Genomic DNA, 115,343 nt, shown 5'->3' on the forward strand with positions numbered 1-115,343 from the left:
CCTCGCCTCCGGTGTCGGTTGGAGAGGCTCACTGCTCGTCTGGGCCGCTTTCGCGGCTCTGGGGGCGGTCGTGTGGATCGTCATCCGCATCGTCAGGCCCGCACCCGCCACCGAGGTGGCCGTCGCCGTCGTCGGCGGCAGTGAGCTCTCCCGCCTTCTGCGCAGCCCTCGGGCCTGGGCGCTGATGACGATGACGGGACTGACATCGTTCAACAACTTCATCCTCTTCACCTGGCTGCCGAGCCTGCTCACCCGCTCCGGATTCGATGCGGCATTCGGCGGAGCGATGCTGGCGCTGGTCACCGCCATCCCGCTCGTCCTCGGCTTCGTCCTGCCGACCATCGCGCAGAAGATGAGATCGGCCCATCTCATCGTCGTCGGCTTCTGCCTCAGCCTGGCCGTGGGCTACCTGGGGCTGTGGCTGCTGCCCACGTCGGCCCCCGTTCTGTGGACCGTACTGCTGGGCATCGGCATCTCCACGTTCCCGCTCGCGCTGACACTGATCACCCTGCGTGCACGCGACGCCGAAGCGGCGGCCTCCCTGTCCGGTTTCGTCCAGGGCGGCGGTTACCTCCTGGCGGCCACCGGCCCACTGATCTTCGCGTTCCTCATCCAGAGCTTCGACAGCATGTGGCCGGCATTCGCTGTGGTGCTCGCCTCAGTGGCGGTCAAGTTCTTCGTCAGCCACACCGCCTGCCGCCCCGGCGCCATCTGAAGCCGTCCGGGCATCCGTCTCGTCATGAGAGCGAAGATGACGCCGGATTCGTCCTCGCAGTCCGGCCCCGAGTACTCTGTTCGAGTGATCCCGGAAGACCTGCAGACTGCACTCGCGCGCGCCTTGGCGACGGCCGACGCAGGTCTTGTGGCGCCGGGATCCGCCGCGGTCATCGACGTTCGGGCCTCGGCCCGTCCCGACCTCGGTGACTGGACGACACCCGTGGCGCTGCGCGCCGCCGCTTCAGCCGAGCTGCGAACCCGACTCGCCGCACATCTGTGCACCGAACTGCGCGCCCTGCCCGAAGTGGCGGACGCAGTCGTGTCCGGGCCCGGATTCGTCAACGTGACCCCCACCCCGGCCGCGCGTGCGCGGGTGATCTGCGACATCATCAGCGCGGGAGCACGAGCCGACACCCACAGCGGAGCGGAACAGGATGGAACGACGTTCCGCGCGCTGGTCTCCGCATCCGCCCGGGAGCCGGCACCGGGTCTGCGCGCCGACGGCCGCGGCAACGATGTCGATTCGGGCGCTGTGAACGCCCTCCAGCGCGGCCACGCCGCGGCCTGCCGCGAACTGCGGCGGGCACACCGAGCGGGAATCCCGACCACGGCCAGCGACCTGGCGACGCTCGCGCAGCCGAGTGAGACCCGGATGCTCACCATCGTGGCGGGGCTGCCGTCCGCGCTGGAACGGTCGCGCCGCCTCGGCGAGTCCGAACCTCTGCTCACAGCGCTGCTCGAGCTCGGCGCAGTTGTCGAGACCTGGCTGCGTCGCTGCCCGGTCACGCCGACGGTCGATGAGGACATCACCGTCACCCATACCTCGAGGCTTCTCGCTCTGAGAGCCGTGATCATCGTCCTCGCCGCAGGACTACGACAATTGGGTGCTTCGGCCCCGGAGAGGATCTGATGCCCGCACATATCGCAGGGACACTGCACGCGACCCCGGCCCCGGTGTGGCTGCCCTATCCCGACGACGTCAATGCGCTGCTGCCGAGTCTGTGGTCGGACAACGTCGCGAAGACCGACGACGGTGTGCTCACGATCGCCGGTCATTCCGTGACGGACCTGGCCGAACGCTACGGAACCCCCACCCTCGTCATGGACGTCGCTGACTTCCGCAGCCGTGCCGAGGCCTACCTGAGCACGTTCTCCAACGCCTTCTCCGTGGAGAAGGGACTGGCCGGCGCCGATGTGTTCTACGCCGGGAAGGCATTCCTGTGCACAGCTGTGGCCCGCTGGGTGCATGAGGCCGGGCTCGGCCTCGACACCTGCTCCCTGGGCGAGATGATGATCGCCCGCGCCGCCGGTGTCCCCGGCGACCGCGTCGGCCTGCACGGAAACAGCAAATCGGCGGCGGAGCTCGAATACGCCCTCGACTACGGCGTGGCCAGGATCTTCGTCGACAGCCTCGATGAGGTCGCACGTCTGGAATCCATCGCTGTGGCCAGGGGAACGGTCGCCCCTGTCATGCTGCGAGTCACGGTCGGCGTCGAAGCGCACACCCACGACTTCATCGCCACGGCTCACGAAGACCAGAAGTTCGGGCTCTCTCTCGCCGACGGCACCGCCGCCCGGGCCGCTCGTCTGGTCGCCGAATCCGACCATCTGCGTCTCGACGGTCTCCACTCCCACATCGGTTCGCAGATCTTCGACATCTCCGGATTCCAGGTCGCCGCCGCCCGCGTACTCGCCTTCCGAGCCGAGATCATGGGCGAACACGGCATCGACCTGCCCGATGTCGACCTCGGCGGCGGCTTCGGCATCCGCTACACCTCCCAGGACACCCCGATCCCGGTCGCGGAGATGGCTGCAGAGCTCGCTGCCGTCGTGGCCAAGGAATGCCGGGGCCTGGGCACGAGCGTCCCCAGGATCTCCATCGAACCCGGTCGCGCCATCGTCTCCCCGGCGGTGTTCACTCTCTACGAGGTCGGCACCGTCAAACAGGTGAGCACGGACAGCGGAACTCGCACATATGTCGCTGTCAACGGGGGAATGAGCGACAACATCCGCACGGCACTCTACGATGCGGACTATTCGTGCACCCTGGCCAACCGGAACTCGAACGCCGAGCCTGCGATCGTGCGGGTCGTCGGCAAGCACTGCGAATCCGGTGACATCATCGTCCGCGACGAATACATGGGGGCAGACGTCACCGCAGGCGATCTCGTCGCGGTCCCCACCACCGGGGCGTACTGCCGCTCGCTGGCCAACAACTACAACCATCTGCCCCGGCCGGGCGTGCTGGCCGTCGAGGCCGATAGAGTTGAGTGGATCGTGACCCCCGAAGACCACACGCAGATGTTCGCCACGGACCCGGGAATGGCCGGGGGAGAGACGTCGGCCTGATGAGCGTGAGAGACAAGAGTGGAAAAGGTGAGGAAATGCAGGCACTGAAGGTTGCCATGCTCGGATGCGGAGTCGTCGGCACGGAGGTCGCCGCCCGAATCCAGGATCGCGCGGAGGGCCTGGCCGAGCGCATCGGCGCTCCGCTGGAGCTGAGCGCCATCGTCGTCCGCGATGCCTCGAAGGCCCGTCCGGGAATCGACGAGAAGCTGCTGACGACCGACGCCGAGGCGGCCATCACCGGAGCCGATATCGTCGTTGAGCTGATGGGCGGGATCGAACCAGCCCGCTCGCTCATCACCGCAGCGCTGCGCCATGGTTCATCGGTCGTGACCGCGAACAAGGCTCTGCTGGCCGCCGGCTACGGCGAGCTCATGTCCGCTGCCGACGCCGCTGGTGTGCGTCTCGAACACGAAGCGGCGGTGGCAGGGGCCATCCCGATCATCCGCCCCGTCGGCGATTCGCTGGCCGGCGACCGGATCGAACGCATCATGGGCATCGTCAACGGCACGACGAACTACATCCTCGATCAGATGGACTCCGAGGGCTGGGATTTCGACCAGGCGCTCACCGCCGCCCAAGGGCTCGGATACGCAGAGGCCGATCCGACCGCTGACATCGGCGGACACGATGCGGCGGCGAAGGCTGCGATCCTGTCCTCTCTGGCATTCCACGCCCCCGTGTCGATCGATGACGTCCACGTCGAAGGCATCGAAGGCGTCACCGCCGAGATGGTCGAGACCGCCCGGGACCAGGGCTTCGTCATCAAACTCCTCGCCGTGTGCGAACGTGTGGCCTCATCACCGGCGGGCGCCGGACTCTCGGCGCGCGTCTATCCGGCGCTTCTCGACCGAGCACACGCACTGGCAGCCGTCCGCGGTGCCTTCAACGCCGTGTTCATCGAGGCCGAAGCCGCCGGCGAGCTGATGTTCTACGGACAGGGCGCCGGGGGAGCACCGACCGCATCCGCCGTGCTCGGCGACCTCGTGTCCGTGGCCAGGCGCAAGGTGCTCGGCGGACGCGGACAGTACGAACGCCCCTTCCACGAGGACTACCCGATCCTGCCGATCTCGGCGATCACGACCAGGTACCACATCACCCTCGACGTGGTCGACCGTCTCGGTGTGCTCGCCGCGGTCTCCGAGGTCTTCGCCGATGAAGGGGCATCCATCGAACTGATGCGACAGACGATCGGGGACATCGACGACAACGGCGTCCAGCACGCGAAGCTCGTGCTGGCCACCCACTCGAACACCGACTCGACTCTGCAGAAGACGGTCGATCGACTCGTCGATCTGCCTGTCGTCCACACCGTCAAATCCGTGATCCGCGTAGAAGGACAGTGACTATGAACTACCCCAGACACCAGTGGCAGGGCGTCGTCGAGGAATACCGCAGCCTGCTCGACATCTCCGCTGACGCTCCTGCCGTCACACTCGGTGAGGGCGGGACCCCGCTGATCAGGGCGGAGAAGCTCAGCGCACGCACCGGTGCCCAGGTGTGGGTGAAGTACGAGGGCCTCAATCCGACTGCGTCGTTCAAAGACCGCGGTATGACGATGGCGATCACCAAGGCTGTGGCCCATGGTGCCAAAGCCGTCATCTGCGCCTCGACGGGCAATACCTCGGCCTCTGCCGCCGCCTATGCCACGAAGGCCGGACTGACCTGCGCTGTGCTCGTGCCAACCGGCAAGATCGCGCCGGGGAAGATGAGCCAGGCCATCGCGCACGGGGCGACTCTGCTCGAAGTCGACGGAAACTTCGACGACTGTCTGACGCTGTGCCGCAAGCTCTCCGAGTCCTATCCTGTCCACCTCGTCAACTCGGTCAACCCGGATCGCATCGAAGGTCAGAAGACCGCGGCCTTCGAAGTCGTCGATGTCCTCGGCGACGCCCCCGACATCCATGTTCTGCCCGTCGGCAACGCCGGCAACATCACGGCGTACTGGAAGGGCTACAACGAATACCGCGAACAGGGGGTCTCCACGCAGCTGCCGCAGATGTGGGGCTTCCAGGCCGCCGGCGCCGCACCGCTGGTCCTCGGGCATCCGGTCGACGAACCCGACACGGTGGCGACCGCCATCCGGATCGGGAACCCCGCGAGTTGGACGCAAGCCGAAACGGCGCGTGACGACTCGGGCGGTCGCATCGATTCGGTCACCGATGACCAGATCCTCGCCGCCCACAAGTTCCTCTCGCGTGAAGAGGGCATCTTCGTCGAACCCGGTTCGGCCGCCTCGGTGGCGGGTCTGCTGAAGATGGCCGACGCGGGCGATGTCCCTGCCGGTGCGACGATCGCGGTGACCGTGACCGGTCACGGTCTCAAGGATCCCAGCTGGGCCCTGCACACCGCAGACGGATCCGATATCGAGACCCAGCGGGTCTCCGTCGACGCCGTCAGCGCCGCTCGCGCGCTGGGACTCGAGGACATGGGACTCGAGGACAGCTGAGCGTGCGCGTGAGACTCGAGGTCCCGGCCACCTCGGCGAATCTGGGACCCGGCTACGACTCGTACGGGCTGGCGCTCGACATCGTCGACACTCTCACTGTCACCGTCGCAGACGCAGCGGTCGACGCTGACCGCTGCGTCGAGGTGACGGGGGAGGGCGCCGAGGTGCTGCCACGCGACCGTTCGCACCTGATCATGCAGATCATCGGGGAGGTGCTCGAGGCGGAGTTCCCCGACGTCGCGGCCGATCTGAGTCCGCGGCTGTCGCTCGAGTGCGTCAACCGGATCCCGCATTCGCGCGGGATGGGCTCTTCGGCGGCCGCGGTCGTGGCGGGGATCGGCCTCGCCGCGGAGCTCGGAGCCTGGTCGACCGGAGAGGAGATGAGTCGAGATCGGATCCTCGAGATCGCCACCGCGATCGAGGGCCATCCGGACAATGCCGCGCCCGCGATCTACGGCGGTCTCACCGTCTCCCTGTCTGCGCCGGTCCAGTCATGGCAGGTGCCCGTGCGCACGCTCGAGCACGTCACCGTGCTCGTTCCCTCCGTCCGCCTCGACACCGAGGTCGCCCGCGGCCTCATTCCCGCAGGCATCGACCATGCGATCGCGGCGGACAACTCGGCTCGGGCGGGCCTGCTCGTGCACGGACTGAGCAACGACGCGCGGGTGCTCTTCGAAGCCACTCGTGATCGGCTCCATCAGGAGTTCCGCCGCAGCGCCTATCCGGAGTCGATGGAACTCGTCGACGCGCTGCGCGCCGAGGGGTTCCCTGCTGTCATCTCCGGAGCCGGACCGACGGTGCTCGTCCTCGCCGAAGCGGTGCCCGACACCCTCGTGCCGGCCGGCATCGTCGCTCATCGCACTGCGATTGACCTCGGCGGTTATCGGGTGAGCCGAGAAAATTGAGGAAACGATTCGCCAGATCGTCGCCGAACAAGTAGACTGTGGGTGTTCCGACAGGGCACGGCTTCCCGCTGTTCTACACAGATCCGTCGCCGATGTCATACATTCTGGAACATCTCCTGCTCATTCTTTAGCAGGTTTTCTTTCACATCGCACCGTCAATGGTGTTTCCGTCGCCGTGAGCAAACGGCACATGCCGCACGGCCGAAAGAGGGAGAAGGACCTTCGTGTCTGAAACCACCACTCAGGATTCCACCCCGCGCACAGGCAGCCTCACAGCGCTGCGGCTGCCTCAGCTCCAGGAAATGGCTGCCGGGCTGGGAATCAAGGGTTACCGTCGCCTTCGCAAGAGCGAACTGATCGACGCCATCAACAGCCACTCGGGCGGATCCGCTGAGACGAAGTCCGCCCCCGCCGAGAAGAAGTCCTCCGCCGAGCCCGCTGCGAAGGCCGAGAAGCCGGCGGAGAAGCGGGACGAGAAGAAGCAGGACTCGACGAACCGCCGTTCCTCGCGTCGTTCCGCCGCTGCCGCCTCCGAGGATGCTCCGGCGCTCATCGTCGAACCGCACGCCGACGATTCCTCGGCGAATGAGTCCGGCGCACAGCAGTCCGGGGAAGCATCCGCCGATGAGCCGAACGGCGACCAGGATGGCCAGCGCTCCCGCCGCAGCCGCTCGCGTTCTCGGGGCTCGGAGTCCCAGACCGCGGAGTCCCGGAACGAGGACCGTGATGGCAGCGGCGAAGAATCCTCCGACCGCAACGGCGGCCAGGACCGCTCCGGGAACCAGGAGCGTTCCGGGAACCACGACCGCAACGGCGGCCAGGATCGTTCCGACCGTGACCAACGCGGAGGACGCGACAACGACCGTCGCAGCAAGAACAACGACCGTTCCGACGACAACCGAGGCGGCAACGACCGCAACGGCCGGGGCAACAACGACCGGAACGGCGGAAACGATCGCGGGAACCGCAACGACCGCGGCGGAAACAACGACCGCAACGATCGTCGCAACCGCAGCAACGACGATGACGACCGAGGCGGCAACCGTCGCGGACGGGGTCGGGACCGGAAGCGTCGCGGCCGCGGCAACGACGAGCCGGAGATCCGCAGCGACGATGTGCTCATTCCCGTCGGCGGCATCCTCGACGTCCACGACAACTACGCCTTCCTCCGCACCTCCGGCTACCTGCCGGGGCCGAACGACGTCTATCTCTCGGCATCCATGGTGCGTAAGAACGGCCTGCGCAAGGGCGACGCCGTCGCCGGCGCGATCCGTCAGCCGCGTGAGAACGAACAGCGGGGCAACAAGCGTGAGAAGTTCGACGCCCTTGTCCGCCTCGACTCCGTCAACGGACTCACCGTTGACGATGCGCGCAGCCGTGTCGAGTTCTCGAAGCTGACTCCGCTCTACCCGCAGGAACGACTGCGTCTCGAGACCACCTCGAAGCTGCACTCGACCCGCCTCATCGATCTCATCACCCCCATCGGCAAGGGACAGCGCGGACTCATCGTCGCGCCCCCGAAGGCGGGCAAGACGACGATCATGCAGCAGATCGCGAATGCGATCACCGAGAACAATCCCGAAGCGCATCTCATGGTCGTCCTCGTCGACGAACGTCCCGAGGAAGTCACGGACATGCAGCGCGCGGTCAAGGGCGAAGTCATCGCCTCGACCTTCGATCGTCCGGCCGACGACCACACCACGATCGCCGAGCTCGCCATCGAACGCGCCAAGCGTCTCGTCGAGATGGGCTCCGACGTAGTCGTGCTGCTCGACAACATCACTCGCCTGGGTCGTGCCTACAACATCGCGCAGCCGGCATCCGGCCGGATCCTCTCCGGCGGTGTCGACGCCAATGCGCTCTACCCGCCGAAGAAGTTCTTCGGTGCCGCACGCAACATCGAAGGCGGCGGCTCGCTGACCATCCTGGCCACGGCCCTCGTCGAGACCGGTTCGAAGATGGACGAAGTCATCTTCGAGGAGTTCAAGGGCACCGGCAATATGGAGCTGCGTCTGAGCCGACAGCTCGCCGACAAGCGCATCTTCCCGGCCATCGACGTCAACTCCTCGAGCACGCGTCGCGAAGAGATGCTCATGACCACGGAGGAGACGAAGGTCATGTGGCAGCTGCGCCGACTGCTCTCGGGACTCGAGCAGCAGCAGGCGGTCGAGCTGCTCATGTCGAAGCTCAAGGAGACCGGCTCGAACGTCGAGTTCCTCATGCAGGTGCAGAAGACGACCCCGCTGCCGAAGTCGTCGACCGACAACAGCTGAGATGGTCGACGACACCCTCACGGCCAGCGTCAGTGCACTGCTCGATGAGCATGCGCGGGTGCAGGAGGAACTCTCCGACCCCGCGGTCCACGCTGACGCCGGCCGGGCCAAGAAGCTGACCCGGCGGTACGCGGAACTCGACAAGGTCGCCGCGGCCGCCCGGCACTTCGCCCAACTCGAAGCCGATCACGCCGCCGCGGTGGAACTGGCTGCGGACGACGCCGACTTCGCCTCCGAGGCGCAGCGGCTGTCGGCAGAGATGGACACGGCCGAGGGTGAGCTCAAGGATCTCCTGGTTCCCAGCGACCCGGACGACTCCCGGGACGCGATCATCGAGATCAAAGCCGGCGAAGGCGGGGACGAATCCGCACTGTTCGCCGGCGATCTGCTGCGGATGTATCAGCGGTGGATCGACTCGCGGGGCTGGTCGAGCCAGATTCTCGACGCCACGCACTCGGATCTGGGCGGATACAAAGACGTCAGCATGGCCGTCAAGGCGAAGAATGACGGTGCCTACGGCTGGGTGAAGTTCGAAGGCGGAGTGCACCGGGTCCAACGGGTCCCGGTCACAGAGTCGCAGGGGCGCATCCACACCTCAGCCGCCGGCGTGCTCGTCTTCCCCGAAGTCGACGAGCCCGAAGAGGTGCAGCTGGACGAACACGATCTGCGCATCGACGTCTACCGGTCGTCCGGCCCCGGCGGCCAGTCCGTGAACACCACCGATTCCGCTGTGCGCATCACACACCTGCCGACCGGAATCACCGCAAGCTGCCAGAACGAGAAGTCGCAGCTGCAGAACAAAGAGGCAGCGATGCGCATGCTTCGCGCCCGGATCCTGGCCAAGCAGGCCGAAGAGGCCGCGGCGGAGGCCGCGGACATCCGTCGGTCTCAGGTGCGCACCGTCGATCGCTCCGAACGCATCCGCACCTATAACTTCCCGGAGAACCGGATCACCGATCACCGCACCGGATACAAGGCCTACAACCTCGATCAGGTGCTGGCAGGCGACCTCGATCCCGTCATCGGGTCCTGCCGCGACGCCGACAAGGCCGCTCGCCTCGACGCGCTGGGGGACTGACCTGGACACCGACAGCCCGAGGCTCGTCTCCGCTCTCCTGCGCGGGGCCGCCACACTCTTCACGGAGGCGGGAATCGCGAGTCCCGAAGCCGATGCGCTCGAGCTGCTCGCCCACGCCTGGGAGATCGACCGGGCAGCGCTGAACCGCCATCGCCTCTTCGACGACCCGGTGCCGGAATCCGTGAGTGCACGATTCGCCGAACTCTGTGACCGGCGCCGGCAGCGGACACCGCTGCAACACCTCACCGGCATCGCCTACTTCCGTCACCTGCAGCTGCAGGTGGGTCCCGGAGTCTTCGTCCCCCGTCCGGAGACCGAACTCCTCGTCGGCGGTGTCCTCGCCGAACTGGCCGAACTCTCCACCACTGACTCGCCGACGGGGACCAGCGAGGTTCGACGCCCAATCGTCATCGACCTCTGCTCCGGGTCGGGTGCGATCTCACTGTCCGTGGCCACCGAATTCGATGGTGTCGACGTCCTCGGCGTCGAACGCGAACCCGCCGCGCTCAAGTGGTCACTGACGAACCTCGCGCACAGCCGCCTCGGCGATTCGAGCGTCGAGTTCATCGGCGCAGATGCGACGACGATCACCGATGTGCGACCCGATCTGCGCGGGCGTGCTGACATCGTGGTGACGAACCCACCCTATGTTCCCGATTCCGCTGTGCCGCGGGACCCGGAGGTGGCCGACCATGACCCGGCGGCCGCGCTCTTCGGCGGAGACACAGGTTTGGAGATACCGGGGCTCATCATCAGCGAGGCCGAGCAGCTGCTGCGACCCGGTGGGCTCTTCCTCATGGAACACAGCGAGGAGCAGGGCGCCGGGGCACGGGAACTGCTGGAGGCCACGGCCAGTCTGAGACACGCCGCCACCTTCCAGGACTACACTGGACGCGACCGCTATACCGTGGCACGCCGCCAGGCGTAGGAGGCGCGGGGACGAATCCGTGTCATGCACGGCCCTGCACCGCGACCACACCGAACATTCGAAACGGAGAACTCGTGTCGAGACGATTCGACGTCAGCCAAGCCGAAATCCGTGAGCTCGTCTTCGACGAGTGCGCGCGAGTCGTCGACACGGGCAACCTGCTCGTCATTCCCACCGATACCGTCTACGGGATCGCCGCCGATGCCTTCAGTGCTTCGGCGGTCGCGGCACTGCTCTCTGCCAAGGGCCGCGGCCGGGACATGCCGCCTCCGGTTCTCGTCCCACGCGCGGAGACCATCTTCGGTCTCGTCGATGGGGTCGATGAGATCGTGCTGGCGCTGACGGCGAAGTTCTGGCCCGGACCGCTGACGATCATCGCCGATGCCCAGCCCTCCCTCGATTGGGACCTCGGCGACACCCACGGAACCGTGGCCGTGCGCATGCCCGACGACGAATCGGCCCTGGCTCTCCTCGCCCGCACCGGACCGCTGGCCGTGTCGAGCGCGAATATCTCCGGACAGCCCGCAGCTCGGACCGCCGATGAAGCGCAGGAGATGCTCGGCGACGACGTCGACATCTATGTCGACGGGGGAGTGCGGGAATCGGGGATGTCCTCGACCATCATCGACCTCAGCGGAGACGTGCCCCGCATCCTGCGCCGCGGGCCGATCACCGCCGAGGAGCTGCGCGAGATCGTCCCCGAGCTCATCGACCTGGACGGCTGAGTGCGCGCCTACCTCTTCATCCTCATCGTCTCCGCCCTCGTGGCGTACCTGCTGACTCCCATGGTCAAGCGGGTGGCCGAACGAGGCAAGATCTTCTCACCGCTGCGTGCGCGCGACGTGCATTCCGTTCCGACGCCGAGACTGGGCGGAGTGGCGATGTTCGGCGGGCTGCTGGTCGGTCTCATCTTCGCCTCCCAGATGCCCTTCCTCAATCGGATCTTCGTCGAACTGGAACCGATCGTCGGCATCGCCGGAGCCGCCGGACTGCTGTGTCTGCTCGGAGTCATCGACGACATCTGGGACCTGCATTGGATGGCGAAGCTCGCCGGCCAGGCACTCGCCGCAGGCTTCATGGCGATCAAAGGCGTGGCGCTGCTGTCCATTCCCTTCGGCGGAGTCATCATCGGCTCGCCGCGGATGTCGATCATCGTCACGGTCCTCGTCGTCCTCGTGACCATCAACGCGGTGAACTTCGTCGATGGTCTCGACGGCCTCGCCGCAGGAGTCGTCGCCATCGGCGGCAGCGCCTTCTTCATCTACTCCTACTGGTTGGCGCGTGACGCCTCACCGGAGTCGTATGCGAACCTCGCCTCGCTCATCATCGCGATCCTCGTCGGCGCCTGTCTCGGCTTCCTGCCGCACAACTTCAATCCGGCCCGGATCTTCATGGGCGACTCCGGGTCGATGCTCATCGGCCTGCTGCTGGCCGCTTCGACGATCCGAGTCACCGGTCAGGTCGACCCGGCACTGATCGGGCAGGAGCGAGCATTCGCCACCTTCATGCCGATCATCCTGCCGGTCGCGGTGATGTTCCTGCCGCTGCTCGACCTCGGACTCGCTGTGGTGCGTCGACTGCGAGCCGGACAGTCTCCGTTCTCCGCCGATGCCAAACACCTCCACCACCGGATGCTGCGTCTGGGACATTCCCATGCGCGTGCGGTGCTCATCCTCTACACCTGGACGGCGCTCATCGCCTTCGGATCGGTGCTGCTCCTCTTCAAGGGCTGGCTGTTCTCCGCCTGTGTCATCGGCGCACTGGTGGCTGTCACCCTCATCGTCACCTTCTATCCCCTTCGCATGCGTCAGAAAGCCAGAGAGGAAATCTCGTGACCGACCCGACACCCCGCCGAGAGACCGAAGTCGAAGCAGCCTGGACCCGCGTGTGGAGGACGCTGCTCATCCGCGGCATCATCCTCGTCCTCGTCGTCGCGGCCCTCGGAATGGGCATCGGCTGGCTGGTCTCGGGGATGACGGGACTCGTCGGCGGAGCCGTCGGCGGGGGACTGGCCGCGGTCTTCATCATCATCACCCTCGTCGTCATGTACGTGGGACGGAATATGGGACTGACCGCGATCGCCGGGTTCCTCGGCATCGGTTTCCTGTTCAAGGCCTTCATCTTCATGATCGTCATCTGGCGCATCAAGGATGCGACCTGGCTCGACGGCACGGTCGCCTTCTTCACGATCGTCGTCGCGGTGATCGGCTCCTCGCTCGTCGAAGCGATCACCGTGGTCAGAGGACGCGTGCCCTATGTCGATCCGGAGGCGAAATAGGCGCTGGAAGCCTCGTCGCCGCGCAGTTCGGAGACACGTCGAGAGGTGGGGCCAGAGACGAATGACGTGTCGTATAAAATCGTTGACAGAAATTGCACAGAGAAGCCTGATGAATTTGTCGGTCACTCTCTACAGTTGGTAGAGTAGACCCGGTGCTTGGGCGGATCTTCGCCCTTTGTCGCTCCTGAACCTCAAGCCTCGCCTTCAGTGCGGGGCCAAGGCCAGGCCATCAGGGCCCTTGACCATGGGAGAGTAGTAAAAACGTGGGAACACTCAACGCCGCGAACACAACAGTCAGTGCTGCAGAAGGCGGCTTCCACGCACCGTCGATGGCTGAGTTCTTTCCAGCCTCATTCCTCTTTGAGGGCACACCGTTCGAAATGAACCGCGTGATGCTCATCCGCATCATCGCCACCGTCGCTGTCGTTGTGCTGCTGGCCGTCTGGGCCAAGCGCATGAAGCTCATTCCTTCCCGCTTCCAGTCGAGCATGGAACTCGCCATGGAATTCGTCACGGTCGGCATCGCCGAGGACACGATGGGCAAGGAGAAGGCCAAGAAATTCATGCCGCTCATCGTGGCGATCTTCTTCGGCATCCTCTTCTGGAACGTCACGAAGCTCATTCCGTTCCTCAACATGCCGGGCACCGGCGTCATCGGCATGCCGATCGTGCTGACCCTCGTGGTCTACGTGACCTACCACTGGGCCGGCATCGCAGAGAAGGGCCTCGGCCGCTACCTCAAGGATTCGCTCATCCTGCCCGGCGTTCCGCCGGCGATGCACATCCTGCTCATCCCGATCGAGTTCATCACGAAGTTCGTGACTCAGCCGTTCACTCTGGCGATCCGACTCTTCGCGAACATGATGGTCGGCCATCTCCTGCTCGTCCTCTGCTTCTCAGCCACGAGCTTCTTCCTCTTCGACGCTGCGAACGGATTCCAGTTCTTCGGCATCGTCACCTTCGCCGGCGGCATGTTCGTCTTCGTCCTGGAGATGCTCATCGTCGTGCTGCAGGCCTACATCTTCGCTCTTCTGTCCTGTGTGTACATCAATGCCGCGATCTCGGACGACCACTGAGTTCGCACCCCCAGATCCGTAACTCACGAGTTGCACGGTCGGGCCAACCACCCGGCTACATTATGAAAGGAAAAGCATCCTATGGATATGCTCGCCGAAGTGTCAGGTAGCGTTTCGACGATCGGTTACGGCCTCGCCGCAATCGGCCCCGGTGTCGGTGTCGGAATCGTCATCGGCAAGACCATCGAAGGTACCGCTCGTCAGCCCGAAATGGCCGGCGCCCTGCGCGGAAACATGTTCCTCGGTATCGCTCTGATCGAGGCCCTGGCCCTCATCGGTATCGCCACCCCGTTCTTCCTGCCCTGATCTCGAAGAGGACTGAAAGATGACTCCGGTAAACATCGTCGCCTCCGCGGAGAACCCGCTTCTCCCGGCGGCCTACGACATCCTCTGGAGTGCCGTCTGTCTGCTGATCGTCTTCCTGGTTGTCTGGAAGTACGTCCTTCCCGCCTTCAACAAGACCCTCGACGAGCGTGCTGAGCGCATCCAGGGTGGAATTGAGAAGGCCGAGAAGGTGCAGGCCGAAGCCGATCAGGCTCTGGCCGAGTATCAGAAGCAGCTCGCCGACGGTCGTGCCGAAGCTGCACGACTGCGCGCCGAGGCTCAGGAAGAGGGCGCCCAGATCATCGCCGAGATGAAAGCCCAGGCTCACACCGAGGCTGATCGCATCATCGCTCAGGCACAGACTCAGATCGACGCCGAACGTCAGTCCGCCATGGTGCAGCTGCGTTCCGAGGTCGGCACTCTCGCCACAGACCTGGCTTCGCGCATCGTCGGTGAGTCCCTCACCGATGACCAGCGTTCGGCCAATGTGGTCGATCGCTTCATCTCCGATCTCGAGTCCGATTCGTCCGCGCAGCCGGTCAAGGGGGCGTGATGCTCCAGTCGAGCAGATTGTCCCTGCAGGCCGTCCTCGAGACCGCGAACTCCGAGATCTCCGGGGGAGACCCCCGACAGATCGGTGAGGAGACTCTGGCAGTCGTCGGCTTCCTCGCCGAGAATGTCGGACTGCGCAAGGCTCTGGCAGACTCCTCCGAGTCGGCCGAGAGGAAGCAGCAGCTGCTGCGGACTCTGTTCTCGACTCGGATCACGGATGCGGTTCTGCGCATCAGCGATCAGGCAGTCGGCCGCCGTTGGGCGCGGACCCAGGACCTCGTCACCAGCCTCGAAGTCGCCGGTGTGACAGCGATCGCCGCTGCCGCACAGGCCGACGCGAAGCTGGGAGCGGTCGAAGAGGAGATCTTCCGCTTCGCGCGTCTGCTGGAATCCAACCACGAGCTGTCCCGCGCGCTCGATTCGCAGGCCACCGACGAGAGCAAGCGCGCTCTCGTGACGGACCTGCTCGCCGGCAAGGCACAGCCCGACACCATCAAGCTGGTCGAACAGGCTGCTCTGCACCCGCGCGGTCTCCGTGTGGCGAAGGCGCTCGACCAGTACAGCGATATCCTCGCCGCCCGGCAGCAGCGGTCGGTTGCGGACGTCACCGTCGCCAAGCCTCTGAGCGAGGCGCAGACCGAACGGCTGCAGGCGGCTTTGTCGGCCAGCTATGGTCGCGAACTCGTCCTCAATGTCCAGGTCGATCCCGACGTGCTCGGGGGAGTCCGGGTGCAGGTCGGCGACGAGATGATGAACTCGACCGTGGCCGATCGACTGGCCGATGTGCAGCGCAAGCTCGCAGGTTGACACTAGTGGCCGGCTTCTCCGGCATCGGCGGCCTACCGGTCGCCGGACGCAAGATTTGAGTAAAGGAAGCAGGGAAACCAGATGGCGGAACTGACAATTCGCCCGGAAGAGATCCGGGACGCTCTCGGGAAGTTCGTTGACTCGTACAACCCGGAGAGCTCGGAAAAGACCGAGGTCGGCAAGGTCGTCACCGCTGGTGACGGTATCGCCCACGTCTCGGGCCTGCCCGGCACCATGGCCAACGAACTCCTGCGGTTCGAAGACGGCACCCTGGGCCTGGCACAGAACCTCGACGAACGCGAGATCGGCGTCGTCATCCTCGGCGAGTTCTCCGGCATCGCCGAAGAGCAGAACGTCTACCGCACCGGCGAGGTCCTCTCGATCCCGGTCGGCGACGGCTACCTCGGCCGTGTGGTCGATCCGCTGGGTCGTCCCGTCGACGGACTCGGCGATATCGAGACCGTCGGCCGCCGCGAGCTCGAGCTCCAGGCCGCCGGCGTCATGGACCGCCAGGAAGTGCGTGAGCCTCTCCAGACCGGCTACAAGAGCATCGACGCGATGATCCCCGTCGGCCGTGGCCAGCGTCAGCTGGTCATCGGCGACCGCAAGACCGGCAAGACCGCTCTGGCGATCGACACGATCATCAACCAGAAGGCCAACTGGGAGACCGGAGACCCCAAGAAGCAGGTCCGCTGCATCTACGTGGCCGTCGGCCAGAAGGGCTCGACCATCGCCGGCGTCCGCCGTTCGCTGGATGAAGCCGGAGCGCTCGAGTACACGACCATCGTGTCCTCGCCCGCCTCGGACCCTGCCGGCTTCAAGTACCTGGCTCCCTATTCCGGCTCGGCAATCGGTCAGCACTGGATGTACGACGGCAAGCACGTCCTCATCGTGTTCGACGACCTGTCGAAGCAGGCCGAGGCCTACCGCGCCGTGTCCCTGCTGCTGCGTCGTCCGCCGGGCCGTGAAGCCTACCCCGGTGACGTCTTCTACCTGCACTCGCGTCTGCTGGAACGCTGCGCGAAGCTCTCCGATGAGCTCGGCGGCGGTTCGATGACCGGTCTGCCGATCATCGAGACGAAGGCCAACGACGTCGGTGCGTTCATTCCGACCAACGTCATCTCGATCACCGACGGACAGATCTTCCTGCAGTCCGATCTGTTCAACGCCGGTCAGCGTCCCGCTGTCGACGTCGGTGTGTCCGTGTCTCGAGTCGGTGGTGCCGCTCAGACGAAGGCCCTCAAGGGCGTCTCGGGCACACTGAAGATCTCGCTGGCCCAGTACCGTTCGCTCGAGGCGTTCGCGATGTTCGCATCCGACCTCGACGATGCGACCAAGCGTGACCTGGCTCGCGGTGCGCGACTGACCGAACTGCTCAAGCAGGGTCAGTACGCTCCGATGCCGTTCGAGAAGCAGACCGTGTCGATCTTCGCCGGAACCAATGGCTACCTCGACGAGATCCCGGTCGGCGACGTGCTCCGGTTCGAGACCGAACTGCACGATCACATCGAGCGCAAGACCGGCATCTTCACGACCATCCGTGAGACGCTGAAGCTCGACGACGACACGACCGAAGAGCTGAAGAACGTCCTGGCCGATTTCACCCGGAACTTCGCCAGCTCTGACCAGAGCGGATCGAAGGCCGGAAGCGAAGACACCGCAGCCGCTTCCTCTGACGAGGTCGAGCAGGAGCAGATCGTTCGGCAGAAGCGTTGAACCTGTTCCGTAACGGCGAAAGGAAGAACTGATGGGAGCCCAGCAGAGGGTCTTCAAACAGAAGATCCGCTCGACTCAGTCCTTGAGGAAGATCTTCAAGGCGATGGAGCTCATCGCTGCTTCGCGGATCCAGAAGGCCATTGCCCGCTCGCAGGCGGCAAGCCCCTACGCGAACGCCCTGACCCGGGCCGTGTCGGCAGTGGCCAGCGAGTCGAACGTCGACCACGTTCTCACCACGGAATCGGACGACGTCAAGCGTGCTGCCGTCCTGGTGATCGGTCCCGACCGCGGATTCGCCGGGGCCTATTCGGCGAACCTGCTGCGCGAGGCCGAGGAACTCATTCGGCTGCTGCGCAACGAGGGCAAGAGTGTGGATCTGTTCACGGTCGGCAGCAAGGCCAAGAACTACTACACCTTCCGCGATCGCAAGATCGAGAAGTCCTGGACAGGCATCTCCGAGAACCCGTTGGCCGAGCACGCCCGCGAGATCGGTGAGGCGCTGTTGGAGAACTTCGATCCGGAGTCGGACGACTCCGGGATCGACGAGATCTACATCGTCTTTACCCGTTTCGTCTCCAGCGTCACGCACGACCCGGAATACCGGCGTCTGCTTCCGCTGGAGGTCGTCGACGCCGAAGAGGCATCGGCCGGCGGACAGGCCGGCGGATCGTCCGACGCCCCCGCGTTCCCACTCTACGAGTTCGAACCGAGTGCGGAGGCTGTGCTCGACGCTCTGTTGCCGCGATACATCGATTCGCGCATTCTGTCGGCGCTGCTCAGTGCAGCTGCATCCGAGCAGGCATCGCGACAGGCGGCGATGAAGACAGCCACGGACAACGCGGATGATCTCATCAAGACCTACACCCGGTTGGCCAATACGGCTCGCCAGGCGGAAATCACCCAGGAACTCACCGAGATCGTCGGTGGGGCGGATGCCCTCGCGGCATCGGCAGCCGGCGACTGACCGGCGAGAGCAGAGAGAAAGAGACCATGACTGCCACAGCAACGGAAACCTCTCCGGCACAGGGCACTGCCCTCGGCCGGATTTCCCGAGTCATCGGCCCGGTTGTCGACATCGAGTTCCCGCTCGACTCCGTGCCCGAGATCTACAATGCACTGACCGCGTCGGTGGAACTGTCCGAAGGCACCCGGAAGCTGACTTTCGAGGTCGCGCTTCACCTGGGCAACGGACTCGTCCGAGCCGTGTCGCTGCAGCCGACCGACGGCCTCGTCCGCGGACAGGAAGTCGTCGACACCGGCGCACCGATCTCCGTTCCCGTCGGAGACGTGACCAAGCACCACGTGTGGAACACGACCGGTGACTGCCTCAACCTCGCCGACGGCGAGGAGCTGGAGATCTCCGAACGGTGGCCCATCCACCGTCCGGCACCGTCCTTCGACGAACTCGAGTCGAAGACCGAGATCCTCGAAGTCGGCATCAAGAGCATCGACCTCCTGACCCCCTATGTCCAGGGTGGAAAGATCGGTCTGTTCGGCGGCGCCGGCGTCGGCAAGACCGTGCTCATCCAGGAGATGATCTTCCGCATCGCGCACAACCACTCGGGCACCTCGGTGTTCGCCGGTGTGGGCGAGCGTACCCGTGAGGGCAACGACCTCATCATGGAAATGGATGAGGCAGGAGTCTTCAAGGACACCGCGCTGGTGTTCGGCCAGATGGATGAGCCTCCAGGCACCCGTCTGCGCGTGGCGCTGTCGGCGCTGACCATGGCGGAGTACTTCCGCGATGTGCAGAACCAGGACGTGCTGCTGTTCATCGACAACATCTTCCGCTTCACCCAGGCCGGCTCCGAGGTCTCGACCCTGCTGGGTCGCATGCCCTCTGCCGTGGGCTACCAGCCCAACCTGGCTGACGAGATGGGTCTGCTGCAGGAGCGCATCACCTCGACGCGTGGTCACTCGATCACGTCGATGCAGGCGATCTACGTTCCCGCCGATGACTACACCGACCCGGCTCCGGCGACGACATTCGCCCACCTCGACGCGACCACGGAACTCAGCCGTGACATCGCCTCGCGCGGTCTGTACCCGGCGATCGACCCGCTCGCATCGTCCTCGCGCATCCTCGATCCGCTGATCGTCGGTGACGAGCACTACCGCGTGGCCAATGAGGTCAAGGCGATTCTGCAGAAGAACAAGGAGCTGCAGGACATCATCGCCATCCTCGGTGTCGATGAACTCGGCGAAGAGGACAAGCTCGTCGTCCACCGTGCACGTCGCATCGAGCAGTTCCTGTCGCAGAACACCTACACCGCTGAAAAGTTCACTCAGGTTCCCGGTTCGACTGTGCCGCTGGCCGACACGATCGAAGGCTTCTCGAAGATCTGCTCCGGCGAAGTCGACCACATCCCTGAGCAGGCATTCTTCAACGTCGGCGGCCTTGACGATGTCATGCGCAACTACGAAGAGATGCAGAAGTAAGCCATGGCGACACTCGAAGTGAATGTCGTGGCTGCTGATCGCGAGGTATGGACCGGTGAGGCCAAGCGCGTCATCGCCCGTACCCTCGACGGCGAGATCGGCATCCTGCCGGGCCACGAGCCCGTGCTTGGTGTCGTCGCCGACGGCGAGGCACGGATTCTCACCCCGGGAGAGGACACCATCAGGGTCAAAGCCGATGGTGGATTCCTCTCGGTGGAGAACAACCGTGTGATCATTGCCGCTGATCAGGCCGAACTTTTCTGATCTGCGCGTTACACTGGCAACCGTGAACCCTTCTGTCCTGCTGATCGTTCTGCTCTCGTTGGTAGGACTCGCGCTTGCGCTGATCGTGGTCGTCACGATCCGACGCAGGTCGATCTCGAAGCTCTCGGGTGCCTTCGACTGTTCCATCAACGTGGGCGAGGAGTATTCTTCTCGCCCACGTTGGCGTTTGGGCGTGGCGGTGTTCTCCGTCACATCCCTGGACTGGTATCCGGTCTTCGCGCTCACGCGCCGTGCCGCATTCCGCTTGCCGCGCGCGGATCTGGACATCCTCGTCCGGCGCAAGCCGACCTCCGGTGAGCAGTACTCGGTTCTGCCCGAAGCGGTCGTCGTCGACTGCTCGTACGGCAAAGCGGACGGTCGTCCGCGCTCGGTGTCGCTGGCGATGGACACCGAATCCCTGTCCACGATGGCTTCGTGGCTCGAATCATCACCCCCTGGCTTCAATCCGACGATGGGACGGTTCACCTAATGGATGTCTTCCGCCTGACCGGGCCCGCACAGCTGACGGGAACCATCGATGTCAGAGGCGCCAAGAACAGCGTCCTCAAGCTCATGGCTGCGAGTCTCCTCGCGGTGGGACGCACCACCATCACGAACGTCCCGGCCATCCTCGACGTGCGAATCATGGTCGAACTGCTCGTCCGCCTCGGCTGCACGGTCGACTATGACGCCGACGGCGGTGTCGTCGTCATCGACGTCCCCGCCGAAGTCGGCATCCAGGCCGACTACGAACTCGTCCGTGCGATGCGGGCGTCGATCTCCGTCCTCGGTCCGCTGACCGCACGGATGCGCGCCGCGCATGTGGCACTTCCCGGCGGAGATGCCATCGGCTCCCGCGGACTCGACATGCACCAGGCCGGGCTCGAGGCACTGGGAGCAGTCGTCCATCTTGACCACGGCTATTTCGTCGCCGAGGCTCCGAACGGTCTGCGCGGCACCGAGATCGTCCTCGAATTCCCTTCCGTCGGTGCCACCGAGAATCTCGTCATGGCGGCAACCCTCGCCCATGGCACCACCACCATCGCCAACGCGGCCCGCGAACCCGAGATCGTCGACATCTGCACGATGCTCGTCGAGATGGGTGCGCAGATCGAAGGAGTGGGCACGTCCGACCTCACCATCACCGGTGTCGAATCGCTGCAGCCGGTGACCCATCGCACAGTCGGCGATCGCATCGTCGCCGGGACTTTCGCCTTCGGCGCCGCCTTGAGCGCAGGGGACGTGACCGTGCGCGGAGTCGGGCTCGACATCATGCCCAACATCGGAATGAAGCTGCGTGATTCGGGCGCCACGGTCGACGACCTCGGCGAGATCATCCTCGGGGATGGGACCGAAGGCAAGGGGTTCCGTGTCATCGGTGCTCAGCGTCCTCACGCCATCCGGGTCGCCACCATGCCGTTTCCCGGATTCCCGACCGACCTGCAGCCGTTCGTCATCGCACTGAACTCGGTCTCCGACGGAATCGGTCTGCTCTCGGAGAACCTGTTCGAAGCACGCTGGCGCTTCGTTCAGGAGATCGCACGTCTCGGTGCGAAGGTGCGCATCGACGGCAACCACGCGTTGGTCACCGGCAGCGAAAGCCTCTCCGGCGCCGAAGTCGAGGCCTCTGACATTCGAGCGGGAGCGGGCTTGGTCATGGCCGCACTGCGCGCCGGGGGAGTGACCGAAGTGTCCGGAATCGACCACATCGAACGCGGTTACGAGAACTTCGTCGATAACCTGCGCAGCCTCGGCGTCGACGTTCAACGGGTCGTAAAGCGCGACGTCCTCAGTTTCGGCTGAACCTCCCACACATCGCTGCCCGTCGAGGGATCACCGGCTTCCGAGTCCGGCAGAGCTCTTCCGTGTCCGGTGAGCGATCTGTTCTCGTCGACCTCTTCCCGCGCATCGGGAGGGCCAGGGTCAGAACAGGCGTGTCTCGGGGTCGTCCATTCCGCGCAGTGCGTCATAGTCGAGAACGACGCAGCGGATGCCCCGATCTTCAGCGAGCGTGCGTGCCTGCGGTTTGATCTCCTGAGCTGCGAAGACACCGTGGACCGGACTGAGGAGAGGATCGCGATTCATCAGCTCGAGATAGCGAGTGAGCTGTTCGACACCGTCGATATCGCCGCGGCGCTTGATCTCCACAGCCACTGACTTCTGTCCGTCGTCCCGAGCCAAGATGTCCACCGGACCGATGGCCGTCATGTATTCGCGGCGAACCAGACTGTAGCCATCGCCGAGGGTCTCGATGTGCTCGGCGAGCAGCTCCTGCAGATGCGCTTCGACACCGTCCTTGACCAACCCCGGATCGACGCCGAACTCATAGGTGTCGTCAGCGAGGACTTCGGCGATGGAGATGACAAGGCGGTCTCCCGTCTTCGACTGCGAAACCTCCCACAACTCAGTCAGGCCGGCCTCTGCCTGCTCGTCATCGGGTTCGATGTGCCGAACCGTGCACGGGGGAGTCATCCAGTTCAGCGGCTTGTAGGACCCGCCGTCGGAATGGATGAGCACCGAGCCGTCGGACTTGAGCATGATGAGGCGAGTCGCCATCGGAAGGTGGGCGGTCAGACGACCGGCATAATCAACGGAACATTGGGCTATGACTAGACGCACGCGCTTCAGCCTACGTGAGACAATGACTCAATGCCACGATCTTCATCCTCGCGTCGCAAGAACAAATGGCAGCAGGCTCCCCGCGATCTGTCCGAGTCCACGGCAGGTGTGAGGACGAGCCGTTCACTGCCGGATGGAACCTGGTCCGTGCAGACTGTGAAGGGAAACGAATCCGGCAAGGTCTACGTCTGCCCGGGCTGCGGCCGCGACGTCAGTGCCGCCTCGACCCATATCGTTGCCTGGCGGCAGGATGCCCCGCACGGAATCGAGATCGGGGTCGAGAGCAGACGCCACTGGCATCGGCGCTGCTTCGATCGCTTCCGGTGATCTCAGGCCGCCTGCAGTCGGTCGGATGAACGGTCGTCTGCGAACGCCGCCCGTAGCCGGAAACGTCGAAGGGACCCGCATCAGCGGGTCCCTTCGTCATGAACGTCTCAGGCGGCCTCAGCGCAGCGAGTTGCGCGAGCGTGAGGTCTTCGAGTTGTTGTCCTTCGATCCGGAGACCTGCGCATCGATCGAGATGGTGTCCTCGTCGGTGGCACCGTTGGGCAGATCCGTGCCCGCGGTGTCCTTGTCTTCAACGGCAGAGTCGGCGTTCGCCCCCGAAGCGTTCTTCGCATCAGGTGTCGACTTCGCCCCGTCGGCCGACGGGCGGGAAGTCTTCGCGGAGCTGCTGCCCTTGTTTGTGGGCCCATCGTTCTTCGCAGATCCGGTCGACTTCGAGTTCGTGGATTCGGTCGACTTCGAGTTCGTGGATTCGGTCGACTTCGTGCTCGTGGATTCGGTCTTCGAGGATTCGGCAGTGGTGTCGGTCGACGACGCGTCCTCGGTCGGTTTCGCGGAATCGTCGGGCTTCGCGGAATCGTCGGACTTCGCATCATCGGTCGACGTTGCCGACTCCTCGGACTTCGCCGCATCCGAAGAGTCATCGTCGGCCAGCAGGTCTTCGAGCTCCGGTCCGTCGGCGATCTGCTCGGTGGCCTGAGACGCCGATTCGGCCTTCGCCGGATCCACTGAGTCGCCGCCCATGATCCCGGGCATTGCGAACAGCGAACGGAGCTGATCGAGCTGAGCAGTGATCGTCTTGCGCTGCTTCGTGAGCAGATCGACCTGCGACTGGGCGGAGGCGACATTGCGCTTGGCCTCGGCCGCGGACTCCTCGATGGTCGCCTCGGCAGTGGCCCGCGCTTCGGCGATGAGAGTCTGCGCACGGGACTTGCCATCGGCGATGATCTCATCGGCCTTCTTCACTGCGTAGGTGCGCGTTTGCTCGGCACGCTCGGCAGCTTCCTTCGCCTCGGTGTCGGCCTTCGCCGCACGGGCCTGAGCCTCTTCGACGAGCTTCTTGTTCTCGGCCTGTGCCTCTTCGTAGCGTTTCTTTCGTTCGGACTCGGCTTCTTTGCGCTTGTTCGCGAGTTCGACGTCGAAGTCGTTTCCGGCCTTCTTCGACGCCTCGTCACGGGCCTTTGCGGCCTTGAGCAGCTCATCGGCCTGTGCCTGTGCAGCGGCAACTGTCTCTTCTGCCTCGGTCTTGGCCTCGGCACGCAGGTCGGCAGCTTCCTTCTCGGCGGTCGCTCGCAGCTCGGAGAGCTCGAGATCCAGACTCTCGCGAGCTTCCTTCGCAGAAGCGGCATTCGCTTCCTTGGCCTGGTTGGTCTCGCGTTCGGTGGTCGCGCTGAGCTCGGCAGCGCGCTTCTCCGCGGCCTTGATCGTCTCTTCGGCGCGCAGCTCGGCCGAGGACGTGATCGCATCGGCTTCCGAGCGGGCATTGGACAAGGTGTCGTTGCTCTCGGTGTGCATGCGCGCACGTGCGGAGGCGGCCTCGGCGCGAGCCTTGTTCCGGATCGTCTCGGCGTCGGAATTGGCCTGGGCGAGGGTCTCACGGGCCTGCGATTCGGCGATCTTGAGCAGATGATCGATGCGGCTTCCGGGAGGGCCGGCGGCCTCCGCGTTGTCGTTGGCAGCCTTCTTCAGCTGTGCCTTGGCTTCGGACAGCTCTCCGGCGATTTGCAGCTTCGCCCGATCTGCATTGATGACCTGACTGCGCGCATCGGCCAGAGCCTTGCGGACCGATTCGACCTCGGTGCGCAGCTGCTGCAGACGCGAATCGACTTCACTCTTCTCGTAGCCGCGCATCGCTGTGCGGAATTCTTCGGTGGGCGTCACTGAAGCGAACTCCTGTCATCGTGGAAAGGGGGTGTACTTGGGCTGTCCTCGTCCTACTCTAACGGAGACTCCATGAGTGTTGGGTGCGAATGCGCGAGTGTGGACAGGGCCGCAGCCAGGGCTGTGGAGACCCAGTGATGCAGGCCACATGTGCCTCGACTAGGCTGGAGGACGTTGAAACGCATACGTGCTGCGGACACGAGTCCGCAGCGCGGAAATCCGAGGAGGAAATATGGCTGATGCAGTAATCGTGGCCGGAGCACGGACACCGTTCGGGCGGCTGCAGGGCGAGCTGTCGAAACTCAGCGCCGTCGAGCTCGGCGCCGAAGCCATCGCCGGTGCTCTCGATCGCGCCGGCATCCAGGGCTCCGACGTCGGCTACGTGATCATGGGTCAGGTTCTCCAGGCCGGGGACAGTCAGGGTCCCGGTCGACAGGCTGCAGTCAAGGCCGGCATCCCCATGTCTGTTCCGGCCGTGTCGGTGAACAAGCTGTGCCTGTCGGGGATCAATACGATCACTCAGGCCGCTCAGCTGATCCGCGCCGGCGAGTACGACGTCGTCGTGGCAGGCGGTCAGGAGTCGATGAGCCAGGCGCCGCACATGCTCATGAAATCGCGTTCGGGTTATAAGTACGGCGATGTCGTCGTCAAAGACCACATGGACTACGACGGTCTCTGGGACGCCTTCACCGATCAGGCCATGGGCGGTTTGACCGAGGAGGCCAACGCCGGTGACCGGGAGTTCTCCCGCGCCGAGCAGGACGCCTTCTCCGCTCGTTCGCACCAGCGCGCTGCGGCGGCACAGGAGACCGGTGCCTTCGCTGATGAGATCGTTCCCGTGACCATCAGCTCGCGCAAGGGCGATGTCACCGTCTCCGCCGATGAGGGGGTGCGCCCGGACACGACTGTCGACTCCCTGTCCACGCTGCGTCCGTCCTTCCGCAAGGATGGAACGATCACCGCCGGCAACGCCTCGCAGATCTCCGACGGAGCCTGCGCCGTCGTGGTGATGTCGCGTGAGAAGGCCGAGGAGCTCGGCGCTCCGATCCTTGCGGAGATCCGGTCGCATGCCTGGACCGCCGGACCGGACTCGACTCTCCAGCATCAGCCCTCCCAGGCCATCAAGGCCGCCGCCGAACGCGAGGGCGTTGCGGCCGACTCCTTCGATCTCTACGAGATCAACGAAGCCTTCGCCGCTGTCGGTCTGGCCAGCGCGAAGGACCTCGGCATCGACGAGGACAAGGTCAATGTCAACGGAGGCGCCGTTGCGCTGGGCCACCCGATCGGTGCCTCGGGTGCCCGAGTCGTCCTCACACTTGCCCTCGAGCTCCAGCGCCGAGGCGGCGGCACAGGCATCGCAGCGCTCTGCGGCGGCGGTGGGCAAGGCGATTCGCTCATCGTGACAGTTCCTGCTCGGTCCTGAGCAGAATCGTTCACTCGAAGCCAGAGAGATGAGACGGTGGGGAGTCGATCTGCTCCCCACCGCGCTCGAAAGGAAGGACCATCATGCTCGCAGCATTCTCAGTCGCGCCCAGCGGGGGAGAAGGGACCGATGCTTCGGTCCATGACGCCGTGGCCGCGGCCGTCGAGATCGTCCGCAGGTCCGGCCTGCCGCACCGCACGGACTCGATGTTCACGACTATCGAAGGCGAATGGGACGACGTCTTCGCGGTCATCAAAGACGCCACCGAGGCGGTCGGCGAGTTCGGCACTCGGGTGTCGCTGGTGGTCAAGGCCGATATCAGGCCCGGCTACACCGGAGAGATCGACGGCAAACTCGAGCGTCTGGAGAAGGCGATCGGCGCCCGCGAAGAGTCCTGAGTCCGATTCTTCCGAAATTCTCAGTGACGTGAGTCTCATCTGGCGTTAGTCCATCTCCATCGGATGCATCGAACGAAGGAGATGGACAATGAATGGTGCAAAGCTCTTCTCTGTTGCCACGGCACTCACGCTCGTCGCGTTGGTGGGCTTTATGCTCGCGGGATTCTTTCCGATCATCGTCGACTTCGCGTTCGGCATCGAAGCCGCAGCAGTCATCCTTGCGATGACAGGAGTGATTGCCGTGTCCTTTGTGACAGTGCGCAAGTCGATGGAGAACGCGGCCCGTCATTACTGAGATTCTCCTGCCGAGCTGCCACGGCAGCGATCCGGCCCTGATTCGCGGCGGCGACTGAGACAGTCCGCGTCGAATCGGGGCCGCTTTCTGTTCTCCTCCGGGCATCGGTTACGATGTTTGAGCCTCCGTAGCTCAGTCGGATAGAGCAACCGCCTTCTAAGCGGTAGGTCGCGGGTTCGAGCCCCGCCGGGGGCGCTTCCTATGCCCGCATCCGCCTATCGGGCGGAATCGGGCGGTCAGCTCAGCCGCTGAGCAATTCCGCGCCGATACGGCGTGGCAGTTGGTGCGGAGCTGGGTAAACATAGAGAGTGGAGGCGTGATGACTGAGAGTAAGAGTGCCGTGACGCTGCCGGTCGGCCAAGCGTTGAACGATATCGTCAAGCGAGTGTCGGAGACGCGCTTCACCCTGCGCAGCGACGACTTCGCCGACGCTCGCGCAGCACACTCGACACTGAGCTCCGAACTCAACGACTACGTGCTGCCGCGGATCAATCGATCACGGACTCCGTTCCTCATCGCAGTGGGCGGTTCGACCGGTGCAGGCAAATCGACCTTGGTCAATTCCCTCGTGGGCCGCAGAGTCAGCCCCGCCGGAGTGCGTCGACCGACGACGGGCAACCCGGTCGTCATCTTCAATCCCGCCGATGCCAAGTCCTTCGAGCCCGAACACTATCTGCCTGAACTGCCGCGCAGCTCCGACCCGCAGTCGAGCGTGCCCGGAGTCGTCCTCATCGCCGATGAGAACATCGAAGCAGGCACAGCCATCCTCGACTGCCCCGATATCGACTCCATCTCGGAGACGAATCGTGCACTCTCGCGCAGGGTGCTGCTCAGTGCAGACCTGTGGCTGTTCGTGACGACGGCGAACCGGTACGCCGATGCCGCCCCGTGGACCCTGCTGAAGACTGCGGCTGTGCGAAGCACCTCGGTCGCCATCGTGCTCGACCGGGTTCCGCCCGAAGCCAACCGCGAAGTCAGGCATCATCTGTCCAGCCTGCTCGCTGATGCGGGACTGGCGAACTCACCGATCTTCTCCGTCGCCGAGCTCGAACTCGAAGAGGGGCTGCTGCCTCATGCGGCGATCTATCCGATTCGGTCGTGGATCTCACAGGTCGGCACGGAGGGCAGCTCCCTCGAACGCATCCGCAATCGCACGCTCGCAGGTGCCATCGCCGCCCTGCCCGCACGAGTTCGCGAACTCGCCGATTTCGCTGAGAATCAGGAAGCGGCCCACAGCACTCTGGCCGGTTCGTTGGAGGCGAGTTTCCGAACTGCCCAATCGGGACTCGTCGACGTCTTCTCCGACGGACGGGTCCTGCACGGTGAGGTCAATGCCCGCTGGCAGGACTTCGTGGGCACCGGGCAGCTGTTCCGCGGCCTGGAGCCGACGATGGCTCGGATGCGCGATCGCATCTCCGCGGCGGTGACCGGCAAACATGACGCTGCCACACCTCTGCACGTGGCCATTCTGCGCAGTGCGGCGGTCTCGCTGCGGGAACAGGCCATCGACGCGGTCGATGAGGTCAATGCCGAGTGGCGCAATACAGCTGCAGGCGCGGCACTCATCGAAGACCAGCCTGAACTGCGCACGGTCGGTGTCGGGCTCGAGGATGCGGTGAAGTCGGCGGTGAGCCAGTGGTCCGACGAGGTCAATGCGCTGGTCCGCGATATCGGTCAGGGTAAGAAGTCCAAGTCCCGAATCCTCTCCTTCGGCGTTGCAGGCGTGTGCGCCGTCGTCGAATACGCGGCCTTCTGGGATCCGCAGCGCACCCACGACGCCGGGCAGACCACTTCGCAGGGAGCCGGAGTCGCACTCAATCTCGCAGAGACGATCTTCGGAGCGGACGAGGCTGCCGGACTCATCGCGTCGATCCGTCAGCGCTTCCTCGATGCCGCTGGCGGGATCGTCGCGGGCTGTCGGACTCCCTTCGACAACGCACTGAGCCTATCCGCGGTACCGGCGCGGCAAGCGGGCGCCCTGCGCGCCTCCGGTGAACGACTTGAGGTGGCATTGTGAACAGTTCTGCACAGACCGAGATCCGGCGCCTCGCCGAAGGAATCCGACATGCGCTGTCACTGAGTGAGGACAAGCTGGCCGGAGACGTTCGCGCCGATGCCCAGAATCTGCTCGACCGGGCCGACGACCGGCTGGGACTGGGGGAGGATTTCACGGTCGTGGCGTTCGCCGGCTCCACCGGGTCCGGCAAGTCCTCGCTGTTCAACGCGGTTGCCGGTCTCGAGATCGCCCGCGTCGGCGTGCGTCGACCCACGACCTCACGCCCGACCGCATGCGTCTGGGGCGAAGGCGGCAACGATGTCCTCGACTGGCTGCACGTGCCCGAACGCAGCCGCACCTGGCGCGAATCGGCCCTCGACGGCGACGATCAGCGACGCCTGCACGGACTGATCCTGCTCGACCTGCCGGACCACGACTCCACGGCTGTCGAACACCGTGTCGAGTCGGATCGGCTGGTGGGACTCGTCGACGTCGTGTTCTGGGTCGTCGACCCGCAGAAATACGCCGACTTCTCACTGCATTCGGAGTACCTGACCAAGCTCGCCGAAAACAGTGCGAACATGGTCGTCGTGCTCAATCAGATCGACAAACTCAGTCCGGAGGAGCAGAAGGCCGCAACCGATCATCTGCGCCAGCTGCTCAACGAAGATGGGCTGAGCGAGACGAACGTGCGCATCTCCTCGGCTACGACCCGAGAAGGCATCCCGGAGATCCGCAGCATCCTCGCCGATACCGTCGACTCCAACGATGCCGCTGCCGAGAGGCTGTTGGCCGATATGCAGGCGATGGCCAAACGGATCCGGAAGGATCTCGGAGAACCGGTCTCATCCCCGGACGAACTGCCAGGCGCATCCCGACTGGTCGAGACGATGTCGGAAGCCGCAGGTGTCGAAGCTGTGGCACAGACGGTGCACGACGATTACATCCGCCGTGCCTATCGGCAGACCGGCTACCCTGTCCTCGCATGGGCACAGCGCAACGCGCCCGACCCCTTGGGCGCCAAGCACGGTCAGGATCGGGACGAGCTCGTCCGCGCCTCGGTGCCGGCGACGACGCGGGCCCAGAGCTCCCATGTCCGTCTCATGGCTCACGAACTCATCGCAGGATCCGTGTCGACCATGCCGCAGGCATGGCAGAACGAGGCCGCGGCGGCAGAGAAGAAGAGCACGGACGAACTGTCTCAGAACCTCGACTCGGCCGTGACAGCTGTGGAGATCGCCCGGCAGAGTCCCGGTTGGTGGTCGCTGGCACATACCCTGCAGATCATCTTCTTCGTCGCCTCGATCATCGGTCTGCTCGGCATCATCGTCTCCGCGCTCGTCGCCGCGATCGGCTCGGGTGCGCTGCCGGCATGGTGCTGGATCGTCAGCGTCGGTCTGTTCGTGATCGGCTGCATCGGCTCCGTCGTGACCTCGCTGATGGCGAAGTCCGCGCGGGCCAGAGGTGCTGAAGAAGCGGCCGCCGAAGTCGACGGCAGGCTGCGAGACGCGGTCGGTCGCGTCGCCCAGAGTTCGTATCTCAACCCGGTGAAGACCGTCATCGGAGAGCACCGACGGGCCTACGAGATGCTCGGCTGAGTCGCAGACATGCACCTCGGACTCGAACACACAACGCGTACGACTCCGACCGTGATGCCCTGTGGACGCAGAACCACTGTCCACAGGGCATTTTCTGACCCTGGACACCGGACCGGAGGATCGGGCTGACTGGAGGTCCATGCGGACACCGAAGACCGCATGGTCCCAGCACACCGATTTGGAGTCACCGATGTCCGCAATCCCGATCACCGTCACCGGCACCATCGCCACAGAGCCGACCGCACGCACACTTCCCTCCGGACGTGCCTGTGCCTCCTTCAGGCTGGCCGTCAATCATTGGAGAGTCGATAAGAGCACAGGTGAGTTCATCGACGACGGAACCTCGTGGTTCGGCGTCGACTGCTACGGCGAGCTGGCCAGCAATTCCGCGACGTCGCTGACCACCGGGGCTGCGGTGATCGTGTCGGGCAGCCTGAGGAACCGGGAATGGGCCACCGAGGAGCGCAGCGGAATCTCGCCGACGGTGGTCGCCGAGCACATCGGTCCCGATCTCAGATACGGAACTGCTCACTACCAGCGGGCGAAGGCATCCGATCGGTCACAGCCGCCTGCCACACAGGCGAACACCGTGCCGACCGGCTCGCACGGTGCAGCCTGGGATGCCTTGGCCCCCACCCCGCCGGACACCGGCACCGGAGACAGCGAGAGCCTCGCCTCGCGGGGGCCGGACGGAGCGACGGGGACGAACGGTGAGGACGATCACACGACCGAAGCCGAGGGTGGGACCGAACGCGACGTCGCCACCGATGCCCCGGGAACTGCGGGGGCAGACAGCAAGCCGGGCGACGCAGACGATGCGATCGCACGTGAGACTGCGAAAGCCGCAGCACCGTTCTGATCACGTGGATACGACGGTTCGAGGTCGATCTGCTTCCGCCCTCGGTACGGGGGATCGGCTACAGTGAGATAGTCAATCGTCCCCTCTCGCCGAGGATTCAGATGCGTCTCGTTCCTGTGCTGGGTGCCGCAGCACTGACTCTGGCATTGTCAGGCTGCTCACTTCTCGGCTTCGGTGCCGATGACTCGCAGCCGCAGCCGAAACAGACCCAGGCGAAGCCCGTTGCCGAAGTCGACAAGGTGCTCACGGCACTCAAGCCGCTGACGGGCGACAAGGAATCGGTGCCGTCGACGAAGAAGTTCTTCACCACGATGCTGGACGCCGGATATGAACCCGAGCAGCTCGAGGCGACGATCGACGAGTCTCCACTGGGCAATGAGGTGCCGTCGAAGATGTTCGGCGTCAAGACCGACAAAGGCTGCGTCGTCGGAGAGATTCGGAAGGGCAAAGCCACCGCCGACCTCGTCCAGCCGACCGAATCGACGGGCTCCTGTCTGTTCGGCGAGGTCGAACGGCCGGAGGGCGTCACAGCGCCGAAGGGCGAGAAGCGCGACGAAGACGGTGACTCCAACGGCGCCGGCCACCTGCCCGGCGAGGATATCAACGGCGAAGACGGTGAGACCGAGAGCCCCCCGCCGAGCGGGGACGACTCTGAGTCGGCGAGCACCGGGGGAGCGGAAGGGACCGCAGGCTCCGAGGGGTCGGACAGCTCACAGGGCACCGGCGGGACATCCGGGGAAGGCGGTTCCGGGGAGACCTCGAACGAGGGCGACTCCTCCGGCGAAGCCCCATCACTCGGCGGCGGCTGAGCAGTCGCAGACGGTCGATGCACCGCTTCGGCGGCTGCTGAACAACCCCGGTGTCTGCCGGGCGTCAAGTAGCGCCGGGGTGTGCCGAACCGATAGCCTGAGTGCACTATGGCCGAATTCATCTACACCATGCACAAGGCGCGCAAAGCGCACGGTGACAAAGTCATCCTCGACGATGTATCGATGTCGTTCTATCCCGGAGCGAAGATCGGTATGGTCGGCCCCAACGGCGCCGGCAAATCAACGATTCTCAAGATCATGGCGGGAATCGAGCAGCCGTCCAACGGTGAAGCTCGACTCAGCCCCGGATACTCGGTGGGCATCCTCATGCAGGAACCGCCGCTGAACGAGGAGAAGACCGTCCTCGGCAACGTCGAAGAAGGCGTCGGCGAGATCAAGGCGAAAGTCGACCGCTTCAACGCGATCTCCGAAGAGATGTCCAACCCCGATGCGGACTTCGACGCCCTCATGAAAGAGATGGGCAAGCTGCAGGAGGCCATCGATGCCGCAGATGCTTGGGATCTCGACTCCCAACTCGAACAGGCGATGGACGCTCTGCGGTGCCCGCCGCCGGACGCTGACGTCGCTGTTCTCTCCGGTGGTGAACGCCGCCGGGTGGCGCTGTGCAAGCTGCTGCTCGAAAAGCCCGATCTGCTGCTCCTCGACGAGCCGACCAACCACCTCGATGCGGAATCGGTGCTCTGGCTCGAGCAGCACCTGAAGACCTACCCGGGCGCAGTCATCGCGATCACGCACGATAGGTACTTCCTCGACCACGTGGCCGAATGGATCGCCGAAGTCGACCGCGGACATCTCTACCCCTATGAGGGCAACTACTCGACCTACCTCGAGAAGAAGCAGGAGCGCCTCCAGGTCCAGGGCAAGAAGGACGCGAAACTCGCCAAGCGACTCAAGGACGAACTCGAATGGGTCCGTTCGAACCCGAAGGCGAAGCAGACGAAGTCGAAGGCCCGTCTGGCACGCTACGAAGAGATGGCAGCCGAAGCGGAGAAGACGCAGAAGCTCGACTTCGAAGAGATCCAGATTCCGGCCGGCCCCCGCCTCGGTGATGTCGTCATCGAAGCGGACAAGATCGAAAAGGGCTTCGACGGGCGCACACTCATCGACGGGCTGAGCTTCTCGCTGCCGCGCAATGGCATCGTCGGCGTCATCGGACCCAACGGCGTCGGCAAGTCGACGCTGTTCAAGACGATCGTCGGTATGGAAGAGCTCGACGGAGGAGACCTCAAGGTCGGAGAGACCGTGAAGATCTCCTACGTCGATCAGTCCCGCGGCGGAATCGACCCGGACAAGAACCTGTGGGAAGTCGTCTCCGACGGACTCGACTTCATCCAGGTCGGCAAGGTGGAGATGCCCTCTCGAGCCTATGTCTCCGCGTTCGGATTCAAAGGCCCGGACCAGCAGAAGAAGGCAGGAGTCCTCTCCGGCGGTGAGCGCAACCGCCTCAACCTCGCGCTCACCCTCAAACAGGGCGGAAACCTGCTCCTGCTCGATGAGCCGACGAACGATCTCGACGTCGAAACCCTCGGCTCGCTGGAGAACGCTCTCCTCGACTTCCCCGGCTGTGCCGTGGTCGTCTCGCACGATCGCTGGTTCCTCGACCGCGTCGCCACACACATCCTCGCCTGGGAAGGCACTGAGGAGAACCCGGCGAACTGGTACTGGTTCGAAGGCAACTTCGAAGCCTACGAGAAGAACAAGGTCGAACGACTCGGCGAAGACGCGGCCCGTCCGCACCGAGTCACCCATCGCCGTCTCACCCGAGACTGATCTCAGTCCGGTCTGAGCTGCCTCGGGTCCGACTCTTCCTTCGCAGGCACAGGGATGCCCCGGTCGAATCGACCGGGGCATCCCTGTGCCTGTGCTGATTCGCTAGTCTGCGAAGCCGAGGCCGTCCACAAACTCTGGGGCTGTCCGCGGAACCTGAGTCCCGAACCAGGCCGACCCGTCTGTGCGCCCGGGTTCGATGAGGCCGTGCGGGCGGGCCGGACTGTGAGTCAGTCCTGCGAGCGGCTGGTGAGTCCGCCGAGGCGCGCGATGCCTCTGAACAGGAGACGCAGGAGGATCGTGCCGATGACTCCGCACAGCACGGCGAGCAGGCCGCACACCGCCACGTGCAGATCCGTGCGTCCCATGAACGCCACGAGGCTGAGCAGCCCGATGACGAGGAACAGCGCCACGTTGACCAACCGGCTGAGGATGGTGCCGATGATATCCATCATCGTCGGGTCCTGATGCGTCATCGAACGTCCTTGACCCGGACCATGCCTTCCTGGGCCACGGTGGCGAGCAGGGTTCCGTCCTGAGCGAAGATGCGCCCGTAGCCGAGCCCGCGTCCGCCCTGCGCGGCAGGGGACTCCTGCACATAGAGCATCCATTCGTCGACGCGGACTCGGTGGTGCCACCACATGGCATGGTCGAGGCTGGCCACGCGCAGACCCGGGGTCCGCCAGGTCAGTTCGTGGTGGCGCAGGACCGGCTCGAGCAGATTGAAGTCGCTGGCATAGGCGAGAGCGGCGGCATTGAGCACAGGGTCGTCTCCGAACGTCGCGCCGGCCCGGAACCAGGAATGCTGTTCGGTGATGGAGGGATCGGACACGCCCGACGTGTGCAGGGACGGCTCGACCGGACGGACTTCGAAAGGACGCTTCTTCAGCCAATCGCTGACGAGCGGAGAATCCTCGTCGCCGAGGTAGTCGAGGAGTTCCGGGCAGTCCTCGGGAGCCGGCAGATCGGTCGGCATCTGCTCGGCATGGCTGAGGCCGGGCTGATCGTCCTGGAACGACGCGCTCAGCGACAGGATCGGCGCACCCTTCTGGTAGGCGTGGACTCGGCGGGCAGAGAACGAACGGCCGTCACGCAGCCGCTCGACTCCGAACTCGATGGGTTCGCTGACATCGCCGGCGCGCAGGAAATACCCGTGGAGCGAATGGATCAGACGGTCGCTGGGAAGCGTGGCCGCGGCTGCGACGACGCACTGTGCGAGGACCTGCCCGCCGAAGACCCGACCGTCTGGTTTGTACTGGCTGTGCCCGATGAAGAAATCCGTCTCGCTGGAAGCCGCGGTGAACTCGAGTCGGCGCAGAGCGAGGATCTCGTGCAAGGTCGCTACGTTCGCCTCCGCTTCGGTGGATGCTTCGTCGGTCATGGGCTTCTCCCTCGGATGACTGGACCAATCAAGCGTACGAACCACGATCTTATCGCGTGCGGCATCACCGTGATGAAGGTGGCATGATGGGGTGCATGCATTCAGGCTCCACCAACCCCCTTCTCGACGAATTCACCCGCGTACTGTTGGAACTGAGATGGGGTGACATGGACGCCTACGGCCACGTGAACAACGTCACTCAGCTCAAACTGTTGGAAGAGGCGCGTGTCCGGGCCCTCGGCTCTCCCACCCACAGCTCTGATGCGCCGACCACGCCGGGACAGCACGGGGTGTCCGCGACGGTCAGCGGGGTCGAGATGCCGACGATCTTCGCCGACGCCTCGGCCACGACCGAACTGCTCGTCGCCTCCCACGCGATCGAATACCGCTCCCCGATCCCGTATCGCACCGGACCCATCGCCGTCGATCTCGTCATCAGCGATGTGCGACCCGCGTCGGTGACGGTGGGTTATGTCATCTGCGAACCGGACGGTTCGCGCACCTACACGGTCGCCGAAACCGTCATCGTCTTCATCGATATCAGCAGCGGTCGGCCCCGACGACTCAGCGAAGTCGAGACCGCGGCCATGGACTCGGTGCTCGGCACGCCCGTGCCGCTGCGGAGGGCCGGCCGATGACCGAACTGCACATCACCGACCCGCTGGCGATGCGAGATCTCTCCGCATTCGCGTCGCTGGCCCACCGGGCGGATGCCGACGGAGCGATGCGGCTGCAGGTCGTCTCCGACGTCCTTGCCGCCACAGTGGCCCCGCTGTTCCCACACGGACTCGGCGACTCGACGCCGCTGGTGCTGGCCATGCGGATGCTGCGCCTGGACGACCACGAACAGGACGGCTTCGACGAGGCGGTGCCGCTGTCGAATCTCCTCGACCGCTTTGCACACGACGAGAACGGAACCACTCTGCCGGTGCCGCCGAATTCCGTGCTCGTGTCGTGGACGGGGATCGCGCCTCCGCGCGGAGGCTGGGCCGCATACGACACGATCACGGTCGGACGGCTCCACGAGACAGCGGAGACAGGGATCGCAGAGATCAGCACCGGTGCGCCCGAAGGATCCGGAGGGCACGCGGTCAAGGCCCTGCGCTCCCGTGTGTGGTCACGCGAGATGACCGGTGAGCAGTCCACCGCGATGCCCGGTGGACTGGCCTTCGCCGCCGCTGCGCTGCGTTTCATCCCGCCCGCTGGTCGCGATGACGATCGGCAGCTGCACATCATGGAATCCGGGGGTTGGCTGCGCCTCGTCGCCCCGGGCGGTCATCTGCTCACACGCGCTCGGAGCCGGTGATCAGCGGATGTGCGGATTCGTGTTGACCATCGCGGTCGCCGCCCGCTGGAAGTAGTCCCAGAACATCTCGTCGTACAGCGGCGGCAGGCTCACATCGTCGAGGGCTGCACGCATGCAGCGCAGCCAGCGGTCCCGGGCGTCGAAATCGATCGGATAGTCGAAGTGCCGCATCCGCAGTCGCGGGTGACCTCGTTGCTCCTGATAGGTCGACGGACCGCCGAAATACTGTTCGAGGAACATCTGCAGACGATGCTTGGCCCCCTCCAGCTCATGGCCGTCCGGATACATCGCGATGAGCTCGGCATCCGCGTCGACGTGCTGGTAGAACACGTCGACGAGGCGGGTGAACGTGTCATGCCCGCCGACTGCGGCGAAGATTGAGCCGTCAGCTGTCTGCGCCATCACTCGATCCTTCACTGGGGGAGTCTTCCTGGACGGTGCTGCGGATCTCCTGGTCACCCGGCAGCGGCGAGGGATTGTCGGTGTCGGTGGCGACCGCGGGAGCCATCGCCCTCTCCTCAGAGGGCAGGGTGCGCAGAACCGTCTCCTGCACCATACCGATCTGCCCGCCGTGCTTGGCCAGCTGGGTCATCAGTTCGGCGCGGAAGGCACGCTCGACCATCCACTGCAGGTTCGGTTTGGTCCTGATCATGGTGCGGATGACTCGGTGGGAGCCCGACAGCGACTGGACCCCGGCGATCTCCGGATCCTCGAGCATTGCATTGGACAGCTCGGGATCCTTCCGCAGCGAGCGTGTGACCTCATCGGTCATCGTACGGTACTCATCCATCGAGGTCCGGTAGTCGATGGGGATGTCGAGGACGGCGCGAGCCCAACCCTGGGACAGATTGCCCACACGCAGGATCTCACCGTTGCGCACGTGCCACAGGGTGCCGGTGAGGTCACGGATCTGAGTGCCACGCAGGCCGACGTCCTCGACTTCGCCGACGGCTTCGCCGAGGTCCACGGTGTCACCGATTCCGTACTGGTCTTCGATGACGATGAAGAATCCCGACAGGTAGTCGCGGACGAGCTCCTGAGCACCGAAGGCGATGGCCACACCGGCGATGCCGGCGGATGCGAGGATCGGGGCGATGTTGAAGCTCAGTGCATCGAGGATCATGAGGATCGCGATGACACTGACGAGGATCGTCGTCACCGATGAGAGCATCCGCCCCACGGTCTTCGCCCGCTGAGCTCGGCGCTGCTTGATCGTCTGCTGGTCGATCCCGGTCCGTTGCGCCTCGAGCGCCGTGGCCGAGAATTTCGTCCGGCCGGCGCTTTCGGCCTTCTCGCTGCCGACGGTGCCCTTGGCCACCGCGGTGGTGAACCGGCGGATGAAGAGTCGGATGATGAGATTGACGACGATGGCGCCGATGATGATGACGGTGATCTTCAGCGGCGCGCCGAGGAGGAAGGTTCCCCAGTCGAAGTCACTTGCTTTCTGAACAGTGGAATCTATTGCATCGGTTGTCATGATCTTTCGAGATTAGCCGTGAAGGTTCAAAGATCGCTTGGAACTGCTGGACACACGCTGAACTACCAGTGCGCGCTGCGCGTCGGCGAGGTTCTCCCGCATCAGCCGCACCAGGCCCTTCGGCGCGGAAGGATGATCGTTGAGCCACCGGGAAGTGGCGTCGACTGTGGCTGAACTCACCGGCGGGTACAGCCGCAGAGTCATCGTCTGCGCCATCTCCAGCGTGCGCGTCTCCCACCAGCCGGCCACCCGGGCGAAGTACTCCTCGGCGAACGACCCCAACGGTGCCTCGGCGGCGATGAGCTCGCCGGAGGCCGTCTGCAGACCGGTTCCGAAGCCGAGTGCGAGTGCCCCGAGTTCGGAGTTCGGCAGGTCGGCATCGTCGACGATGCGGGTGAAGGTCCGGGACTTCGACGCCGAGGTGGGGCGGCTGGCCCGTGCGGTCGCGGCGTGGCGCACACCGGTGGCGCTGGGGTCCTTCCTGCTCATCTCTTCGACTGTGGAATCGTCGACTGCGTCGTTCGAGCACAGCCCGATGATGATCTCCCACGTCAGGTCGGTGTCCAGAGTGATCCCACTGACGCGTTCCGTCTCCGGCCGCAGCCAGGACTTCAGCCGGTCCAATTGACCGGGCGTGGTTGCATGGCGGATGAACCCGCGCACGAACTGGAAGGCCTGATCGGTTCCCTCCTCGCCCGTTTCGAGCAGCTCGATGAAACGGTCGGCCACCTCGGCGTGCATCGTCTCCCGCTCCTGCGGCGGAAGATAGGAGGCGACCGCGGTGTCGAGCTGTCGCATCTGCGTGAGCAGTCCGGACGAATGGGTGATGGCTTGCAGGTGGGTGAGCACCGTGTCGATGTAATCGTGAACAGGACGTTCACCGTCACGGACCTCATCCCACAGGGTGGCCAGAACGAGCAGCTGGGTGAGCGAATCGTCGAAGTCACCCAGCCGGCGCGCCGCCGTCTCCATGCTGCGGGAGTCGAAGCGGACCTTCGCATAGCTGAGGTCGGCGTCGTTGACGACGATGACATCCGGCCGGGGCAGGCCTCGGGCCTCGTCCACCTCGGCGGATTCCCCGTCGATGTCGAGGGGGAACGAATGGGTGCGCTCGAGACGTCCCTGCCCGTTGTCCGAATAGAAGCCGACGGCCAGCCGGTGAGGTCGCAGGGACGGGGTGGGCTGCCCCGGAATCGACCAGGGGCGCTGGGTCACCTGCAGGGTCGCGATCGTCTGTTCGTCCGCCCCCGATTCCTCTGCTGCCGGCTGACCGTCCTCGGTGGTGATCACGGCCTCGAGGAGGTTGACCCCGGACTCTTCGAGCCACAGCTTCGACCAGCTCTCCAGATCCCGACCAGAGGTGGCCTCGAGCTCGGTGAGGAGATCGGAGAGCTCGGTGTTCGACCACGCATGCTTGTCGAAGTAGCTCCTCAGCCCGGCGAAGAATTCGTCCCGACCGACCCAGGCCACGAGCTGCTTGAGCACCGATGCTCCCTTGGCATAGGTGATCCCGTCGAAGTTGACCTCGACGTCGGCGAGGTCCTCGATCGGGGCGACGATGGGATGCGTGCTCGGCAGCTGATCCTGTCGGTACGCCCAGGACTTCTCGATCGTGGCGAAGGTCGTCCACGCATCGGCGAACTCGGTGGCCTCGGCCGTGGCCAGGGTCGACATGAACTCGGCGAAGGATTCGTTCAGCCACAGATCGTTCCACCAGCGCATGGTCACCAGGTCGCCGAACCACATGTGCGCGAGTTCGTGGAGGATCGTGACCGTGCGGCGTTCGACCAGCGCCTCGGTAGGGCGGGAGCGGAACACATAGTTCTCGAGGATCGTCACGGCACCGGCGTTCTCCATGGCTCCGGCATTGAACTCGGGAACGAAGAGCTGATCGTACTTCTCGAACGGGTAGGACACACCGAATTCTCGTTCGAAGAACTCGAAGCCGGCCTTCGTGATCCGGAACAGCTTCGTCGCATCGAGGTGTTCGAGCAGGGATGCACGGCAGTACAGGCCCAGGGGCACAATCGAGCCGTCGGAGGATGTCAGCTGCGAATGCACGGACTCATACGGGCCGGCGATGATCGCGGTGATGTACGACGAGATCGGTGTGGTGGGGGCGAACTGCCACACCGCCATGCCGTCCTGCGGAGCAGCTCCGAGCTCGGCGAAGGTCTCCTTCGGGTCGCCGGGTGTCGGGGTGGGCGAGTTCGAGACGACGGTCCACTTCTCCGGTGCGACGACGGTGAAGGAGAACGGAGACTTGATATCGGGCTGTTCGAAGACCGGGAAGACACGACGGGCGTCGGGGACCTCGAACTGGGAGTAGAGGTAGACCTCGTCATCGATCGGGTCGACGAATCGGTGCAGGCCCTCTCCGGTGTTCATATAGGTGAAGTGGGCGTCGACGATGAGTTCGTTCTCAGCGGCGAGGCCGGGAAGGGTGATGCGGGCCGGCGCGACCACCTCGGCGAGGTCGAGGTCGGTGCCGTTGAGGCGGACGCGCTCGACACTGGCGGTGATCGCATCGATGAACGTCGTCGAATCCGGTGCTGCAGTGAAGCGGATACGTGAGCGGACGCGGAAGCTCTCACCAACTCCTGTGAGGATCAGGGTGTGCTCGTAGCTCGAGACGTCCACGATGGCGGAGCGTTCGCGTGCCTCGTCGCGGGTGAGGTTGTGTTGCGGCACTGTGAGGTGACCTTTGCTTCGGGAACCGGGTGTACTCGGACATTCTTTCATGGACATTCACTCCTCGTGCGATCTCGGCGGCACTGATCATGATTCGACCGCTGTCCCCGCATTCGGTCGGCCTTGATAGATTGAGCACCGACACGATGGGTACCCGGCATGGGGCCCGCACACGTATGACAGAGGAGAGACAGTGAGCAGAGAAACACTCGATCTGTGGTTCGACACGGCCTGCCCGTGGGCATGGATGACCTCACGGTGGGGGCTCGAAGTGGCGAAGGTCCGCGACGTGGACGTGAAGTTCCACCCGATGAGCCTGAACTTCCTCAATCGTGACAAGGACATTCCGGACGACTACCGGGCACTGATGGATCGGGCACTGGCTCCGATGCGCATCGTCACCGCCGCGATCGCCGAACACGGAGACGAGATCGCCGAACCGCTCTACACCGCGATCGGCAATCGTATCCACCCGGGTGGGGAGAAGGACTTCGACAAGGCCGTGTCCGAGGCGCTGGCCGAGCTCGAGCTGCCGGCCGATCTCATGAAGTACGGCGAGACCGAGGACTATGATGCTCGGCTCCAGGCTTCCCACGATGAGGCGCTGAGCTTGGTCGGAGACGATGTCGGCACACCGATCTGCCGTGTCGCCGGAACCGCGTTCTTCGGCCCTGTCGTCACCCCCGCTCCGAAGGGAGAAGACGCCGGCCGGCTCTTCGACGGAGTCCTCGCGGTCGCCTCGACGCCGGGATTCTTCGAACTCAAGCGCACACGTGACCAGGGCCCGAACTTCGACTGAGTCATTTGGGCCGAACCAGCGGCCGCGACTCGACAGCCCGTTCACTCAGCGGACTCGATCGATCAAGAGATCCCACCGAAAGGCAGTTATATGAAGGTTCACCTCGGCACCGACCACGCCGGATTCGAATTCAAGGAGGTGCTCAAGGCGCACCTCGAGTCAGCCGGGCACGACGTCGTCGACCACGGCGCCCACGAGTACGACGCTCTCGATGACTACCCGGCATTCTGCATCGCCGCGGCACAGGGCGTCGTCGATGACCAGGCAGCCGGCGTCGAAGCGCTCGGCGTCGTGATCGGCGGATCGGGCAACGGCGAACAGATGGCCGCGAACCTCGTCAAGGGTGCACGCACCGCTCTGGCCTGGAACCCGGAGATCTCGAAGCTGGCCCGTCAGCACAACAATGCTCAGATCGTCGCCGTCGGTGCCCGCCAGCACCCCGAAGACGAAGCCATTGCGATCGTCGACGCGTTCCTGGCCGAGCCGTTCTCCGGCGATGAGCGTCACGAACGTCGCATCGACATCATGGCGAAGTATGAGGAGCAGGGCCCGCAGGCTCTGTGAGAGGGAGAACACTGTGAAGATCCACGGCGCCGTGCTGCGCGAGATGAAGCGACCTCGACCATTCACCCAGTCGCAGCCGATGACGATTGAGACGCTCGAACTCGATGAGCCGGGTCCCGGGGAGATTCGCATCCGGATAATGGCCGCCGGGGTCTGCCACTCGGATCTGTCCGTCGTCGACGGCAACCGTCCCCGCCCGCTGCCGATGCTGCTCGGTCACGAAGGCGCGGGAATCGTCGAGAAACTCGGCGACGGCGTCGATGACCTCGAGATCGGCCAACAGGTCGTCACAGTGTTCCTGCCGCGCTGCGGGGAATGCGCGAACTGCCGCACCGACGGCAAACTTCCCTGCACCCCCGGAAGCGCGACGAACGGTGCCGGGACCCTGCCGTTCGACGGACACAAGGTGCGTCTCCACGATGACACCGGCGCCGAGGTGCTCCACCACCTCGGCGCGTCCGTGTTCGCCACCCACGCGGTGGTCAACCGCGCTTCCGTCGTTCCCGTCGGCGATGATGTTCCCGCGTCCATCGCCGCTGTGCTCGGCTGCGCGGTGCTCACCGGCGGGGGAGCGGTCCTCAATGCCGGCAAGCCGGGGCCGGACGATGAAGTGATGATCGTCGGTCTCGGCGGCGTCGGGATGGCCGCGCTCATCACGGCGCTGTCCATCGAGACCGCTGGAGTCATCGGCGTCGACGCGAATCCGGACAAGCTTGTGCGGGCGAAGGAACTCGGAGCGATCGAGGTCTTCACCCCCGAACAGCTCGGGGAGAGGAAGGCTCCGATCGTCATCGAATGCGTCGGGCATGCTCGGGCCTTCGAGACCGCGCTCTCCGCCACTGCAGTCGGCGGGACGACCGTGACAGTGGGTCTGCCTGCCCCGGATGCGCAGGCACACATCACCCCGGTGACCCTGACGGCGGAGGCCCGGACCGTGATCGGCTCCTATCTGGGGTCGGCGGTGCCGAGCCGCGATATCCCCGTCTACGCCCAGCTGTGGAGAGAGGGCAAGCTGCCGGTCGAGGAGCTCATCTCCGACACCATCGGTCTCGACGATCTCAACTCCGCATTCGACGCGTTGGCCGCCGGATCCGTCGTGCGACAGATCATCGACTTCGGGGCCTGAGCCGCGCGACGCCCGCGGTCGCAGGAGATCCGAATCTCTCCACACCACCTGCGGCACGGGCATCTGCTCACGGCCGACCGCGTCTACTTCCGGGGCACGGCCACAACCGATCCGCCGGGGCCTGCGTAGACGGCGAGCCCATTGGACAACGTGCCCGTCGGGGCGACCTCCTTCTTCTCCCCTTCGGGGACCTCGAACTCGGAGATTCTCTGACCATCCCTGATCAGCATCCCCGGCTGCTTCGCCGGGTTGAAAGTCGCCGTGTCCTCGTGCCCTGAGTAATCAATGGCGATCACGGTGCCGTCGTCGTATACAGCCTGAGCCATGGCAGTGGTCCCGCCGTCGTCGCTGAGACAGGTGGGGTCTGATCCCTTCCACACAGCGTTGCCTGCAGCGACGAACTCTCCGTTGGGGCTGGAGAAGCTGTGGTCGAGCCGGAGAATCTCATCGGGGTAGCAGTCCTTGATGACCGCGAGGCGCTCACCCTTGCTGAGGTCGATCATCTCCGTCGCGCTCTCTCCCACTTCTCCGGAACGGATGATGGCGATGTCTTCGTCGACGACGACACGTGGCTTGATGCTGCCCGCTCGTTCGGTGCTGCCGGCGAAGTCCCGGTACGTCGTGGTCGTGCCGGATCGGCCACCGGTCGGATGCCAGATGAGCTCATTTCCGAATTCCTCCTCCAGCGTCACTGCGGACTTTCCGGTCGCGTACTGGAGGTGTTCGAACGTGTCTGTCGAACCATCGGAATTCACCACAAGATTCTTCTGGTCGTCGTCTTTGTACTGGAAACTCAGCCCCCACGTGCTTTCCCTCGTCGGCATGAAGTGAAACCTCCATCCGTCGGGGATTTCGACCTTCTCGAGGTTGTCCCCGGACTCGGCATCAAGGAGGAAGGTCTGAGAATGGCTGGCCAAGATCTCGGTGTTCAGTCCCAGCTTGCCGCCGGCCATCCGGCGTACGTCTGAAATCTCTTCATCGTCGTCGGAGAAGTGCTCCGCCAGATCCAGCTGCCACGCGATCGTGCCGTCTGGATTGCGGGATTCGAGCTTCGATCCGCCCCACCGGACGACACGGTCGTCGAAGACCTGCACCTGATCTTCGAAGTCATTCGTCAATGGACCTTCCTGCCACTCGGGCTCGCCGAATGCCGTGGAGGGATACAGCACGTCGACCTCGTCGGATCCTTCCGTCGGCGGAGCGGAATTCGCTTTGCGGTCGGCGCCTTCTGAACATCCGGTGACCACCAGTCCGACCGCAGCGAACACTGCCGCGCAGCGGGCCCCCATCGTCATCGCCATTTCTGACCCTTTCTGAAGCCGTTGCGACAAACGGAGCCACCATACGGCACATCTGATGACTGTTCACAATCGGGGGATCGAGTCATGCTCGCAGATGAGCGGGCATAAGAGGGAGCCGCGAGTGGCGGTCGAGCCGAAAGGTGGCTGAGCAGATCGGACGCACATAGAGAGAAGCCGCCCGGATCGATTGGTCCGGGCGGCTGGAGTCTGTCGGGATGACAGGATTTGAACCTGCGACCCTCTGTTCCCAAAACAGATGCGCTACCAAGCTGCGCCACATCCCGCGACGGCTCCTATCTAACCACAGGCGGGTCGCGACTCGCACCTTGCGAATCAGGCAAACCCGCCAATGCGACACACCTCACAGTTCCAGCGATCAAGTGACGCAGGTCACCGAATGTCGATTTGGCGGTCGAGGAAGTTCTCGACTATAGTCGAACTCACAACACGGGGATGTAGCTCAATGGTAGAGCCTCAGTCTTCCAAACTGATGGTGCGGGTTCGATTCCCGTCATCCCCTCCACAAGCCGGTCTGACCAGATGGTCAGGCCGGTTTTCTTATGCCCGGACGGGTAGGATCCTTCTCATGACCACTGCCGTTCGGCCGCCACGCGGCACGCTCCCGCGCGATGAGCGTGACACCGCCCGGCCCAGTCGGCGGGCGGTTCTCACCGGTGCCGCTATCGGAATCGGCGCGATCGGTCTCGGTTCAGCGATCACGACGGCCCTCGCCGAGGCAGCCCGACCGGACCCGGTCCGTTCGGTCACCGCCGCCTACACTCGTTCGGGCCTGCGCGAGGTTGTGGATGCCGAATCCGTGCAGATCCTGCCCGCACAGTCGAGAGTCATGCCGGACCTTGCCGATCCGGGTCCGGCGCTCGGGCAGCAGGAGTTCCTCGACGGCTGCGAGTCATGGCTGACAACGCTGCCCGCCCACCGTCGAGAGCTCGCGGTCGCAGCTCTGCTCGACCTGTGGGTGCTCAGCGACGGGCTGCCCGCTCCGGTCGCCGGATGGGCGGGTGCGTGGCGCTATGTCTGGCCGCGGGATACCGCCTTCTGCGCGGTGGCTCTGGCGCGGGTCGGGCTCTCGGGCCTGGCCTGGGGTCATCTGCGCTATCTGCAGTCCGTACAGGCGCCCGACGGGGCGTTCGCCGCCCGCGTCGACCCCGAAACCGGTCTGGCGCCGGACGATCGTGCGTCGCAGTTCGACTCACTCGGCCTCGTCCTCTGGGCGGTTGCCGAAGTGCACGCCGTCTCCACGGCGACAACCGGAGGCTCCGATCTCGGGGGACTCGACGATCTGCTGCGACGGACCAGTTCGCGGCTGTTCGATCTCACGTCCCGCGGCCGCCGTCTGCCTCCGGCCGGACCGGACTATTGGGAGGTCGGAGAATCACAGGTCACGCTCGGCTTGGCCGGACCGACTCTGGTCGGGATGAACTCGCTCACCGCGCTGACGAAAGCGGATCCGGGGCTGTGGAGCCGCCTCGGCGAGGAAGCCGATGAGGTTCTGCGGGGAGCCGATGACTATCGTCAGACCTTCAGCCGGACCTTCGGGGCCAATGGGATGCAGCGGTATCCCACCTCGGGCGGATCCGATTCGGCCATCGCCTACCTGCCCGCCGCCGGACTCGTGCCGAACGCGGAGGACGGAATCTACGCGCTCGACCCCGAGCTCCTCGCCGGAGTCTGGGACCGTCTCGAACAGCCGGCCGGCGGGATCAAGCCCGGGCATGGGTGGATCCTCGACCGCTCAAGTTGGACGCCGTCGACGTCGCTCATGGGGCTCGGCTTCGCACGCCTCGGACTCAGCGCCAGGGCCGAATCGGTCCTCGACTGGCTGACGGAACACCGCACGAGTGCCGGGTCTCTTCCGGAGAAGATCAGCGCGGACGGCGATCCGGTCTCTGCAGCCCCGCTGTCATGGACGGCGGCCAACGTCATCATCACCCTCGACGAGCTCTACGGGCACCGAGGCGGAGCGGCCTCGTGACAACACCCCGGTTTCGCGTAACGGCGGGGGTTTCGCGTAACATAGGTGATTGCGTCTTGCGGACGTGCGCGAACTATTCGTGGACTTTCGCTCCCTCCAAGGTCACGAGATGACCGATCAGGCTGTGAGATGGCCGTTTGCGGTCACGAACCCGGACGATCAGGTCGGAGATGACCGAAAATGCATGACTGTCGAATCTGAAAGGTCACACTGTGAAGAGCTCCGTCGAGCAACTCGACCCCACCCGGGTCAAGATCAGCGTGGAAGTCCCATACGCCGAACTCAAACCGAGCGTCGACGAGGCATACAAGACCATCGGTGCTCAGGTCACCGTCCCCGGCTTCCGCAAGGGCAAGGTCCCCGCGCGCATCATCGATCAGCGCATCGGTCGTCCTGCTGTGATTCAGGAAGCGATCAACAACGGTCTGGACGAGTTCTACCGCAACGCGGTCGACGAGCATGACCTCAAGCCGATGGGCCAGCCCGAGGTCGAGATCTCCGAGGTTCCCGGCCTCGACGGAACCGAAGACGGCGAGCTCGGCTTCACGGTCGAGGTCGACGTGCGTCCCGAGGTCGAACTGCCTGCCTACGACTCGATCACCATCGAGGTCGACCCGATCGACGTCACCGACGCCGATGTCGATGCCGAGCTCGAGCAGCTGCGCACCCGCTTCGGCACCCTCGTCGCCGTGGATCGCCCCGCGGCCAAGGACGACTTCGTCACCCTCGACCTCGTCGCCACCATCGGCGACGAAGAGATCGACACCGCCTCCGACATCTCCTACCAGGTCGGCGCCGGAACGATGCTCGAAGGCATGGACGAGGCTCTCGACGGCCTCTCCGCCGGAGAGACCACGACCTTCGAGACCACCTTCGCCGGCGGCGAGCACGCCGGCGAACAGGGCACCGTGAAGATCACCCTGGGTGCCGTGAAGGAACGGGAACTGCCCGAGGCCGACGACGACTTCGCTCAGCTGGCCAGCGAGTTCGACACGATCGCCGAACTGCGTGAGGATCTGCGCGTCCAGGCCGGCAAGTCCAAGGAGACCGAGCAGGGCGTGCAGGCACGCGACAAGGTCCTCGAACACCTCATCGAGACCCTCGAGGTCCCGGTCCCGGCCAAGATCGTCACCGACGAGGTCGAGCGTCACCTCGAATCCGAGAACCGTTCGGACGATGACGAGCACCGCAAGGAGGTCACCGAGGAGACCGAGCGCAACCTGCGCACCCAGTTCATCCTCGACGCCGTCTCCGAAGCCGAGAACGTCGAGGTCAGCCAGCCCGAACTCATCGAGTACCTGATCTCCGCGTCGCAGCAGTACGGAATGAACCCGAACGAGTTCGCCCAGATGCTCGACAGCTCCGGCCAGGTCAACGCCCTCGTCGGCGAGGTCTCGCGCCGTAAGGCTCTGGCCGCCGTCCTCGCCGGTGCCACGGTCAAGGACACGGCCGGAAATGTCGTCGACATGGAGGCATTCACCTCCGCCGGCGACGACGCCGAGGATGCAGACGCCGAGGCCGCCAGCGCTGACGCGCAGAGCGCGGACGCTGACGCCGAAGCCCCTGCAGAGGCCGCCGAAGAGAACTGAGGGTCAGCCGCCTCGGCGGTGGAATCCTGATGAGACGGTGGGTGCGGATTGCGATCCGTGCCCACCGTCTCTGCATCTTCAGGTCCCGATCACGCTGAGGGCGAACACAGGCCTCGCCGCGGACTAAAACCCGGGGGAGAGCGGTTAGAGTCCATATCAAGCCATCCACAGAACACAGGAGTGAAACGTGAGCGCATACGACACGACAGCTCCCGTCGGCCTCGACGCCGGTGGGGGAATGGGTCTGGACGACCACATCTTCAATCGTCTTCTCAAGGAGCGCATCATCTGGCTCGGTTCGGAGGTGCGTGACGACAACGCCAACGCCATCTGTGCGCAGATGATGCTGCTCGCAGCCGAAGATCCTGACGCGGACATCTCGCTCTACATCAACTCGCCCGGCGGATCCGTCACCGCCGGTATGGCCATCTACGACACGATGCAGTACATCAAGCCCGATGTCTCCACCGTGGCCATGGGCATGGCCGCCTCGATGGGACAGTTCCTGCTGTCCTCGGGTGCGCCGGGAAAGCGCTATGCCACCCCGCACGCCCGAATCCTCATGCACCAGCCGCTGGGCGGCATCGGCGGAACGGCCACTGACATCAAGATCCAGGCCGAACTGATCCTGCACATGAAGAAGCAGATGGCGGAACTGACCGCTCAGCAGACCGGCAAGTCGCTCGAGCAGATCCTCAAGGACAACGACCGCGACCACTGGTTCACCGCTGAGGAAGCGCTCGAATACGGATTCATCGACAAGATGGTCACCAGCGCGTCCGACGTCGAGAACAACTGAGCAGGAGTGAGGGAAGTATGAATGCAATGAACTTTATGCCGGGGTCGACGGCGTCGAATATGCCGCAGTCGCGCTACGTCATGCCGCAGTTCGAAGAGCGCACACCCTATGGCTTCAAACGCCAGGATCCCTACACCAAGCTCTTCGACGATCGTGTGGTGTTCTTGGGTGCCCAGGTCGACGACACGTCAGCCGACGATGTCATGGCTCAGCTGCTGGTTCTCGAATCGCAGGATCCTGACCGTGACATCACTCTCTACATCAACTCGCCCGGTGGTTCGTTCACCGCGATGACGGCCATCTACGACACCATGCAGTACGTCAAGCCGGAGATCCAGACTGTCTGCCTCGGTCAGGCCGCCTCCGCTGCCGCCGTTCTGCTGGCCGCGGGCACACCCGGCAAGCGTCTCGCTCTGCCGAATGCACGTGTGCTCATCCACCAGCCCGCGATGCAGGGCCAGGGGCAGGGACAGGCCTCCGACCTCGAGATCCAGGCCGCTGAGGTGCTGCGGATGCGCGAATGGCTCGAGGCAACTCTGGCCAAGCACTCGAACAAGGAAGCCTCGCAGATCTCGAACGACATCGAACGCGATCTCTTCCTCACGGCCGCTCAGGCCAAGGACTACGGTCTCGTCGATCAGGTGCTCTCGTCGCGCAAGGACGCGAACTGATCATCGTGCTGAGCACTGGCAAGCGCTGATAACGGGTTCGTACGATTGCGATCGTACGAACCCGTTCTCGGTTCTGCCCGCCGACACACCGAGACGTGGCTGGGGGCTCGTGTCCGCCGCGTATGGGAAGCTATTGAGGTACAGGAAATACGAGCGGTAGAGTTGGGACCAAGCGTCCCGGCGAAAGGTTGTGACAGTGGCTCGCAGTGCGGACGGAGCAGACCTGCTCAAATGCAACTTCTGTGGGAAGTCTCAGAAGCAGGTTCGGAAACTCATCGCCGGACCGGGTGTTTACATCTGCGATGAATGCATCGGATTGTGCAATGAGATCATCGAAGAGGAACTCAGCGAATCCAGTCCGGAGCAGGCCGAGCTCGAACTGCCCAAACCCCGCGAAATCTTCGACTTCCTCCAAGAATACGTCGTCGGTCAGGAACCGGCGAAGAAGGCGCTGTCCGTAGCCGTCTACAATCACTACAAGCGCATCCGGTCCTTGCAGTCGGGCGACGAGAAGACCTTGGGCACCAGCGATTCCGACGTCGAGATCGCGAAGTCGAACATTCTGCTCGTCGGACCCACCGGTTCGGGAAAGACCTACCTCGCACAGTCGCTGGCCAAACGTCTCAACGTCCCCTTCGCGGTCGCCGATGCCACCGCGCTGACCGAAGCCGGCTATGTGGGTGAGGACGTCGAGAACATCCTGCTCAAGCTCATCCAGGCCGCGGACTTCGACATCCAGCGTGCCGAGCACGGCATCATCTACATCGACGAGATCGATAAGATCGCCCGCAAGTCGGAGAACCCGTCGATCACCCGTGACGTATCCGGTGAGGGCGTGCAGCAGGCACTGCTGAAGATCCTCGAAGGCACACAGGCCTCGGTTCCGCCGCAGGGCGGACGCAAACACCCGCACCAGGACTTCCTGCAGATCGATACGACGAACGTGCTCTTCATCGTTGCGGGCGCGTTCGCCGGAATGGAAGAGATCGTGGCCGGCCGCAAGGGCAAGCACGGAATCGGCTTCGGCGCCCTTCTGCAGTCGAAGAACGACGAAGAGGACCTCTACGCGGACATCCTCCCGGAAGATCTGCTCAAGTTCGGACTCATCCCCGAATTCATCGGTCGCCTCCCGGTGCTGGCCACCGTGTCGAATCTCGACCGTGCCGCGCTGATGTCGATCCTTACTGAGCCGAAGAACGCACTGGTCAAGCAGTATCAGCGGATGTTCGAGTTCGACAGTGTCTCCCTGACCTTCGAGACCGAGGCGCTCGAGGCCATCGCCGACCTCGCTCTTCTGCGCGGTACCGGTGCGCGCGGACTGCGGTCCATCATGGAAGAGGTCCTGCAGCCGGTCATGTTCGACGTGCCCTCACGCGAGGACATCGCCGAGGTGGTCGTGACCAAGGAGGTCGTCGAATCGAACGTCGCCCCGACCCTTGTGCCGAAGTCACGGAACAGGACGAATAAGAAATCTGCCTGAGTCTCTCACGCATGAGACTCCTGGCTGACACACGTCCGCTGCGGTACGCGTCCTTCCGGCGGCTGTGGACGGCCAATATCGTCACCGTCATCGGTGCGCAGATGACCGTCGTGGCGATTCCCGCACAGATCTTCCACCTCACAGGGTCGTCCGGCTACGTCGGTCTCGCCGGTGCGTTCGGTCTGGTTCCGCTCATCGTCTTCGGGCTGTGGGGCGGATCCTTGGCCGATGTCATCGATCGTCGCAGGCTGCTCGTCATCTCGACCGTCGGGCTGATCGTCACGTCCGCGATACTCGCACTCATCGCAGTGCTCAGCGTCGACAATGTCTGGTTGCTGCTGTCGGTGTTCTCCATGCAGCAGGCATTCTTCGCACTCAACCAGCCGGCGAGGGGCGCCCTGCTGCCCTCGATCATCCCGCTCGATCTGCTGCCCGCGGCGAATTCTCTGAATATGACCGTGATGACGGTGGGCGCCGTCGTCGGCCCTGTCGTCGGCGGAGCGCTGATTCCGCTGTTCGGGTACCAGCTGCTCTACGTCATCGATGCCGTGTTCCTCTTCGCCACGCTCTATGCAGTGGTCCGACTGCCGTCGCTGCTGCCGCAGAAACAGCCCGATACCCGGTCGGGATTCAAAGGGATCGTCGATGGGTTCCGGTATCTGCGGACGAACACCGTCGTCATGGTCTCTCTGCTGGTCGACATCATTGCGATGGTCTTCGGAATGCCGCGGGCACTGTTCCCGCAAATCGCCGTCGAGACCTTCGACGGCCCACCCGAAGGCGGCATCGTGTTCTCGCTGCTCTTCGCCGCCCTGGCCGGCGGCAGCGCCTTGGCCGGGATCTTCTCCGGATGGGTCTCACGCGTGCAGCGTCAGGGGCTCGCCGTCATCGTCGCCATCGTCGTCTGGGGTGCGGCCATGACAGTGTTCGGGCTGTCGCTTGAGCTGGCGGCAGGGTTCTGGCTGACCGCGCTCGTCGTCGCATTGGCTGCGATGGCGGTCGGCGGAGGAGCCGATATCGTGTCCGGTGCTTTTCGGCAGACGATGCTCCAGGAGGCTGCCACCGATGCGATGCGCGGTCGGATGCAGGGCGTGTTCATCGTCGTGGTGGCCGGCGGACCGCGGATCGCGGACGTCCTCCACGGCTCCGTCGCAGCCGTCACCGACACCACGGTCGCCTCGGCGGGCGGCGGCATTGCCGTCATCGTCCTTGTGCTGGTCTGTGCGGCGATCTTCCCGACCTTCCGGAAATACCGGGTCGAACGCGGCGGCCGCGAACACACGGTCCCCACCGCCTGATCTTCTGTCGTGATGTCCGGGCGGCAACACATCTGCCACAGCATCACCCACAGCGTCACCCACCCTGCCAGCGGCAGAACCTCCCGGTACCGTCGTATCCCTCAGCGTTCTCCGCAAAGCACACCGATGCAGCGTGGTGGCATGGCACGACGGGCGAGGGATGCAGCAGACTACTTCGCGAACTCGGGGGAGGGATGCGCGATGAGTAAGCGTGAGTGCAGATGACGACACCCCCGACTCGCTGCCGAAGCAGCAGGTCGAGGGTGCGTGGTCAGGCAGCGGACGGCCGCCTGGCGTGTCAGCTGGTGGCAGCCGAGTAGACGGCGTTCTCCGCGGGCTGGACGACGACGAAGCCGGGACCGTGGAAGGCCAGCTGCACGGACTCACCGGAACCGCGACCGAAGAAGGTGCCGACGCTGACGTCGGTCTTGATCTGCGGGGCCAGTGCTGAGGACCAGCACACAGCGGCCTGCGGGTCGACGAAGGTCGGCTGCTGCGAGCAGTCGAGGACCATGGGCTCGCCCTTGCAGCAGATGGCGGCTGTACCCTGCCCGGCAAGTTCGAGGTTGAACAGTCCCGACCCGCTGACCATGGCACCGACTCCGCCCTTGATGCGCTTGATCTCCCAGTTGAGAGCGTCATCGAAGGCGAGCAGATTCGCGGTGTTGACGGTCAGCGCGTCCTGTGGACCTTCGAGCGCCATCATGAAGATGTTCGACGCCTCCCGGGCGAAGAACACTTCACCGTGTCCCTCGACGCGCATGACATTGCCGCCTTCGCCGGTGGCCGCCTTCTTCATGAACTGGCCGACCGACTTCGACCCCTGGTGGGTGAAGTGGACATCTCCCTGGTAGGCGACCATGGCGCCCTTGGTGGCGATCATCGGAGCGTTCGGCGTGACCACCGAACGCAGCATCTTGTTCGACTGGAGCGTCCATCGCTCCTGGTTCTGGATCTCGGCGTTGCGCTGGGAAAACAGTTCGCTTCTCACGGTTCTGGGAGCCTTTCGTTCAACGAGGACTTCGTGGTGCTTCGGTGGTCGAGAACCATATTACGGGGCAGAGGCCGCAGAACCCCTTCCGCTCGTGTATCCGTTCCGGAACATGCGACGAGCCCCACGGCACTCGCTGCTCCGTCTCTGCGGAGGAACGGGTGCCGTGGGGCTCCGGTGGAGCTGATCGGGACGCGGGCCGAATCGGAGGTCCGGCGCGTCCTCGGCTCAGCTCTGTTCGACGAACTCGATCGCGGCGATGGTGATGTCCTCACCGGCTTCCTCGGTCGTCAGCGACCTGATGCGGCCCGCTGCTCTGAGGTCACCTGCTGCCGCCGTGATCGCGGAGATGACGGAGGCCGGTGCCTGGATGGTCACCGAGGCGACCTCGGTCTTCTGCGAGACCTTGGCCTCGGTCTTCGTGCGGCGGATCTCGGTCAGTGCCGCAGCCACCGCAGCCAGAAGCTCGGGATCGACGGTCGAACCCGGGTGGCTCAGTGCCTCATCGGCAGGCCACTGTGCACGGTGGACCGAACCGGTGCGCCACCAGGACCAGACCTCTTCGGTGACGAACGGTGTGAACGGTGCGAAGAGACGCAGCAGCACGTCCAGGGCCGTAGCCAGGGTGACGTGGGCCGACAGCTGATCGTCGGACCCGACAGAACCGTAGGAGCGATCCTTGACGAGCTCGACATAGTCGTCGGTGAACTCCCAGAAGAAGCTCTCGGTCACCCGCAGAGCGTGAGAGTAGTCGTAGGCGGCCATATGCGTTCCCGCCTGTGCGACGACGTCGGCCAGCTTCGCCAGCAGGGCCCGATCGAGGTCGTGGGTGACGGCCCCGAGCTGACCGATGAGACCGGCGTGCACGCCCTGCGCGAGAGCGAACTTCGACGCATTGAGCAGCTTCATGGCCAGACGGCGTCCGATCTGCATCTGTGTGACGTCATAGGCGGTATCGGCACCGAGCTTCGCACTGGCGGCCCAGTAGCGCACGGCATCCGGACCGAATCCGGGCTTCGCCTCGCCGAGGATGTCCGAGGGCACGACCACATTGCCCTTCGACTTCGACATCTTCTTCCGATCCGGGTCGAGGATCCAGCCCGAGAGTCCGGCGTGTCTCCACGGCGCCGAATCGTTGAGCGAGTTCGCCCGGACGACGGTCGAGAACAGCCAGGTGCGGATGATGTCGTGGCCCTGCGGGCGCAGGTCGAACGGGAAGACCTTGTCGAAGAACTCCTCGTCCCGCGACCAGCCGCCGAGCAGCTGCGGGGTCAGCGACGACGTCGCCCAGGTGTCGAGCACGTCCGGATCGGCGGTGAACCCGCCGGGCACATCGCGCTGGTCTTCCGTGAAGCCGGCAGGAGCCTCGGCGATGGGGTCACAGGGCAGCGATTGAGGAACGATCGGATTCTCGTAATCGGGCTGTCCTTCGGCATCGAGGCGATACCACAGCGGGATCGGGACACCGAAGAATCGCTGCCGGGAGACCAGCCAGTCACCGTTGAGATTCTCCACCCAGTTCTCGTAGCGGGAGCGCATGTACGCCGGGTGCCATTCGATCTCGCGCCCACGAGCAATGAGCGCACCCCGCAGTTCGGCCGAACGACCGCCGTTGCGGATGTACCACTGACGACTGGTGACGACCTCGAGCGGCTTATCGCCCTTCTCGTAGAACGGGACCGGATGCGTGATCGGCTCGATCTCACCGATGAGGTCACCGGAGTCGATGAGCATCTGCGCAATGTCCTTGCGGGCGGAGAAGGTGGTCTTTCCGGCCAGAGCCTCATAGTTGGCCACAGCATCGGACTTCGGCGAGCTCGCGATCCACTCGGGCACCTCGAGGTTGAGGCGGCCGCCGCGGTTGATGACCGCGCGGGTCGGCAGATCCAGCTCTCGCCACCAGGTCACGTCGGTGAGATCGCCGAAGGTGCAGACCATGGCGATGCCCGTGCCCTTATCGGACTTCGCGAGTTCATGGGCACGGATCTCGACGCTGACGCCGAAGAGCGGTGAGACGACATTGGTGCCGAACAGCGAGGCATAGCGTTCGTCGTCGGGGTGGGCGACGAGCGCCACGACAGCGGGAATCAGCTCCGGGCGGGAGGTGAGGATGATGATCGGCTCCGCCGTGGTGTCGGCCAGGCCGTCGGCGCCTTCGGGGAAGAACTTCACCTTGTGATAGGCGCCCTCGCGTTCTCGATCTTCGAGTTCGGCCTGAGCGACAGCGGTGCCGAAGGTCACGTCCCACATCGTCGGGGCATCCTGCGAATAGGCATGGCCGTTCTGCAGGTCGGTGAGGAAGGCCCGCTGGCTCACCGCACGCGAATCGTCGTCGATCGTGCGGTACGTGAACTTCCAATCCACCGACAGACCGGTGGAGCGGAAGAGGTCCTCGAACACCTTCTCGTCCTCGGCCGAGAGCTGCTCGCACAGCTCGATGAAGTTCTGGCGCGAGACCTTGACGAAGTCGCGCGAATTCTTCGGTGCCTTCTCCGGCGGCTGGAAGTCCGGGTCGTAATGCCGACTGGGGTCGCAGGTGACTCCGTAGTAGTTCTGCACCCGCCGTTCGGTCGGCAGGCCATTGTCATCCCATCCCAGCGGATAGAACACGTTCTTGCCGGTCATCCGCTGATAGCGGGCGATGATGTCGGTCTGCGTGTATGAGAACACGTGACCGACGTGCAGCGACCCCGAGGCGGTCGGCGGGGGAGTGTCGATCGAGTAGACCTGCTCGCGATCGGTGTCGACGTCGAAGGCGTAGACGTTCTGCTCGCTCCACGCGGCGTCCCATTTGTCCCGCAGGCCCTCGAGGGCCGGCTTGTCAGGCAGGTTCACTGACTCGTGCGTCGAGTCCGAAAAGGCAGGTGTGTTCATAATTGCTGATTTTCTCACCCGGTTCGCGATCGGCCAAACCGGTTCGCGCCTGCAGCCGGGCGAAGCCTCACCGGAACACATGCGCGGCACTCGCGCCTCCCCAGGGGCTCGGTCGACGGCAGGGGAGAGCTCACACCCTGAAAGCGCAGTGAGTCGGCTGCGCCGCGGGCAATGACATCATGGATGCATGGCGCCCCTGGACCGAATTCCGACAGAGAATCCGCCGCCCACGTCGACCGCGTGGATGAATCCGGCACGTGCGATCGCGATCATCGCCGTCGTGGCCATCCATTCCCTGGGAACCGTCGTCGAAGAGAACTTCGCGGGATTGGGTCCCGATTGGTGGCTGGCCAACGCCGTCGACTCCGCCTGCCGGTGGTCGGTGCCGGTGTTCATCATGATCTCCGGCGCGTTGGCCCTCGACCCCGACCGGGGCGGCAAGCCGCGCACCTTCCTGTCCAAGCGGGTCCGGCGGATCGGCATCCCCCTCGTGTTCTGGACGATCGTCTATGTTCTGTTCCGCCGCTTCTACCTCCAACCTGATGACCAGGCGTGGAACCCGGGCATCGCGATCCTCACCGGTTCACCCTTCGTCCAGCTCTATTTCCTCTACGTCCTCGCCGGACTGACCCTGCTCACCCCGTTCTTCCGACTGCTGAGCGTCCACGGCTCCCGCCGTCTGCAGTGGGGGACCGGGCTGATCTTCCTCGGCATCGGCATGACCGACCAGTGGGTGTCGATGATCTTCGATGTCGGCGAAGCCAATATCGCCACTCGGTTCCTGCCGATGGCCGGTTTCTACATCCTCGGGTGGGTGCTGCGCGATATCGTCCTCTCCGCCAGGGGCGCCGTCGTGGCCTGGGCGAGCTTCATCATCGCGTCCGCCGCAACCGCAGTCTGGGCCGGCCTGGGGCCGGGGGAGAAGCCGTGGATGTTCCCCTACGAATATCTCGCCCCCGGAGTCGTCGTCGCCTCCATCGCTGCGTACCTCCTTCTGCATTTCCATATGCGCGAAGGATTCGGACTGCTGCACCGGTTCTACCCGTATTCCTTCGGAGTGTTCCTCCTCCATCCGCTCCTGCTCTACCCGGTGCGCAACGCCATGGGCCTGCCGAACACCGTGCCGGGAGTCCTCCTCCACGCCGTGATCATGCCGATCGCCTACGCGCTCGTCTGCGCCGCGATCACCTGGCTGGCCGTGAAGATCCCGGGTGTCCGCGCCGTCTTCGGCGAGGGCGGCCCGCGCAATTCGCACTCCCGACCGAGCACGCCGACGAACCCTGTCCCACCCGACTCACCCGATCCTGCCCGGAGCCGACCGAATGACAGCGATCCCGACTCAGAAGACACCGCTGCCGGCCGAGAGCCGACTCCGTAGACTGAGAAGCGGACAGGAGATCCCGCGACCGGAATCCCGACTCATGACCCACCGACAGACCCGACAGAGGAGAACTCAGATGGAAACTCTCAGAGCAGTCGTCACAGGAGCCAGTTCCGGAATCGGTGCCGCCGCGGTCAGACAGCTGCGAGACCAGGGCTGGGACGTCGTGGCGGTAGCCCGCCGTGAGGACAAGCTCAAGGCCCTCGCCGAGGAGACCGGAGCCGACTACATCGTCGCCGACCTCACCGATGACGCCGCCGTGGCGTCCATGGCCGAGCAGGTGCTCGCCGGGGGAGGCGTCCATTCCCTCGTCGCCAATGCCGGGGCCGCCTTCGGAACGGACACCGTCGCCGAGGCGTCGGTCGACGGGTGGCGGGACATGTTCGATATCAACGTCCTCGGTGTCCTGCGCGTCGTCAAGGCTCTGCTTCCGGCTCTCATCGACTCCGGCCGCGGAGACATCGTGGTCATGTCCTCGACCGCAGGTCATCAGGCCTATGAAGGCGGTGGAGGCTATGTCGCTGCGAAGCACGGCACCCACTCCGTTGCGGCGACCCTGCGCCTCGAACTCGCCGGCGAACCCGTGCGCGTCATCGAGATCGCCCCGGGAATGGTCGCCACCGATGAGTTCACCTACAAACGGGTCGGCGGTGACGAAGCGAAAGCCGCGAAGGTCTATGAAGGAGTCGAGAATCCGCTCACCGCGGACGACGTCGCCGATGCCATCGTGTACACGCTCACCCGGCCTCACCACTTCAACGTCGATCTCATGGTCATCCGGCCCATCGCACAAGCCGCTCAGCACAAGGTCGCCCGCAACCGCGGACTGTGAGTGCTCACGGCTGCTGCCCGCGGCCGCCTCGGGGATGGGTTTCGGCTGAACCCGCCGGGTGGTCTCGGGCGGCGTCGACGGTATACGATTGTCTTGTGTCGATCCGGCCATCACCGGGGAGCATCCGGAAGAACGGAACGAGCGTCCTGATCGCTGCGTTCTCAGTAGAACCGGACGGGTGGACCCGTCATCGTCTGAGTCAATGAGCGATCCGCGGATCGACCCGAACCGGTCGGAGCGCGGATAAGCGAGGTGGTACCGCGGCAGACTGTCGTCCTCGTGACAGTGACCGCAGTGACCCCGAAGGACGCTCATGACCCAGCCTCTCTATCCCAAGGTTTCGACCTCGACGTTCGGACTCTCCAGCTCCCCGAACTTCCCTGCCATCGAAGACGCCGTGCTGCGCTATTGGCAGGAGGACGACACCTTCAAGGCATCGATCGCCCAGCGCGACGCCGGTGTCAACGGCGAGAACGAATTCGTCTTCTACGACGGACCTCCCTTCGCCAACGGTCTGCCGCACTACGGTCACCTGCTCACCGGATACGTCAAAGACGTCGTCCCGCGCTTCCAGACGATGCGGGGCAAGAAAGTCGACCGTCGGTTCGGCTGGGACACCCACGGTCTGCCGGCCGAGCTCGAAGCCGAACGTCAGCTGGGCATCACCGATAAGTCCGAGATCGGCCGCATGGGTCTGGCCGCCTTCAACGACGCCTGCCGCTCCTCGGTGCTGCGCTACACCCAGGAATGGGAAGAGTACGTGACCCGTCAGGGTCGGTGGGTCGATTTCGACAACGACTACAAGACGCTCAATGTCGAATACATGGAAAGCGTCATCTGGGCGTTCAAACAGCTGTGGGACAAGGGCCTCGTCTACGAGGGCTATCGCGTGCTTCCCTACTGCTGGAAGGACGAGACGCCGCTGTCGAACCACGAGCTGCGCATGGACGACGACGTGTACAAGATGCGTCAGGATCCGGCCGTGACCATCGGATACAAGCTCAAGGACTCCGACGAATGGGTCCTCATCTGGACCACGACGCCATGGACCGTTCCGTCGAATCAGGCAGTGGCCGTCAATCCGGAGATCCCGCTCGTCGCGGTCGTGCCCGGAGAAGACGGAGCAGAGGACCTCCAGGGCAAGACGCTCATCCTCGCTGAGGCGCGCCTCGGCGCCTATGCCCGTGAGCTCGGTGCCGAACCCCAGGTTCTGCGCACCTTCCCCGGCAGCGAACTCGTCGGCGCCGCCTACGAACCTGCTTTCCCCTACTTCGAGGGCCGGCAGGACGAATTCGGCGAGAAGATGCATACGATCCTTGCTGCGGACTTCGTCACCGTCGACGACGGCACCGGAATCGTCCACCAGTCGCCGGCCTTCGGTGAAGAGGACAAAGAGCTCACCGACTCCTACGGAATCACCGCCGCTCGTCCGGTTGACGACGCCGGTCGCTTCGACACGACCGTCGCTGACTACGCCGGGCAGCAGGTCTTCGACGCGAACAAGGCGATCATCAAGGACCTGCGCAACCACACCGGGCCGATGGAATCGCGGAATGCGCTGTTGGTCCGCCACGAGTCCTATGAGCACTCCTACCCGCACTGCTGGCGCTGCCGGAACCCGCTGATCTACCGTGCCGTGTCGTCCTGGTTCGTCCGCGTCACCGAGTTCAAGGACCGCATGGTCGAACTCAACGAACAGATCAACTGGGTGCCCGACAACGTCAAGCACGGACAGTTCGGCAAATGGCTCGAAAACGCCCGCGACTGGTCGATCTCGCGCAACCGCTTCTGGGGTTCGCCGATCCCCGTGTGGATCTCCTCCGACCCGGCCTACCCACGCACCGACGTCTACGGATCTCTGGCCGAGATCGAAGCGGACTTCGGCCGACTGCCGCGCAACGATTCCGGCGAGGTCGACCTTCACCGCCCGTGGGTCGACGACCTCACCCGCCCGAACCCGGACGACCCCACGGGCAAGTCTGTGATGCAGCGCATCCCGGAGATCTTCGACGTGTGGTTCGACTCCGGATCGATGAGCTACGCCCAGGTGCACTACCCGTTCGAGAACTCCGAATGGTTCGACAACCATTTCCCGGCCGACTTCATCGTCGAATACGTGGGGCAGACGCGCGGCTGGTTCTACCTGCTGCACGTGCTGGCCACAGCGATCTTCGACCGTCCCGCATTCACGAACTGCATCTCCCACGGCATCGTCTTGGGCTCCGACGGGCAGAAGATGTCGAAGTCTCTGCGCAACTACCCCGATGTCAACGAAGTCTTCAATCGCGACGGCTCGGATGCCATGCGCTGGTTCCTCATGGCCTCGTCGATCCTGCGCGGCGGCAATCTCGTCGTCACCGAGCAGGGCATCCGCGACGGTGTCCGCCAGGTCGTGCTGCCGCTGTGGAACACGTGGCAGTTCTTCGCCACCTACTCCAACGCCGCCGACGGCCCAGCGGGGGAGAAGACCGGCTACCAGGCGCAGACGCGCTATGACTCCAGCCAGGTCCTCGACCGGTATCTGCTGGCCAAGACGCACGACCTCATCACCGAATTCGCCGAGGCGATGGACGGCCTGGACATCTGGGCGGCATGCGAACTCGTCCGCAGCTACCTCGACATGCTCACGAACTGGTATGTGCGCCGTTCGCGCCGCCGGTTCTGGGACGGCGGTGCCGACACGCATGAGTCCTTCGACGTGTTCTACACCTGCCTGGAGGCATTCTGCCGGGTCGCTGCACCCCTGCTGCCGTTCACGGTCGAAGAGATCTACCGCGGACTGACCGGTCAGCGGTCGGTGCACTTGGCCGACTATCCCGACGCCGATGTCTTCCCCGCCGACGCCGACCTCGTCGCGGCCATGGATCTCACCCGCGATATCTGCTCAACGGCCTCCTCGGTGCGCAAGGCCAATCAGCTGCGCGTGCGCCTGCCGCTGTCGCAGCTGACCGTCGCCACTGACTCGGACCTGAACTCCGACTTCACCGAGATCATCGCCGATGAGCTCAATGTGCGCACCGTCGAGGTCCTCGACGTCGCCGAGGCGGAAGCCGCCGGATTCTCCCTGTCGCAGAATCTCGTCGTCAACGCCCGTGCCGCCGGTCCCCGTCTGGGCAAGCAGGTCCAGCAGGTCATCAGGGCCTCGAAGACCGGCGATTGGTCCGTTGCCGACGGCACCGTGGTCAGCGGCGGAATCGAACTCGTCGACGGCGAGTACACCCTCGAATCCGTCGCCGAATCCGGCACCGAAGGCATGGAACTCGCAGCTCTCGACTCCGGCTTCCTCGCCCTCGACACCCGGGTCACCCCGGAGCTCGAGGCCGAAGGCATGGCCCGGGACGCCGTGCGTGCCATCCAGGGCATCCGCAAGCAGCTCGACCTCGACATCTCCGACCGGATCGCCGTCACCGTCGAAGCGGGCTCCGAGGCGGTCGCCGCCCTCGAACCCCACGCGGACCTCATCGCCGGTGAGACACTGACGACTTCGCTGACCTTCGGTCCGGTCGAGTCCGACGCCGAGGCCTTCACCCCGGAGGAGCTGCCCGGCGGCACCCGTCTGGCGGTGAAGCGCGCATGAGCGACGACGACACCTCAGCCGAGGATCCGCTGGCTGCAGCCGAGGAGCTGCTGGCCGCTGTCGAAGGTCCGCAGTACGGGGACGAAACGGATCCGGAACCTCTGCCCGAACCGGTCGTCGATGAGGCCACTCGCGCGGAACTCGCCCGGGTCTACGCTCTGCTGTTGGCCCGGGCGGGGGAGACCCAGGTCGAACTTCGCCTCGACGCGACCCGGCGGGCGTGTGAGATCCTCGGCGATATCCACACCGCGGCCCCGACGATCACGATCACGGGAACCAACGGGAAGACCTCGACGGCGCGGATGATCGATTCGCTCATCACCGCCCACGAACTCCGCGTCGGCCGGTTCACCAGCCCTCACCTGCATTCGGTGACGGAACGGATCTCCGTGGACGGTGCCCCCGTGTCTGTTCACACCTTCGTGCGCATCTACGACGAGATCGCCCCGTATCTCGAGATCGTCGATGCTCAGCTCGAGGCCGAAGGCCGTGCGAGGCTGACCTACTTCGAAGCGCTGACCGTGCTGGCCTTCGCCGTCTTCGCCGATGCCCCCGTGGATGTCGTCGTCACCGAGGTCGGCATGGGCGGAGCCTGGGATTCGACGAACGTCGCCGATGCTCAGGTATGCGTCTTCACGAAGATCGGACTCGACCATCAGGCGTTCCTCGGCGACACCATCGAGGAGATCGCCGCAACCAAGGCCGGCATCCTCGATCGCAGCGTCGCAGACGGCCCGGCCCCGGACCCCATCGCCGTGTCTGCCGTCCAGGACGAATCCGCCCAGGCCGTCCTCGATGAGGAGGCCGCCCGTCGCGGGGTTCCGTTGGTCACCGAGGACCGGGACTTCCGCCTCCTCGAGCGGCAGCGAGCCGTCGACGGTCAGCTCATCACCGTGCAGGGCCGCAGGGACGTCTACTCCGACCTGTTCCTGCCCCTGCACGGAGTCCACCAGGCCCATAACGCCGCCGTTGCGATCGTCGCGGCCGAAGCCTTCCTCGGCGCCGAAGACAAGCCGCTCGACCCGGTCACCGTGGCCGAGGGGCTGGCCCGGGTGACCTCACCGGGCCGTGCCGAACTCGTGCGCACCGGGCCCAGCGTCGTCGTCGACGGCGCCCACAACCCGGATGCCGCGCATGTGCTCGCCGAGACCCTCACCGAGGCGTTCGACTTCGACTACGTCGTCATGGTGCTGGCGATGCTGGCCGACAAGGACAGCGACGGTGTCATCGAAGAGCTTCACCGCAGCGCCGATGTGTTCGTCGTCAGTGAGAATCTCAACTCCCGTTCGCTGCCGGCAGGCGACCTCGCCGAGGCGGTCAGGGAATGGGTCGACGAGGATTCCGTCATCGTCGCCGCCGATCTCAATGCCGCCCTGATGAAGGCCATCGACCTGGCCAACAGCGTCGATGCGAAGAGCCCGGGGATCGTCGTCACCGGTTCCATCTACACCGTGGCCGAGGCTCGTGTGCTCCTCGGACGAGGGGAGGAGCAGTGAAATCGAAGTACCCCGTCCTGTGCGGATCGATCCTCATCTGCGAACTCGTCGTCGTCTACTTCGCCGTGCTCACGACATTCGGCCTGTCGGTGAAGTCTGCGCAGACCCTGACCCTGGCTCAGCTGCTCATCGGAGCCTCGATCGTCGCCGTGCTGGCGATCATCGCCGTCATCCTGCTCCCCCGGCGGATCGGTGAGAGACGCCCCGGCGTGATCATCGGCTGGGTCGTCCAGGGACTGCTGTTGGCCTCCGGCTTCGTGCTCACCTCGATGTTCTTCGTCGCAGCGCTGTTCATCGCACTGTGGGCGGTGGCCGTCTACTGGTCGGCGCGCATCGATCGTGAGGTCGCCGCGCGCGACTGAACCTCTTCATCGCCGGGGCGAGCACCGCCGGGGCGCCCGGGTAGACTGTGCACCGACGTCCACACGCAATCGGAAGGACCGGAATGGAACGTACGCTCATCCTCATCAAGCCCGACGGAGTCGCTCGCGGTCTCGTCGGACAGATCGTGACCCGAATCGAAGCCAAGGGCTATGCGATCGACGCCTTGGATCTCCGTTCGGCCACTGCCGCCGAACTGGCAGCACACTATGCCGAGCACGAAGGCAAGCCCTTCTACCAGCCGCTCGTCGACTTCATGTCCGAGGGCCCGATCGTCTCGATCATCGCCTCCGGACAGGGCGTCATCCCCGGCTTCCGGTCGCTGGCGGGCGCCACCGACCCGACGGCTGCGGCTCCCGGCACGATCCGCGGCGACCTCGGCCGCGACTGGGGTGAGAAGGTGCAGAAGAATCTCGTCCATGGATCAGATTCCACCGAATCGGCCGAACGCGAGATCGGGATCTGGTACCCGGCCGAAGTCTGACGGTTCGCAGCACATCGCACACGGCCGCAGTCCGGCCCGCACCGGTCGGATGCGGTGAGGGCGCCCCACCACTTGGTGGGGCGCCTTCGCTGATTCCGCAGCTCGAGAACAGGACGGCGACTGCCGGCTCGGATCACGATCACGTTCGCGGTATCAGAGCAGATTGGAGAAGAACGCCCAGAACTGCACGACGATGCACGCGAAGATGATGAGCATCCACAGCACGGACAGGGCGATGTTCTCCTTGGCCAGAACTCTCAGCACGGCATTGTCGGCGGCTCGACGGCCGAAGGCTCCGGTGAGCAGATTGCGGGCGGTGACGGCCATGAACATCGGAATCGTCACGGTCCACACGATGATGCACCACGGGCAGCCGACGCCGATCTTGTAGATCGAGATGTAGAACAGGAACATCACCAACGCGACGCCGCAGGCCAAACCGATGTTCAGGCCGACCATCACCCAACGGGGCAGGCGGGTTCCGGACAGGATGAGCACACCGAGCAGCAACGGGAAGACGAAGGCCGCGATGCCCATGAGCTGATTGGGAAAGCCCAGGAGCTCTGCTTCGGCGTGCTCCATGACCGAACCGCAGGAGAAGAACGGGTTGAGATCGCAGGAGAGCACGACGTTCGGATTCGCCAGCTTCTCGTACTTCTCCGCCGACAGAGAGAACGAGGCGAGGAAGCCGATGACGGAGGCGACGATGAGGAAGATCCCGAACGGTGCCGATCTGAGCACCCACGACGAGGCGGTATCGGCGGTTTCGAGGTCATCGGAGCGAGTCAGTGTTGTGTTCACTCCTCAAGAATGCCTGGCCGCGTCCCGCGCGGCAAACCCCGCACCACATGAAACCCCAGAGACAAGGCACTTCTGTGACATAATGGGGAGACGGATACCTGTTCTCACACCGAACAGGAGAAGTGCCTCCACCGAGTCGAGGGTACGACCTCGCAGGTCGACAACAAGATGAGGCAGCACGGAAGGCCTACGCGCTGAGCGCGAGCCTGATGTGCCATCCACAGGTTTCGGTCCATTGCGGACCATGCAAGGATCCGAAGATCCGTACGGTGTGGACGGCGTCTTCGGACTGGGAGATACGATGAACGATACCGACGGTACAGAGTCGACAGATCCGACCGAAAGCATTCTCGCGGACCTCGCGAATCTGCAGCAGACGGTCAGTGCCAAGAACGCCGAGCACGAGGATGTCGACGACACCGTGCGCGCACGCCTCGATGACATCGCCGAGGCGGCCGAATCGCTGCGCATCGGCGATGCCGACGACGCCGATGAGGACGAGCCCGCCCCCCGCCGAGGCAGCCCGAAGTCAGCACGTGACGCGGTGGCCAATCGGGGGCTCGTCTTCGAGGAATTCGTCCGAGGTGACTCGGACGACGACAGCGACGACGATTCCGATCACGATTCCGATGACAGCGCAGGCTTTGACAACGGGAACTCCGACCGCGCACCGGAGACTGCCCAGGCGGCGCCGAGCTTCGACCCGCGCAATCCCTTCGCGGCACCTGCGCCGCCGGCTGCCGCACCCGAACCCCGCACCCCCCCTGCGGCACCCTACGACGGCGGTCTGATCTTCCAGGTGCCGAAGGCCGAACACGCTGAGGTCATCACGATCGAGGACGACTCCGACGACTGGGACGATTCCCGCGACTCCGATGACGACTCCTCGTCCCCACAGGAGAACAGGCAGAACGACAACGATGAGGACGAGTCCGCAGCCGGACCGCGCAGGCGCCGAGGCGGGCGCGGACGTCGTTCGCGCAATCGCGATGACTCACACGACGATTCCGCGGACTCCGCCGACGACGCGAAGGACTCCGCGGACGAGACCTCGGATGCCGCCGACGGGCAGAGTTCGAAGTCGTCGAAGCGAGGAGCACGGTCGAACAGACGCGGTTCGAAGCAGAGCTCCGATGCGGACGACGATGACTCGCCGTCGAAGTCGGATCACAAGGACTCCGACCACAAGGACTCCGACGATTCCCATTCGGACGACGACGACGATGACTCCGACTCCGGTTCACGCCGGCGCCGCCGTCGTCGCTCCCGCACACGCAGCACCGACCGCGACGAGGTCACCTCGCTCAAGGGATCGACCCGGCTCGAGGCCAAGCGCCAGCGGCGCAAGGAAGGACGCGAAGCCGGACGTCGTCGTCCCATCATCACCGAGGCCGAGTTCCTCGCCCGGCGTGAGTCCGTCGACCGCACCATGCTGGTGCGGGAGAACGGCGACCAGACACAGCTCGTCGTCGTCGAAGACGGGATCGCGGTCGAGCACTACCTCAAGGAGAACCGGCAACAGTCATCGCTGATCGGCAACGTCTACCTGGGCAAGGTGCAGAACGTGCTGCCGAGCATGGAAGCGGCTTTCATCGACATCGGCAAGGGCCGCAACGCCGTGCTCTATGCCGGCGAAGTCAACTGGGACGCACTCGGCATGGACGGCAAGGCCCGCCGCATCGAAACCGCGCTGAGTCCCGGTGATGCCGTGCTCGTGCAGGTGACGAAGGATCCGGTCGGGCACAAGGGCGCCCGACTGACCGGTCAGATCTCACTGCCCGGGCGCTTCCTCGTCTACGTGCCCGGCAACTCGATGACGGGAATCTCACGGAAGCTGCCCGACAATGAGCGGGCACGCCTGAAGAAGCTGCTCAAACAGCTCGTCGGCGATGCGAACGGCGTCATCGTGCGCACCGCCGCCGAAGGCGCCACGGACACCGATCTCTCACGTGACGTCGATCGTCTCGCCAAGCGGTGGGAGACGATCGAGAAGAAGTCGAAGTCGACGAAGGTGCTGGCGCCGCAGCTGCTCTACAGTGAGCCCGACATGATCGTGCGCATCATCCGAGACGTCTTCAACGAGGACTTCAGCTCGCTCGTCATCGACGGCGACAGTGCATGGAACACGATCCACGAATACGTCGAATCGGTGGCCCCGGACCTGCTCGAACGCGTCCACAGCTACAACGAGGACGAGGACATCTTCGACCACTACCGGATCGAAGAGCAGATCCAGAAGGCGCTCCAGCGGACGGTCAGTCTGCCCTCGGGAGGGTCGCTCGTCATCGACCGCACAGAAGCGATGACGGTCGTCGACGTCAACACCGGCAAATTCACCGGTTCCGGAGGCAATCTCGAAGAGACGGTGACCCGCAACAACCTCGAAGCCGCCGAGGAGGTCATTCGACAGGTCCGTCTGCGTGACATCGGCGGCATCATCGTCGTCGACTTCATCGACATGGTGCTCGAATCCAACCGAGATCTCGTGGTCCGCCGGCTCGTCGAGTGTCTCGGTCGCGACCGGACGAAGCATCAGGTCGCCGAGGTGACATCGCTGGGTCTCGTGCAGATGACGCGCAAGCGCATCGGCACCGGACTCGCCGAATCCCTGGTCAGCGCCGGTGAGGACCTCACCGGTCGGGGACTGCTGCTGCCCGGATCGGAAGAAGACGGCTCGAAGGCTCACCGCGGCAACCGGTCCAACCACGACAACCGTCGTGATCGGAAGCGTCGGAGCGACTCGGGTTCGAAGACCAAACACGGCGAGTCCGAGTCGACCGAGGAGACCGTGTCATCGGATGCGTCCCGGTCGGCCGTCGCCGCGATCGCGAAGGCCACCCTGAAGAAGGACGACACCGAAGCGACCGAGTCGACGTCGTCCGATGCTTCGTCTCAGTCTGCCGACTCTTCGAGCAGCCACGAGAGCGGCAAGTCCCGCTCGCGTTCACGCAACGGTCGCCGCCGGTCCCGTTCGGACCGCAACGACGATTCACAGTCGGAGAAGACCGACGAGAAGTCGAACGCAGAGAAGTCGAGCAGCGACGAACAGGCGCCGGCTGCCGAACGGAAGCCTGCGGCCGATACGAAACCGGCCGCTGAAGAGCCGCAGGACCTGCCGCTGATGATCGGCGCGGACAGTGAGACGAAGGTCGCTGCCGCGGCACCGGTCAAGAGCGCTCCGGCGAAGAAGAGCGAACCGGTGAAGAAGTCCCCTGCCCCCAAGCAGGAACAGCTGCCGACGTCGTTCGTCATCATCGGTCAGGACTGACACCTGTCGTTCGCTGAAACGGCAAACGCCCCGTCGACGTCATCCGTCGACGGGGCGCTGTCGTGTTCGGCAGGCGCGGCTCGGACCGGTCAGCTTGCCGACTGCTGATTGCGGGTGGTGCTGATCGTCGGCTGCGCCGCCTGATCACCGCAGAGAACGATCATCAGATTGGACACGAGATCGCTGCGTTCGGACTGCCCGAGCCTGACGATCTGACGCCCTTCGATCTCTTCGATCGCTGTCTCCACCATGCCGACGGCGCCTTCGACGATGAGCTGACGAGCGGCAACGACGGCTGTGGCCTGCTGGCGCTGGAGCATGGCACGCGCGATCTCCGGAGCATAGGCCAATTGGGTGATGCGCGATTCGATGACGGTTACGCCGGCGGCCATGACTCTGGCGGCGACCTCATCGGAGAGTCGCGAGGTGATCTCGTCGGCGTTGTCGCGCAGAGACATGCGGTGTGGATCCGAGGAATCGTAGGCGTAGGAGTTTGCGATGTGCCGAACGGCGGTCTCCGCCTGGATGGCGACGAACTCCTCGAAGTCATCGACCTCGAACATCGCCTGCGCGGTGTCCCTGACCTGCCAGACGACGACGGCGCCGATCTCGATGGGATTGCCGTCGAGATCGTTGACCTTCAGAGTCGAGGTCTCATGATTGCGGATGCGCGTCGAGATCTGGTCCTTCGTATAGAAGGGATTGACGAATCGCAGTCCCGATTGTCTGACCGTGCCGACGTACTTGCCGTAGAGCTGGAGGACGACGGCATGTCCGGGCGCCACCGAGGTGCATCCCCTGAACAGGAACATCGAGGCGATGAAGCACAGCACGGCGATGACGAAGAGGACGACGCCGACGGCGACTTGGGCGAAGCTCATGACGAAGCCGATGATGCCCATGAGCACAGCGGCGAGGAGCAGGACGATGGCACCGACGATAGCGAAATAGCCCGAGACCCCGCCGGCCGGCTTCTCGCGCACGCGTTCACCGTCGGGGGAGACGATGCGCGTCGGGGCCGAGTTGGGCTGCCCCGGCCCCGCAGGAGGCCGACCGGAGTCCGGCGCCTGCACAGATGAGCGTCGGGGCCCGCGGGCCGGTGCCGGCGATACGGCGGGTCCAGCGCCGGAACCGGCCCCCGGACCTGAACCGGGAGCCTGTTCGAGGTGACGACGACTCCGCCGTGTCGACGGCAGGGGTGAGCCTTCACCGTGGTGCGGCGGGGCACCGGTGTTCGCCTGAGCTCCGGCGGGCGGACCATACTGTGCCGTCGCCTCCGAACCACCGATCGACGCGGATTGTGCTCCCTGGGATCCATAGTGCCCGTTGGGATTCGTCACTGCCTCCGCACCGGGGTATGCCGCAGGCTGACTGTGCCCGGCTTGGATGTGCGTGCTCGGATCTCCGCTGGGAATCGGCCCGCGATCGGCGGATGAGTTGGGAGACCGCGGCGGCCGCTGGCCTGGTTGCTGAGGGTTCTGAGTCATGGTCCCAGTCTAGCCAGCTGATGAGACACGAATCTCAAATGGCCGCAGAGCCGCCTGTTTCGTAACAGTTCGATAACTGAACGCGTCCCATCAGGTGGAACGCTTGAATGTGACGCAGGTCTCAGTAGATTGTCACACTATGAACAATTTCTTCATTTCAGCAGCGCCGGCCTCTCCGGTCGACGATGCCATCAACTCATGGTTCGATCCGATCGCGACGTGGTTCGGCAGCGTCATCTTCTTTCCGATCATCATCGGATCGATCTCGTTTCCCTTCGTCGTCCTGTGGCTGATCTTCGCGGCCGGGGTCTTCACCGTCTACTTCGGCTTCATCCAAGCTCGAGGGGCGAAACTGTCGCTCGAGATCATCCGTGGCAAATACTCGTCGAAGTCCGACCCCGGTGAGGTCACTCACTTCCAGGCTCTCGCCTCCGCGCTGTCGGGTACCGTCGGTCTCGGCAATATCGCCGGTGTCGGTGTGGCTATCGCCCTCGGCGGTCCAGGTGCGACCTTCTGGATGATCATCGCCGGTCTCTTGGGCATGTGCACGAAGTTCGTCGAATGCACCCTCGGAGTGAAATACCGTGAGATCGACGAGAACGGGGTGGTCCACGGCGGACCATTCAAGTATCTCCCTGTGGCCTTCCGCCGCTTCTCCAAGCCGGTGGCCACGGTGCTCACCGGACTGTTCGCCATCGCCATCCTCATCTTCGGCATCGTCGGCGGCGGCATGTTCCAGGCCAATCAGACCTTTGCCCAGGTCCGCACGGCCACGGGCGGCGACGACGGGATCCTCGCCGGGCCCTTCGCCTCGCTCATCTTCGGAATCATCTTCGCAGCGCTCGTCGCCCTGGTCATCCTCGGCGGGATCCGTTCGATCGCGAAGGTCACCGACAAGCTCGTTCCCGGTATGGCCATCTTCTACGTCATCTCATGTCTCCTCGTGCTCGGGCTCAACTTCTCGAACATCCCGGCCGCTATCGGTGAGATCTTCGCCGGGGCGTTCAACCCGCAGGGTGTGGCCGGCGGCATTGTCGGAGTCATGATCATCGGCTTCCAGCGTTCGGCGTTCTCCAACGAGGCCGGCATCGGATCGGCACCGATCGCCCACTCGGCGGTCAAGACCCGCCGTCCGATCTCCGAGGGATTCGTAGGACTCCTCGAGCCCTTCATCGATACGGTCGTCGTCTGCACCATGACGGCGCTGACGATCATCGTCGCCAATCAGGCCTCCTACCGAGAGGACCTCGGCGCCGGTGAGATCGGGGGCGTGGCCCTGACTTCGGACGCCTTCTCGACCGTCGCCTCGTGGTACCCGGTCCTGCTGGCCATCGCTGTCGCGCTGTTCGCCTTCTCGACCCTCATCACCTGGGCGTACTACGGAGAGCGGGCATGGAGCTACCTGTTCGGCAATGCGAAGGCCAGCGTCACCGTCTTCCGCACACTGGTCTGCCTCTTCGTCGTCGTCGGCTGTGTGGCGACCTTCTCGAAGGTCGTCGAGTTCGCGGACGCCGCACTCTTCATGTGTGCCTTCATCAACATCCTCGGCCTCTACATGCTCATGCCGGTGGTCAAGAAGGAGATGAAGAAGTACCTCGCCGACCGCAAGGCCGGAACATTGAACGACCCGGACACGACCGACGCGGTCCCGGTCGACCAGCCCGCCTGAATCCGAGCCTCCTCGACCGGAGAGGCAACTCAACCGGAGGGGACCTCCTCGATCAAGGATGCCTGTGCGCCGCGCCCATTCGGACGCGGCGCACAGGCATGTCCGGCCATCGATAGACTGGGCGCGTGGATGAGAACAGAGACGACAGAACACGCGCGGTCGAACGGCTGCAGGAGCTGCGGGGCAGCATCGACAATATCGATGCCTCCCTCGTTCATCTCCTCGCCGAGCGCTTCAAACTCACCGAGCGCGTCGGCGAACTCAAAGCCGACCACGGTCTGCCTCCGGCCGACGAGTCCCGGGAGGCCAGGCAGGTCGCCCGGCTGCGGGAGCTCGCCGAGGAGTCCCACCTGGATCCAGAGTTCGCGGAGAAGTTCCTGGCGTTCATCGTCGCCGAGGTCATCCGCCGGCACGAACGCATCGCAGAGGCACGCGAGAGCTGAGTCGCAGAAGCGAGGATCGCGCCCTTTCTGCGGACGAACGAGAGATGGCTCACAATACGCAGATCGTCCGCATGCCGATGGGGCGTGGGTTTGCCGATGCTGTGTGCTCTCGATTAGACTTGACCGTCGGTGCGCGTGACGCGCCACGGCTGGTGATTCCTCTCAATGGGATGTCTGCGGGTTCGTCCCGCGGCAGCCAAGGGACAACCGCCGTTCGTTTGTGTTTTAGCAGAAAGAGGGTTCGAGCATGGTCTATGCCATCGTCCGTGCCGGGGGCCACCAGGAAAAGGTGAGCGTCGGCGATATCATCACAGTCAACCGTATGAAGGCGAAGGCTGGAGACAGCGTCGAACTCGATGCCGTACTTCTTGTCGACGGTGAGACGGTCACGACCGATCCCGACGCTCTGGCGAAGGTCTCGGTCAGCGCTGAGGTCGCCGGTGAACTCCGCGGTCCCAAGATTGTGATCCAGAAGTACAAGAACAAGACCGGGTACAAGAAGCGTCAGGGCCACCGCCAGGACCTCACCCGCCTGAAGATCACGAACATCAAGTAAGAGGAGACTTCTCACATGGCAAGCAAAAAGGGAGTCAGCTCGACCCGCAACGGTCGCGACTCGAACCCACAGTACCTCGGCGTGAAGCGCTTCGGCGGCCAGGCCGTCAAGGCCGGCGAGATCATTGTCCGCCAGCGCGGAACCAAGTTCCACCCCGGAGCCAATGTCGGCCGTGGAGGAGACGATACCCTCTTCGCTCTGACTGCCGGAGCCGTGGAATTCGGCACCCGCAACGGTCGCAAGATCGTCAACATCGTCGGAGCCTGATCCTCCCCGGATCCGTTCCGTCGTCAATATGATCTCTCCCTGAGTCAAGGGAGCATGAAGGGTGAGTCGAACGACTCACCCTTCATCTGATATAAGGACATTATGGCCACCGAGTTCGTAGACCGTGTCACCGTTCATCTCGCCGCAGGCGCAGGTGGGAACGGGTGTGCCTCGATCAGGCGTGAGAAGTTCAAACCGCTCGGCGGACCCGACGGCGCCGACGGCGGCAACGGCGGGAACATCATCTTCCGCGTCGACCGCCAGACCACGACCCTGCTTCCCCTCCACCACCGTCCGCACGTCCGTGCCGATGACGGCGGGATCGGCAAGGGCGACCTGAAGCACGGCGCCGACGGAAGAGACCTCATCGTCGACGTTCCCGAAGGCACGGTCGTGAAGAACACCAACGGCGATGTCATCGCCGACCTCGTCGATGACGGAACCGAATTCACCGCTGCCGCCGGAGGTCGCGGCGGTCTCGGCAATGCTGCGCTGGCATCGGCGAAGCGCAAGGCCCCCGGCTTCGCGCTCCTCGGCGAGCCCGGACAGACGCTGAGCCTGGTGCTCGAACTGAAGACGATCGCCGATATCGCACTGGTGGGCTACCCATCGGCGGGCAAGTCGAGTCTCATCGCGGCTCTCTCGGCCGCGAAGCCGAAGATCGCCGACTACCCGTTCACCACGCTCGTGCCCAACCTCGGCGTCGTTCAGGCCGGCGACACGCGTTACACGGTCGCCGACGTTCCGGGGCTCATCCCCGGAGCATCGGAGGGCAAGGGACTCGGTCTCGAGTTCCTCCGCCACGTCGAACGCTGCGCGGGACTCGTTCACGTCATCGACATGGCCACGTGGGAGCCCGGACGCGATCCCGTCTCCGACCTCACGATCATCGAATCCGAACTCGCCGCCTATGCCGTCGACCTCGACGATGGCAGCGGACTCCTCCCGCTGTCCGAACGGCCGAAACTCGTGGCGCTGAACAAAGTCGACATCCCCGACGGACGTGACCTCGCCGATATCGTCCGACCCGACCTCGAGGCCGCCGGCTACCGTGTCTTCGAGATCTCCGCTGTCAGCCATGCGGGTCTGCGGGAACTCTCGTTCGCCATGGCCGAACTCGTGCTCGCCGAGCGGGAGCGCCGCGCCGAGCTGGAGGCGACTCCGCAGCGCGTGGTCATCCGTCCGAAGGCCGTCGACGATCGCGGATTCGAAGTCCGTTCTGAACGCAGCGCCGACGGTCCGCTGTTCCGTGTCCTCGGCGACAAGCCTCGGCGATGGGTGCAGCAGACGGATTTCGGCAACGACGAGGCCGTCGGCTACCTCGCCGACCGGCTCGACCACCTCGGAGTCGAGGAGGCCCTGTTCAAGGCCGGTGCCAAACCTGGTGACACGATCGTCGTGGGCGGAGACGATGGAGTCGTCTTCGACTGGGATCCCACGACCGTCGGCGGTGCCGAGCTGCTGGGCTCCCGAGGATCGGATGCCCGGCTCGACGAGGAATCGCGAGCCACTCGCAAGGAGCGCAAAGCCGCCTATCACGAGAAGATGGACGCGAAGGCCGCGACTCGGGCGGAGTTCGAACAGGAGCGCCTGGCCGAACGTACACACCGTGACAGCGCTGACGGTGCACCTGCGACGGAGTCTGCCGAGGGAGCCGGCGAAGAGTGAGCGCAGTGCAGGCGGACTCCACCGCAGCGTCCGTCCGTGACGACATCGCCCGCGCCCGTCGTGTCGTCGTCAAGGTCGGCTCCTCCTCGCTGACGACGATCGACGGCGGACTCGACGAAGCCAAACTCATCGCCTTGACCGATGTCATCGGTGCCCACCGGTCGGCCGGTCACGAAGTCATCCTCGTCTCCTCAGGTGCGATCGCGGCGGGGCTGGAACCGATGGGACTGAAGAAGCGTCCGAGGGATCTGGCCAGCCAACAGGCGGCTGCCGGGGTCGGCCAGGGACTGCTAATGGCCGCCTATACGCGGGCTCTGGGACGCTACGACCTCGTTCCCGGCCAGGTGCTGCTGAGCGCCGACGACCTCATCCGCCGCACCCAGTACAAGAACGCCCAACGTGCCATCGACAAACTCCTGGCCCTGGGCACGCTGCCCATCGTCAATGAGAACGACGCTGTGGCGACCGAAGAGATCCGCTTCGGCGACAACGACCGCCTGGCCGCGCTGGTCGCCCACCTCTCCCACGCCGATGCGCTGGTGCTGCTGTCGGATGTCGACGCGCTCTACTCTGGTCCTCCGGATCTGTCCGGCTCTCGGCTGATCGACCGCGTCCACGGTCCACGTGACCTCGACGAACTCGCCATCGGCGGCGTCGGGACCGCCGGCACGGGCACCGGAGGAATGGCCACGAAGGTCGAGGCCGCCATCATGGTCGCCGATTCCGGTATTCCGGCCGTGCTGACCTCGGCACCGCAGGCCGCCTCGGCGCTGGCCGGCGAGAATGTCGGCACGTATTTCGCGGTCACACACAAACGTCGGGGCACCCGTCTTCTGTGGCTGCGCCATCTCGCTCGCACCTTCGGCTCGATCACGATCGACCACGGAGCCGAGGCCGCTGTGCTCTCCCGTGGAACCTCTCTGCTCGCGGCCGGTGTCACCGCGTGCAGCGGAGAGTTCGAGGCCGGTGATCCGGTCGAGATCCGCAACCCTGCCGGTGATGTCATCGCTCGCGGTATGTCGAACTTCTCTTCGGCGGAGCTGCCGCTGATGTTCCGGTCCACGACCGAGGAACTTGGCACCCGTCTGGGAAATGATTACCGTAAAGAGGTCATCCATCGAAACGATCTCGTTCTCACACACGTGAGCGGGGGGAGATAGCCCATGACAGCAGCAGCCGAGATCCACCCGAAGACCGTGCGCGGAGTCACCCGCATCGTCCGCAATGCCAAGGCCGCGTCGAGTCTGTTGGCGACGACCTCGACCGCGGAGAAGAATGCAGCGCTCGGCGCCATCGCCGACGCTCTGCGCAGCAGCACCGACCGCATCGTCAAGGCCAACGATGCCGATATCGCAGCCGGCACCGGGAACGGGATGAGCGACGCTCTGCTCGATCGTCTGCGCCTCGATGCCGATCGCATCGCCGCGATCGCCGATTCCGTCGAGGACGTCATCGACCTGGCTGACCCCGTCGGCGATGTCGTCGTCGGCCGGACTCTGCCCAACGGCATCCGGCTGACCCAGAATCGCGTGCCCATGGGTGTCATCGGCGCGATCTACGAAGCCCGTCCGAACGTCACCGTCGACATCGCCGTCCTCGCCCTGAAGTCCGGCAATGCCTCGGTCCTGCGCGGCGGGTCGGCGGCCCAGAACTCGAACACGGAGATCATCTCCATCCTCCGCCGCGCAGTCGAATCGGCGGGACTTCCGGCCGACTCGATCAGCGGCATCGACCAGTACGGACGCGAGGGTGCGCACGTGCTCATGACTGCCCGCGACTACGTCGATCTGCTCATTCCCCGAGGCGGCGCCGATCTGATCAACATGGTCGTGCAGGAATCGATCGTGCCCGTCATCGAAACCGGGGTGGGCAATGTGCACATGTTCATCGACTCCACCGCCACCGTGAAGACCTCCGTCGACCTCGTCCTGAATTCGAAGACGCATCGTCCCAGCGTGTGCAACTCGTTGGAGACCCTCCTCGTCCACGAGAAAGCCGCGAAGCGTGTGCTGCCGAAGATCCTCGAACGGCTCGACGGCGCTGGAGTCATCGTCCACGCCGACTCGGACGTCTCAGCACTGGCACCTGCGGGGATGAAGATTCGCCGGGTGTCACGACGTGACTGGGCCAAGGAGTATCTGGGGCTGGAGATCGCCATCAAACTCGTCTCCGGAATCGAAGAGGCCATCGACCACATCCGCGCCTACAGCTCCGGCCACACCGAAGTGATCGTGACGAAGGACCTCGACAACGCCGACACCTTCGTCACAGCCATCGATGCCGCAGCGGTGGGGGTCAACGTCTCCACCCGATTCACCGACGGGGGAGAGCTGGGCTTCGGCGCAGAAGTGGGAATTTCCACGCAGAAGCTGCATGCACGCGGTCCCATGGGACTCGAGCAGCTGACGACGACGAAGTGGGTGATGATGGGCAACGGACAGGTCCGTTCCTGAGCCGCCGGCGATTCCGACACCCGCCCGATCGGTTGGGGACCCCCGATCGGGGGAGCCGTCGGAAGAGGAAGATGTCATGTCGATGCCGGATTCCTGGGTCGTTCATGAGAAACTGAGAAGGTAATGACGCCGACGCGCTTGTGCGCGTCGGACACTGAGTAAGGAGAAAAGACGTGAACGCAGCCATTATGGCCGCCGCAGCCGAAGGTGGGGAGCACGCCGCCCACGTCGAGCTGCCGATGGATCCGATCTGGTACGGACTCATCACCCTGGCGATCTTCATCACGATGGGCCTGGTGTCTCGGTCGTGGAAGGGCATCTCGCACCGCCACTGATATGGCAGAGCACAGACGCAGAGTCGGTGTCATGGGCGGCACCTTCGACCCCGTCCACAACGGCCACCTCGTCGCGGCCAGTGAGGTTCAGGCGACCTTCGACCTCGACGAGGTGGTCTTCGTCCCCACGGGACGGCCGTATCAGAAGGACGTCGAAGAGGTCAGCAGCGCCGAGCACCGGTATCTGATGACGGTCATCGCGACGGCATCGAATCCCCGGTTCACCGTCTCTCGAGCCGATGTCGACCGACCGGGCCCGACGTATACGATCGATACGCTGCGGGACCTCGCCCGCAGCTATGGTCCCGATACCGAGTTGTTCTTCATCACCGGCGCGGACGCTTTGGCTCAGATCCTGACGTGGAAGAATGTGGATGAGCTGTTTTCCCTGGCTCACTTCGTCGGCGTCAGTCGGCCCGGGCACGAACTCCATGGTGAAGGACTGCCGGTCGATCGGCTGAGTCTCGTGCAGATCCCTGCACTGGCGATATCGTCCACGGATTGCAGACAACGGGTGATGGATGGTGCACCTGTCTGGTACCTCGTGCCGGACGGCGTAGTGCAGTACATCGCGAAGTACGAGTTGTACAGGAGTGAGAATGGCTGAGGAGCAGTTCACGTCACGTCGAGCACGGCGGGAAGCCGAGAGGCTGGCGGCGGAACAGGCGTTCGAAGCACGAGAGGTTCCTGAGCAGCCGAAGGAGGCTCCGAACTCTCGCGCGGGGCTCCTCAATCCGCTGCCGCCGAAGAAGCCCGATGCGAAACCCGCTGCCGAGACCAGCGATGACACCGCCTCACGTATCGACCCCGATCCTTCGCCACGGACCAGCCACGAACGCGGTGCCCTGGCATCTGACCACCCGCAGGAGTCGCGGCCCCCGGTCCATGCCGAGGACCGTCTCGACCCGACTCGGACTCCGCTGCCGCACTTCCAGACCCGAGCAGAGAAGAAGCGGTACCTGCGCGAACACGGACTCTCGCTGAACGGCGATCTGTCCACCGGCGCGATGCCGGTTGTGGCCGACGAGCAGGAACTGGCCGAACGCCAGGCCGCTGCCGAGGGTCGCTTGACCGGTCCGATCCCGGAGGTCCCGGAATCGGAGGCCACACAGTCGGAAGCCACCGGCTCGGATGCCGTCGAGTCAGACGCATCCGACACGGACGCCGCAGCCGACCCTGCAGATGCCTCGTCCGTGTCGAGCCCGGATGCGAATGCCGCGGGCACCGAGCACGAATCCTATGACACCGCCGGTTTCGGGGGAGATACCGAAGAGGTCGCCGCCCGTGATTTCGAGGCCCCCGTCACTGCTGACTCGGCACCGCGGCCGACGACCGTGGACAGCGAGCCCTACGACGCGCTGTCGATGCCGTACTCGGCCCTCGACGCAGATGCTCCGGCGCTCGGAGACGAGTCCGAGAACGAGAAGCCGGCCGATGCCGCGGACCAGACCGAATCGGCGGATCAGAGCGGCTCGGCCGACAAAGCAGACTCGGAAGCTGCCGCTGGTGCCGTTCCCGCAGGCGAACCTGCTCCCGCGGACGAACCTGCTTCCGCGGACGAGCCGGCTGCGACGCCCGAGGCAGATGCCGCAAGCGAGCCCGAGCCCGCGTCCCGTTCGCGGCGGATGCCGATCGTGCAGCCTCCCTCGACGTCCGGAGTGCGCGTCGTCACCGCCGCGTCGGCTCAGATCCCCGAAGTCGATGATGCGCGCGGGAGCGAAACTCAGCGACAGCAGACCCCGGACTCTGTCCGCGGCGAAGAGTCGCAGACCGGCACGGGTACCGACGGTGCAGATCAGTCGCCGGGTGACGCCGGCTCCGATGACGCGGCGCGCGCATTGGCCGCCAACCCGGAGACCCGCCCGATGGACGCAGTGCCCGAAGCCTGGTCGCTGCCGAATGCCGACTACGAAGACGAAGAGACCGAGAACCCTCCCGGCTCACGCATCCGAGCCAGCTCGGTCACCGGGCAGGACGGTCAGATCCTCATGGGCGAAGAGCCCTCGAAGATGCCCTATATCGTCCTCGGCGTCGCCGCGTTCTTCGCCTTGGCCCTCATCGTCATCGCCCTCGTCATGTTCCTCTGAACATCACACGGGGACACACCACCTCCACCACCGCATCCATGCGAAAGGATCTTGTGAGCGAGATCGCCGAATCCACCCAGCTGCTTCGAACCGCCGCCAAAGCGGCGGACGAGAAGCTCGGAACCGACATCATCGGCCTCGATGTGAGCTCCACGCTCTACATCACCGACGCGTTCCTCATCGTCTCGGCCGACAACGAACGCCAGATCGGTGCGATCATCGACGCGATCGAACAAGAGCTGCAGCTCGTGCACGACCTCACCCCGCTGCGCCGCGAGGGTCGGGGAGGGGACTGGGTGCTGCTCGACTTCGGAGAGATCGTCGTCCATGTCTTCTCTGCCGAGCAGCGCGAGTACTATGCGCTCGAACGGCTGTGGAAAGACGTACCGGCTATCGACCTGCAGCTGCCCGAACCCGGCTCGGACGAATGACGAAGACGGTGCTGTTCTGGCGTCACGGACAGACGGACTTCAACGTCGCCGGTCGCTTCCAGGGACAGTCCGACGTCCCCCTCAACGACACGGGCCGAGCTCAGGCCGAAGAAACCGCTCGACTCCTCGCCGAGTTCGATCCGGAACTCATCGTCTCCTCCGACCTCTCCCGTGCAGCGGCGACCTCCGACAGCCTGGCGACGCTCGTCGGTCGCGAACCCCTGCGCGACGAGCGTCTGCGCGAGACCGCATTCGGTGAGTGGGAAGGGCGCACGCGCGCCGAGGTGGCCGAGATCTGGCCGAACGAACTCGCCGAATGGGCCTCCGGTGCCGATGTCAATCCGCCCGGGGGCGAGTCCCGTTCCCAGTCCGGTCACCGCGTCGCAGCTGCCATCTCCGAGATCGTACGGTCGACCGACGCCGAGCCGATCGCCATCGTCGCTCACGGTGCGGTCCTGCGGGCAGCCGCCGAAATCCTGTTGGAGATGAACGGGACCGGTCGGCTCGGCGTCCTCGGCAACTGCGGTCACGGAGAGTTCGGATTCACCGGCGACAGCTGGGTGCTGCGCAGCTGGGGCGCGTTCTCCCGCTGAGGCGAGGGTCAGCGGCACTGCCGGTTCGGTTCTCCGCCGTCCGGGCCGTCCGGGCCGCGCCGGACTCAGCTGTCGGCCGTCCGGGCCGGTGCGACGGATCTGATGAGCTCGACCAGCGAGTCCGCCGACCTCGCCCAATCGAAGGCCAGTGCCTGCACCTGTCCGGCCGCGGACTTCCCCGCCCATCTTTCGGCGTCCGTGAGCCGGGTGATCGCCTCGGCGATCGACTGCGGGTCCTCGGGGTCGAAGTATTCGGCCGCCTCGGCGGCGATCTCCCGAAAGATCGGAATGTCCGAGACGGCCACGGGCACGCCCTGAGCCATCGCCTCGATCACTGGCAGCCCGAATCCCTCTTCGCGCGAGGCCGTGACCAGAGCTGTCGACTCGTCGAGCAGGCGCGCGTACTCCTCTTCGCTGACTCCTCGGTGGAAGACGACCTTCGCGCGGTCGGGGATGAGGGCACGCAGCTGAGCTTCCCGACGTCCGTCGATGCGGCTGGCGATGTGCAAGGTCCACCCGGGCAGGTACTCGAGGGCGCGGATGAGGGCCTCGACGTTCTTGTACGGCAGGAACGCGCCCATGTACAGGAGTGTCTTCGCATCGTGTCGGTTCACCGTCCGCGTGGAGGTGGCGGCCACCTCGGCGGCATTGGACACCACCTGCACCGGCCTGCGAGTCAGGTGATGAGCGGCGATGAGATCCTTCGTCGTCTCGGACACTGCCGCCACCGCGTCGGCCCGATTGAGGAGCAGCCGTTGCGGGAAGAAACTCAGATGGTACGCCCGCCACAGCAGCCGGACCGGCAACGGCAGATCGCCGGGCGGCTTGGGGTGGGAGTAGTAGATGAGGTCGTGGATGGTCAGAATGAGCCCGTACCGGCGACCGAAGGAGCCCATCGTCTGCATCGTGGAGAACACGACATCGGCTCCCAGGGCATTGAGCTTCCCGGCGATGGCCACCTCAGCGGGGGAGGTGGGGTCTGACAACTCGACCCATGCGCAATCGGGCAGCAGCGCCAGCTGGGCCCGGTCGCTGATGATGACGGTGACGTCGATCTCCGTGCCCTCGACGGCCCTGAGCAGGGCCGAGAGCAGACACGAACCGTACCGGGAGATCCCGTCGTGGTGATCGGTGCGGGTGAAGCGCGCGTCGAAGAAGACCGACAGCCTCGAAGAGGGTTGACGGCTCTGTGTGCTTTTGCTCATGGAACTCCGAGTCGATAGTCTGATTCTTCGAAAGTCTGTGTCTGTCCGAATGCGTATTCTGCGACGAAGGATCAGTGAGTGAAGGAATCATCACCTGTGCCCGCGGCCGTTGAGGCCCGTTCATGATCCTAACGCTGATCGCTCTGGCGGGACTGGTCGTGCTCACCCCGGTCCTCACTCGTTTCGCCGGCCGGGAGAGCGGCTGGCCGCTCGCCGCCGCCTACCTGGGCGTGGCTGCGCTGTTCACCCCCACTGCCGCCGAGGTGATGGCCGGGAACAATCCCGAGACGTCCTATCGGTGGATTCCCAGTCTCGGCGTCGACCTGGCTCTGCGAGCCGACGGCATCGGCGTCGTCTTCACCTATATCGCCCTGATCATCGGGGCAGTCGTGTTCATCTATTCGACCCGCTACCTCAGCCCGGGCCGGAACACGAGCTTCTACTGGCTGATGGTGATCTTCACGTTCTCCATGGTCGCGCTCGTGCTCACCAACGATGTGCTCGTGCTGTTCGTGTGCTGGGAGCTGACGTCGCTGGCGTCCTTCTTCCTCATCGCCCGGTCCGGATCACCCGGACAGGCACCGGCCCTGCGGACGATGTTCTTCACCTTCATCGGAGGCCTCAGCCTGCTGGTGGCCACCGGTGTGATCATCGCGGTGACCGGGACGACGAACCTCGCCGAGGCGATCAGCTCCCCGGTGTGGACGGGCCAGCCCGAGGTCACGACGCTGGTGGCTCTGCTCGTCGGCGTCGCCGCCATGACGAAGTCCGCGCAGTTCCCCTTCCACCCGTGGCTGCCCGATGCGATGGCCGCTGCCACCCCGGTCTCGGCCTATCTGCATGCCGCTGCCGTCGTCAAAGCCGGCATCTTCCTCATGCTGCGGTTCTCACCGACCTTCCACGCCACGCCGGCCTGGAACGTTCTGCTCGTGACGGCGGGACTTCTCACTGCGTGTCTGGGCGGCTGGTTCGCACTCAACCAACATGACGTGAAGAAGCTCATGGCCTATTCGACGGTGTCCCAGCTGGGCCTCATCACCGCCGTCATCGGCGTCGGCACCGAGGCGGCCATCGCTGCCGCCACTCTCCACGTCATCGCTCACGCTCTGTTCAAGTCCGGCCTGTTCATGATGGTCGGAGTCGTCGACCACCTCGCCGGCACCCGCGACCTCGCACGGATCCCGAAACTCATGCGGTCCGCTCCGGCGGCGTTCACGGTGATGATCATCGGCTGTGCATCCATGGCTGGGATTCCGCCGCTGTTGGGCTTCGTGTCGAAGGAAGCCCTGTTCACGGCCCTGGGAGAGACGCCGGGCGGTCCCTGGGCCGGGTGGGTGGCTCTGCTCGTCGCGGTCGGTGCCTCCGTGCTCACCTTCGCCTATTGTGCGAAGACCGTCTGGGGCAGCTTCATCGACGGGCGCGAACCCGAGACGGGTGACATCCACCGCGGTTCTCCCGTCATGCTCATCGCGGCGGCCCTGCCGATCCTGGCCTCGTTTCCGCTGAGCTTCGTCCTCTTCCTCCTCGACACTCCGCTCGACCACGTGGTGCGCGCGGCGGTGCCGAACGCCACCGAACACGTCCATCTGGCGCTGTGGCACGGATTCAACATCGAACTGCTCGCCTCTGGACTCATCATCGCCATCGGCGTCGTCCTCATCCTGCGTCGCTCACGCGTCTTCGTCTTCTTCCACAAGGCCACGCTGCCGTTCGACGGATCCGATGTCATCGACTCGCTGACGACGGGCCTCGAACGTCTGGGACACGGTCTTGCCGCCTTCGTCCGCCCGATGAACTCCGGACCCTATCTGGCGATGTCGTTGGGCGGGCTGAGCGTGCTCGCCATCGGCTCGATTCCCGTCGTCTTCGCCGACTTGCCGCCGCTGCAGCAGAATCTCAGCCGTCCGGTGGACGTCATCCTGCTCGTCCTCATCACCGTGGCAGTCCTCGTCCTGTGCACCTCGCATTCGCGTCTGACGACCGTTGTGGCGCTGTCTGCCATCGGCATCCTCGCCACCGTGCAGATCCTGGCTCTCGGCGCCCCCGACGTCACCCTGACGCAGCTGCTCGTCGAAGCGATGACGATCATCGTCATCATGCTCGTGCTCCAGAAACTTCCCCGTTCGTTCTGGAAGTACCCGAAGCGCAAACAGACTCCGCGCCTTCTCTTTGCGGTCATCGTCGGTGCCAGCGCGGCCGGACTCACCCTGGTGCTCAACGGCCGGCGGGAACGTTCCGACCTCGGTCTGTACTATCTCGACAAGGCTCCGGAGATCAGCGGCGGAGACAACATCGTCAACACGATCCTCGTCGAATTCCGTGCCCTCGATACCCTTGGTGAGCTGACCGTCCTCGGCATGGCCGGAATCGCGATCGTCGCTGTGATGTCGACGGTCAAGGACAAGTTCATCGACCCGCCGGCCGAGAACATCCCGGAACCGCCGCGGCCTCCGTGGGTGTCCATCCGCCCCAAGGGCACCACTGCGTACCGCGGCGTCCACGAGGCGTGGCCGAACGTCATCCCGCTGCAGCTGACGCTGAAGGTCCTCGGTCCGCTGCTGGCGGTGAGCTCACTGCTGATCTTCTGGCGTGGTCACAATTCCCCGGGCGGCGGATTCATCGCCGCGCTCGTCGGTTCAGCCGTCATCGGCTTGGCCTACCTGTCGACGCCGAAGGATCGTGCGATCGGTCCGCCGCGGGCACCCCTGTACCTCATCGGCTCCGGCGTGGCCACGGCAGTGGTCACCGGCATCATCGGTCTCCTGTTCGCCGGTTCGTTCCTCCACCCGATGCACGCCGAGTTCGCCGGTCAGCATTGGACGACGTCGATGCTCTTCGATGTCGGCGTCTACCTGGCGGTGCTCGGACTCATGCTGCTCTCGTTCAACCTCCTCGGCGTCTCGGACTCCGCGGCGACTCCGGCCGGTGACGATGTGCTCACCAACGGCATCATCCGACGCGACGTCGAACGCACCCGCGAACGTGCCGATGAGCTGCTCTACGGGGAGTTGAGCGGTCCGATGGAGGCGATCCGCGGGGAACGCCCCGAACGCAGCCGCCGCCGCGGCGCTGAGGATTCCGAGGAAGCGAAGGTGCGGGCGAACTCGACGCATATCCTCCGCGGGGACTCACCGGCCGGCGGAGATGGGGAGGAAGCATGATCCTGGCACTGACGATCGGCGTCCTCACCGCCGGAGGCGTCTACCTCATGATGCAGCGCTCCATGGTTCGGGGAGTCTTCGGACTCACCCTCATCTCCCACGCCGCGAACTTCATCCTGCTCTCGGCCGGGGTCGGCGCCTGGAGAGGCGAACCGCTGGCCGGGCGCGGTTCCCTTGCCGACGCGGCCGACCCGCTGCCTCAGGCATTCGTCCTCACCGCCATCGTCATCACTTTGGCGGTGACGATCTTCATGCTCGCTCTGGCCGTGCTCGGCCATGACGACGACCAGAAACGCAGCCCCGAGACGGGGGAGGAGCGCGACTCATGAACTCAGCCCTGCTCCTACTGCTCATCGGCCTCCCGCTCCTGGCCTCCGCCCTGAGCGTGCTCATCACCTCACGCACCTTCGACCGACTGCTCCTGCTCGCTGTTCCCGTGTTCGTCGGCGGCAGCGGGATCGGGCTCCTCGGGCTGCACGGTTCGACCCCGGTGATCGCCCATTCTGTCGGCGACTATGTGCCCGGTCTGGCGATCGTGTTCGTCTCGGACACGTTCACTGCGCTCATGCTCGTGCTCACCTCACTCGTCGCGTTCGTCAGCAGCCTGTTCCTCATCTCCACCGGAGAGGATCAGTACCGGTTCGTTCCGGCGCTCATCATGATGATGCTCACCGGAGTCTATGGTGCGCTGCTGACCGGTGATCTGTTCAACCTCTTCGTCTTCGTCGAAGTGATGATGCTGCCCGCCTACGCGCTCATCGCCGTCACCGGCACCTGGCGCAGGCTCGGGATCGGACGACTCTATGTGATGGTCAACCTGCTGACCTCGACGATGCTGCTCATCGGCGTCGGATTCGTCTATGGTGCCACCGGCACGGTCAACCTCGCGGTTCTGGCAGGTCAGGGACAGCCGACCGGCCAGGCAGGGATCGCGCTGGGCGTGGTGCTGCTGTCGCTGTTCATCAAGGCCGGCGGCGCGCCCTTCCACGGCTGGCTCGTCCGCAGCTATCCGAACACCTCGGCGGGCATGATGTCGCTGTTCTCCGGGCTGCATTCTAAGGTCGGGCTCTACGCGATCTACCGCATCTACACCACTGTCTACGGTGAACCCGCCCCGTGGGCGACGGTCCTGGTCATCGTCGCGGTGGCGAGCATCCTCATCGGTGCGGTGTCCGGCTTCGGACAGGTGCGGGTGCGCAATGTGCTCGGATTCGAGATGACTGCCGGCGTCGGCCACATCCTCGTCGGCGTCACCCTGCTGACCTCGGCAGCCCTCGGCGCCGGTGCGTTCTACATGATGCACCATATGATCACGATGGCCGGCCTGCTGCTCATCATGGGCGCGGTCGAACAGACCTACGGCACCGGATCCTTCCGCAAGCTGTCCGGGCTCGCCTCCCGCGAGCGATGGGCGACCATCCTCATGATCCTCGGGGTCTTCTCCTTGGTCGGTCTTCCGCCGACCTCGGGGCTGTGGGGCAAGGTCGGACTCATCCGGGCCTCCACGGACACCGGCGGCGGCTTCGGATGGGTCCTTGTCTCAGCCATCGTCGCGGGCGCAGCGATCAGCCTGTTGGCGCTTCAGCGCACCTGGCGCAACACCTTCTGGGGACCGCCGATGCAGACGTACCGTCCGGACTCGGCAGAGACCGGACGTGCCCCGGCCGAACCGATCATGCGCAGCGTGCGCATCCCCGCCCGTCTGCTGGTGCCGGCGACGATCATGATCGGTCTCTCCGTTGCGCTCTTCTGCTTCCCGGAGCCTCTGCTCGACCTCACACTCCGGGGAGCCGAGGGTCTGCTCGACCATAGCGACTATATTGAGGCGGTGATGGCACCGTGATGCGTCTTATCCACGGCATCTCCTACGTCGGCTTCATCGTCCGGGCGATCATCACGGGGTCGGCGACCGTCGTCGCCCGACTCTTTTGCAGCGACTATGCCCAGCCGATGATCGTCGAGCTGCCGATGCGCTGCGCCACCGACCTCGAAGTCACGCTGTTCGCGTCGTCGATCACCATCACGCCCGGCACGCTGGTCACAGCGATCGCGGCCGGCACGGCGACGACCCCGCCGGTGATCTTCGTCCACGCCCTATTCGAGGAGTCGGAGGAATCCGCCCTCGACGGGCTCATCGACATGGAGTCGCGGCTGCTGTCGATGACCCGTGGACGTGCGCCGGGTCCACACACCGATCTGCAGGGAGGGCATCCATGATCGTCATCGCCGGCATCTGCTCGGTCATCCTCGCCGCCGTTATCATCATCGGCCTCATCCGCGTGCTCACGGCCCGGGATCAGGGTTCACGTGCAGTGGTTTCGGACCTCATCTACTTCTCGGCCATCGCGATCGTCACGATGCTCGGCATCATGGTGGCCTCGTCGATCGTCCTCGACGTGGTCTTCCTGTCCTCCATGGTGGGGATCCTCGCCACGATCGCTCTGTCGCGCATCCTCACGAGGGGGCACCGCTGATGAATGAAACACTGGCCACGACCCTCGTCGGGATCTTCGGCATCACCGGATCCCTGCTGCTGCTCAGCTCCGCGCTGGCGATGTTCCGTGTTCGCGACGCCCTGTCGCGGATCAACGTGTTCTCGCCGGCTACGGGCCTGGGCATGCCCTTCATCGTCATTGCGGCCTTCATCTTCGACCTCTATTCGTCCGGGTTCTCCTGGTTCTCGCTGATCATGGCCGTCATCGCAGTGTTGTGCCTGATCATCGTGTCCTCGGTCGCGAGCAATACCCTGGCCAGGTCGACGGTGCTGTCAGGACAGCCGGTGTTCCGCAAGACCTCACCCAATCGGCTGGCAGCGCCGCCGGAGGGCGTCGTCGACGTCGACCCCGACGTCAAGGACTCCTGAGCCGCCGCCCCGCACCGGGACCGCCGGTGACTCGAACTCAGTTCCGTCCGGTCGTGCGTATCGTGATGTTGATCCTGCCCCCGCCGAGGTGGTCCAGCCGTCCCGCATCCGGTGCAGTACCCGGTTGGATCGATCTGACCCCGTGGTAGGCGAAGCGGGCAGGGCCGCCGAAGACGAAGGCGTCACCCGAGGCCAACCGCAGGTCCTCGAAGGGACGGTTGCGATTGTCGGTATTGCCGAATCGGAAGAGGCATGTATCGCCCAGTGACAGTGAGACGACAGGAGCGGGGTCGAATTCGTCCTTGTCCTGGTGCATACCCATCTTCGCGTGTTCGTCGTAGTAGTTCACGAGCGCTACATCCGGATGGTAGCCGGCAGGGTCGAAACCCCATGCGGCGGCCGTTCCTGCAGCGAATTCCCAGGAGTCCTCGACGACCGTGACCGCCGTCTGCAGAACCTGACGGCCCAGGCGGGTCATCCAATCGGGGAAGGGCAGCACGAGTTTGTCGTTGACGTCGACGGCACGGCGGTCGTACCGCCCGGGTTGCCAATGCCAGCCCAGACCGATCGTCGTCACGCTCATCGGATAGCCCGCGATCGTTGCGGCATGAGGGGGAACCGGACCGGATTGCCATTCGGCATAGCGGGCGATGATCCACTGCTGTGCCTCGGCGGTGAGGAAGCCCGGCACCCAGACCGCACCGGGTGCGACGACTGCCGGTCGGCGGTCGAAAGCCTCATCGGCGAAGAGGGAATCCATGTCTACCAGGATGCCAGAGACGGCAAGGAAACCGCGGGGTCGGGGACTGTCTGTCACCGACCCCGCGGAGTCATCAAGCGAGAGCTGAGCGGTCCGACTCAGTGGCGGTCGGACTCAGAGGCAGACCGATTCAGAGTTCGCCGACGGGCACCTGTTCGTCGGCGAGTCGATCGGCGGTGACGTTGTTGCCGATGAGTGCGCGGAGTTCGTCGCCATAGTCCCAGACATTGACGTTCATGGCTGCGGTGACCGTTCCGTCACGGTGCCAGAAGACGATGAACTCGCCGCTGGACTTGTCGCCGCGGATGACGACGTCGTCCTCGGTGGCGCCGCGGCCGACGTATTCCATACCGAGGTCGAACTGGTCGGTGTAGAAGTACGGCTGCCAGTCGTAGGACTTGGTCCCTCCGCTGATCGTCGAGGCTGCGACCTCGGCCTGGCGCACCGCGTTGTCCCAGTGCTCGACGCGCAGACGTTCACCGCGCAGAGTGTTCTGCGCATTCGCAATATCGCCGATCGCCAGCACGTTGCCGTCCGACGTGCGCATCTGTTCGTCGACGATCACTCCGTTCTCGGTCGACAACCCTGCCGAGGATGCCAGGTCGATGGCGGGATCGGCGCCGATTCCGACCACCACGAGATCGGCCGGGACGCTTCCGGCGGACGTTTCGACGGCCTCGACCGCGGAGTCACCGGTGAACGCGGTCGTATCCGCGTTCTTGAGGAAGTTGACTCCGTTCTTCCGGTGCAGGTCCTCGAAGTATTCTCCAAGCTCCTGTCCGAGGACGGAGGAGAGCGGGGGAGCGTCGGTACGGAGGACGACCGTGACATCGCTGCCGTGGGACTTCGCCGCTGCCGCGACTTCCAGGCCGATCCAGCCGCCGCCGATGACCGCGACCTTCTTGCCGTCGCCGAACTGCGAGCGGATGGCCACTGCATCCCCGGCATCGCGGAGAGTGTGGATATTGCCCAGCTGGACGCCCGGGACGTCGAGTGTGCGGGGCACCGCTCCGGTCGCGAGGATCACCTGACCATAGGACAGTTCTCGTCCGTCCTCGAGGTCGACCGTCTGGGCATCCGTGTCGATGGAGGTCGCCGAGGTGCCGAAGAACGTCGACACGTTGTGAGCGGGATACCAGTCTTCGCCTCGGAGCGCCGAATCGGCAGGATCCGACCCTTCGATCATCACCTTCTTCGACAGGTCCGGCCGGTAGTACGGAGCCGCAGGATCGGCGCCGACGAGAGCGATCTGCGCCGTGTAGCCGGCGTCGCGCAGTGATTCGACCACGGTGCCTCCTGCGAGGCCTGCGCCGATGACGACTGTTCCGAATTCTTCTGCCATTGTCGGTCCTTTCGTAGAGGGGACTCTCTTTCGACTCTACTCGCCGGGATCAAGGGGCTCCACCGGATCCGCCCCAGGTGACAGGCCGTGCCGGTCGATCCCCGTTTGGGGCCGCGCGATTTTGGTCGAACGCCGGGAGCAGGCGTAAACTGAAACCGGAAGAGGGGCTTTAGCTCAGTTGGTAGAGCGTTTCGTTCGCAATGAAAAGGTCAGGGGTTCGATTCCCCTAAGCTCCACAAGAACGGATTCGGAATGACGATGAAGACGACGATCATGACCGGCATCCTCGGCCTGGCCGGCGTTGCCCACTTCTCCCGGCCCGCCCTTTTCGACTCCATCGTGCCGCCTCAGTTGGGCAACCCGCGCTTCTGGACCTATGCCAGCGGCATCGCTGAACTCGGCTGCGCGGGACTGATGGCGAACGCGGGGACACGTCGCCTCGGCGGCGCGGCATCCGCGGCGCTCATGGTCGGCGTCTTCCCTGCCAACATCTACACTGCGGTCAAACACTGGGACGATCCCAGGGGCCGGGCCATTGCTTTGGCGAGACTGCCGCTGCAGATCCCGCTCATCTGGGCTTCGGCCGCGATTGCCGCAGACACCGACTGAATCCTGCACCGCGATCAGATGCCTGCTACGCATGCCGATGAGGCGCGTGCCGGGTCAGGACAGACCGAGAAGCTTTCCGCTCTTCGACAGCTCCGGATCCGTGCACGATGACAGGTCGAAGCAGCAGGGACGGCGTTTGCCTGATTCGAGTTTCGAGATCGCGACATCGACTCGGCGCGCACGCGTATCGGCGTTCTTCGTCGCCTTGATCCACCGCACCCATTCCCACCGGGCCATCGGCGTGAGGCTGTCCCAGACATCGTCGAGATCGCCGGCGGCATCGAGGGCAGAGCGGAGGTCCGCGGGCACCGTCACCTCCGGCCAGGTCTTCGTCGGGGTCACGCCGACTTCGACGTCGGCACCTTCCGTCGCCCCGAGCGTCTCCCACTGGTCCTCATCGAGACTGATCCAATGGCCGCGTCGACCGTCGGGTTCGATGACAGTGCTGAAGGCGATGCCGTCGAGGGTGCCGTCGACGGCGACCTGTCCGCGGGAGGGCAGTCGATCGCTGGCGTCCTGGGGCAGGCGCAGAATCGGGCGGTCGCCCAGTACCTCGGTGGTCGCTGTGAACGTGACGTCGGCAGTCGTGGTGGTCATGGTGACTCCTCATGGAACGGATTCGGGTCCGGATAGTCGGCTTCGACTGAAGCGATGACTTTAAGAATAGCGGCCCGAGTCCGGGCTGACTTCTCGATTCCTGATGAGTCAGCCGATCGAGCGACCTACCCACTCCGGACGCTCCGCGACGACCTGAGAGATCCGCTCGGCCACGGTGTCCGGGAAGGGCACGACGCGATCCGTGGTCTGATCGACGTGGAGGGCCATGATCTCCTCGGTGGACACGAGCCGGTCCCCGACATACATCTCATAGGCCAGGTGCAGCTTCTTCTCTGCGGCACTGACGAGGCGCGGGACGACGGTGAGTCGGTCGCCGAGAGCCGCCTCGTCGAGGTAGCGGATATGGGATTCGACCGTATACAGGGACGCCTTCTGGGATTCTCGGTAGGCGGCATCGAGGCCGAGCTGATCCATCACCTGGTCGGTCGCGAATCCGAAGACGAGGACGTAGAAGGCCTCTGACATGTGACCGTTGTAATCGATCCACTTGGGCACGACCTCAGTGCTGTACGTGCTCAGCTTCGACGCCGAGGCGGTCGCCGCCGTCGGTGCGGAGGACGGGGGAGCAGAAACCGCGGCGGGGGATGCCGGGTGCCCCGAAGTGCCGTCCGCCGACTGGGCTTTGCTGGAGTCTGGCGTGGCGTCCAACTGCGCCGTGAGTCGACGCAGGGCGATGATTCCGGCATCACGATGAGCCACGAGGTCGGCAATGGAGCGTTCACCGGCTTCGATATCGCAGCCGGCCACAACATCGTCTCGCAGCTGCTGGCTGAGCTCGGGAGCGGTCAGCCGGGTCCACGGAGACTTCAGCGACGGACCGAAATGGTCGAGCATATGCGCCATACCGCCCTCACCGCCGGCGAGGTGGAACGTGAGCATCGGCCCCTGGAACGGCCAACGGAGACCCGGACCATCGGTGATCGAGCGGTCGATCTGCTCGACCGTGGCCTCGCCCTGCTCAACCATGTACAGGGCCTCCCGCCACTGTGCCTCCTGCAGTCGGTTGGCGATGAAGCCGGGGACTTCGCGGTCCATGCGGATGACGGACTTGCCGATGTGGGTGAAGAAGTCAGCGGCCCAGTCGACGGACGCCGCGGAGGTGGACTGTCCGCCGACGACCTCGACCAAAGGGAGGAGGTAGGGCGGATTGAACGGATGGCCGACGACGAGCCGTTCGGGGTGGGCCGCCTCGGTGGCCATCTCGGTCATGCTGTAGCCCGAAGTCGACGAACTGATGACGATGTTCGGTGGGCAGACCTCGTCGATCTGGGCGAGGAGACCACGCTTGAGTGCGAGATCTTCGGGAGCGGACTCCTGGACGAACCCGGTGCCCGCGACCGCCTCGGCGAGGTCGGTGTGGATCGACCACGCGGTTCGGTCGGCGCCTGCGACCATGTCGAGTTCGGCCAGGGCCGGCCAAGCCGCGTCGAGGAGTCGATTGAACTTTTCGCCGGCATCCGGAGCCGGATCCCAGATCTTCACCCGGTACCCCTGGGCGAGGAAGTACGCGGCCCATCCACCGCCGATCGTTCCGGCGCCGACGCAGGTGATGGAGCCGATCGCATCGAAGTCGGGGAAGACCGGCGAGCTGGGGGCGGGCGCGGCGTGGGTGGAATCGTTCACAGATCGTCTCCTGTGATGGTCGGTGTCTGCACGCGCAGATCGAGGATCTCGCGGGCCTCATCGGGGGTGGCCACGGACGAGCCGAGGCTTGTGATGATCTCGACGGCGCGAGCGGTGAGATCGGCGTTCGTGGCTTTCACCCCCTTGGACAGATAGAGGTTGTCCTCGAGTCCGACGCGGGCGTGACCGCCGGCGAGCACGGAGTGGGCCACCCACGGCAGTTGGTTGGCGCCGATGGCGAAGGACGTGAACTGCGCACCCTTCGGCAGCATGTTCACCATCGCCGCCAGCAGTCCCGGATCGGCAGGGGCACCATAGGGGATGCCCATGCACAGCTGGTACAGCGGCGGGGCATCGATGAGACCCTCCTCGACGAGGACGTTGGCGAACCACAGATTGCCGGTGTCGAAGATCTCCATCTCCGGACGCACGCCCAACGTCTGGATCCGCTTCGACCCTTCGCGCAGCATGTCAGGGGTCGAGACGTAGAGGTTCGACCCTTCGCCGAAGTTGAGGCTGCCGCAGTCGATCGTGCAGATCTCGGGCAGCAGCTCCTCGACATGGGGGAGTCGGTCGAGGGCGTTGATGAGGTCGGTGCCCGGCATCGTGGTCAGGGGGTCCTGGGGGTCGATGACGAGGTCGCCGCCCATTCCGGCGGTGAGGTTGATGACGGGGTCGACGTCGGAGGCGCGGATGCGGCGGACGACCTCGCGGTAGTAGGCGACCTCGCGTGAGCCCTGTCTGGTCTCGAGATCGCGGACATGGATGTGGACGACCGAGGCGCCGGCGCGGGCTGCTGCGATCGCGTCGTCGGCGATCTCTTCGGGTGTGACGGGAACGTGCTCGCTCTTGCCGGTGGTGTCTCCGGCACCGGTGACGGCACAGGTGAGGATGACCTTGCGGTTCATGATGACTCCTTGGATTGATCGGTGTTGGTGGCTGGCATCGAGGTGGTCTCGGTCGGTCGTTCTGGGGTGGTCGACGAGGCTGTTGTGGTCGGTGTGGCCGGTGCGGGCGACGGATGCCTGATCGAGCGGTCGAGGTACGTGCGCAGTCGCTGTGCGAAGGTGTCCGTGTCCATCACTCCGGTGAGCACCTTGATGCCGAGGCCGTCGAGCAGAGAGGTGAGTTCATCGGCCATGGCCCGCGGGTCGCCGGAGCGGAAGCGGCCGGTGCGCTGCCCCTCCTCGATCGTCGTCTGCACGGTCTTCGACCAGCGTTCATAGCTGAGCGGATAGTTCGACAACGTCGAATCCTCGAGCGACAGCCGAGCCCAGGTCTGCAGCCAGATCGACCATTCGCCGCGTTCCGTTCGCCCCAGCGGGGACTGCAGCTTCAGCAGGCGTTCGAGCCTCTGTGCCGGGTCCGCAATTTCATCGAGCCACGCGATCTGGCGGTCGAATGCGAGTTTGACCGAATAGTCGAGAGCGGCGTCGAAGAGGTCGGATTTGTTCGCGAAGTAGTAGTGGATGCTCGGGGCTGAGACTCCGGAGGCGGCCGCGATATCGGCGATGCGCACGGCGTCGAAGCCGTGCCGGCCGAACAGCGTCCATGCCGCTTCGGCGATGCTGCGTTTAGGATTCGCATCCTCGTCGCTGTCTGGAACGGTCGCCGTGTTCGGGGGAGGAGCGGAGACCTGTGACTCGTCGCCGAGCAGCCACCGGACGGTCACGCCGGTGGCGGTGGCGACGCCGAGGAGCTCATCGGCGGTGAATCGGCGGCGACCGGACAAGGCCTTGGACAGTTTCGTCTCATCGATGCCGATGGCCGCGGCGATCTTGCGCTGTTTGAGCCCCGATCGCCGGATGGCCTCCCGGACACGGAGTCCGGTGGCCTCGGAGCTCCGGCTGTGCTCGGAGCTCTGGTCGTCCTCGCGATGGGGATTATCCTCGGTGTCGGACGTCTGCGCACCATTCATGAGGTCGAACCTACCTCAGCATCGAGACCTGTCGCAAGGCAATATGAATAATAGTCAGAACTTGCGATTTGCGGTCCGGGCGAGGAATTCGTGTTGATCCGCACCGTCCGACCCATCACAAACCGGTTCTCTGCGGATAGTCTCGTTATCGGTGGGCGATCCCCACCCCCATCGACCGCCCCGAGGAGCACCCATGACCGACAGTCTTCATTCCCGCATGCACGTCGTCTCCGATGAGACCCGAAACCTCGTGAATCTCGTGCTCGAGTACTCGCGCCGTCGGACTCTGGCCGAGGACACCCCGCTCGACCATCCGACTTCAGAGACCGAGCTGCGTCGACTGGCCGGGCCCACCGTCACCGAGGAGGGGCTGGGGTCGGCTCGAGCGCTGGCGATCTTCGAGCACATCTTCGCCCCCGCCTGCATCTCCACCGACCATCCGAAGTATCTGTCGTTCATCCCCAGCGCCCCGACGAAGGCGGCGGTGGCCTTCGACCTCGTCGTGTCCGCCAGTGCCCTCTACGGTGGTTCGTGGCTCGAAGGTGCCGGAGTCGTTCACGCCGAGAACGAGGTCCTGCGCTGGCTGGCCGGAGAGTTCGGGCTGCCTGCAGGCGCCGGAGGGGTGTTCGTCCAGGGCGGGACGATCGGCAACCTGTCTGCCCTCGTCGCCGCCCGCAACGCACAGAAGGAGAAGCTCGGTGAGACTCGGCCGGGACGTTGGGTGATTGTGTGCAGCGCCGAGGCGCACTCCTCAGTCGCCTCTGCGGCCGAGGTCATGGATGTCGATATCGCACCCGTGGCCACCGGGGACCACGGGATCCTGCGCCCGGAGGGGGTGCGTGAGGCTCTGGTCGAACACGGGGATGCCGTGATTGCGGTGGTGGCCACCTCGGGGACGACGAACTTCGGCACCATCGACGACATCGCCGGCATCGCCGCACTCAAGCACGAGTTCGACTTATGGCTCCACATCGACGGCGCCTACGGTCTGGCCGCGATGCTCTCACCTCAGGCACGTCACAAGTTCGCCGGAGTGGAGATGGCCGATTCGCTCATCGTCGACCCCCACAAATGGCTCTTCGCCCCCTTCGACGCCTGTGCGCTCATCTATCGCGACCCGAATTCGGGACGGCGAGCGCACACGCAGAAGGCCGAGTACCTCGACACGCTCACCGATGCTCAGGACTGGAGTCCGTCGGACTTCGCCATCCAGCTGACGCGTCGGCCGCGCGGTCTGCCGCTGTGGTATTCGCTGGCCAGCTATGGTGCCGAAACCTACCGGGAGGCGATCGGCCATTCGATCGATCTGGCCCGTGAGATCGCCACGGAGATCAAGCACCGTGAGCATCTGCGACTCGTGCGCGAACCCGAACTCTCTGTCGTCGTGTTCGAACGTGACGGGTGGCAGAGGTCGGACTATGACGCGTGGTCGGATCGCCTGCTCGAGGATCAGCGGGCCTTCGTGGTGCCGAGCTCGCACCAGGGGCGACCGAATGCCAGGTTCGCCATCGTCAATCCGCTGACGACGTTCGACGACCTCACCGACATCCTCGATTCGATGGAGTGAGTGGACGCGTCGGACGTCTGGCCCCTCCTTCAGTGAGGTCCCCGGTCTTCTGAGGGCCGTGCAGAGGTGACGGTCGCTCAGTCTTCGGGGACATCCTCGGCGGCGGTCGTCGGCTTCGACCGGGGGCGGAGTTCGACGATGAAGGCCGGAAGGAGCGCTTGGGTGATCGGACCGATCCCCAGCGCATAGAGGACCGTGCCGACGCCGACGACTCCGCCGAGCAGCCAGCCGATGGCGACGACGCTGACTTCGATGAGGGTCCGCACCAGCCGGATCGACCGTCCGGTCACGCGGGAGAGGCCTGTCATCAGTCCATCGCGCGGGCCCGGCCCGAATTGGGTTCCGATGTACATCGCCGAGGCGGCCCCATTGAGGACGACGCCTGTGACCATGAGCGCGATGTTCCATCCGAGTTCCTCCGGTCGGGGCAGGAACAGGCGGGTGAGGTCGAGCGCGGGGCCGACGAGGAGCGCGTTGAGGATCGTGCCGATACCCGGCTGCTGGCGCAGGGGGATCCAGATGAGCAGCACGAGGAACGCCAGAATGGTGACGATGGTCCCGAAGGTCAGCGGCACATGATTCTGGATGCCGGAGTGGAGGACGTCCCACGGCATCATGCCCAAACCGGCATTGACCATCATCGCCATCGAGGCACCGAAGAGGTAGAGGCCGAGGAGCAGCTGGGGGAGGCGTATCCAGAGTCGTCCGCCGCGCAGCTGCGCGATGGGGCCGACATTGGCCAGCTGACGTTTCGGTGCTCTCATCGTGGTCATCCGGTGGCTTTCTGTGCTCTGAGGTAGTGATCCTCTCATTCTGACCGAAATTGGTCTTGCGTGAAATAGCCACTTGCAGGAAAGTGGTCCTATGGAGGTCGGATCATGAGCACAGTGGCCCTCGGAGCGAAACGTCTGGCCAGTGTCATCGGGGACGGCCCGTGGAAGACACCGGCCTTCGAATCCCTGGCGGCGGCCGTGGCCGCAGCGATCACGGACGGACGTCTGCCGGTCGGTGCCAGACTGCCGAGCGAACGGGAGCTTGCCGTGGCCGTGGGCGTGTCCCGGACGACGACGGGCCGGGCCTATGCCCACCTGCGAGAACAGGAATTCATCGTCACCCGACGCGGTTCCGGCAGCATCGTCCAGCTGCCCAGTGTCCCCGGCGGCCGCATCGACCACCTGCTCTCACCATCCGGTGCCGATGAGACCGAGATCGACCTCACCTGCACAGCGCCCGTCGCAGCCCCTGAGATCCTCGACGCCTATGAACGCGCACTCTCGCGTCTGGGCGCCTACCTGCCCGGGACCGGCTACTATCCGTCCGGACTGCCGGTGCTGCGTGAACTCATCGCCGAGCGCTACACCAGTCGCGGTGCACCGACGGATCCCGACCAGATCCTCATCACCTCCGGTGCCTTCGGGGCGGCCGCCATCGCTGTGCGCGCGCTCCTCGACGTCGAACCGCATGAGGTCAGGAATCGCGGTGCGGCGCGGTCGACATCGCGGGTGCTCATCGAAAGCCCGACCTACCCGAATGCGATCGCCACCTTGGAAGGCGCCGGGGCCTCTCTGGTGACGTACCCACTCGAATTCGGTGCCAACGGCCATCATTGGGATGTCGACGCATTGGAGCAGCTGATCCGCCAGACCCGGCCGCGCAGCGCCTACCTCATCCCCGACTTCCACAATCCGACAGGCTCACTGCTGCCTGAGGACCAGCGCCCGCAGCTGGCCGATGCGCTCAGTCGGCACCGCGTGGTCCCTGTCTTCGACGAATCGCTCATCGACCTCGGGCTGGAGGAGGATTCGCCTCCGACGCCGATGGCGTCGCTCGTTCCCGATTCGGTGACGGTGGGCAGCGTGAGCAAGATCTGCTGGGGCGGACTGCGCATCGGCTGGATGCGCATTCCCCGGCACCGCGTCGATCACTTCGCCTCTTCCCGCCTCGGACTCGACCTCGGCGCCCCGGTCCTCGAACAGCTGGTGACTGTCGAACTCATGGGCAGCCACGAGGCCATCGTCGCAGAGGCGCGGTCCCGCCTGCGGGCTGCGCGGGACAGTCTGGCCGCGCAGGTCAGAGAGTGGCTGCCGGACTGGAAGCTCGTGATCCCACCAGGCGGTATGGCGTTGTGGGCCGAACTTCCCGAGGCACGGTCCGGGGTGCTCTCGATCGCTGCGAGGAACCACGGACTCGGTCTGGTCGCGGGGCCGAACTTCGCCCCGGCGGGCGGACTCGATCGGTGGATCCGCCTGCCGTATACGGTTCCGGATGCTGAACTCGACCAGGTCGGTCCGCGGCTGGCTGCTGCGTGGAACGATGCGAAGTCGATGGCCGGACGGGGACCGTTGGGGCGGGCTCGCATCGTCGCGTGAGCATGTCCTGCAGGAAATCTGCTGCTGAGTACGATGGCACTATGGCAGACAACAGCGGACTCAATCACGATGAACAGTATGCGACGGCGATGACCGTCGAGGACTTCCGGACCAATATCGCCGAGGTGGAGCGCCGTATCGCTGCCTCGGCGGAACGCTCCGGTCGGGACCGCGCCGAGATCGAACTGCTGCCCGTGAGCAAGACCGTGCCCGAAGAGCGCATCCGACTCGCCGTCGCCGCTGGGTGTGCGAGATTGGGAGAGAACAAGGTCCAAGAGGCTCACCGGAAATCCGAGGAGATGGCCGATCTCGACATCGACTGGGCAGTGATCGGCCACCTGCAGTCGAACAAAGCCAAGTTCGTGGCGCAGTTCGCCAGCGAATTCCAAGCCCTCGACCGGCTCAAGGTCGCCAGAGCACTCGACCGCAGACTCGAAGCCGAAGGACGCAGCCTCGACGTGTACGTGCAGGTCAACACCTCTGCCGAGGACTCGAAATTCGGAATGCCGCCGGAAGACCTGCCCGCATTCCTCAAAGAGGTCCAGGCCTTCGAGACGCTCAAGGTGCAGGGTCTGATGACCCTGGCGATCTTCTCAGCCGACATCGACCGCGTCCGGCCCTGTTTTCAGACGCTGCGCACACTGCGTGACCAGGTCCGCGACACCGATGCTGAGCTGCTGGGCCCCGGGCGTCTGTCGATGGGCATGTCCGGTGACTTCGAAGTCGCCATCGAAGAGGGCGCGAACTGTGTGCGCGTCGGCCAAGCGATCTTCGGCAAGCGCTCCCTGCCGGATTCCTACTACTGGCCCGACACACACTGACTCTCAGGGGCCGATAAGTGCACAGTTCGACCCTGCAGGTGCTGGTGTGGTTCGGCGGAGCGGTGCTCGGAGGCATCCTCGGTGTTGGGATCGCTGGCTTCGCCGGCCTCGCCGAAGCGGCACTGACCCCGTGCCTCATCGCACTGCTCTTCCTCACGTTCTTGGAGCTTCCGTTCGACTCGGGTCTGCGTGCTCTTCGTGATCGTCGTTTCCTCGCACTTGTGGCCGGGATGAACTTCGTCGTCGTTCCCGCGGTCGTCGCTGGTCTCATCGCGGTCTTCGACATTGCTGATCCGATCGTGCCCGCAGTGCTCATCGTTCTGCTGTGCCCGTGCATCGACTACGTCATTGCGTTCACGCGAGCTGCCGGAGGTGCCGCCGACCAGCTGCTGATGCTCACCCCGATGCTGATGATCGCTCAGCTGCTGTTGCTGCCGGTCCTGCTGTGGGCGATCACCGGCGGGCGAACGAGCATCGATCTGCCGATTCGGCCCCTGGGCGAAGCGCTGCTGCTGTTCATCGTCATTCCGCTCATCGCCGCCGTCCTGGTTCGCACCCTAGCCCGCAGACAGCCCCGGGTGGATCGCGTCGTCGAATCGGCCGCAAAGCTGATGGACCCGGTGATGGCCCTGACTCTGCTAGTCATCACTGCCTCGGTCATTCCGGTGATCGCTGGTTCTGCTGGGCATTTGGGCACTGCGGCGTTGGTCTTCGCAGTCTTCGCGGTCGTGATGGCGGTCGCCGGGTGGATCCTCACACGCGCGACGCAGATGGCTGCAGACCAATCCCGAGCCGTGATCCTGTCCGGGGTGACTCGCAATTCACTCGTCATGCTTCCCCTCGTTCGGGCGATCACCGGAGAGAGGAGCGGCCCCGCCGCAGTCGTGACCCAGACCCTCATGGAACTGATCGTTCTGCTCATCCTTGTCCGCATTCTGCCTCGGCTGGTTCCCGCGACTGCCGTGTCCGAAAACCGCTAGTATTCCTGCGCTTCACGGCGGAGAATGGGACTATGTTCACGTCCGACCAGTGCTATCAGGCAGTCACCTCGCGTGACCGCCGGTTCGATGGCATGTTCTTCACCGCGGTGCGCACCACCGGGATCTTCTGCCGTCCCTCGTGCCCGGCGAAGACACCGAAGCGGGAGAACGTCGACTTCTTCGTCACAGCAGCTGCGGCCGCCGATGCCGGATTCCGAGCCTGCCGGCGGTGCCGCCCGGACGCCAGCCCGAATTCTCCACAGTGGGACACTCGAGGTGACATTGTGGCTCGGGCCGTAAGGCTCATCCGTGACGGTGCCGTCGACCGAGGGGGAGTCGAAACACTGGCCGCCGAACTCGGATACAGCACACGTCAGCTCGGACGCCTCATCCATGCCGAACTCGGCGCAGGGCCTTTGGCTTTGGCCCGCACTGAACGCGTTCGGACTGCCCGAACACTTATCGAAGTCACATCGATGCCGATGAGCGACATCGCCTTCGCCGCCGGATTCTCCAGCATCCGACAGTTCAACGACACTTTCCGCGAAATGTACTCGATCAGTCCCCGTCAGCTGCGCAGCCCCGGAACCGACCAACCCGTGGCCGATGAGCTCAACCTGAGACTGGCCTATCGTCCGCCGTCCGACTTCTCACATCTGCTCGAGTACTTCGCTGTCCGAGCCGTGCCCGGGATCGAAACGGTCGCGGACGGGGCGTACACCCGTTCGCTGCGACTGCCCCATGGCCCGGCAGTGATCACCGTGCGACAAGGAGCCGGAGATTTCGTCGATTGTCGCCTCCGCCTGGCCGATACCAGAGACCTCGGCAGCGCCGTAGCCCGGACTCGCCGAACCTTCGACCTCGATGCCGACCCCGCGGCGGTGGCAGAGACTCTGCGATCCGCAGGCTTGGCCCGCCTCGTCGACGACTGGCCCGGAATCCGTTCGCCAGGGCACAGCGACCCTGTCGAACTGGCCCTGCGCACCGTACTCGGGCAGCAGATTTCGTTGGCCGCGGCGAGTACTCACTTGGGGCGACTCGTAGCAGGAGCCGGAGAACCGCTGCCGCCGGAACTTGTAGTCAACGGCGTGGACAGACTGTTCCCCACCGCCGAGGCGATCGCTGCTGTCCCCGCATCGGACTGGGCTCTGCCAGAGAGCAGGATCCGCACAATTGCAGCTCTGTCGTCGGCTTTGGCAGATGGAAGCGTGGACTTGGGGGCTGGGGCCGACCGGGATGAAGCAAGCCGGAATCTGTTGGCACTGCCGGGGATCGGCCCCTGGAGCAACGGCTATATCCGGATGCGCGCACTTGGCGACCCCGATGTCTTCGTGGACTCCGACCTCGGCGTCAAGAAGGCGATCGCCGAACTCAATGAGACCTCAGCTTTCATCGGGGACTGGAAAGAGCTCTCGAAGAACTCCAGCCCGTGGCGTTCGTACCTCACCCATCTGCTGTGGGCCCATCACGCCCGCCGTGTCGAAAGGACACCCTGATATGACCACCTCGACGAACACCTCGTCTCACACTGATCCGACAACGGAACCGAGCGGAACCATCGGACTGCCGGTCGCCTCGGCGCCGGTGTATTCGACCATCATCGACACGGAGATCGGACCGGTCCTCCTCAACTCGGACGGAACCCACCTCACCGGTCTCTACCTCGACGTCTCCGAGGCGATCGATGCGCGCCTGCACAAGACGTTCGGCGTCGATCCGACACCGGCCGACGACCTCGAAATCTTCGAGCGCACGAAGGCCCAGCTGGGGGAGTACTTCGCCGGTGGGCGCACCCGGTTCGATCTGCCGTTGGCGGCAAAGGGCACCGAATTCCAGCGGCAGGTGTGGCAGGCACTGACTCAGATCCCCTATGGCAGCACCGCCGGCTACGGAGAACTCGCCGAAATGCTGGGCCGACCCGGCGCTGCGCGAGCAGTGGGCGCGGCGAACGGCAAGAATCCGATCAGCATCATCGTCCCCTGTCACCGTGTCATCGGCGCGGACGGCTCCATGACCGGCTACGCCTGGGGCGAGGCCAACAAGCGACACCTGCTCACCCTAGAAAACTCCCTCTAATTACTACCTGACGGCGGCCCAGCAACCTCGCGCGAGGTTGCTGGGCCGCCGTCAGGTAGCAATTGGGGAAGAGGAAGGGCCGGGAACCTTTTCGGATTCCCGGCCCTTCTGCGGTGGAGGTAAGGGGATTCGAACCCCTGACCTTCTCCATGCCATGGAGACGCGCTACCAACTGCGCCATACCCCCGCTTGCCTGAACAATACTACCCAGGTGCGGGTGGGAGACCAAATCGGCGGAGAGTGACGCTCGCCACATGGCATGACGCTGCTGAAAATCTGTTGGTGAAGTGCTCATCTAGGGTCGCTACACCCCCGCCAATGGTCGCTCCACGACCCGAGTCCCGTGAACCCGGGCCGTGACGAGTCGACTGCTCGAGGAGGATTCTCCACGGCGGCTCAGATGAACGGCCGGACCTGGCTGAGGTAGCGCACGATGTCCCGTTCGCGCAGTTCGCGCACACGCTGTTCGCGAGCGTGTTCGCGCAGGCGAGCCTGTTGGCGACGGGCTGCCTTGAGGCGACGGGTTTCCGCGGTCGGGGCCGGGCGGCGAGCCCACCGGATGAGCTTCATCCCGGTGGTCAGGGCCCAGCGGCGTGGATAGGTGAATGGGAACGTGGTCGACACAATTCTTCCTCGTGGTTTTCGGGCAGGGGATATCCGCAAAAGGGCAGGAGGTATCCCGGAATGACGGTGAGATAAACAGATTCCGAAAATGCCGTCTAATGGCAATGAATCACCCGAAAAAGGGTGCAATTAGCAAAGGCGGATAATTGCCATTGTCGCAATGGGCCAATGAGATGACTGACTCATTGAAACGGCAACGGAATCCGGAAGAGCTTTGAAGCCGGTATGGCCGGAGGTCAGGCAGAAGGCACACGATCGAACCGTGCGCGGACGCGATGACCGCCGGTCAGCGACCGAGCTCAAAGATGTCGGCGTGATGTGACCGGATCAGGACTGGCTGCTGGCGGCGCTACAGCGCCGAAGAGCATGCTGGAATGATCTGGACACGTGCCAGACGTGAAGAATGCCGGGTATCAGGCAACCGGTGGCTCAGAGGACAACGGTGGCCGGAAGCCAACCGGTGGAAAAGACGTGAGAGACGGCTGTGTCAGCCGACGAGTCCTTGTCCGCCAATCGGGCAGGCAGCATTTTCATGCCAAGCCGGTCGAAGGTCGGGGCCTGCAAGAAAGTTCATCATCGTCACTGCTCTCCTTTCATGGTCGTGGATCTCGTGGGGACGGCGTCAACGTCCGCTATTGTCAGGTTGCAATCAGGTTGATGTCTGCGAATCCGTAATTGCACTGTCGAATTTAGCACAGCTTTCAAGGCCGTGGGAGTTTTGTTCATTATTTTCCCAAACAATTTCACTTCGTCTGTACGTGCTTGAAAAGGGACTCTCGAAATCGTCAGGTCGATGCTCTGTTTGCGCCGACGTAGAATCGGGAGAGACGAGCATCAGTCGGACGCGCAGCTACAGGAGTTGAGGATGTCAGAGACCGCCACCACCAGACGTCTGGTCGTCGGATACATCGCCACGGATCGGGGCCGGGATGCGATCTCGCTGGCCATTTCGATCGCGCGGTCCATCGACGTCGAGCTCGTGGTCACGATCATCCGTCCCGAATCATCGACGATTCTCGCCGGCAGCGCAGTGCCGAAGGACGGCGCAGGGATCGTAGCCCAGCAGATCGACGACTGGCTTGACGAGGCCCTGGCCCTCATTCCCGACGACGTCCGCGCCAGGGGCTGCATCCACATCGCTTCGAACGAGTCCAAGGGCCTCATAGAGGTCGCAGAGAAGGAAGGCGCAGTGGGCATCGTCATCGGTGCGCGTGCCACCACCTTGATGCGACAGCTGCGCATCGGCACGGTCGCCTCGTCTCTTCTGCACTCGTCACCGGTGCCCGTCGTGCTCGCCCCGTCGGGGCGGTCGGATATCGGACCGATCTCGCGAGTGACCGCACTCTACGGTGCTCGCCCCGGGGCCTCGGCACTCATCGGTGCCGCCATCGAATCGGCTGTCGGCCTCGGCGTCGACCTCAGACTGCTGTCCCTGGTCGAGAACGACGGACTCTATGACGACGAGGTCGCCGAGATCACCGAATTCGCCGAACAGTACGGGGGAGCGGTGCTGGCAGATCGAGCATCAGAGATGCTGACCTCGGGCCGAGCCACGGTGAGAACCAAGGCCGGTGCCGACATCGAAGAGGCGGCCGAGACCATCGACTGGCAGCCCGGAGACCTCGCGTTCATCGGCTCGAGTCGCCTGGGCCGCGGCGGAAAGGTCGCGGTCGGTGCGCGAGCCCGCCGTCTGCTGCGTGTGCTTCCCGTCCCCGTCGTGGTCGTCCCTCGCCGGGCAGTGAGTCGCCCGCGAACCGCTGAAACCGACTGAGGTGCGGACACGACAATCACAGCGGACGGACATCCGGCTGGGCTCGCACAGCACGGCCGCGTGGCTCTACCCGGGTGACCGGCGTCGGCGTCCTCTGCTGATGGTGCATGGATTCCGCGGCGACCATCATGGAATGGAGCTGATCGCCGGCAGCATCACCGACCGTGAGGTGATCGTGCCCGATCTGCCCGGATTCGGGCTCACTGGTCCGCTGAACTCAGGCTCGTCGCTGTCGGCCTTCGTCGACTACCTCACAGCACTGCGCACCGAGGTCGGCAGACAGCGGGGCGTGAAGCCGATCCTCGTGGGGCACTCCTTCGGGTCGATCCTGGTCAGCCATCTCGCGGCATCGTACAAGGACGACGTCGACGAGCTCGTGCTCATCAACCCGATCACCAGCCTCGCACTGGAAGGCCCCGCGCGGTTCCTCACCGCGGTCACCCGCGCCTACTACGCCCTCGGTGCGCGGCTGCCCGAGCAGGCCGGCCGGTCCCTGCTGAGCAGCCCCGCGATCGTCCGGGCCATGAGCGTGGCCATGGCCACGACCCGCGATCCCGGGCTGCGTCGCTACATCCACGATCAGCACGCGCGGCACTTCTCGTCGTTCGCCGACCGGCGGTCCCTGTCGGAGGCGTTCGCGACATCCGTCGCACACACCGTCACCGAGGTGGCCGACCACCTGATCATGCCCACGCTCGTCATCGCCGGCGACAGGGATGCGATCGCGCCGATCGAGCCAACCCGCGCATTCGTCGCCGAACTCTCCGATGTCGAATTCGTGGAATTGGGCGGGGTAGGCCATCTGGTGCACTATGAGCGCTCGGTCGAAGCCGCCTCGGCGATCATGGATTTCTGTCACCGGCGAATCGACGGGTGATTCGGCGTGTGACAGGGCGACGAGACAGCCGGTGATTCGACGAGAAGGGCCGCTGCGCATCAGCGCAGCGGCCCTTCTCGTCGATTCTGAGATCAGCGTCGGGAGTCGCGAGCCCAGCGGTAGACGATCGGGACGAGGAAAGCGAAGCTCGATGCGAGCAGACCGCCCCAGAACACCCAGAACTCGGTTCCCTCGGGTGAGGAGAACGCGGCTCCGAAGAGGTAGAACCCGAACAGGAAGAGCACGAAGGCGACGATGAAGACGACGACATCGGCAAACGATGCCGAATTGCGGGTTCTCTTCGGGGCGGCGATATCGGACATGGTCTCCTCCGGCACAGTTTCTGGTGGTCAGCTGACTCTCAACAACAGTCTACATCCCGTAGAGGACTTTGCTCATCTCCGGTCGTGGTCGGCGCTTCGCTCCGGGACCAGCCATCCGAGCAGCGCGGAGACGATCGAGACGATGATCGCGGCGAGGATGGCGGAGAAGAAGAACGAATCGATGGTGAAGACGAAAGGAGTGAACCCGCTGAGCCAACTCGTCAGCGCCAACATGATCGCATTGATGACGATGGAGAACAGCCCCAGCGTCAGACAGGTGATGGGGGCGGAGACGAAGCTGAGGATCGGTTTGATGAAGGCGTTCGCCAACCCGAAGATGAGGCCGATGACAAGGTAGGAGATGATCATCGCCGGAATGGCCCCGGCCTGCTCCTCGACGACCCGGTTCCCTGTGATCGTCACACCCGGCAGAATCCAGGCGGCCACCCAGATCGCACATGCGTTGACGATGACGCGAGACAAGAAGTTCATAGTCGTCATCCTCGCAGACCGATCTGCGTTCTTTCTGAGTCGCCGATGGGAATGGGGTCTGTGCCATGGTGATGAAACTCAACGCCGCCGGGTCCGCTGCCGCTCGAATCGCGCGGACAAACGCAGTAGCCTGAAGACGAACCTTCCGGTTCGACTTTCTCAGACCAACTGCGTGCATCTACCGAGTGATTTGATCCAGGTCACCACGGCGGCACGATCTCCCGGACGAGCGGGAGCAGAAACTGGATTGATATGACAGACAGCGACATACCCGCCTCGACTCGGGACACGACCGCGCAGCAGTCCTCTCCGACTCTGTTCTCGGCCGTCGGACGCAGCTATTTCCCGATCGCCTTCGTCGCCCGCATGCCGTTCGCCATGATCGTCGTCGGTGTCCTCACCCTCGTTGTGGCCGGCCGCGGATCCCTGAGCCTGGGCGGAATCAACTCCGCCATGGTCGGACTCGGCACGGCCCTGTTCGGTTCCTTCATCGGGGCGGCCGCCGATCGTTGGGGGCAGCGCTACGTGCTGCTCATCGCCGGCATCCTCAACTGTGCGGCACTGACCTTCATGGCGTGGGTCGTCTTCAGCCCGCTGCCGGATGTCGTCGTCTTCATCGCCGCCTTCGCGATCGGCGCCACCTCGCCCCAGGTCGCCCCGATGTCGCGGTCACGCATCGTCGACATCGTCATGTCGGTGCTGCCGTCGCCGAGGCGGCCGAAAGTGCTCAATGCCACGATGGCCTACGAATCCGCCGCCGATGAGGTCATCTTCGTCTTCGGGCCCTTCCTCGTCGGACTCTTGGCGACCTTCTTCACCCCGGTTGCCCCCATCATCGGCGCGATCGTGATGACGCTGATCTTCGTCTCCGCCTTCGCACTGCACCCGACGGGGAGGGCGCGGCCGACCGGGAGGTCGAGCAGCCTCGGCGAGCGTGCCCCGGCCAAGGACATGTTCACCCCAGGTGTCTTCGTCATCATCCTCGGCGTCTTCGGCGTCGGAATGGTGTTCGGCTCTACGCTGACCGCCCTGACCGCGCTGACCAACGACATCGGACGACCGGAGGAGGCCGGTCTCATCTACGGGGTCATGGGCATCGGTTCGGCGGTGCTGGCGATCTCTGTGGCGCTCTTCCCCGCATCGTTCGCGCTGTGGGCCCGGCTGCTGTGCTTCGCGCCGATAATGGTCACCGGGTCGATCATCCTCGCGTCGACGGAGTCGATGCCGGTCATCGTCGTGGCACTGCTGCTCATGGGCACGGGAATCGGACCGAGCCTGGTAACCCTGTTCAGCCTCGCTGCCGAACGCGCCCCGCTCGGGCGGTCGGCGACTGTGATGTCGATGGCGGGGTCGGCGATCATCGTCGGCCAATCGGTGTCCTCAGCGGTCAACGGCATCCTCGCCGAGGATCTGGGGACGGCCGTGGCGATGGCTGTTCCGGTGGCCGCCTCGGCGATCGTCCTGTGTGCCGGTGTGCTCAATCTGTTCGTCGACAGACGCGGCGATCGACGAGGCGACAAGCCGTCACGCAGGCGCGTAACAGAGGCCGATGAAGAGATCTGAATCACTCTGATTTTCCGCTTTTTGGGACGGCGTGTCCCAGGCATTGCCAGGTGTGACCACGGCAAAACCGAGGAGTAGGATGTCCGCTGGTCCATCGTGAAGTGCGCCACGGATCGTGGCCTCTCACACCACTACGGAAAGCACACAATGTCTTCAAGCACCTCGACGACCGAGGCCGTCCGCAGCGATACCCGCTTCTTCGGACACCCTCTGCCGCTCATGCAGCTGTTCAGCCTGGAACTGTGGGAGCGATTCTCCTACTACGGGATGAACGGCATCCTCGCCATCTACCTCTACTTCAGCGTCACCGACGGCGGCATGGGGATGGAGCAGGGCACGGCCGTGGGGATCGTCGGTGCCTACGGCGGTGCCGTCTTCCTTGCCACCATCCTCGGCGCCTGGCTCGCCGACCGGCTGGCCGGAGCGGAGAAGGTCCTCTTCTACTCGGCCGTCATCATCATGATCGGCCACATCTGCTTGGCATTCATCCCCGGCTACGGGGGAGTGGCGATCGGCCTCATCCTCGTCGCACTCGGCTCCGGCGGTCTTAAGGCGAACGCCTCGGCACTGGTCGGTGAACTCTACGAAGAGAAGGACCCGCGCCGTGACGCCGGCTTCACCATCTTCTATATGGGCGTGAACATCGGCGCCCTCCTCGGCCCGCTGCTCACCGGTCTGCTGCAGAAGAACATCGGCTTCCACTACGGGTTCGGGGCCGCCGCAATCGGCATGGCCCTGGGCCTCATCATCTACCTCACCGGTCGCAGCAGCCTGCCGCCGGAGTCCCGTGTCGCGGTCAATCCGCTGCCGAAGAACAAGCTCTACCTCTTCTTCGTGGCCGTCGTGGTCGTCGTTCTCCTCTCCGTCATTCTGTGGATGACGACGATCGTCAACCCTGAAAATCTCGATTGGTGGATCGCCGGAGTCTCTGCCGGTGCGGCCGCCTGCTACTTCATCGTCATGTACACCTCGCCGCAGACGAATGGCGACGAGCGCTCCCGCGTCCTTGCCTATATCCCGTTCTTCATCACCGTCGTCATCTTCTGGTCGATGTACCAGCAGATCTTCGGTGTTCTGACCGTTTACTCGGATACGCAGCTCAACCGCTCGATCTTCGGGTGGGAGATGCCGATCAACTGGATCCAGCTGATCCCTGCGTTCTTCGTCATCGTCTTCGCCCCGCTGTTCGCCACGGTGTGGATGAAGCTCGGACCCAAGCAGATCTCGACACCGGTCAAGGCCGGACTGTCTCTCGTGCTCATCGGCATCGGCTTCCTCATGTTCCTGCCCTTCGCTGAGGCCGGTCCCAATGAGACGCCGCTGCTGTGGGTTGCTCTGACCCTAGCCGTGTTCGTCTTCGGTGAGCTGCTCATCTCGCCGGTGGGACTGTCGTTCTCGACGAAGGTCGCACCGAAGGTCTTCCAGTCGCAGATGATCGCCGTGTTCTTCCTCGCCTCGGGTGTGGGAACGGCACTGTCCGGTGTGCTCGGCGGGTATTTCGACACTTCCAATCAGACACCGTACTGGCTCTCTGTCGGCGGTTCGACGGTCGTGCTCGGCCTGCTCGCGCTCACCCTGACGAAGCCGATGCTGAAGCTGCTGCGCGGAATCCGCTGAGTCCGCTGCCGCGCGAACAGTCACCACCGTACGCAGGTCCCTCCGAGTCACCGACTCGGAGGGACCTGCGTCATCCCGGGCGACCATCGCTGACCGAAAGTGTCTCTTCAGCGCGTTGCCGCCGGGCGTCGAGAGGCTGCCCGCCGCGACTCGGACTCTGATGACGGTGTCAGACGCCGATGAAGATGGGCAGCGCGTCAGGGTGGTGGGCGTGGACGATCGTGAGGAACACGAGCGCGTCGAAGAGCAGATGCACCGTGACCGTATAGGGCAGTGACTTCGTGCGAGTGAAGATGAAGGCCTGCACGAGTGCGAAGGGGATCGTCAGCAGCGGCCCGATCGACCGGTAGCCGAGCTCCCAGAGGAACGAGACGAAGATGATCGTGGTGAAGACGTTCGCCGTCCAGAACGAGAAGTGTGTGCGCAGCAGGGCGAAGACCGTGCAGATGAAGAACAGCTCATCCCAGATGCCCACGGCATTGACCCCGAAGAACAGTCGGACGATCTCCGACCAGTTCGTCAGCGGCGGCCAGTTGAGGTAGACCCCGGTGCGCATGAAGTACTGCGGCAGCACCGCCCACGCGACCACGACGACGAAGACCAGCCATGCCCACTCCAGCCGCGACCAGGGTTGGCCGCGCCGCAGCGGGAATTGGATCGTCCGGTCCTGGAAGACGTACCGGGTCACCAGCCACGGGCCGATGACGACGGCGGAGAGCACCACACCCATGCGGGCGATGTTCGTCCAGGAGATATCGGCCTCGACCGAAATCGCCGAGATGAGTGCGAGACAGGCGGCGATGATGCTGAGGTCTCTGGCGAAGCGCCGATTGACACTCCACGCGGTGACCAGAGCAGCGAGCATCGGAACGTACCCGAAGGCGCGGACCTGCGGAAACGTCGTTCCCACACCGAAGAGCACAACTGCCGAGACTGCCAACAGGGCAGCCGCGGCAGCCTCCCAGCTGACCAATTTCAGCTGTGAGGACTCGACGGTTACTGCTCGGTCAGTGTCCACGCTCCACACTGTAGACGAACCCGGCCCGCCCCGCACTGGATGACCCGACGCGACTCGCGCCGTATGGTCCGGTCCCGGCCGCACCGGACCATCGGGCCCGGCCGTATCGAATCGCAAGTAGGATCGAACCGAGGGAAGGACATCATTGGACCCAGAGGACTACTCCGAGCTCATCGCCGATCTGGCGCCGAGTCTGCACACCGAAACGACGCCGCTGCGCACCGCCGCCGGACGCACCACGGTGACGGACATCACAGCCCCGCGATCGGTGCCCGGCTTCGCCGCCTCGGCAATGGATGGGTTCGCCCTCGACGGCGCTGCCCTGAACGCCGCCCGCGACGGCACGTCCATTCGAGTCGTCGGCGACATTCCCGCCGGTCACGGCCCCGTCGCCTTGCAACCGGGATGCGCGGTGCGGGTGATGACGGGAGCTCCCGTGCCCACCGACACCGAGGCGGTCGTTCCCGTCGAGCTCACCGACGCTCAGCAGGCCGGTCCGGCCCCCGAGGCCATCCGGATCGATTCTCTTCCCGAGTCAGTGCCTCCTGGCTGGAACATCCGTGCAATCGGCGAGGACATGAGCCGGGGGGACATCGTCCTGACCGCGGGGGAGCGGATCACCTCGGCCGGGGTCGGCACGCTCGCGATGCTCGGCATCACCGAGATCGGCGTCGTCCGCAGGCCCCGCATCGGCCTGATCGTCACTGGTGACGAAATCCAGGGTGCTGATCGGTCGGATGGGACCCTCACCGAGGCGGCCGCCGCCTCGGTGTTCAACTCGAACCTGCCGATGCTCGCCTCTGCCGTCCGCGGCTTCGGCGCCGAACCCATCGAAGCCACGAGCAGCGATGATGTCGACGAGCTGCGCCACAGACTTATGTCGATGCGGACTGAGGCCGACCTCGTCGTGACGACCGGCGGGATCAGCGCAGGTGCCTTCGAGGTCGTTCGCCAGACTCTGGAACCCGACCACTCGACCTTCCGCCGCTTGGACATGCGACCCGGATCCCCGCAGGGCTGCGGGCGATTCGGCACACTGCCGCTCATCCATCTGCCCGGCACACCTCAGGGCGCCTTCGTCGCGTTCCACCTCTTCGTCGGCTCGGTGCTGACAAGGAAGAGCCTGCGGCAGAGATGGCGGAAGGGCATTCTCGCCGGACCCGGCCTGAGGCCACACGCAAACGCCGTCACCGTCCGCCCCGGCAGTTTCACGGAATCGGGGGAGATCCGTGCCGCCGAACGGGCGAGACTCCCGAATTTCGCCGCCGCCGATGTGATCATCAGAATCCCGCGCCGCACCGATTCCCCGCACAGCCCTGAGGAGCTGATCGCGGGTACGGTCATCGACTACCTCGAGTGCTGATGCCCGACACCGGTGCAGACAGTCCGCGAACAGCACAGCCGATTAGGATGGAAGCATGTCCACGTCACGCCTCGCACCCGCCGACCGGGCCCGGTATGCTCGGCAGCTTCGACTGTCCGGGTTCGGTGAGAGCGCGCAGGCGGCGCTGCTCGACTCGCATGTCCTCGTCATCGGCGCCGGGGGGCTCGGCGCTCCGATCCTCAGCTACCTCGCGGCCGTCGGCATCGGCACGATCACCGTGGTCGATCCCGATATCGTCGAGCTGAGCAATCTGCACCGACAGGTCATCCACACCGAGGCGGCCGTCGGCTCTCGTAAGATCGATTCCGCCCGGCAGCGGATGAACGGGATCAACTCGTCGATCGAGGTCCGAACGATTGCCCAGCTGCTCACTGTGGACAACGCTCTCGACCTCTTCGACGGCGTCGACATCGTCGTCGACGGCAGCGACAACTTCGCCACCCGCTACCTTGCCAACGATGCCTGTGAGATTCGCAGGGTCCCACTCGTGTGGGGGACGATCCTCGGCTTCGACGGACAGGTCGCCGTCTTCGACGTCGAACACGGCGCTACCCTGCGCGACCTCTATCCCGAGGTCCCCGCCCCCGGCAGCGTGCCCGACTGCTCGGTCGCCGGAGTCCTCGGCCCCCTGTGCGGAAGCATCGGATCCGCCATGGCGATGGAAGCCATCAAGGTGCTCACCGGAATCGGCACACCGCTGTACAACAGCGTGGCGATCCACAGCAGTCTCGATGCCGGCTGGGAGACCGTCCCGGTGCAGCCGATCCCCGGTCGAACTCCGGTCACCGACCTCGAGATGCATCGCAGCGATTACACCCAGCACACGTTCGACTTGCTCGGCACCGACGACGGCACCGAGGGCGCAGCCGGCACGAACACCGGAGAGAGTCCTCTGGGGCCGGCCGCCGTCACCTGGTCGGAGCTCGACGAGACCTCCGTCCTCGTCGACATCCGCGAGGACGACGAGGTCGCCTCGGGGATGGTCCCCGGCGCCATTCACATTCCGATGGACGAGCTCCTCGCCGACCCCGGCAGGCTGCCCGTCGGGTCGGATCCCATGCAGCAGTCAGGGATCGCACTGTACTGCCGGTCGGGGGTGCGCTCGGCGAAGACCGCAGCACAGCTGCGCTCACAGGGCACCGCGGTGACCTCGGTCAACGGCGGATACCTCGCCTTTCTGTCACAGCCGACCCCGCAGCAGCGCTGACGAGGCGACCACCGGCCGGTCTGCTCAGAACCTCACCCGCCGGCGAACGGCGGGAGGACATCGACGGTGTCACCATCGGCCAAGTGCACCGACTTATCGGTCGCGGCCACGGAATTGACGAGGAAGCTCGAGCGCGACAGCACGGTCGCGGCTTGGGTACCGGCCGCCTCGGCGAGGGTCGTGACGAGCTCATCGACGGTCTCGGCATTCATCTGTGATTCGCGGGCGCCGAAGGCCTCGCGGGCTGCGGCGAAGAACCGAACGGTGATGGTGGGCACTTATCCTCCGATGGCGCTCATGGGACGCTGTGGCTGCTCGAACGAATCCGTGTCCATCCCGTGACCGGCGAGCTTCTTCCAATGCGCACCCTTCCACAGGTTCGCAATCGAATCGTCCGAGGCCCCCTCGCGCATCGCGGTGAGCAGATCGACCTCGGTGTGGGAGAACAGGCAGGTGCGCACACGACCCTCTGCGGTCAGCCGCGTGCGGGTGCAGTCCGCACAGAACGGACGCGTGACAGAAGCGATGATTCCGACGGTGCCGAGGATCGTATCGGGACGGCGTCGATCGGCGACGAGGAACTTCTCCGCCGGGGCGCCGTTGCGCGGAGCCGAATCCGGGGTGAGTACGAAGCGGGGCTCGAGGAGGGCGAAGATGTCCGCGGCGGTGATCATCGACGTTCGATCCCAGGAATGTCCGGCATCCAGGGGCATCTGCTCGATGAACCGCAGACTCAGATCCTGCTCGAGGCACCACTGCAGCAGATCCGGAGCCTGTGCATCGTTGACGCCGGGCAGCAGCACGGCATTGATCTTCACGGGCTCGAGGCCGGCGGCCTTCGCCCCGTCGATGCCCTCGAGCACCCGTTTGAGGAACGGACGTCGGGTCATGGACTCGAAGGTTTCCGGATCGATCGTGTCGAGAGAGACGTTGATGCGATCGAGTCCCGCGTCCTTCAGCCGTGCGGCGCGTTTGTCGAGCCCGATCGCGTTCGTCGTCAGTGCGATGTTCGGTCGCGGCTCCAGTGCCGCAACGCCGGCGATGATCTCGTTGATGTCCTTGCGTGTCAGGGGTTCGCCGCCGGTGAACCGGACCTGGTCGACGCCGAACTTCTCTACCGCGATGCGGACGAAGCGGACGATCTCGTCGCCGGTCATCGCGGAATCGCGGGACATGAACTCGACGCCTTCCTCCGGCATGCAGTAGGTGCAGCGCAGGTTGCAGAAGTCCGTGAGGGAGATGCGGAGGTCGCGAGCGCGGCGATCGAAGGTGTCGAGCAGTGCGTCCTCGGTGTGGCCGGTGAACTCCTCGCCCGGGTCGACCGTCGGAGTTCTGAGCACCGGCATGGGCAGGCCGATCTTCTCCATTGCGTCATCCTCCTTGAAAAGCGTGTCGATATCATCGTCCCATGACTACTGCGAAGATGCACCGTGAGCGGATATCCGAGATGATCGCGCCCCTGACCGGTCCGGTGAGCCTGCCGCTGAGTTCTCTGCTGGAGACGCCGAGGCGGCTGACCGCCGATGTGGAATCGCCGATCGATGTCCCCGGCTTCGACAACTCGAGCATGGACGGCTACGCCCTGGCCGCCGCCACCGTCGACGAGATGCGCGACCGCCCGATTCCCGTGCACGGGCGTGTCGCTGCCGGTGCACACGGTCAGCCGGTGCTGCCGGGCACTGCAGTGGAGATCATGACCGGGGCGCCGCTGCCTGCGGGCACCGATATGGTCGTCAAGATCGAGGACACCTCCCCGGGACGCTTCGGAGCCGATGCCATCACCCTCGACGCTCGTGCAGAACCACGCCCGGGAACCTTCGTCCGACGCCGCGGATCCGACGTCCGCACCGGTCAGACCGTGCTGAGTGCGGGCACCTTGCTGACACCGGCCCACCTCGGCGTG

107 protein-coding genes and 5 tRNA genes (2 of these 112 cut by a window edge) are annotated in these 115,343 nt (G+C 64.7%); 84 read left to right on the plus strand and 28 right to left on the minus strand.

Annotated features, from left to right (window positions below; all coding sequences use genetic code 11):
- The 22 genes from BLIN9172_RS03905 to murA form a co-directional block, all read left to right on the plus strand.
- A protein-coding gene (locus BLIN9172_RS03905) for an MFS transporter (protein WP_101553925.1) crosses the window boundary here: on the plus strand, positions 1-715 show its 3' portion. Its footprint begins 461 nt before the window's first position; the window shows 715 of its 1,176 coding nt (coding positions 462-1,176); the start codon falls outside the window, past its left edge; its stop codon occupies positions 713-715.
- Between the two features lie 84 nt (positions 716-799).
- A complete protein-coding gene (locus BLIN9172_RS03910) occupies positions 800-1,627 on the plus strand; it encodes a DALR anticodon-binding domain-containing protein (RefSeq protein WP_164742791.1) in 828 nt (275 codons plus the stop codon).
- Positions 1,627-3,066: a diaminopimelate decarboxylase gene (lysA, locus tag BLIN9172_RS03915; protein ID WP_101553927.1), complete on the plus strand. Its 1,440-nt coding sequence runs from the start codon at positions 1,627-1,629 to the stop codon at positions 3,064-3,066. Before BLIN9172_RS03910 ends, lysA begins: the two co-directional genes overlap by 1 nt.
- A 35-nt stretch (positions 3,067-3,101) precedes the next feature.
- On the plus strand, positions 3,102-4,409 hold the full coding sequence (locus BLIN9172_RS03920; RefSeq protein ID WP_101553928.1) for a homoserine dehydrogenase: 1,308 nt from the start codon (positions 3,102-3,104) through the stop codon (positions 4,407-4,409).
- Between the two features lie 2 nt (positions 4,410-4,411).
- Positions 4,412-5,512, plus strand: coding sequence for a threonine synthase (gene thrC / locus BLIN9172_RS03925; protein WP_101553929.1), 1,101 nt, complete (start codon positions 4,412-4,414; stop codon positions 5,510-5,512).
- Positions 5,513-5,514: 2 nt separating this feature from the next.
- Complete coding sequence (gene thrB / locus BLIN9172_RS03930) at positions 5,515-6,417, plus strand: homoserine kinase (RefSeq protein ID WP_101553930.1); 903 nt, start codon at positions 5,515-5,517, stop codon at positions 6,415-6,417.
- A gap of 224 nt (positions 6,418-6,641) precedes the next feature.
- Positions 6,642-8,690, plus strand: coding sequence for a transcription termination factor Rho (gene rho / locus BLIN9172_RS03935; protein WP_101553931.1), 2,049 nt, complete (start codon positions 6,642-6,644; stop codon positions 8,688-8,690).
- 1 nt (position 8,691) lies between these two features.
- Positions 8,692-9,768 (plus strand): peptide chain release factor 1, encoded by a 1,077-nt coding sequence (gene prfA / locus BLIN9172_RS03940; protein WP_101553932.1) that lies wholly within the window; start codon positions 8,692-8,694, stop codon positions 9,766-9,768.
- 37 nt (positions 9,769-9,805) lie between these two features.
- A complete protein-coding gene (prmC, locus tag BLIN9172_RS03945) occupies positions 9,806-10,696 on the plus strand; it encodes a peptide chain release factor N(5)-glutamine methyltransferase (protein WP_257904155.1) in 891 nt (296 codons plus the stop codon).
- Between the two features lie 74 nt (positions 10,697-10,770).
- Positions 10,771-11,421 carry an L-threonylcarbamoyladenylate synthase gene (locus BLIN9172_RS03950; protein ID WP_101553934.1) on the plus strand — a complete coding sequence of 217 codons (651 nt, stop codon included), beginning with the start codon at positions 10,771-10,773 and terminating at the stop codon, positions 11,419-11,421.
- The gene (locus tag BLIN9172_RS03955) at positions 11,422-12,531 is read left to right on the plus strand and encodes an MraY family glycosyltransferase (protein WP_101553935.1); all 1,110 of its coding nucleotides are present in this window, start codon (positions 11,422-11,424) and stop codon (positions 12,529-12,531) included. It abuts the gene before it with no gap.
- Positions 12,528-12,974 (plus strand): Cg1360 family ATP-synthase-associated protein, encoded by a 447-nt coding sequence (locus BLIN9172_RS03960; protein ID WP_101553936.1) that lies wholly within the window; start codon positions 12,528-12,530, stop codon positions 12,972-12,974. Before BLIN9172_RS03955 ends, BLIN9172_RS03960 begins: the two co-directional genes overlap by 4 nt.
- Before the next feature lie 263 nt (positions 12,975-13,237).
- Entirely contained in the window at positions 13,238-14,050 is an 813-nt protein-coding gene (atpB, locus tag BLIN9172_RS03965; RefSeq protein WP_231488360.1) for a F0F1 ATP synthase subunit A, read from the plus strand.
- Positions 14,051-14,131: 81 nt separating this feature from the next.
- The gene (gene atpE, locus BLIN9172_RS03970; protein WP_025776917.1) at positions 14,132-14,356 is read left to right on the plus strand and encodes a F0F1 ATP synthase subunit C; all 225 of its coding nucleotides are present in this window, start codon (positions 14,132-14,134) and stop codon (positions 14,354-14,356) included.
- A gap of 19 nt (positions 14,357-14,375) precedes the next feature.
- Entirely contained in the window at positions 14,376-14,927 is a 552-nt protein-coding gene (locus BLIN9172_RS03975; protein ID WP_025776916.1) for a F0F1 ATP synthase subunit B, read from the plus strand.
- Entirely contained in the window at positions 14,927-15,733 is an 807-nt protein-coding gene (locus BLIN9172_RS03980; RefSeq protein WP_101554043.1) for a F0F1 ATP synthase subunit delta, read from the plus strand. The genes BLIN9172_RS03975 and BLIN9172_RS03980 overlap by 1 nt, the downstream gene beginning before the upstream one ends.
- 81 nt (positions 15,734-15,814) lie before the next feature.
- Positions 15,815-17,449, plus strand: coding sequence for a F0F1 ATP synthase subunit alpha (gene atpA / locus BLIN9172_RS03985; protein WP_101553937.1), 1,635 nt, complete (start codon positions 15,815-15,817; stop codon positions 17,447-17,449).
- Between the two features lie 31 nt (positions 17,450-17,480).
- Positions 17,481-18,413, plus strand: a complete 933-nt coding sequence (locus BLIN9172_RS03990; protein WP_101553938.1) for a F0F1 ATP synthase subunit gamma — start codon at positions 17,481-17,483, stop codon at positions 18,411-18,413.
- 26 nt (positions 18,414-18,439) lie between these two features.
- Positions 18,440-19,888 (plus strand): F0F1 ATP synthase subunit beta, encoded by a 1,449-nt coding sequence (gene atpD, locus BLIN9172_RS03995; protein WP_025776912.1) that lies wholly within the window; start codon positions 18,440-18,442, stop codon positions 19,886-19,888.
- A 3-nt stretch (positions 19,889-19,891) separates the two neighbouring features.
- Positions 19,892-20,152 carry a F0F1 ATP synthase subunit epsilon gene (locus BLIN9172_RS04000; protein WP_101553939.1) on the plus strand — a complete coding sequence of 87 codons (261 nt, stop codon included), beginning with the start codon at positions 19,892-19,894 and terminating at the stop codon, positions 20,150-20,152.
- 22 nt (positions 20,153-20,174) lie between these two features.
- Positions 20,175-20,642 carry a DUF2550 domain-containing protein gene (locus tag BLIN9172_RS04005; protein ID WP_025776910.1) on the plus strand — a complete coding sequence of 156 codons (468 nt, stop codon included), beginning with the start codon at positions 20,175-20,177 and terminating at the stop codon, positions 20,640-20,642.
- The gene (murA, locus tag BLIN9172_RS04010) at positions 20,642-21,955 is read left to right on the plus strand and encodes a UDP-N-acetylglucosamine 1-carboxyvinyltransferase (RefSeq protein WP_101553940.1); all 1,314 of its coding nucleotides are present in this window, start codon (positions 20,642-20,644) and stop codon (positions 21,953-21,955) included. Before BLIN9172_RS04005 ends, murA begins: the two co-directional genes overlap by 1 nt.
- Positions 21,956-22,075: 120 nt before the next feature.
- Here the strand turns inward: murA and nucS are convergent, their stop codons facing one another.
- Positions 22,076-22,771, minus strand: coding sequence for an endonuclease NucS (gene nucS, locus BLIN9172_RS04015; protein ID WP_101553941.1), 696 nt, complete (start codon positions 22,769-22,771; stop codon positions 22,076-22,078).
- 30 nt (positions 22,772-22,801) lie between these two features.
- Here nucS and BLIN9172_RS04020 point away from each other — a divergent pair, with 30 nt between their 5' ends.
- Entirely contained in the window at positions 22,802-23,098 is a 297-nt protein-coding gene (locus tag BLIN9172_RS04020; RefSeq protein ID WP_240811974.1) for an Rv1322 family protein, read from the plus strand.
- A gap of 117 nt (positions 23,099-23,215) precedes the next feature.
- Here the strand turns inward: BLIN9172_RS04020 and BLIN9172_RS04025 are convergent, their stop codons facing one another.
- Positions 23,216-24,937: a coiled-coil domain-containing protein gene (locus BLIN9172_RS04025; RefSeq protein WP_240811975.1), complete on the minus strand. Its 1,722-nt coding sequence runs from the start codon at positions 24,935-24,937 to the stop codon at positions 23,216-23,218.
- Positions 24,938-25,169: 232 nt separating this feature from the next.
- Here BLIN9172_RS04025 and BLIN9172_RS04030 point away from each other — a divergent pair, with 232 nt between their 5' ends.
- The 9 genes from BLIN9172_RS04030 (at position 25,170) to ettA (ending at position 34,106) form a co-directional block, all read left to right on the plus strand.
- Complete coding sequence (locus tag BLIN9172_RS04030; protein WP_101553942.1) at positions 25,170-26,360, plus strand: acetyl-CoA C-acetyltransferase; 1,191 nt, start codon at positions 25,170-25,172, stop codon at positions 26,358-26,360.
- A gap of 83 nt (positions 26,361-26,443) precedes the next feature.
- On the plus strand, positions 26,444-26,758 hold the full coding sequence (locus BLIN9172_RS04035; RefSeq protein ID WP_101553943.1) for a thiamine-binding protein: 315 nt from the start codon (positions 26,444-26,446) through the stop codon (positions 26,756-26,758).
- 88 nt (positions 26,759-26,846) lie between these two features.
- Positions 26,847-27,053, plus strand: a complete 207-nt coding sequence (locus tag BLIN9172_RS04040) for a hypothetical protein (RefSeq protein WP_101553944.1) — start codon at positions 26,847-26,849, stop codon at positions 27,051-27,053.
- 121 nt (positions 27,054-27,174) lie between these two features.
- A tRNA-Arg gene (locus BLIN9172_RS04045) sits at positions 27,175-27,248 on the plus strand.
- Between the two features lie 124 nt (positions 27,249-27,372).
- Positions 27,373-29,070 carry a dynamin family protein gene (locus BLIN9172_RS04050; protein ID WP_101553945.1) on the plus strand — a complete coding sequence of 566 codons (1,698 nt, stop codon included), beginning with the start codon at positions 27,373-27,375 and terminating at the stop codon, positions 29,068-29,070.
- The gene (locus tag BLIN9172_RS04055) at positions 29,067-30,647 is read left to right on the plus strand and encodes a GTPase (RefSeq protein ID WP_101553946.1); all 1,581 of its coding nucleotides are present in this window, start codon (positions 29,067-29,069) and stop codon (positions 30,645-30,647) included. Before BLIN9172_RS04050 ends, BLIN9172_RS04055 begins: the two co-directional genes overlap by 4 nt.
- Positions 30,648-30,837: 190 nt before the next feature.
- Complete coding sequence (locus BLIN9172_RS04060; RefSeq protein ID WP_164742793.1) at positions 30,838-31,506, plus strand: single-stranded DNA-binding protein; 669 nt, start codon at positions 30,838-30,840, stop codon at positions 31,504-31,506.
- A 101-nt stretch (positions 31,507-31,607) separates the two neighbouring features.
- Positions 31,608-32,315: a DUF6993 domain-containing protein gene (locus tag BLIN9172_RS04065; RefSeq protein WP_101553948.1), complete on the plus strand. Its 708-nt coding sequence runs from the start codon at positions 31,608-31,610 to the stop codon at positions 32,313-32,315.
- 108 nt (positions 32,316-32,423) lie between these two features.
- A complete protein-coding gene (gene ettA, locus BLIN9172_RS04070) occupies positions 32,424-34,106 on the plus strand; it encodes an energy-dependent translational throttle protein EttA (protein WP_101553949.1) in 1,683 nt (560 codons plus the stop codon).
- 227 nt (positions 34,107-34,333) lie between these two features.
- On the opposite strand, the gene BLIN9172_RS04075 is transcribed toward ettA, so the two are convergent.
- Both BLIN9172_RS04075 and BLIN9172_RS04080 read right to left on the minus strand, forming a co-directional pair.
- Positions 34,334-34,579 (minus strand): hypothetical protein, encoded by a 246-nt coding sequence (locus tag BLIN9172_RS04075; RefSeq protein WP_025776823.1) that lies wholly within the window; start codon positions 34,577-34,579, stop codon positions 34,334-34,336.
- Complete coding sequence (locus tag BLIN9172_RS04080) at positions 34,576-35,484, minus strand: acyl-CoA thioesterase (protein ID WP_025776822.1); 909 nt, start codon at positions 35,482-35,484, stop codon at positions 34,576-34,578. Before BLIN9172_RS04080 ends, BLIN9172_RS04075 begins: the two co-directional genes overlap by 4 nt.
- A gap of 95 nt (positions 35,485-35,579) precedes the next feature.
- On the opposite strand from BLIN9172_RS04080, the gene BLIN9172_RS04085 reads away from it, so the two are divergent.
- Both BLIN9172_RS04085 and BLIN9172_RS04090 read left to right on the plus strand, forming a co-directional pair.
- Positions 35,580-36,122, plus strand: a complete 543-nt coding sequence (locus BLIN9172_RS04085) for an acyl-CoA thioesterase (protein ID WP_051504971.1) — start codon at positions 35,580-35,582, stop codon at positions 36,120-36,122.
- Positions 36,119-36,790 (plus strand): DUF8185 domain-containing protein, encoded by a 672-nt coding sequence (locus tag BLIN9172_RS04090; protein WP_101553950.1) that lies wholly within the window; start codon positions 36,119-36,121, stop codon positions 36,788-36,790. Before BLIN9172_RS04085 ends, BLIN9172_RS04090 begins: the two co-directional genes overlap by 4 nt.
- Here BLIN9172_RS04090 and BLIN9172_RS04095 read toward each other — a convergent pair whose 3' ends face one another.
- From BLIN9172_RS04095 to pepN, 3 genes are read right to left on the minus strand one after another with little or no spacing between them, the layout of a single operon-like run.
- Entirely contained in the window at positions 36,791-37,192 is a 402-nt protein-coding gene (locus BLIN9172_RS04095) for a globin (protein ID WP_101553951.1), read from the minus strand.
- Complete coding sequence (locus BLIN9172_RS04100) at positions 37,176-38,267, minus strand: mechanosensitive ion channel family protein (RefSeq protein ID WP_101553952.1); 1,092 nt, start codon at positions 38,265-38,267, stop codon at positions 37,176-37,178. The genes BLIN9172_RS04095 and BLIN9172_RS04100 overlap by 17 nt, the downstream gene beginning before the upstream one ends.
- A gap of 12 nt (positions 38,268-38,279) precedes the next feature.
- Complete coding sequence (gene pepN, locus BLIN9172_RS04105) at positions 38,280-40,958, minus strand: aminopeptidase N (protein ID WP_101554045.1); 2,679 nt, start codon at positions 40,956-40,958, stop codon at positions 38,280-38,282.
- 193 nt (positions 40,959-41,151) lie between these two features.
- Here pepN and BLIN9172_RS04110 point away from each other — a divergent pair, with 193 nt between their 5' ends.
- The 3 genes from BLIN9172_RS04110 to BLIN9172_RS04120 all read left to right on the plus strand — a co-directional run bounded on the left by BLIN9172_RS04110 (position 41,152) and on the right by BLIN9172_RS04120 (position 43,447).
- Positions 41,152-41,757, plus strand: a complete 606-nt coding sequence (locus BLIN9172_RS04110; protein ID WP_101553953.1) for a mycothiol-dependent nitroreductase Rv2466c family protein — start codon at positions 41,152-41,154, stop codon at positions 41,755-41,757.
- A 90-nt stretch (positions 41,758-41,847) separates the two neighbouring features.
- Positions 41,848-42,321 (plus strand): ribose-5-phosphate isomerase, encoded by a 474-nt coding sequence (locus BLIN9172_RS04115; protein ID WP_101553954.1) that lies wholly within the window; start codon positions 41,848-41,850, stop codon positions 42,319-42,321.
- Between the two features lie 13 nt (positions 42,322-42,334).
- Positions 42,335-43,447, plus strand: coding sequence for an alcohol dehydrogenase catalytic domain-containing protein (locus BLIN9172_RS04120; RefSeq protein ID WP_101553955.1), 1,113 nt, complete (start codon positions 42,335-42,337; stop codon positions 43,445-43,447).
- Positions 43,448-43,530: 83 nt separating this feature from the next.
- Here BLIN9172_RS04120 and BLIN9172_RS04125 read toward each other — a convergent pair whose 3' ends face one another.
- Together BLIN9172_RS04125 and BLIN9172_RS04130 are read right to left on the minus strand one after the other, a co-directional pair.
- Positions 43,531-44,748, minus strand: a complete 1,218-nt coding sequence (locus BLIN9172_RS04125) for a hypothetical protein (protein WP_145997919.1) — start codon at positions 44,746-44,748, stop codon at positions 43,531-43,533.
- A gap of 210 nt (positions 44,749-44,958) precedes the next feature.
- Positions 44,959-45,032, minus strand: a tRNA-Pro gene (locus tag BLIN9172_RS04130).
- 165 nt (positions 45,033-45,197) lie between these two features.
- Here BLIN9172_RS04130 and BLIN9172_RS04135 point away from each other — a divergent pair.
- From BLIN9172_RS04135 to BLIN9172_RS04165, 7 genes are all read left to right on the plus strand, one after another.
- Positions 45,198-45,271: transfer RNA gene (locus BLIN9172_RS04135), tRNA-Gly, on the plus strand.
- 63 nt (positions 45,272-45,334) lie between these two features.
- Entirely contained in the window at positions 45,335-46,741 is a 1,407-nt protein-coding gene (locus tag BLIN9172_RS04140; protein ID WP_101553957.1) for a glycoside hydrolase family 15 protein, read from the plus strand.
- Positions 46,742-46,953: 212 nt separating this feature from the next.
- Positions 46,954-48,330, plus strand: a complete 1,377-nt coding sequence (gene tig / locus BLIN9172_RS04145) for a trigger factor (protein ID WP_025776811.1) — start codon at positions 46,954-46,956, stop codon at positions 48,328-48,330.
- A 238-nt stretch (positions 48,331-48,568) separates the two neighbouring features.
- Positions 48,569-49,129, plus strand: a complete 561-nt coding sequence (locus tag BLIN9172_RS04150) for an ATP-dependent Clp protease proteolytic subunit (protein WP_051504969.1) — start codon at positions 48,569-48,571, stop codon at positions 49,127-49,129.
- Positions 49,130-49,155: 26 nt separating this feature from the next.
- Positions 49,156-49,800 carry an ATP-dependent Clp protease proteolytic subunit gene (locus BLIN9172_RS04155; RefSeq protein WP_025776809.1) on the plus strand — a complete coding sequence of 215 codons (645 nt, stop codon included), beginning with the start codon at positions 49,156-49,158 and terminating at the stop codon, positions 49,798-49,800.
- Between the two features lie 196 nt (positions 49,801-49,996).
- Positions 49,997-51,280 (plus strand): ATP-dependent Clp protease ATP-binding subunit ClpX, encoded by a 1,284-nt coding sequence (gene clpX, locus BLIN9172_RS04160; RefSeq protein WP_025776808.1) that lies wholly within the window; start codon positions 49,997-49,999, stop codon positions 51,278-51,280.
- Between the two features lie 11 nt (positions 51,281-51,291).
- A complete protein-coding gene (locus BLIN9172_RS04165; protein ID WP_101553958.1) occupies positions 51,292-52,578 on the plus strand; it encodes an MFS transporter in 1,287 nt (428 codons plus the stop codon).
- Between the two features lie 298 nt (positions 52,579-52,876).
- Here the strand turns inward: BLIN9172_RS04165 and BLIN9172_RS04170 are convergent, their stop codons facing one another.
- Positions 52,877-53,569, minus strand: a complete 693-nt coding sequence (locus BLIN9172_RS04170; protein WP_101553959.1) for an AIM24 family protein — start codon at positions 53,567-53,569, stop codon at positions 52,877-52,879.
- A gap of 228 nt (positions 53,570-53,797) precedes the next feature.
- Positions 53,798-56,443, minus strand: a complete 2,646-nt coding sequence (gene valS / locus BLIN9172_RS04175) for a valine--tRNA ligase (RefSeq protein ID WP_101553960.1) — start codon at positions 56,441-56,443, stop codon at positions 53,798-53,800.
- Between the two features lie 244 nt (positions 56,444-56,687).
- Here valS and BLIN9172_RS04180 point away from each other — a divergent pair, with 244 nt between their 5' ends.
- The 6 genes from BLIN9172_RS04180 to ndk all read left to right on the plus strand — a co-directional run bounded on the left by BLIN9172_RS04180 (position 56,688) and on the right by ndk (position 64,594).
- Positions 56,688-57,821, plus strand: coding sequence for an acyltransferase (locus BLIN9172_RS04180; RefSeq protein WP_257904152.1), 1,134 nt, complete (start codon positions 56,688-56,690; stop codon positions 57,819-57,821).
- A gap of 79 nt (positions 57,822-57,900) precedes the next feature.
- Positions 57,901-58,656: an SDR family oxidoreductase gene (locus BLIN9172_RS04185; RefSeq protein WP_101553962.1), complete on the plus strand. Its 756-nt coding sequence runs from the start codon at positions 57,901-57,903 to the stop codon at positions 58,654-58,656.
- 313 nt (positions 58,657-58,969) lie between these two features.
- On the plus strand, positions 58,970-62,233 hold the full coding sequence (gene ileS / locus BLIN9172_RS04190; RefSeq protein WP_101553963.1) for an isoleucine--tRNA ligase: 3,264 nt from the start codon (positions 58,970-58,972) through the stop codon (positions 62,231-62,233).
- A complete protein-coding gene (locus BLIN9172_RS04195; protein ID WP_101553964.1) occupies positions 62,230-63,729 on the plus strand; it encodes a bifunctional folylpolyglutamate synthase/dihydrofolate synthase in 1,500 nt (499 codons plus the stop codon). Before ileS ends, BLIN9172_RS04195 begins: the two co-directional genes overlap by 4 nt.
- Positions 63,726-64,091: a DUF4233 domain-containing protein gene (locus BLIN9172_RS04200; protein ID WP_101553965.1), complete on the plus strand. Its 366-nt coding sequence runs from the start codon at positions 63,726-63,728 to the stop codon at positions 64,089-64,091. Before BLIN9172_RS04195 ends, BLIN9172_RS04200 begins: the two co-directional genes overlap by 4 nt.
- A gap of 83 nt (positions 64,092-64,174) precedes the next feature.
- Positions 64,175-64,594, plus strand: coding sequence for a nucleoside-diphosphate kinase (gene ndk / locus BLIN9172_RS04205; protein ID WP_101553966.1), 420 nt, complete (start codon positions 64,175-64,177; stop codon positions 64,592-64,594).
- Positions 64,595-64,747: 153 nt separating this feature from the next.
- On the opposite strand, the gene BLIN9172_RS04210 is transcribed toward ndk, so the two are convergent.
- Positions 64,748-65,395: a vitamin K epoxide reductase family protein gene (locus BLIN9172_RS04210; protein WP_101553967.1), complete on the minus strand. Its 648-nt coding sequence runs from the start codon at positions 65,393-65,395 to the stop codon at positions 64,748-64,750.
- Between the two features lie 301 nt (positions 65,396-65,696).
- Here BLIN9172_RS04210 and BLIN9172_RS04215 point away from each other — a divergent pair, with 301 nt between their 5' ends.
- Positions 65,697-68,663, plus strand: coding sequence for an Rne/Rng family ribonuclease (locus tag BLIN9172_RS04215; protein WP_240811976.1), 2,967 nt, complete (start codon positions 65,697-65,699; stop codon positions 68,661-68,663).
- Positions 68,664-68,752: 89 nt separating this feature from the next.
- Here the strand turns inward: BLIN9172_RS04215 and BLIN9172_RS04220 are convergent, their stop codons facing one another.
- Positions 68,753-70,150 (minus strand): SPFH domain-containing protein, encoded by a 1,398-nt coding sequence (locus tag BLIN9172_RS04220; protein WP_257904153.1) that lies wholly within the window; start codon positions 70,148-70,150, stop codon positions 68,753-68,755.
- A gap of 139 nt (positions 70,151-70,289) precedes the next feature.
- Here BLIN9172_RS04220 and BLIN9172_RS04225 point away from each other — a divergent pair, with 139 nt between their 5' ends.
- The 12 genes from BLIN9172_RS04225 to BLIN9172_RS04275 all read left to right on the plus strand — a co-directional run bounded on the left by BLIN9172_RS04225 (position 70,290) and on the right by BLIN9172_RS04275 (position 80,652).
- Positions 70,290-71,819 carry an alanine/glycine:cation symporter family protein gene (locus BLIN9172_RS04225; RefSeq protein ID WP_101553969.1) on the plus strand — a complete coding sequence of 510 codons (1,530 nt, stop codon included), beginning with the start codon at positions 70,290-70,292 and terminating at the stop codon, positions 71,817-71,819.
- A 125-nt stretch (positions 71,820-71,944) separates the two neighbouring features.
- Positions 71,945-72,262: a chorismate mutase gene (locus tag BLIN9172_RS04230; protein WP_025776791.1), complete on the plus strand. Its 318-nt coding sequence runs from the start codon at positions 71,945-71,947 to the stop codon at positions 72,260-72,262.
- Between the two features lie 247 nt (positions 72,263-72,509).
- Positions 72,510-72,818, plus strand: a complete 309-nt coding sequence (gene rplU / locus BLIN9172_RS04235) for a 50S ribosomal protein L21 (protein WP_025776790.1) — start codon at positions 72,510-72,512, stop codon at positions 72,816-72,818.
- 15 nt (positions 72,819-72,833) lie between these two features.
- Positions 72,834-73,085 (plus strand): 50S ribosomal protein L27, encoded by a 252-nt coding sequence (gene rpmA / locus BLIN9172_RS04240; RefSeq protein ID WP_025776788.1) that lies wholly within the window; start codon positions 72,834-72,836, stop codon positions 73,083-73,085.
- A gap of 102 nt (positions 73,086-73,187) precedes the next feature.
- Complete coding sequence (obgE, locus tag BLIN9172_RS04245; protein WP_101553970.1) at positions 73,188-74,753, plus strand: GTPase ObgE; 1,566 nt, start codon at positions 73,188-73,190, stop codon at positions 74,751-74,753.
- The gene (gene proB, locus BLIN9172_RS04250) at positions 74,750-75,913 is read left to right on the plus strand and encodes a glutamate 5-kinase (protein ID WP_101553971.1); all 1,164 of its coding nucleotides are present in this window, start codon (positions 74,750-74,752) and stop codon (positions 75,911-75,913) included. The genes obgE and proB overlap by 4 nt, the downstream gene beginning before the upstream one ends.
- 3 nt (positions 75,914-75,916) lie before the next feature.
- Positions 75,917-77,206 carry a glutamate-5-semialdehyde dehydrogenase gene (locus tag BLIN9172_RS04255; RefSeq protein WP_101553972.1) on the plus strand — a complete coding sequence of 430 codons (1,290 nt, stop codon included), beginning with the start codon at positions 75,917-75,919 and terminating at the stop codon, positions 77,204-77,206.
- Positions 77,207-77,379: 173 nt separating this feature from the next.
- Positions 77,380-77,541 carry a hypothetical protein gene (locus BLIN9172_RS18045; protein WP_155807341.1) on the plus strand — a complete coding sequence of 54 codons (162 nt, stop codon included), beginning with the start codon at positions 77,380-77,382 and terminating at the stop codon, positions 77,539-77,541.
- A 1-nt stretch (position 77,542) separates the two neighbouring features.
- Complete coding sequence (gene nadD / locus BLIN9172_RS04260; protein WP_035319614.1) at positions 77,543-78,148, plus strand: nicotinate-nucleotide adenylyltransferase; 606 nt, start codon at positions 77,543-77,545, stop codon at positions 78,146-78,148.
- Positions 78,141-79,628, plus strand: coding sequence for a hypothetical protein (locus BLIN9172_RS04265; RefSeq protein ID WP_101553973.1), 1,488 nt, complete (start codon positions 78,141-78,143; stop codon positions 79,626-79,628). Before nadD ends, BLIN9172_RS04265 begins: the two co-directional genes overlap by 8 nt.
- Before the next feature lie 53 nt (positions 79,629-79,681).
- Positions 79,682-80,059 (plus strand): ribosome silencing factor, encoded by a 378-nt coding sequence (gene rsfS / locus BLIN9172_RS04270; RefSeq protein WP_025776782.1) that lies wholly within the window; start codon positions 79,682-79,684, stop codon positions 80,057-80,059.
- Positions 80,056-80,652, plus strand: coding sequence for a histidine phosphatase family protein (locus BLIN9172_RS04275; RefSeq protein ID WP_101553974.1), 597 nt, complete (start codon positions 80,056-80,058; stop codon positions 80,650-80,652). Before rsfS ends, BLIN9172_RS04275 begins: the two co-directional genes overlap by 4 nt.
- Positions 80,653-80,717: 65 nt before the next feature.
- On the opposite strand, the gene BLIN9172_RS04280 is transcribed toward BLIN9172_RS04275, so the two are convergent.
- Positions 80,718-81,857 carry a glycosyltransferase family 4 protein gene (locus BLIN9172_RS04280; RefSeq protein WP_180956939.1) on the minus strand — a complete coding sequence of 380 codons (1,140 nt, stop codon included), beginning with the start codon at positions 81,855-81,857 and terminating at the stop codon, positions 80,718-80,720.
- A 122-nt stretch (positions 81,858-81,979) separates the two neighbouring features.
- Here BLIN9172_RS04280 and BLIN9172_RS04285 point away from each other — a divergent pair, with 122 nt between their 5' ends.
- From BLIN9172_RS04285 to BLIN9172_RS04310, 6 genes are read left to right on the plus strand one after another with little or no spacing between them, the layout of a single operon-like run.
- Complete coding sequence (locus BLIN9172_RS04285; protein ID WP_101553975.1) at positions 81,980-85,018, plus strand: DUF4040 family protein; 3,039 nt, start codon at positions 81,980-81,982, stop codon at positions 85,016-85,018.
- On the plus strand, positions 85,015-85,347 hold the full coding sequence (locus BLIN9172_RS04290) for a sodium:proton antiporter (protein ID WP_025776778.1): 333 nt from the start codon (positions 85,015-85,017) through the stop codon (positions 85,345-85,347). Before BLIN9172_RS04285 ends, BLIN9172_RS04290 begins: the two co-directional genes overlap by 4 nt.
- A complete protein-coding gene (locus BLIN9172_RS04295; protein ID WP_101553976.1) occupies positions 85,344-86,861 on the plus strand; it encodes a monovalent cation/H+ antiporter subunit D family protein in 1,518 nt (505 codons plus the stop codon). Before BLIN9172_RS04290 ends, BLIN9172_RS04295 begins: the two co-directional genes overlap by 4 nt.
- Entirely contained in the window at positions 86,861-87,235 is a 375-nt protein-coding gene (locus BLIN9172_RS04300; protein WP_101553977.1) for a Na+/H+ antiporter subunit E, read from the plus strand. Before BLIN9172_RS04295 ends, BLIN9172_RS04300 begins: the two co-directional genes overlap by 1 nt.
- Positions 87,232-87,492: a monovalent cation/H+ antiporter complex subunit F gene (locus BLIN9172_RS04305; RefSeq protein WP_101553978.1), complete on the plus strand. Its 261-nt coding sequence runs from the start codon at positions 87,232-87,234 to the stop codon at positions 87,490-87,492. Before BLIN9172_RS04300 ends, BLIN9172_RS04305 begins: the two co-directional genes overlap by 4 nt.
- Positions 87,492-87,881 (plus strand): cation:proton antiporter, encoded by a 390-nt coding sequence (locus BLIN9172_RS04310; RefSeq protein WP_101553979.1) that lies wholly within the window; start codon positions 87,492-87,494, stop codon positions 87,879-87,881. The genes BLIN9172_RS04305 and BLIN9172_RS04310 overlap by 1 nt, the downstream gene beginning before the upstream one ends.
- Positions 87,882-87,918: 37 nt before the next feature.
- Here the strand turns inward: BLIN9172_RS04310 and BLIN9172_RS04315 are convergent, their stop codons facing one another.
- Together BLIN9172_RS04315 and BLIN9172_RS04320 are read right to left on the minus strand one after the other, a co-directional pair.
- On the minus strand, positions 87,919-88,641 hold the full coding sequence (locus BLIN9172_RS04315; protein ID WP_101553980.1) for an alpha-ketoglutarate-dependent dioxygenase AlkB family protein: 723 nt from the start codon (positions 88,639-88,641) through the stop codon (positions 87,919-87,921).
- A gap of 130 nt (positions 88,642-88,771) precedes the next feature.
- Positions 88,772-89,983, minus strand: a complete 1,212-nt coding sequence (locus tag BLIN9172_RS04320) for an NAD(P)/FAD-dependent oxidoreductase (RefSeq protein WP_101545635.1) — start codon at positions 89,981-89,983, stop codon at positions 88,772-88,774.
- Between the two features lie 163 nt (positions 89,984-90,146).
- Here BLIN9172_RS04320 and BLIN9172_RS04325 point away from each other — a divergent pair.
- Together BLIN9172_RS04325 and BLIN9172_RS04330 are read left to right on the plus strand one after the other, a co-directional pair.
- Positions 90,147-90,219, plus strand: a tRNA-Ala gene (locus tag BLIN9172_RS04325).
- Positions 90,220-90,235: 16 nt separating this feature from the next.
- Positions 90,236-90,592: a DoxX family protein gene (locus BLIN9172_RS04330; protein ID WP_308297784.1), complete on the plus strand. Its 357-nt coding sequence runs from the start codon at positions 90,236-90,238 to the stop codon at positions 90,590-90,592.
- A gap of 54 nt (positions 90,593-90,646) precedes the next feature.
- On the opposite strand, the gene BLIN9172_RS04335 is transcribed toward BLIN9172_RS04330, so the two are convergent.
- The 4 genes from BLIN9172_RS04335 to BLIN9172_RS04350 form a co-directional block, all read right to left on the minus strand.
- Positions 90,647-91,189 carry a YdeI/OmpD-associated family protein gene (locus BLIN9172_RS04335; RefSeq protein ID WP_101553981.1) on the minus strand — a complete coding sequence of 181 codons (543 nt, stop codon included), beginning with the start codon at positions 91,187-91,189 and terminating at the stop codon, positions 90,647-90,649.
- A 108-nt stretch (positions 91,190-91,297) separates the two neighbouring features.
- Positions 91,298-92,833, minus strand: coding sequence for a 3-hydroxyacyl-CoA dehydrogenase NAD-binding domain-containing protein (locus BLIN9172_RS04340; RefSeq protein WP_101553982.1), 1,536 nt, complete (start codon positions 92,831-92,833; stop codon positions 91,298-91,300).
- Entirely contained in the window at positions 92,830-93,741 is a 912-nt protein-coding gene (locus BLIN9172_RS04345) for a beta-keto acid cleavage family enzyme (RefSeq protein ID WP_101553983.1), read from the minus strand. Before BLIN9172_RS04345 ends, BLIN9172_RS04340 begins: the two co-directional genes overlap by 4 nt.
- Positions 93,738-94,751, minus strand: coding sequence for a TetR family transcriptional regulator C-terminal domain-containing protein (locus BLIN9172_RS04350; protein WP_101553984.1), 1,014 nt, complete (start codon positions 94,749-94,751; stop codon positions 93,738-93,740). The genes BLIN9172_RS04345 and BLIN9172_RS04350 overlap by 4 nt, the downstream gene beginning before the upstream one ends.
- A 193-nt stretch (positions 94,752-94,944) precedes the next feature.
- Between BLIN9172_RS04350 and BLIN9172_RS04355 the strand changes: the two genes are divergently transcribed.
- A complete protein-coding gene (locus BLIN9172_RS04355) occupies positions 94,945-96,318 on the plus strand; it encodes a pyridoxal phosphate-dependent decarboxylase family protein (RefSeq protein WP_101553985.1) in 1,374 nt (457 codons plus the stop codon).
- A gap of 77 nt (positions 96,319-96,395) precedes the next feature.
- On the opposite strand, the gene yczE is transcribed toward BLIN9172_RS04355, so the two are convergent.
- Complete coding sequence (gene yczE / locus BLIN9172_RS04360; RefSeq protein ID WP_101553986.1) at positions 96,396-97,091, minus strand: membrane protein YczE; 696 nt, start codon at positions 97,089-97,091, stop codon at positions 96,396-96,398.
- A 105-nt stretch (positions 97,092-97,196) separates the two neighbouring features.
- Here yczE and yczR point away from each other — a divergent pair, with 105 nt between their 5' ends.
- Genes yczR through BLIN9172_RS04385 form a run of 5 tightly spaced genes read left to right on the plus strand, consistent with a single transcriptional unit; the run spans position 97,197 to position 102,564 of the window.
- Entirely contained in the window at positions 97,197-98,687 is a 1,491-nt protein-coding gene (gene yczR / locus BLIN9172_RS04365; protein ID WP_240811978.1) for a MocR-like transcription factor YczR, read from the plus strand.
- Between the two features lie 41 nt (positions 98,688-98,728).
- Complete coding sequence (locus BLIN9172_RS04370; protein ID WP_101553987.1) at positions 98,729-99,508, plus strand: YggS family pyridoxal phosphate-dependent enzyme; 780 nt, start codon at positions 98,729-98,731, stop codon at positions 99,506-99,508.
- A 17-nt stretch (positions 99,509-99,525) separates the two neighbouring features.
- Positions 99,526-100,488 carry an arsenic resistance protein gene (locus BLIN9172_RS04375; protein ID WP_101553988.1) on the plus strand — a complete coding sequence of 321 codons (963 nt, stop codon included), beginning with the start codon at positions 99,526-99,528 and terminating at the stop codon, positions 100,486-100,488.
- 32 nt (positions 100,489-100,520) lie between these two features.
- The gene (locus BLIN9172_RS04380) at positions 100,521-101,984 is read left to right on the plus strand and encodes an AlkA N-terminal domain-containing protein (RefSeq protein WP_101553989.1); all 1,464 of its coding nucleotides are present in this window, start codon (positions 100,521-100,523) and stop codon (positions 101,982-101,984) included.
- 1 nt (position 101,985) lies between these two features.
- Entirely contained in the window at positions 101,986-102,564 is a 579-nt protein-coding gene (locus BLIN9172_RS04385) for a methylated-DNA--[protein]-cysteine S-methyltransferase (RefSeq protein ID WP_101553990.1), read from the plus strand.
- A gap of 114 nt (positions 102,565-102,678) precedes the next feature.
- Here BLIN9172_RS04385 and BLIN9172_RS04390 read toward each other — a convergent pair.
- A tRNA-Ala gene (locus BLIN9172_RS04390) sits at positions 102,679-102,751 on the minus strand.
- A 209-nt stretch (positions 102,752-102,960) separates the two neighbouring features.
- Positions 102,961-103,188 carry a hypothetical protein gene (locus BLIN9172_RS04395; RefSeq protein WP_101553991.1) on the minus strand — a complete coding sequence of 76 codons (228 nt, stop codon included), beginning with the start codon at positions 103,186-103,188 and terminating at the stop codon, positions 102,961-102,963.
- 865 nt (positions 103,189-104,053) lie between these two features.
- Here BLIN9172_RS04395 and BLIN9172_RS04400 point away from each other — a divergent pair.
- Together BLIN9172_RS04400 and BLIN9172_RS04405 are read left to right on the plus strand one after the other, a co-directional pair.
- Positions 104,054-104,959 (plus strand): universal stress protein, encoded by a 906-nt coding sequence (locus BLIN9172_RS04400; RefSeq protein WP_101553992.1) that lies wholly within the window; start codon positions 104,054-104,056, stop codon positions 104,957-104,959.
- A 1-nt stretch (position 104,960) separates the two neighbouring features.
- On the plus strand, positions 104,961-105,836 hold the full coding sequence (locus tag BLIN9172_RS04405; RefSeq protein WP_257904154.1) for an alpha/beta fold hydrolase: 876 nt from the start codon (positions 104,961-104,963) through the stop codon (positions 105,834-105,836).
- Positions 105,837-105,928: 92 nt separating this feature from the next.
- On the opposite strand, the gene BLIN9172_RS04410 is transcribed toward BLIN9172_RS04405, so the two are convergent.
- Both BLIN9172_RS04410 and BLIN9172_RS04415 read right to left on the minus strand, forming a co-directional pair.
- Positions 105,929-106,159, minus strand: coding sequence for a hypothetical protein (locus BLIN9172_RS04410; RefSeq protein ID WP_101553993.1), 231 nt, complete (start codon positions 106,157-106,159; stop codon positions 105,929-105,931).
- Positions 106,160-106,231: 72 nt separating this feature from the next.
- A complete protein-coding gene (locus BLIN9172_RS04415) occupies positions 106,232-106,651 on the minus strand; it encodes a phage holin family protein (protein ID WP_025780928.1) in 420 nt (139 codons plus the stop codon).
- 252 nt (positions 106,652-106,903) lie between these two features.
- Here BLIN9172_RS04415 and BLIN9172_RS04420 point away from each other — a divergent pair, with 252 nt between their 5' ends.
- Positions 106,904-108,214 carry an MFS transporter gene (locus BLIN9172_RS04420; protein WP_101553994.1) on the plus strand — a complete coding sequence of 437 codons (1,311 nt, stop codon included), beginning with the start codon at positions 106,904-106,906 and terminating at the stop codon, positions 108,212-108,214.
- Positions 108,215-108,361: 147 nt separating this feature from the next.
- Positions 108,362-109,831, plus strand: a complete 1,470-nt coding sequence (locus tag BLIN9172_RS04425) for a peptide MFS transporter (RefSeq protein ID WP_101553995.1) — start codon at positions 108,362-108,364, stop codon at positions 109,829-109,831.
- 169 nt (positions 109,832-110,000) lie between these two features.
- Here BLIN9172_RS04425 and BLIN9172_RS04430 read toward each other — a convergent pair whose 3' ends face one another.
- Complete coding sequence (locus BLIN9172_RS04430; RefSeq protein WP_240811980.1) at positions 110,001-110,849, minus strand: CPBP family intramembrane glutamic endopeptidase; 849 nt, start codon at positions 110,847-110,849, stop codon at positions 110,001-110,003.
- 145 nt (positions 110,850-110,994) lie between these two features.
- On the opposite strand from BLIN9172_RS04430, the gene BLIN9172_RS04435 reads away from it, so the two are divergent.
- Both BLIN9172_RS04435 and BLIN9172_RS04440 read left to right on the plus strand, forming a co-directional pair.
- Positions 110,995-112,212, plus strand: a complete 1,218-nt coding sequence (locus BLIN9172_RS04435) for a molybdopterin molybdotransferase MoeA (RefSeq protein ID WP_101553997.1) — start codon at positions 110,995-110,997, stop codon at positions 112,210-112,212.
- A gap of 55 nt (positions 112,213-112,267) precedes the next feature.
- The gene (locus BLIN9172_RS04440) at positions 112,268-113,440 is read left to right on the plus strand and encodes a ThiF family adenylyltransferase (protein ID WP_101553998.1); all 1,173 of its coding nucleotides are present in this window, start codon (positions 112,268-112,270) and stop codon (positions 113,438-113,440) included.
- A gap of 32 nt (positions 113,441-113,472) precedes the next feature.
- Here BLIN9172_RS04440 and BLIN9172_RS04445 read toward each other — a convergent pair whose 3' ends face one another.
- Together BLIN9172_RS04445 and moaA are read right to left on the minus strand one after the other, a co-directional pair.
- Positions 113,473-113,718 carry a MoaD/ThiS family protein gene (locus BLIN9172_RS04445; protein WP_101553999.1) on the minus strand — a complete coding sequence of 82 codons (246 nt, stop codon included), beginning with the start codon at positions 113,716-113,718 and terminating at the stop codon, positions 113,473-113,475.
- Entirely contained in the window at positions 113,719-114,807 is a 1,089-nt protein-coding gene (gene moaA, locus BLIN9172_RS04450; RefSeq protein ID WP_101554000.1) for a GTP 3',8-cyclase MoaA, read from the minus strand. It lies immediately after the preceding gene.
- Positions 114,808-114,848: 41 nt separating this feature from the next.
- Between moaA and BLIN9172_RS04455 the strand changes: the two genes are divergently transcribed.
- Positions 114,849-115,343 carry the start of a molybdopterin molybdotransferase MoeA gene (locus BLIN9172_RS04455; RefSeq protein ID WP_240811981.1) on the plus strand. Its footprint extends 714 nt past the window's final position, so the window shows 495 of its 1,209 coding nt (coding positions 1-495); its start codon is at positions 114,849-114,851; its stop codon lies off the right edge, out of view.

Source organism: Brevibacterium linens ATCC 9172 (assembly GCF_900169165.1).
Lineage (GTDB): Bacteria > Actinomycetota > Actinomycetes > Actinomycetales > Brevibacteriaceae > Brevibacterium > Brevibacterium linens.

Excerpts from the sequence above, each read along its gene's own strand:
- lysA (WP_101553927.1), top strand. The coding sequence starts at position 1,627 with ATGCCCGCACATATCGCAGGGACACTGCACGCGACCCCGGCCCCGGTG.
- BLIN9172_RS03920 (WP_101553928.1), top strand. The coding sequence starts at position 3,102 with ATGCAGGCACTGAAGGTTGCCATGCTCGGATGCGGAGTCGTCGGCACG.
- thrC (WP_101553929.1), top strand. The coding sequence starts at position 4,412 with ATGAACTACCCCAGACACCAGTGGCAGGGCGTCGTCGAGGAATACCGC.
- prfA (WP_101553932.1), top strand. The coding sequence starts at position 8,692 with ATGGTCGACGACACCCTCACGGCCAGCGTCAGTGCACTGCTCGATGAG.
- atpE (WP_025776917.1), top strand. The coding sequence starts at position 14,132 with ATGGATATGCTCGCCGAAGTGTCAGGTAGCGTTTCGACGATCGGTTAC.
- BLIN9172_RS03975 (WP_025776916.1), top strand. The coding sequence starts at position 14,376 with ATGACTCCGGTAAACATCGTCGCCTCCGCGGAGAACCCGCTTCTCCCG.
- BLIN9172_RS03980 (WP_101554043.1), top strand. The coding sequence starts at position 14,927 with ATGCTCCAGTCGAGCAGATTGTCCCTGCAGGCCGTCCTCGAGACCGCG.
- atpA (WP_101553937.1), top strand. The coding sequence starts at position 15,815 with ATGGCGGAACTGACAATTCGCCCGGAAGAGATCCGGGACGCTCTCGGG.
- BLIN9172_RS03990 (WP_101553938.1), top strand. The coding sequence starts at position 17,481 with ATGGGAGCCCAGCAGAGGGTCTTCAAACAGAAGATCCGCTCGACTCAG.
- atpD (WP_025776912.1), top strand. The coding sequence starts at position 18,440 with ATGACTGCCACAGCAACGGAAACCTCTCCGGCACAGGGCACTGCCCTC.
- BLIN9172_RS04000 (WP_101553939.1), top strand. The coding sequence starts at position 19,892 with ATGGCGACACTCGAAGTGAATGTCGTGGCTGCTGATCGCGAGGTATGG.
- murA (WP_101553940.1), top strand. The coding sequence starts at position 20,642 with ATGGATGTCTTCCGCCTGACCGGGCCCGCACAGCTGACGGGAACCATC.
- BLIN9172_RS04020 (WP_240811974.1), top strand. The coding sequence starts at position 22,802 with ATGCCACGATCTTCATCCTCGCGTCGCAAGAACAAATGGCAGCAGGCT.
- BLIN9172_RS04030 (WP_101553942.1), top strand. The coding sequence starts at position 25,170 with ATGGCTGATGCAGTAATCGTGGCCGGAGCACGGACACCGTTCGGGCGG.
- BLIN9172_RS04035 (WP_101553943.1), top strand. The coding sequence starts at position 26,444 with ATGCTCGCAGCATTCTCAGTCGCGCCCAGCGGGGGAGAAGGGACCGAT.
- BLIN9172_RS04040 (WP_101553944.1), top strand. The coding sequence starts at position 26,847 with ATGAATGGTGCAAAGCTCTTCTCTGTTGCCACGGCACTCACGCTCGTC.
- BLIN9172_RS04050 (WP_101553945.1), top strand. The coding sequence starts at position 27,373 with ATGACTGAGAGTAAGAGTGCCGTGACGCTGCCGGTCGGCCAAGCGTTG.
- BLIN9172_RS04060 (WP_164742793.1), top strand. The coding sequence starts at position 30,838 with ATGTCCGCAATCCCGATCACCGTCACCGGCACCATCGCCACAGAGCCG.
- BLIN9172_RS04065 (WP_101553948.1), top strand. The coding sequence starts at position 31,608 with ATGCGTCTCGTTCCTGTGCTGGGTGCCGCAGCACTGACTCTGGCATTG.
- ettA (WP_101553949.1), top strand. The coding sequence starts at position 32,424 with ATGGCCGAATTCATCTACACCATGCACAAGGCGCGCAAAGCGCACGGT.
- BLIN9172_RS04075 (WP_025776823.1), bottom strand. The coding sequence starts at position 34,579 with ATGACGCATCAGGACCCGACGATGATGGATATCATCGGCACCATCCTC.
- BLIN9172_RS04080 (WP_025776822.1), bottom strand. The coding sequence starts at position 35,484 with ATGACCGACGAAGCATCCACCGAAGCGGAGGCGAACGTAGCGACCTTG.
- BLIN9172_RS04085 (WP_051504971.1), top strand. The coding sequence starts at position 35,580 with ATGCATTCAGGCTCCACCAACCCCCTTCTCGACGAATTCACCCGCGTA.
- BLIN9172_RS04090 (WP_101553950.1), top strand. The coding sequence starts at position 36,119 with ATGACCGAACTGCACATCACCGACCCGCTGGCGATGCGAGATCTCTCC.
- BLIN9172_RS04095 (WP_101553951.1), bottom strand. The coding sequence starts at position 37,192 with ATGGCGCAGACAGCTGACGGCTCAATCTTCGCCGCAGTCGGCGGGCAT.
- BLIN9172_RS04100 (WP_101553952.1), bottom strand. The coding sequence starts at position 38,267 with ATGACAACCGATGCAATAGATTCCACTGTTCAGAAAGCAAGTGACTTC.
- BLIN9172_RS04115 (WP_101553954.1), top strand. The coding sequence starts at position 41,848 with ATGAAGGTTCACCTCGGCACCGACCACGCCGGATTCGAATTCAAGGAG.
- BLIN9172_RS04125 (WP_145997919.1), bottom strand. The coding sequence starts at position 44,748 with ATGGCGATGACGATGGGGGCCCGCTGCGCGGCAGTGTTCGCTGCGGTC.
- BLIN9172_RS04140 (WP_101553957.1), top strand. The coding sequence starts at position 45,335 with ATGACCACTGCCGTTCGGCCGCCACGCGGCACGCTCCCGCGCGATGAG.
- BLIN9172_RS04150 (WP_051504969.1), top strand. The coding sequence starts at position 48,569 with ATGGGTCTGGACGACCACATCTTCAATCGTCTTCTCAAGGAGCGCATC.
- BLIN9172_RS04155 (WP_025776809.1), top strand. The coding sequence starts at position 49,156 with ATGAACTTTATGCCGGGGTCGACGGCGTCGAATATGCCGCAGTCGCGC.
- BLIN9172_RS04165 (WP_101553958.1), top strand. The coding sequence starts at position 51,292 with ATGAGACTCCTGGCTGACACACGTCCGCTGCGGTACGCGTCCTTCCGG.
- valS (WP_101553960.1), bottom strand. The coding sequence starts at position 56,443 with ATGAACACACCTGCCTTTTCGGACTCGACGCACGAGTCAGTGAACCTG.
- BLIN9172_RS04180 (WP_257904152.1), top strand. The coding sequence starts at position 56,688 with ATGAATCCGGCACGTGCGATCGCGATCATCGCCGTCGTGGCCATCCAT.
- BLIN9172_RS04185 (WP_101553962.1), top strand. The coding sequence starts at position 57,901 with ATGGAAACTCTCAGAGCAGTCGTCACAGGAGCCAGTTCCGGAATCGGT.
- ileS (WP_101553963.1), top strand. The coding sequence starts at position 58,970 with ATGACCCAGCCTCTCTATCCCAAGGTTTCGACCTCGACGTTCGGACTC.
- BLIN9172_RS04195 (WP_101553964.1), top strand. The coding sequence starts at position 62,230 with ATGAGCGACGACGACACCTCAGCCGAGGATCCGCTGGCTGCAGCCGAG.
- ndk (WP_101553966.1), top strand. The coding sequence starts at position 64,175 with ATGGAACGTACGCTCATCCTCATCAAGCCCGACGGAGTCGCTCGCGGT.
- BLIN9172_RS04215 (WP_240811976.1), top strand. The coding sequence starts at position 65,697 with ATGAACGATACCGACGGTACAGAGTCGACAGATCCGACCGAAAGCATT.
- BLIN9172_RS04220 (WP_257904153.1), bottom strand. The coding sequence starts at position 70,150 with ATGACTCAGAACCCTCAGCAACCAGGCCAGCGGCCGCCGCGGTCTCCC.
- BLIN9172_RS04225 (WP_101553969.1), top strand. The coding sequence starts at position 70,290 with ATGAACAATTTCTTCATTTCAGCAGCGCCGGCCTCTCCGGTCGACGAT.
- rplU (WP_025776790.1), top strand. The coding sequence starts at position 72,510 with ATGGTCTATGCCATCGTCCGTGCCGGGGGCCACCAGGAAAAGGTGAGC.
- rpmA (WP_025776788.1), top strand. The coding sequence starts at position 72,834 with ATGGCAAGCAAAAAGGGAGTCAGCTCGACCCGCAACGGTCGCGACTCG.
- obgE (WP_101553970.1), top strand. The coding sequence starts at position 73,188 with ATGGCCACCGAGTTCGTAGACCGTGTCACCGTTCATCTCGCCGCAGGC.
- BLIN9172_RS04255 (WP_101553972.1), top strand. The coding sequence starts at position 75,917 with ATGACAGCAGCAGCCGAGATCCACCCGAAGACCGTGCGCGGAGTCACC.
- nadD (WP_035319614.1), top strand. The coding sequence starts at position 77,543 with ATGGCAGAGCACAGACGCAGAGTCGGTGTCATGGGCGGCACCTTCGAC.
- BLIN9172_RS04265 (WP_101553973.1), top strand. The coding sequence starts at position 78,141 with ATGGCTGAGGAGCAGTTCACGTCACGTCGAGCACGGCGGGAAGCCGAG.
- BLIN9172_RS04275 (WP_101553974.1), top strand. The coding sequence starts at position 80,056 with ATGACGAAGACGGTGCTGTTCTGGCGTCACGGACAGACGGACTTCAAC.
- BLIN9172_RS04280 (WP_180956939.1), bottom strand. The coding sequence starts at position 81,857 with ATGAGCAAAAGCACACAGAGCCGTCAACCCTCTTCGAGGCTGTCGGTC.
- BLIN9172_RS04285 (WP_101553975.1), top strand. The coding sequence starts at position 81,980 with ATGATCCTAACGCTGATCGCTCTGGCGGGACTGGTCGTGCTCACCCCG.
- BLIN9172_RS04290 (WP_025776778.1), top strand. The coding sequence starts at position 85,015 with ATGATCCTGGCACTGACGATCGGCGTCCTCACCGCCGGAGGCGTCTAC.
- BLIN9172_RS04295 (WP_101553976.1), top strand. The coding sequence starts at position 85,344 with ATGAACTCAGCCCTGCTCCTACTGCTCATCGGCCTCCCGCTCCTGGCC.
- BLIN9172_RS04300 (WP_101553977.1), top strand. The coding sequence starts at position 86,861 with ATGCGTCTTATCCACGGCATCTCCTACGTCGGCTTCATCGTCCGGGCG.
- BLIN9172_RS04305 (WP_101553978.1), top strand. The coding sequence starts at position 87,232 with ATGATCGTCATCGCCGGCATCTGCTCGGTCATCCTCGCCGCCGTTATC.
- BLIN9172_RS04310 (WP_101553979.1), top strand. The coding sequence starts at position 87,492 with ATGAATGAAACACTGGCCACGACCCTCGTCGGGATCTTCGGCATCACC.
- BLIN9172_RS04315 (WP_101553980.1), bottom strand. The coding sequence starts at position 88,641 with ATGGATTCCCTCTTCGCCGATGAGGCTTTCGACCGCCGACCGGCAGTC.
- BLIN9172_RS04320 (WP_101545635.1), bottom strand. The coding sequence starts at position 89,983 with ATGGCAGAAGAATTCGGAACAGTCGTCATCGGCGCAGGCCTCGCAGGA.
- BLIN9172_RS04330 (WP_308297784.1), top strand. The coding sequence starts at position 90,236 with ATGACGATGAAGACGACGATCATGACCGGCATCCTCGGCCTGGCCGGC.
- BLIN9172_RS04335 (WP_101553981.1), bottom strand. The coding sequence starts at position 91,189 with ATGACCACCACGACTGCCGACGTCACGTTCACAGCGACCACCGAGGTA.
- BLIN9172_RS04345 (WP_101553983.1), bottom strand. The coding sequence starts at position 93,741 with ATGAACCGCAAGGTCATCCTCACCTGTGCCGTCACCGGTGCCGGAGAC.
- BLIN9172_RS04350 (WP_101553984.1), bottom strand. The coding sequence starts at position 94,751 with ATGAATGGTGCGCAGACGTCCGACACCGAGGATAATCCCCATCGCGAG.
- BLIN9172_RS04355 (WP_101553985.1), top strand. The coding sequence starts at position 94,945 with ATGACCGACAGTCTTCATTCCCGCATGCACGTCGTCTCCGATGAGACC.
- yczE (WP_101553986.1), bottom strand. The coding sequence starts at position 97,091 with ATGACCACGATGAGAGCACCGAAACGTCAGCTGGCCAATGTCGGCCCC.
- yczR (WP_240811978.1), top strand. The coding sequence starts at position 97,197 with ATGAGCACAGTGGCCCTCGGAGCGAAACGTCTGGCCAGTGTCATCGGG.
- BLIN9172_RS04370 (WP_101553987.1), top strand. The coding sequence starts at position 98,729 with ATGGCAGACAACAGCGGACTCAATCACGATGAACAGTATGCGACGGCG.
- BLIN9172_RS04380 (WP_101553989.1), top strand. The coding sequence starts at position 100,521 with ATGTTCACGTCCGACCAGTGCTATCAGGCAGTCACCTCGCGTGACCGC.
- BLIN9172_RS04385 (WP_101553990.1), top strand. The coding sequence starts at position 101,986 with ATGACCACCTCGACGAACACCTCGTCTCACACTGATCCGACAACGGAA.
- BLIN9172_RS04400 (WP_101553992.1), top strand. The coding sequence starts at position 104,054 with ATGTCAGAGACCGCCACCACCAGACGTCTGGTCGTCGGATACATCGCC.
- BLIN9172_RS04410 (WP_101553993.1), bottom strand. The coding sequence starts at position 106,159 with ATGTCCGATATCGCCGCCCCGAAGAGAACCCGCAATTCGGCATCGTTT.
- BLIN9172_RS04415 (WP_025780928.1), bottom strand. The coding sequence starts at position 106,651 with ATGAACTTCTTGTCTCGCGTCATCGTCAACGCATGTGCGATCTGGGTG.
- BLIN9172_RS04420 (WP_101553994.1), top strand. The coding sequence starts at position 106,904 with ATGACAGACAGCGACATACCCGCCTCGACTCGGGACACGACCGCGCAG.
- BLIN9172_RS04425 (WP_101553995.1), top strand. The coding sequence starts at position 108,362 with ATGTCTTCAAGCACCTCGACGACCGAGGCCGTCCGCAGCGATACCCGC.
- BLIN9172_RS04440 (WP_101553998.1), top strand. The coding sequence starts at position 112,268 with ATGTCCACGTCACGCCTCGCACCCGCCGACCGGGCCCGGTATGCTCGG.
- moaA (WP_101554000.1), bottom strand. The coding sequence starts at position 114,807 with ATGGAGAAGATCGGCCTGCCCATGCCGGTGCTCAGAACTCCGACGGTC.